Annotated in this window: 94 protein-coding genes and 3 tRNA genes (2 of these 97 running past the window's edge); 27 read left to right on the forward strand and 70 right to left on the reverse strand. The window is 71.9% G+C overall.

The annotated features are described in order from the left end of the window. The 3 genes from rsmD to IEY56_RS10935 form a co-directional block, all read right to left on the reverse strand. A protein-coding gene (gene rsmD, locus IEY56_RS10925; RefSeq protein ID WP_189036942.1) for a 16S rRNA (guanine(966)-N(2))-methyltransferase RsmD crosses the window boundary here: on the reverse strand, positions 1-395 show its 5' portion. Its footprint begins 205 nt before the window's first position; the window shows 395 of its 600 coding nt (coding positions 1-395); it begins with the start codon at positions 393-395; its stop codon lies off the left edge, out of view. Positions 396-555: 160 nt separating this feature from the next. Next, a complete protein-coding gene (locus IEY56_RS10930; RefSeq protein ID WP_268241321.1) occupies positions 556-3,756 on the reverse strand; it encodes a helicase-related protein in 3,201 nt (1,066 codons plus the stop codon). 163 nt (positions 3,757-3,919) lie between these two features. Next, on the reverse strand, positions 3,920-5,797 hold the full coding sequence (locus IEY56_RS10935; RefSeq protein ID WP_189036944.1) for a DAK2 domain-containing protein: 1,878 nt from the start codon (positions 5,795-5,797) through the stop codon (positions 3,920-3,922). A 293-nt stretch (positions 5,798-6,090) separates the two neighbouring features. Here IEY56_RS10935 and rpmB point away from each other — a divergent pair, with 293 nt between their 5' ends. Further along, entirely contained in the window at positions 6,091-6,276 is a 186-nt protein-coding gene (gene rpmB / locus IEY56_RS10940; RefSeq protein WP_028435377.1) for a 50S ribosomal protein L28, read from the forward strand. 115 nt (positions 6,277-6,391) lie between these two features. Here the strand turns inward: rpmB and thiD are convergent, their stop codons facing one another. Next, positions 6,392-7,291, reverse strand: coding sequence for a bifunctional hydroxymethylpyrimidine kinase/phosphomethylpyrimidine kinase (gene thiD, locus IEY56_RS10945; protein WP_189036945.1), 900 nt, complete (start codon positions 7,289-7,291; stop codon positions 6,392-6,394). Positions 7,292-7,414: 123 nt separating this feature from the next. Further along, positions 7,415-8,422: a thiamine-phosphate kinase gene (locus IEY56_RS10950; RefSeq protein ID WP_189036946.1), complete on the reverse strand. Its 1,008-nt coding sequence runs from the start codon at positions 8,420-8,422 to the stop codon at positions 7,415-7,417. Positions 8,423-8,664: 242 nt separating this feature from the next. Between IEY56_RS10950 and IEY56_RS10955 the strand changes: the two genes are divergently transcribed. Further along, entirely contained in the window at positions 8,665-8,898 is a 234-nt protein-coding gene (locus IEY56_RS10955) for an Lrp/AsnC family transcriptional regulator (protein WP_189036947.1), read from the forward strand. Between the two features lie 20 nt (positions 8,899-8,918). Continuing rightward, positions 8,919-9,389, forward strand: coding sequence for a DUF3515 domain-containing protein (locus tag IEY56_RS10960; protein ID WP_189036948.1), 471 nt, complete (start codon positions 8,919-8,921; stop codon positions 9,387-9,389). Positions 9,390-9,415: 26 nt separating this feature from the next. Here IEY56_RS10960 and IEY56_RS10965 read toward each other — a convergent pair whose 3' ends face one another. The 3 genes from IEY56_RS10965 to IEY56_RS10975 all read right to left on the reverse strand — a co-directional run bounded on the left by IEY56_RS10965 (position 9,416) and on the right by IEY56_RS10975 (position 12,664). Continuing rightward, the gene (locus tag IEY56_RS10965; protein ID WP_189036949.1) at positions 9,416-10,552 is read right to left on the reverse strand and encodes a D-alanine--D-alanine ligase family protein; all 1,137 of its coding nucleotides are present in this window, start codon (positions 10,550-10,552) and stop codon (positions 9,416-9,418) included. Between the two features lie 211 nt (positions 10,553-10,763). Continuing rightward, a complete protein-coding gene (locus IEY56_RS10970) occupies positions 10,764-11,765 on the reverse strand; it encodes an NAD(P)H-dependent glycerol-3-phosphate dehydrogenase (protein ID WP_189036950.1) in 1,002 nt (333 codons plus the stop codon). Next, entirely contained in the window at positions 11,762-12,664 is a 903-nt protein-coding gene (locus IEY56_RS10975) for a lysophospholipid acyltransferase family protein (protein ID WP_189036951.1), read from the reverse strand. The genes IEY56_RS10970 and IEY56_RS10975 overlap by 4 nt, the downstream gene beginning before the upstream one ends. Before the next feature lie 265 nt (positions 12,665-12,929). Here IEY56_RS10975 and cofC point away from each other — a divergent pair, with 265 nt between their 5' ends. Together cofC and IEY56_RS10985 are read left to right on the forward strand one after the other, a co-directional pair. Then, positions 12,930-13,601 (forward strand): 2-phospho-L-lactate guanylyltransferase, encoded by a 672-nt coding sequence (gene cofC, locus IEY56_RS10980; protein ID WP_189036952.1) that lies wholly within the window; start codon positions 12,930-12,932, stop codon positions 13,599-13,601. A gap of 23 nt (positions 13,602-13,624) precedes the next feature. Further along, positions 13,625-13,828, forward strand: a complete 204-nt coding sequence (locus tag IEY56_RS10985; RefSeq protein WP_189036953.1) for a hypothetical protein — start codon at positions 13,625-13,627, stop codon at positions 13,826-13,828. A gap of 167 nt (positions 13,829-13,995) precedes the next feature. On the opposite strand, the gene IEY56_RS10990 is transcribed toward IEY56_RS10985, so the two are convergent. The 4 genes from IEY56_RS10990 to leuC form a co-directional block, all read right to left on the reverse strand. Beyond that, entirely contained in the window at positions 13,996-14,649 is a 654-nt protein-coding gene (locus tag IEY56_RS10990; protein WP_189036954.1) for an HU family DNA-binding protein, read from the reverse strand. A gap of 125 nt (positions 14,650-14,774) precedes the next feature. Continuing rightward, positions 14,775-15,029: an SCO5555 family protein gene (locus tag IEY56_RS10995; RefSeq protein WP_045864949.1), complete on the reverse strand. Its 255-nt coding sequence runs from the start codon at positions 15,027-15,029 to the stop codon at positions 14,775-14,777. 135 nt (positions 15,030-15,164) lie between these two features. Then, positions 15,165-15,758, reverse strand: coding sequence for a 3-isopropylmalate dehydratase small subunit (leuD, locus tag IEY56_RS11000; RefSeq protein ID WP_189036955.1), 594 nt, complete (start codon positions 15,756-15,758; stop codon positions 15,165-15,167). Between the two features lie 13 nt (positions 15,759-15,771). Further along, on the reverse strand, positions 15,772-17,196 hold the full coding sequence (leuC, locus tag IEY56_RS11005) for a 3-isopropylmalate dehydratase large subunit (RefSeq protein WP_189036956.1): 1,425 nt from the start codon (positions 17,194-17,196) through the stop codon (positions 15,772-15,774). 162 nt (positions 17,197-17,358) lie between these two features. Here leuC and ndgR point away from each other — a divergent pair, with 162 nt between their 5' ends. Then, complete coding sequence (gene ndgR, locus IEY56_RS11010; RefSeq protein WP_045864946.1) at positions 17,359-18,078, forward strand: IclR family transcriptional regulator NdgR; 720 nt, start codon at positions 17,359-17,361, stop codon at positions 18,076-18,078. Between the two features lie 64 nt (positions 18,079-18,142). On the opposite strand, the gene IEY56_RS11015 is transcribed toward ndgR, so the two are convergent. Beyond that, positions 18,143-18,640 (reverse strand): DUF4188 domain-containing protein, encoded by a 498-nt coding sequence (locus tag IEY56_RS11015; protein WP_189036957.1) that lies wholly within the window; start codon positions 18,638-18,640, stop codon positions 18,143-18,145. A 117-nt stretch (positions 18,641-18,757) separates the two neighbouring features. On the opposite strand from IEY56_RS11015, the gene IEY56_RS11020 reads away from it, so the two are divergent. After that, a complete protein-coding gene (locus IEY56_RS11020) occupies positions 18,758-19,405 on the forward strand; it encodes a MerR family transcriptional regulator (RefSeq protein ID WP_189036958.1) in 648 nt (215 codons plus the stop codon). An 82-nt stretch (positions 19,406-19,487) separates the two neighbouring features. On the opposite strand, the gene IEY56_RS11025 is transcribed toward IEY56_RS11020, so the two are convergent. The 5 genes from IEY56_RS11025 to IEY56_RS11045 form a co-directional block, all read right to left on the reverse strand. Next, positions 19,488-19,560: transfer RNA gene (locus IEY56_RS11025), tRNA-Glu, on the reverse strand. A 31-nt stretch (positions 19,561-19,591) separates the two neighbouring features. Continuing rightward, a tRNA-Glu gene (locus IEY56_RS11030) sits at positions 19,592-19,664 on the reverse strand. Positions 19,665-19,714: 50 nt separating this feature from the next. Beyond that, positions 19,715-19,786, reverse strand: a tRNA-Gln gene (locus tag IEY56_RS11035). Positions 19,787-19,971: 185 nt separating this feature from the next. Then, positions 19,972-20,181 (reverse strand): DUF397 domain-containing protein, encoded by a 210-nt coding sequence (locus IEY56_RS11040; protein ID WP_189036959.1) that lies wholly within the window; start codon positions 20,179-20,181, stop codon positions 19,972-19,974. Further along, positions 20,174-20,992: a helix-turn-helix domain-containing protein gene (locus IEY56_RS11045; RefSeq protein WP_189037067.1), complete on the reverse strand. Its 819-nt coding sequence runs from the start codon at positions 20,990-20,992 to the stop codon at positions 20,174-20,176. The genes IEY56_RS11040 and IEY56_RS11045 overlap by 8 nt, the downstream gene beginning before the upstream one ends. A gap of 122 nt (positions 20,993-21,114) precedes the next feature. Here IEY56_RS11045 and IEY56_RS11050 point away from each other — a divergent pair, with 122 nt between their 5' ends. Then, positions 21,115-21,588 (forward strand): ATP-binding protein, encoded by a 474-nt coding sequence (locus IEY56_RS11050; protein WP_189036960.1) that lies wholly within the window; start codon positions 21,115-21,117, stop codon positions 21,586-21,588. A gap of 63 nt (positions 21,589-21,651) precedes the next feature. Continuing rightward, the gene (locus IEY56_RS11055) at positions 21,652-22,491 is read left to right on the forward strand and encodes an alpha/beta fold hydrolase (protein WP_189036961.1); all 840 of its coding nucleotides are present in this window, start codon (positions 21,652-21,654) and stop codon (positions 22,489-22,491) included. Between the two features lie 197 nt (positions 22,492-22,688). Here the strand turns inward: IEY56_RS11055 and gltX are convergent, their stop codons facing one another. Both gltX and IEY56_RS11065 read right to left on the reverse strand, forming a co-directional pair. Further along, on the reverse strand, positions 22,689-24,254 hold the full coding sequence (gene gltX / locus IEY56_RS11060) for a glutamate--tRNA ligase (protein ID WP_189036962.1): 1,566 nt from the start codon (positions 24,252-24,254) through the stop codon (positions 22,689-22,691). Then, entirely contained in the window at positions 24,247-25,029 is a 783-nt protein-coding gene (locus IEY56_RS11065) for a fumarylacetoacetate hydrolase family protein (RefSeq protein ID WP_189036963.1), read from the reverse strand. The genes gltX and IEY56_RS11065 overlap by 8 nt, the downstream gene beginning before the upstream one ends. 208 nt (positions 25,030-25,237) lie before the next feature. On the opposite strand from IEY56_RS11065, the gene IEY56_RS11070 reads away from it, so the two are divergent. Next, positions 25,238-25,798 carry a DUF1648 domain-containing protein gene (locus tag IEY56_RS11070; RefSeq protein ID WP_189036964.1) on the forward strand — a complete coding sequence of 187 codons (561 nt, stop codon included), beginning with the start codon at positions 25,238-25,240 and terminating at the stop codon, positions 25,796-25,798. A gap of 147 nt (positions 25,799-25,945) precedes the next feature. Here the strand turns inward: IEY56_RS11070 and IEY56_RS11075 are convergent, their stop codons facing one another. The 8 genes from IEY56_RS11075 to IEY56_RS11110 form a co-directional block, all read right to left on the reverse strand. Continuing rightward, positions 25,946-26,530, reverse strand: coding sequence for a GTP-binding protein (locus IEY56_RS11075; RefSeq protein ID WP_045864938.1), 585 nt, complete (start codon positions 26,528-26,530; stop codon positions 25,946-25,948). After that, a complete protein-coding gene (locus IEY56_RS11080; protein ID WP_229711785.1) occupies positions 26,511-27,167 on the reverse strand; it encodes a DUF742 domain-containing protein in 657 nt (218 codons plus the stop codon). The genes IEY56_RS11075 and IEY56_RS11080 overlap by 20 nt, the downstream gene beginning before the upstream one ends. 131 nt (positions 27,168-27,298) lie before the next feature. After that, positions 27,299-27,712, reverse strand: a complete 414-nt coding sequence (locus tag IEY56_RS11085) for a roadblock/LC7 domain-containing protein (protein ID WP_045865126.1) — start codon at positions 27,710-27,712, stop codon at positions 27,299-27,301. A 10-nt stretch (positions 27,713-27,722) separates the two neighbouring features. After that, positions 27,723-30,758, reverse strand: a complete 3,036-nt coding sequence (locus tag IEY56_RS11090) for a sensor histidine kinase (protein WP_229711786.1) — start codon at positions 30,756-30,758, stop codon at positions 27,723-27,725. 375 nt (positions 30,759-31,133) lie between these two features. Further along, positions 31,134-31,751, reverse strand: coding sequence for a GTP-binding protein (locus IEY56_RS11095; RefSeq protein WP_373292062.1), 618 nt, complete (start codon positions 31,749-31,751; stop codon positions 31,134-31,136). After that, the gene (locus IEY56_RS11100; RefSeq protein WP_045864934.1) at positions 31,732-32,142 is read right to left on the reverse strand and encodes a DUF742 domain-containing protein; all 411 of its coding nucleotides are present in this window, start codon (positions 32,140-32,142) and stop codon (positions 31,732-31,734) included. The genes IEY56_RS11095 and IEY56_RS11100 overlap by 20 nt, the downstream gene beginning before the upstream one ends. 71 nt (positions 32,143-32,213) lie before the next feature. Further along, a complete protein-coding gene (locus tag IEY56_RS11105) occupies positions 32,214-32,627 on the reverse strand; it encodes a roadblock/LC7 domain-containing protein (RefSeq protein ID WP_028433436.1) in 414 nt (137 codons plus the stop codon). A 9-nt stretch (positions 32,628-32,636) separates the two neighbouring features. Next, positions 32,637-36,212 carry a nitrate- and nitrite sensing domain-containing protein gene (locus tag IEY56_RS11110; RefSeq protein WP_373292063.1) on the reverse strand — a complete coding sequence of 1,192 codons (3,576 nt, stop codon included), beginning with the start codon at positions 36,210-36,212 and terminating at the stop codon, positions 32,637-32,639. A 604-nt stretch (positions 36,213-36,816) separates the two neighbouring features. Here IEY56_RS11110 and IEY56_RS11115 point away from each other — a divergent pair. Continuing rightward, positions 36,817-37,005, forward strand: a complete 189-nt coding sequence (locus tag IEY56_RS11115; protein ID WP_189036968.1) for a hypothetical protein — start codon at positions 36,817-36,819, stop codon at positions 37,003-37,005. 111 nt (positions 37,006-37,116) lie between these two features. On the opposite strand, the gene IEY56_RS11120 is transcribed toward IEY56_RS11115, so the two are convergent. From IEY56_RS11120 to IEY56_RS11130, 3 genes are all read right to left on the reverse strand, one after another. Continuing rightward, on the reverse strand, positions 37,117-37,371 hold the full coding sequence (locus tag IEY56_RS11120; RefSeq protein WP_189036969.1) for an acyl-CoA carboxylase epsilon subunit: 255 nt from the start codon (positions 37,369-37,371) through the stop codon (positions 37,117-37,119). A 68-nt stretch (positions 37,372-37,439) separates the two neighbouring features. Beyond that, positions 37,440-39,053, reverse strand: coding sequence for an acyl-CoA carboxylase subunit beta (locus tag IEY56_RS11125; protein ID WP_229711787.1), 1,614 nt, complete (start codon positions 39,051-39,053; stop codon positions 37,440-37,442). 241 nt (positions 39,054-39,294) lie between these two features. Next, positions 39,295-41,715, reverse strand: coding sequence for a polysaccharide lyase 8 family protein (locus IEY56_RS11130; protein WP_189036970.1), 2,421 nt, complete (start codon positions 41,713-41,715; stop codon positions 39,295-39,297). Between the two features lie 221 nt (positions 41,716-41,936). On the opposite strand from IEY56_RS11130, the gene IEY56_RS11135 reads away from it, so the two are divergent. Further along, positions 41,937-43,166 (forward strand): cytochrome P450 family protein, encoded by a 1,230-nt coding sequence (locus tag IEY56_RS11135; RefSeq protein WP_189036971.1) that lies wholly within the window; start codon positions 41,937-41,939, stop codon positions 43,164-43,166. 86 nt (positions 43,167-43,252) lie between these two features. Here IEY56_RS11135 and cimA read toward each other — a convergent pair whose 3' ends face one another. The 7 genes from cimA to IEY56_RS11165 form a co-directional block, all read right to left on the reverse strand. After that, positions 43,253-44,863 carry a citramalate synthase gene (gene cimA, locus IEY56_RS11140; RefSeq protein ID WP_189036972.1) on the reverse strand — a complete coding sequence of 537 codons (1,611 nt, stop codon included), beginning with the start codon at positions 44,861-44,863 and terminating at the stop codon, positions 43,253-43,255. Between the two features lie 445 nt (positions 44,864-45,308). Further along, positions 45,309-46,412, reverse strand: a complete 1,104-nt coding sequence (locus IEY56_RS11145) for a branched-chain amino acid aminotransferase (protein ID WP_189036973.1) — start codon at positions 46,410-46,412, stop codon at positions 45,309-45,311. Between the two features lie 312 nt (positions 46,413-46,724). Continuing rightward, on the reverse strand, positions 46,725-47,762 hold the full coding sequence (locus tag IEY56_RS11150; RefSeq protein WP_189036974.1) for a 3-isopropylmalate dehydrogenase: 1,038 nt from the start codon (positions 47,760-47,762) through the stop codon (positions 46,725-46,727). A gap of 225 nt (positions 47,763-47,987) precedes the next feature. Beyond that, positions 47,988-48,119: a hypothetical protein gene (locus tag IEY56_RS28825; RefSeq protein ID WP_268241323.1), complete on the reverse strand. Its 132-nt coding sequence runs from the start codon at positions 48,117-48,119 to the stop codon at positions 47,988-47,990. 247 nt (positions 48,120-48,366) lie between these two features. Then, complete coding sequence (locus IEY56_RS11155) at positions 48,367-49,161, reverse strand: HAD family hydrolase (RefSeq protein WP_189036975.1); 795 nt, start codon at positions 49,159-49,161, stop codon at positions 48,367-48,369. A 156-nt stretch (positions 49,162-49,317) separates the two neighbouring features. Then, positions 49,318-50,949, reverse strand: coding sequence for an L-glutamate gamma-semialdehyde dehydrogenase (pruA, locus tag IEY56_RS11160; RefSeq protein ID WP_189036976.1), 1,632 nt, complete (start codon positions 50,947-50,949; stop codon positions 49,318-49,320). A gap of 43 nt (positions 50,950-50,992) precedes the next feature. Next, on the reverse strand, positions 50,993-51,919 hold the full coding sequence (locus IEY56_RS11165; protein WP_189036977.1) for a proline dehydrogenase family protein: 927 nt from the start codon (positions 51,917-51,919) through the stop codon (positions 50,993-50,995). A 261-nt stretch (positions 51,920-52,180) separates the two neighbouring features. Here IEY56_RS11165 and IEY56_RS11170 point away from each other — a divergent pair, with 261 nt between their 5' ends. From IEY56_RS11170 to IEY56_RS11180, 3 genes are all read left to right on the forward strand, one after another. Continuing rightward, on the forward strand, positions 52,181-53,494 hold the full coding sequence (locus tag IEY56_RS11170; RefSeq protein WP_189036978.1) for a PucR family transcriptional regulator: 1,314 nt from the start codon (positions 52,181-52,183) through the stop codon (positions 53,492-53,494). Between the two features lie 122 nt (positions 53,495-53,616). Next, positions 53,617-54,180: a M23 family metallopeptidase gene (locus IEY56_RS11175; protein WP_189036979.1), complete on the forward strand. Its 564-nt coding sequence runs from the start codon at positions 53,617-53,619 to the stop codon at positions 54,178-54,180. Between the two features lie 171 nt (positions 54,181-54,351). Further along, positions 54,352-55,143 carry a GNAT family N-acetyltransferase gene (locus IEY56_RS11180; protein WP_189036980.1) on the forward strand — a complete coding sequence of 264 codons (792 nt, stop codon included), beginning with the start codon at positions 54,352-54,354 and terminating at the stop codon, positions 55,141-55,143. Between the two features lie 52 nt (positions 55,144-55,195). On the opposite strand, the gene IEY56_RS11185 is transcribed toward IEY56_RS11180, so the two are convergent. From IEY56_RS11185 to IEY56_RS11195, 3 genes are all read right to left on the reverse strand, one after another. Further along, complete coding sequence (locus IEY56_RS11185; protein WP_189036981.1) at positions 55,196-55,702, reverse strand: DinB family protein; 507 nt, start codon at positions 55,700-55,702, stop codon at positions 55,196-55,198. Between the two features lie 186 nt (positions 55,703-55,888). Continuing rightward, the gene (gene serA, locus IEY56_RS11190) at positions 55,889-57,478 is read right to left on the reverse strand and encodes a phosphoglycerate dehydrogenase (RefSeq protein ID WP_189036982.1); all 1,590 of its coding nucleotides are present in this window, start codon (positions 57,476-57,478) and stop codon (positions 55,889-55,891) included. A 412-nt stretch (positions 57,479-57,890) separates the two neighbouring features. Next, positions 57,891-60,494, reverse strand: a complete 2,604-nt coding sequence (locus tag IEY56_RS11195) for a beta-glucosidase family protein (protein ID WP_189036983.1) — start codon at positions 60,492-60,494, stop codon at positions 57,891-57,893. A gap of 175 nt (positions 60,495-60,669) precedes the next feature. Here IEY56_RS11195 and IEY56_RS11200 point away from each other — a divergent pair, with 175 nt between their 5' ends. Next, positions 60,670-61,659 carry a GlxA family transcriptional regulator gene (locus IEY56_RS11200; protein WP_189036984.1) on the forward strand — a complete coding sequence of 330 codons (990 nt, stop codon included), beginning with the start codon at positions 60,670-60,672 and terminating at the stop codon, positions 61,657-61,659. Between the two features lie 64 nt (positions 61,660-61,723). On the opposite strand, the gene IEY56_RS11205 is transcribed toward IEY56_RS11200, so the two are convergent. From IEY56_RS11205 to IEY56_RS11230, 6 genes are all read right to left on the reverse strand, one after another. Beyond that, on the reverse strand, positions 61,724-62,344 hold the full coding sequence (locus tag IEY56_RS11205) for a histidine phosphatase family protein (protein ID WP_189036985.1): 621 nt from the start codon (positions 62,342-62,344) through the stop codon (positions 61,724-61,726). Positions 62,345-62,478: 134 nt separating this feature from the next. Beyond that, positions 62,479-63,477 carry a ketol-acid reductoisomerase gene (ilvC, locus tag IEY56_RS11210; RefSeq protein ID WP_189036986.1) on the reverse strand — a complete coding sequence of 333 codons (999 nt, stop codon included), beginning with the start codon at positions 63,475-63,477 and terminating at the stop codon, positions 62,479-62,481. Positions 63,478-63,594: 117 nt separating this feature from the next. Beyond that, entirely contained in the window at positions 63,595-64,119 is a 525-nt protein-coding gene (gene ilvN / locus IEY56_RS11215; RefSeq protein WP_045864916.1) for an acetolactate synthase small subunit, read from the reverse strand. Between the two features lie 24 nt (positions 64,120-64,143). Then, a complete protein-coding gene (locus tag IEY56_RS11220) occupies positions 64,144-66,036 on the reverse strand; it encodes an acetolactate synthase large subunit (RefSeq protein WP_189036987.1) in 1,893 nt (630 codons plus the stop codon). 252 nt (positions 66,037-66,288) lie between these two features. Then, the gene (locus IEY56_RS11225) at positions 66,289-69,447 is read right to left on the reverse strand and encodes a putative bifunctional diguanylate cyclase/phosphodiesterase (RefSeq protein ID WP_229711806.1); all 3,159 of its coding nucleotides are present in this window, start codon (positions 69,445-69,447) and stop codon (positions 66,289-66,291) included. A gap of 668 nt (positions 69,448-70,115) precedes the next feature. Then, a complete protein-coding gene (locus IEY56_RS11230) occupies positions 70,116-71,075 on the reverse strand; it encodes a 2-hydroxyacid dehydrogenase (RefSeq protein WP_189036989.1) in 960 nt (319 codons plus the stop codon). 104 nt (positions 71,076-71,179) lie between these two features. On the opposite strand from IEY56_RS11230, the gene IEY56_RS11235 reads away from it, so the two are divergent. The 4 genes from IEY56_RS11235 (at position 71,180) to IEY56_RS11250 (ending at position 74,049) form a co-directional block, all read left to right on the forward strand. Further along, positions 71,180-72,187, forward strand: coding sequence for an aldo/keto reductase (locus IEY56_RS11235; protein ID WP_189036990.1), 1,008 nt, complete (start codon positions 71,180-71,182; stop codon positions 72,185-72,187). Positions 72,188-72,431: 244 nt separating this feature from the next. Continuing rightward, positions 72,432-73,541, forward strand: a complete 1,110-nt coding sequence (locus IEY56_RS11240; RefSeq protein WP_189037070.1) for a PQQ-dependent sugar dehydrogenase — start codon at positions 72,432-72,434, stop codon at positions 73,539-73,541. A 68-nt stretch (positions 73,542-73,609) separates the two neighbouring features. Next, positions 73,610-73,810, forward strand: coding sequence for a DUF6191 domain-containing protein (locus IEY56_RS11245; RefSeq protein ID WP_189036991.1), 201 nt, complete (start codon positions 73,610-73,612; stop codon positions 73,808-73,810). Beyond that, entirely contained in the window at positions 73,810-74,049 is a 240-nt protein-coding gene (locus IEY56_RS11250; RefSeq protein ID WP_045864911.1) for a DUF6191 domain-containing protein, read from the forward strand. The genes IEY56_RS11245 and IEY56_RS11250 overlap by 1 nt, the downstream gene beginning before the upstream one ends. Before the next feature lie 65 nt (positions 74,050-74,114). Here the strand turns inward: IEY56_RS11250 and IEY56_RS11255 are convergent, their stop codons facing one another. From IEY56_RS11255 to IEY56_RS11320, 14 genes are all read right to left on the reverse strand, one after another. Then, positions 74,115-77,333: a helix-turn-helix transcriptional regulator gene (locus IEY56_RS11255; RefSeq protein WP_189036992.1), complete on the reverse strand. Its 3,219-nt coding sequence runs from the start codon at positions 77,331-77,333 to the stop codon at positions 74,115-74,117. Positions 77,334-77,395: 62 nt separating this feature from the next. Next, complete coding sequence (locus tag IEY56_RS11260; RefSeq protein WP_189036993.1) at positions 77,396-77,566, reverse strand: hypothetical protein; 171 nt, start codon at positions 77,564-77,566, stop codon at positions 77,396-77,398. Between the two features lie 387 nt (positions 77,567-77,953). After that, positions 77,954-78,679, reverse strand: a complete 726-nt coding sequence (locus tag IEY56_RS11265) for a dienelactone hydrolase family protein (RefSeq protein WP_189036994.1) — start codon at positions 78,677-78,679, stop codon at positions 77,954-77,956. 208 nt (positions 78,680-78,887) lie between these two features. Continuing rightward, positions 78,888-79,163 carry a hypothetical protein gene (locus tag IEY56_RS11270; RefSeq protein WP_189036995.1) on the reverse strand — a complete coding sequence of 92 codons (276 nt, stop codon included), beginning with the start codon at positions 79,161-79,163 and terminating at the stop codon, positions 78,888-78,890. Between the two features lie 277 nt (positions 79,164-79,440). Then, positions 79,441-80,076: a GHMP family kinase ATP-binding protein gene (locus IEY56_RS11275; protein ID WP_189036996.1), complete on the reverse strand. Its 636-nt coding sequence runs from the start codon at positions 80,074-80,076 to the stop codon at positions 79,441-79,443. Then, on the reverse strand, positions 80,051-82,534 hold the full coding sequence (locus IEY56_RS11280) for an MMPL family transporter (RefSeq protein WP_189036997.1): 2,484 nt from the start codon (positions 82,532-82,534) through the stop codon (positions 80,051-80,053). Before IEY56_RS11280 ends, IEY56_RS11275 begins: the two co-directional genes overlap by 26 nt. Before the next feature lie 344 nt (positions 82,535-82,878). Then, entirely contained in the window at positions 82,879-84,387 is a 1,509-nt protein-coding gene (gene gatB, locus IEY56_RS11285; protein WP_189036998.1) for an Asp-tRNA(Asn)/Glu-tRNA(Gln) amidotransferase subunit GatB, read from the reverse strand. Positions 84,388-84,398: 11 nt separating this feature from the next. Beyond that, positions 84,399-84,644, reverse strand: coding sequence for a hypothetical protein (locus IEY56_RS11290; RefSeq protein ID WP_189036999.1), 246 nt, complete (start codon positions 84,642-84,644; stop codon positions 84,399-84,401). Further along, positions 84,641-86,134 (reverse strand): Asp-tRNA(Asn)/Glu-tRNA(Gln) amidotransferase subunit GatA, encoded by a 1,494-nt coding sequence (gene gatA, locus IEY56_RS11295; RefSeq protein WP_189037000.1) that lies wholly within the window; start codon positions 86,132-86,134, stop codon positions 84,641-84,643. Before gatA ends, IEY56_RS11290 begins: the two co-directional genes overlap by 4 nt. 5 nt (positions 86,135-86,139) lie before the next feature. Next, a complete protein-coding gene (gatC, locus tag IEY56_RS11300; RefSeq protein ID WP_189037001.1) occupies positions 86,140-86,436 on the reverse strand; it encodes an Asp-tRNA(Asn)/Glu-tRNA(Gln) amidotransferase subunit GatC in 297 nt (98 codons plus the stop codon). A gap of 400 nt (positions 86,437-86,836) precedes the next feature. Further along, positions 86,837-89,140: a putative bifunctional diguanylate cyclase/phosphodiesterase gene (locus tag IEY56_RS11305; RefSeq protein ID WP_189037002.1), complete on the reverse strand. Its 2,304-nt coding sequence runs from the start codon at positions 89,138-89,140 to the stop codon at positions 86,837-86,839. A gap of 254 nt (positions 89,141-89,394) precedes the next feature. Continuing rightward, positions 89,395-91,575: an NAD-dependent DNA ligase LigA gene (gene ligA, locus IEY56_RS11310; protein WP_189037003.1), complete on the reverse strand. Its 2,181-nt coding sequence runs from the start codon at positions 91,573-91,575 to the stop codon at positions 89,395-89,397. Between the two features lie 15 nt (positions 91,576-91,590). Next, positions 91,591-92,661 (reverse strand): methionine synthase, encoded by a 1,071-nt coding sequence (locus tag IEY56_RS11315; RefSeq protein WP_189037004.1) that lies wholly within the window; start codon positions 92,659-92,661, stop codon positions 91,591-91,593. Then, positions 92,658-93,347: an SDR family oxidoreductase gene (locus tag IEY56_RS11320; protein ID WP_189037005.1), complete on the reverse strand. Its 690-nt coding sequence runs from the start codon at positions 93,345-93,347 to the stop codon at positions 92,658-92,660. Before IEY56_RS11320 ends, IEY56_RS11315 begins: the two co-directional genes overlap by 4 nt. A 161-nt stretch (positions 93,348-93,508) precedes the next feature. On the opposite strand from IEY56_RS11320, the gene IEY56_RS11325 reads away from it, so the two are divergent. Next, positions 93,509-94,591 (forward strand): ATP-binding cassette domain-containing protein, encoded by a 1,083-nt coding sequence (locus IEY56_RS11325; protein WP_189037006.1) that lies wholly within the window; start codon positions 93,509-93,511, stop codon positions 94,589-94,591. Between the two features lie 92 nt (positions 94,592-94,683). After that, complete coding sequence (locus IEY56_RS11330; RefSeq protein WP_189037071.1) at positions 94,684-95,538, forward strand: ABC transporter permease; 855 nt, start codon at positions 94,684-94,686, stop codon at positions 95,536-95,538. A 122-nt stretch (positions 95,539-95,660) separates the two neighbouring features. Here the strand turns inward: IEY56_RS11330 and IEY56_RS11335 are convergent, their stop codons facing one another. Beyond that, positions 95,661-96,188: an LOG family protein gene (locus tag IEY56_RS11335; RefSeq protein ID WP_189037072.1), complete on the reverse strand. Its 528-nt coding sequence runs from the start codon at positions 96,186-96,188 to the stop codon at positions 95,661-95,663. A 22-nt stretch (positions 96,189-96,210) separates the two neighbouring features. On the opposite strand from IEY56_RS11335, the gene IEY56_RS11340 reads away from it, so the two are divergent. Beyond that, entirely contained in the window at positions 96,211-98,454 is a 2,244-nt protein-coding gene (locus tag IEY56_RS11340) for an NAD-binding protein (protein ID WP_229711789.1), read from the forward strand. Between the two features lie 99 nt (positions 98,455-98,553). Here the strand turns inward: IEY56_RS11340 and IEY56_RS11345 are convergent, their stop codons facing one another. Beyond that, positions 98,554-100,278, reverse strand: coding sequence for a glycine/sarcosine N-methyltransferase (locus IEY56_RS11345; protein WP_444544889.1), 1,725 nt, complete (start codon positions 100,276-100,278; stop codon positions 98,554-98,556). Between the two features lie 221 nt (positions 100,279-100,499). Between IEY56_RS11345 and IEY56_RS11350 the strand changes: the two genes are divergently transcribed. Further along, the gene (locus IEY56_RS11350) at positions 100,500-101,513 is read left to right on the forward strand and encodes a rod shape-determining protein (RefSeq protein ID WP_189037007.1); all 1,014 of its coding nucleotides are present in this window, start codon (positions 100,500-100,502) and stop codon (positions 101,511-101,513) included. Between the two features lie 157 nt (positions 101,514-101,670). Here the strand turns inward: IEY56_RS11350 and IEY56_RS11355 are convergent, their stop codons facing one another. Both IEY56_RS11355 and mnmA read right to left on the reverse strand, forming a co-directional pair. Further along, positions 101,671-102,285 (reverse strand): hypothetical protein, encoded by a 615-nt coding sequence (locus IEY56_RS11355; protein WP_189037008.1) that lies wholly within the window; start codon positions 102,283-102,285, stop codon positions 101,671-101,673. 198 nt (positions 102,286-102,483) lie between these two features. After that, complete coding sequence (gene mnmA / locus IEY56_RS11360) at positions 102,484-103,677, reverse strand: tRNA 2-thiouridine(34) synthase MnmA (protein WP_373292064.1); 1,194 nt, start codon at positions 103,675-103,677, stop codon at positions 102,484-102,486. A gap of 102 nt (positions 103,678-103,779) precedes the next feature. Here mnmA and IEY56_RS11365 point away from each other — a divergent pair, with 102 nt between their 5' ends. Then, positions 103,780-104,427: an N-acetylmuramoyl-L-alanine amidase gene (locus tag IEY56_RS11365; protein WP_189037009.1), complete on the forward strand. Its 648-nt coding sequence runs from the start codon at positions 103,780-103,782 to the stop codon at positions 104,425-104,427. Positions 104,428-104,577: 150 nt separating this feature from the next. On the opposite strand, the gene IEY56_RS11370 is transcribed toward IEY56_RS11365, so the two are convergent. From IEY56_RS11370 to IEY56_RS11390, 5 genes are all read right to left on the reverse strand, one after another. Next, positions 104,578-107,397 (reverse strand): penicillin acylase family protein, encoded by a 2,820-nt coding sequence (locus tag IEY56_RS11370; protein WP_229711791.1) that lies wholly within the window; start codon positions 107,395-107,397, stop codon positions 104,578-104,580. 392 nt (positions 107,398-107,789) lie between these two features. Continuing rightward, on the reverse strand, positions 107,790-109,010 hold the full coding sequence (locus tag IEY56_RS11375; protein ID WP_189037010.1) for a hypothetical protein: 1,221 nt from the start codon (positions 109,008-109,010) through the stop codon (positions 107,790-107,792). A gap of 215 nt (positions 109,011-109,225) precedes the next feature. Next, the gene (locus IEY56_RS11380; protein WP_229711809.1) at positions 109,226-110,665 is read right to left on the reverse strand and encodes a pyridoxal phosphate-dependent decarboxylase family protein; all 1,440 of its coding nucleotides are present in this window, start codon (positions 110,663-110,665) and stop codon (positions 109,226-109,228) included. Positions 110,666-110,768: 103 nt separating this feature from the next. Further along, positions 110,769-112,211: an MFS transporter gene (locus tag IEY56_RS11385; protein WP_189037077.1), complete on the reverse strand. Its 1,443-nt coding sequence runs from the start codon at positions 112,209-112,211 to the stop codon at positions 110,769-110,771. Between the two features lie 302 nt (positions 112,212-112,513). Further along, positions 112,514-113,692 (reverse strand): cysteine desulfurase family protein, encoded by a 1,179-nt coding sequence (locus tag IEY56_RS11390; RefSeq protein ID WP_189037012.1) that lies wholly within the window; start codon positions 113,690-113,692, stop codon positions 112,514-112,516. Between the two features lie 235 nt (positions 113,693-113,927). On the opposite strand from IEY56_RS11390, the gene IEY56_RS11395 reads away from it, so the two are divergent. Both IEY56_RS11395 and IEY56_RS11400 read left to right on the forward strand, forming a co-directional pair. Continuing rightward, positions 113,928-115,337 carry a hypothetical protein gene (locus tag IEY56_RS11395; protein ID WP_189037013.1) on the forward strand — a complete coding sequence of 470 codons (1,410 nt, stop codon included), beginning with the start codon at positions 113,928-113,930 and terminating at the stop codon, positions 115,335-115,337. Beyond that, a protein-coding gene (locus IEY56_RS11400) for a murein hydrolase activator EnvC family protein (RefSeq protein ID WP_229711792.1) crosses the window boundary here: on the forward strand, positions 115,334-115,343 show its start. Its footprint extends 890 nt past the window's final position; 10 of the gene's 900 nt are visible here — the first part of the coding sequence; its start codon is at positions 115,334-115,336; the stop codon falls past the right edge of the window. The genes IEY56_RS11395 and IEY56_RS11400 overlap by 4 nt, the downstream gene beginning before the upstream one ends.

Genomic DNA, 115,343 nt, shown 5'->3' on the forward strand with positions numbered 1-115,343 from the left:
TCGGTGACGGCGTACGGAGGGTCCAGGAAGACGACGTCGTAGGGCAGTTGGGGAGCCGGGCCCGACAGGATCTGCTCCGCTTTCGCATGCCGTACCTCGGCGCCCGGCATGCCGAGTGCCTTCACGTTCTGACGGATGGTGCGGGCGGCGCGGGCGTCCGATTCGACGAGGAGTACGTGCGCCGCGCCGCGGGAGAGCGCTTCGAGGCCCACCGCGCCGGAACCGCCGAACAGATCGAGGACCCGCGAGCCCTGCCAGGCGGCGGGACCGCCCAGTTGGGCCTCCCAGCTGGAGAACATGCCCTCGCGGGCCCGGTCGGACGTGGGGCGGGTGCCCTGACCCGGCGGAACGGTCAGCCGCCGTCCGCCGACGGCGCCGGCGATCACGCGGGTCATGGTGGCGAAGTCCTCTCCTCTGGTGGGACCGACGATCCCATTCTCGCGCTCTCCGCGCACCGCGGAGGAACCGCACCGCACGAGGGCGGCCGTCGCCCCGCTCGGGGCACGTGCGTGCCGAGGCGGCGCGGTCCCTCCCGTACGGCTCGCCCCTTACGGCTCAGCCCTTGTCGAGGTAGTCCTCGCGCTCCTCGTCGAGCAGCGCCGACAGCGCCGTGCGCAGCTCCGGCATCCGCTCCAGCTCCGGGTCGTCGGCGACGAGGGCGGTCGCCGCCGCACGCGCCGCCTCGATGATCTCCTCGTCCTCGATGACCGCCAGCATCCGCAGCGACGAACGGACGCCCGACTGGGCCTGCCCGAGCACGTCGCCCTCGCGGCGCTGCTCCAGGTCGATGCGGGAGAGCTCGAAGCCGTCCAGCGTCCCCGCGACGGCCTCGAGCCGGGCCCTCGACGGGCCCGCCTCCGGCGCCTCCGTGACCAGCAGGCACAGGCCGGCGGCCGAGCCGCGGCCCACGCGGCCGCGGAGCTGGTGGAGCTGGGAGACGCCGAACCGGTCGGCGTCCATGATGACCATGACCGTGGCGTTGGGGACGTTGACGCCCACCTCGATGACGGTCGTCGCCACCAGGACGTCGACCTCTCCGGCGGCGAACCGGCGCATGACGTCGTCCTTGGCGTCGGGCTGCATGCGCCCGTGCAGGGCCTCCACGCGCAGCCCGGACAGCGGGCCGCCGCCCAGCTGCGCAGCGATGTCCAGGACGGCCAGGGGCGGGCGCTTGTCCGCGTCCCCGGCCTCGCCGCCGTCCTCGTCCGCGTACGCCCCGGCGTCCTCGCGGCCCGTGCCCTCACGGGCGCCGCCAGTACGGGACGCCTGCGTGCGCTTGCCGTCCTTCGCCGCGGTGCCCGCCGGCTCCTCCTCGTCGCCGATGCGGGGGCACACCACGTAGGTCTGGTGCCCGGCTTCGGTCTCCTCCCGTACGCGCTCCCAGGTGCGGGCGAGGAAGTGCGGCTTGTCCCGGGCCGGGACGACGTGGGTGGCGATCGGCGAACGGCCCGCGGGCAGCTGGTCCAGCACGGACGTCTCGAGGTCGCCGAAGACGGTCATCGCGACGGTGCGGGGGATGGGCGTCGCCGTCATCACCAGCAGGTGCGGAGGCTGCCGGCCCTTGGAGCGCAGGGCGTCGCGCTGCTCGACGCCGAAACGGTGCTGCTCGTCGACCACCACGAGCCCGAGATCGTGGAACTGGACCTTGTCCTCGATCAGCGCGTGCGTGCCGATGACGACGCCGGCCTCGCCCGTGGCCAGCTCCAGCAGCGCCCGCCGGCGGGCAGCCGCCCCCATCGACCCTGTGAGCAGTACGACCTTCGTACCCTGCTCCGCGCCGCCGAGCATGCCGCCCTCCGCGAGCTCGCCCATCATCTCCGTCACCGACCGGTGGTGCTGCTGTGCGAGCACCTCGGTGGGGGCGAGCAGCGCGGCCTGGCCTCCGCTGTCGACGACGGTGAGCATGGCGCGCAGCGCGACCATCGTGTTGTGCGTGACGGTGAAGTTGTCGGTCACGTACGCCCTGCTGGGGTGGCGGACGCTGATGCACTGCACCGGTTTCCGTCCGGCTGGTTCGACGCCGACGACCGCGCGGCCAGCGACCACTCCCGCGTCGCCGTGGCTGCCGTACTCCGGCCCGCCCGGCTTGTCCGCTTGCCGGAAGGCCGGGTGCTGCGGCGGGAGTTGCACCGTGACGTCGAAGGCGCCGCCGGAACCGTGGACGGGGCCGGCCGGTGTGACGCTCGCGTGGCCGCTCAGGGAGCGCACGAGCCACGCGACGTCCTCGGCGAGCCGCCGCGACGCGGCGCGCACCGCGGCACCTTCCGGCCGGGCCGCCGGCGTGCCGGTCTCCTCGTCCGTCCCGGACTCCGCCGGGACGACGTGCGGGAGCCCTTCGAGCAGCCCGCGCAGGACCGCCAGCCTGTCCTTGACCGAGGCTTCCCTGAACGGCCGGGGCACGCCGTCGACCGCGTCCCGGCGGCCGAGCAGCAGGCCTGTCTCGTACGGGTCGGCGGGCACGTCCGCCGGAGCGCCGAGATCGGCCGGCACGGGTTCGGGAAGCCACCACTTCGGAGATCCGTCACTCCTGGTCAGATCGCATCTGATCTCCCGCGTCGTCAGTACCGAGGCCTCCGGGCCGCCGGGCGGCGGGGTGCCGCCCTGCCCGTCCGGGAGCCGGGGCACGGCGCCGGCGCCCACCAGCCACAGATGCTCGTCGTCGCACTCGACGCTGCTTCCGTCCGAGAGGACCAGCCGCCACACCTCGCGCTCCCCCTGCGGGAAGACGCCGTCGACCGGGGCCAACTCCCCGGAGGGCGTGACGACTTCGTCCCCGGGGCTGATCGTCCCCATCTCGCGGAAACCCGCGGGGGTGAGCACGAGGGCGTCCAGGGGCTGTGCCTTGCCGGAGCCGACCTCGCCCTGCAGGAGCCGGTGCATGGGGTGTTCGGCGGCGAGGTCCTCGAAGATCTCACCGCTGACGTGCCGCTGCCCCTCGGTGAGGGTGAACGGCAGCTTGGCGTCGAAGGCGTCCAGCAGTCCGTCCGGGACGTGGACGCGCGGCACGGCGGGCAGTTGGGACTCCGCCTGCCGCCGCCGGGCGAGGGCGACCTGCAGGACGAACGCCTCGTCCCACTTCAACCGGGCGCGGGCCTCGGCCACATCGGCTTTCGTGTGGGGACGGTGCACCTTCTCGAAAGCCTGCGACAGCGGGATCAGCCGCTGCTCGTCGCGGATACCCGGCGGCAGGGGGTCGACGAGTCCGTCCCAGCCGGTCGACTCCATGGAGGCGAGCACTGTCTGGACCGACTTGGCGATCTTCCAGGACGCGAGCTGGGCGACGGCCGGATAGATCGGCATGAGCCTGTTGGCGAACGCGTCGACCTCCTCGGTCCCGCCCTCCGAACCCAGCAGTTCGTACTGCGGGTGGGCGAGTTGCAGACGTCCGTTGAAGACGCCGACCTTCCCCGCGAACATTCCCCGGCGCCCGGGCAGCAGGTCCTTCTGCGGTTTGAAGATGCCGCGCCCGAAGAAGACGAGCCTCAAATGCCCGCTGCCGTCCGTGAGCACGACCTCGAGGCGCTGTCCCCGGCCCCGGTTGAACTTGTGCACGGTGGCCTTGGCGACCTGGGCCACCACCGTCACGTGCTCGTCCAGCGGCAGGTCGGCGAGGCGGGTCAGCTGACCGCGCTCCTCGTAACGCCGCGGGTAGTGGTGGAGGAGGTCTCCGACCGTCTCCAGACCCAGGTGTTCGGCCATCACCTTCGCGGTGTTGCCGCCGAGGATCTTCTTCAGTGGTTCGTCGAGCGCTGGCACGCTCCCATTGCACACCATGGCTGTGACAGGACCGGGGTATTGGGCCGACGGCCGAGGCGACCGGTGCACTGACCGCGCAGCGGCAGCCTCAGCGGAACGCTCCGCCACGGTGCCGTAGGGGCCCGCGGTGACCGGCAGGCACTACAGCATGGGGGCTGTCCGCCTACTCGACTCCGATCAGCAGCGGCACGCACTGCCGGCCGCCTTCGTAGACCACTGTGTCGACGCCGAGATGGCTTCGTACCCGCTCTTCGAGCCGCGCGGCGAGCCCCTCAGGTGCGTGTTCGCCGACGACCAGCGTGACCAGTTCGCCGCCCGCGGCGAGCATCCGCTCCAGCACGTCCCCCGCGGTGCCGGCGATGTCGGAACCGATCACCGCCACGTCGCCTTCCACCAGCCCCAGCACGTCCCCCGCCTCGCAGACGCCGGCCATGGTCCAGGACTTGCGCTCCGCGACGGTCACCTCCCCGTAGCGGGTGGAGCCGGCGGCCGAGGTCATGGCGACGACGTCCTCGTCGAAACCGCGGTCCGGATCGTGCACCGCGAGGGCGGCGACCCCCTGCACGGCGGCGCGCGTGGGGACCACAGCGACACGTATGCCGCCCGGCGACTCGCGGACAGCCCGCGCGGCGGCTGCCGCCCTCGCGTGCAGCTCGACGTCGTTGGGCAGCAGAACCACCTCGGGGGCGCCGGCCTCCCGGACCACCGTTGCCAGCCCTTCGCCGTCGAGCGACTCACCGGCGCGCATGACGACCGCACCGGCCTCCTCGCACAGGTCCGCGAGCCCGTCGTCGTGGACGACTGCGACGACGGCGCGCCCTTCCCGGGAGCCTGGCCCCGGGCCGCGGCCTATGCCGTCCTCGTCGGCCCCCGTGCCGCTGCCGGACGATCGCGCTGTGCCCGTCGGCCCGCCGCCCGAGGGGGTCTCCGGGGCGCACCCGCCACGCGGTCCCTCCGGGTCCGGCGCGAGGTGTGTGACGCGGATGCGGTGCGGACGGCCTGCCGCGATGCCGGCCTCCACGGCCGCCCCTGCGTCGTCGACGTGGACGTGGACGCTCCACAGGCCGTCCCCGCCACCGACGACGAGTGAGTCGCCGAGACCGTCGAGCTGATCGCGCAGGGTGGCCACTGCCGCGTCGTCGGCGTCCAGCAGGTACATCACCTCGTACGCGGGGTCGCCCTCCGAGGCGTCCGCGGGAGCGGGACGGGGCGCGTGGCGCCCCTGCGGCGGCGTCGCACTGCGCGGACGTGAGGTGCCCTCCGGGCCCGACAGCGCGTCCGCCAGCGCACCCAGTACGGCGACGAGCCCGCTTCCCCCGGCGTCGACGACCCCGGCCCGTCGCAGGGCGTCGAGCTGTCCCGTCGTCGCGGAGAGCGCCGTGCGGGCGCCGTCGTGCGCGGCACGCGCCACGGTGGCGGCCCCGGCCTCCGCGCCGGTGTCCGGGCCGGTGACGTCCGAACCCGCGGTGTCGGGGCCGGCGGCGGCCGCCGCGCCGCTGTCCGTGCTTCCGCCGCCTCCGCTCTCGGCGACTGCCCGTTCGGCAGCGTCCGCAGCGGCACGCGCGACTGTCAGCATCGTCCCCTCGACCGGGCGTGCCACCGCCTCGTAGGCGGACTCCGCAGCGCGACGCAGCGCGGCGGCCAGCAGCCGCCCGCTGTCCGCGCCCTCCGGGCCCACCGCTCCGTCCCGCTGCGCGGACGTGCCCTCGCCCGCTTCCCCGTAGACCTCCGCCATACCGCACAGCAGTTGCGCCAGGATCGTCCCGGAGTTGCCGCACGCGCCGAGCAGCGCTCCCCGCGCGAGGGTGCGCAGTACGGGCGCGGCCGGGCTTCCCGGGGCGCCGGTGCCGTCCCTCCCGTCCTGCTCGCCTTCCAGCCCCTCGCACGCGGCGGTGGCTGTGCGGTGCAGGTTCGTGCCGGTGTCACCGTCCGCGACGGGGAAGACGTTGATCGAGTCGAGCTCCGCACGGCCCTCGCCGAGGGCGTCCCGCGCGAGAACGGCCCAGGCCCGTACCACCGTGGCGTCGAACGGCTGTGGCACGTGAGACCTCCTGCAATGGGGACCGGTGACGGCGGACGGCGGCGGGGCACCCGCATCGGGCGCCGTCCGAAGGCTAGAGGAGAGACGGCGGAGCGGGGCGCGGAGCAGCGGCGGGCCGGGGTGGGGTGCGGGGCGGCCGGTGCTGGTTTCGCTGTTCGTGAGCAGGCGTTGTATGCTGCTCCGGTTGCCTGATGAGTATCGGGCCTCATCACCTCCCTGGCAGTGCCGGTCGCTACACGTGCCTGCGTCGCCGGGATTTTCCGTACATGCATCTGAAGTCTTTGGAGTGACCCGTGGCTGCCAACTGCGACGTCTGCGGCAAGGGGCCGGGCTTCGGCAACAGCATCTCCCACTCGCACCGCCGCACCCCGCGCCGCTGGAACCCCAACATCCAGCGCGTACGTGCAGTGGTCAACGGGACGCCGAAGCGCCTCAACGCCTGCACCTCGTGCATCAAGGCCGGCAAGGTCTCGCGCTGACGCAGCGCGGCCACCTCGCAGGCTTTTCCAGAGCCGGTTCGTCGATCTGACGGACCGGCTCTGCGCATGCCGGAAAGGGCATGGCGCGGCCGCCGCGCGCACAGCCGCCGCGGCCTCAGCTCCCCTCGCGCGTACGCTGCCGCCATCCGTGGTCCACGGGCCCGAGCCCGGCGCCCAGCGGAAATCCGGCGGCGATCGCCCCTGTGACGTACTCCTTCGCACCCGCGGCCGCCTCCGGCACGGACATTCCACGGGCCAGCAGCGCGGCGAGCGCGCTGGCGAGCGTGCAGCCGGTGCCGTGCGTGTGGCGGTTGCTGTAGCGGGGGGCGCGCAGCCAGTGCTCCTCGGTGCCGTCCGTGAGGAGGTCGACGGCCTCGCCCTGCGGGAGCCGGCCGTCCTCCGAGGACGTCGCGGGCAGGTGCCCGCCCTTGACGAGGGCCCACCGCGGTCCGTGCGCCAGCAGCGCCGCGGCGGCCTCCCGCATCCCGGCCTCGCCGGAGACGCGTACGCCCGTCAGCTGCGCGACCTCGTCGAGGTTGGGCGTGACGACTGTCGCGGTGGCGAGCAGCCGGGTGCGCACGGTCTCCACGGCGTCCTCGGCGAGGAGGGAGTCGCCGTGCTTCGAGACGCCCACGGGGTCGACGACGACGGGCGCGTCCGTTCCGGCCAGCAGCCCGGCGACCGTCTCGACCAGTTCGGCCGAGGCCAGCATCCCCGTCTTGACCGCCTGGACCCCGATGTCGTCGGCGACGCTGCGGTACTGGGCGCGTACGGCCTCCGCCGGCAGCTCCCAATAGCCCTGCACGCCCAGGGAGTTCTGCGCGGTGACGGCGGCGACCACGCTCATGCCGTGCGTGCCGAGGGCCAGCATGGTCTTCAGGTCGGCCTGGATGCCGGCGCCGCCGCCGGAGTCGGAGCCCGCGACCGTCAGCACGCGGGGCGGCGCCGGGACGGCGGAGCGGTCGGACTCGTGCGGCTGCCCTTGCGGGAACGGCTGTGCGGCTGTGTCCTCCATGCCTAGACCGTAGCCCGCGCGCCGTGAGCGCCCGCGGCCGGTTCGGCGCCGGCGCGGAATCGGCCCCCGGCACGGCAGCCGAGTAACGCCGCGTCGCCCCGTCCGGTCAGGTGCGCGGAACGTTCAGCTTTCCTCGCCGCTCCCGAAGTGGTCCCAGCCGCCTGCCTTCTCCCAGGCCGCGCCGTCCACCGTCACCTGCGGCTGCGCGGACGGGGCGAGCACGTCGCCGATCTTCCGCCAGCGTGCGGGGAGTTTCGCGTCCGGCGGGAAGGTGGCGACCAGCGCGTGGTCCTCACCCCCCGTGAGGACCCAGTGCAGCGGGTCCACGCCGACGGCCTGGCCGATGTCCGACATCTGGGCGGGCACGTCCAGGTCGGCCGAGCGCAGGTCGATGCGGACCTTGCTGGCCTCGGCGATGTGCCCGAGGTCCGCGACGAGTCCGTCGCTGACGTCGGTCATCGCGGTCGCCCCGAGCCCTGCCGCGGCGGGCCCCGCGTGGTACGGCGGTTCGGGCCTGCGGTGCGCCTCCACGAAGGCGCGCGGCGAGCGGAACCCCCGGGAGAGCACCGCGTGTCCGGCGGCGGACCAGCCCAGCCAGCCGGTGAAGGCCACGACGTCGCCGGGTCTCGCGCCGAAGCGGGTCACGGGTTCGCGGTTGCGCATGTCGCCGAGCGCGGTGATGGAGACGGTGATCGTCGCTCCGCGGACGACGTCGCCGCCCACGACGGCGGCCGAGGCGACCTGCGCCTCGTCGCGGATGCCGTCCATGAGCTCCATCGGCCAGTTCGCGGGGAGTTCCGCGGGGACGACGAGTCCGAGCAGCAGCGCCGTGGGGAAGGCGCCCATGGCGGCGATGTCGGCGAGGTTCTCCGCCGCGGCCTTGCGCCCCACGTCGTACGCCGTGGACCAGTCGCGCCTGAAGTGCCGCCCCTCCAGCAGGATGTCGGTCGTCGCGACGACTCTGCGGTCCGGGGCCGCGACCACTGCCGCGTCGTCCCCGGGGCCGATGCGGACGGCGGGAGTCGTCGTGAGCCGGGACGTCAACTGCCTGATCAGACCGAACTCTCCGAGTTCGCCGACGGTGCCGGGCGTGCGCGCACGGCCGCCGTTGTAGTCCCCGCTCAGCTGCATCGTCCCGCCCCTTCGACCCTCACTTGCCCTGTGATCCTTCCGTACGCGCGCCCCCTGCCCGCGCCCCCTGCGCGGAAAGCGGCGCCTCCGCCCGCCCCGGTACGCCCCCGCGACGGACGCGTGCCCTGCGGCGTCAGCGCACCGTTACCTACAGTGCCGCGGGTCTCCCGCGGGGTAGTGGCGACGCGGTACCGTGGCGTCCCCCTTCCCTCCGTGCTCCCCTCAGCCGCCCTGGAGGTTCCGTGGTACAGGCGTACATCCTGATCCAGACCGAGGTCGGCAAGGCATCGACCGTCGCCGACTTCGTCTCCAAGCTTCCGGGCATCATGCACGCGGAGGACGTGACCGGCCCTTACGACGTGATCGTGCGCGCGCAGTCCGACAGCGTCGACGAGCTCGGCCGCCTGGTCGTCGCCGAGATCCAGAAGGTCGACGGCATCACGCGGACGTTGACCTGCCCGATCGTTCATCTGTAGCTCCCCCGTATGCTCGCCCGGTGAACACCTCTTACTACCGGGTTACGTTCGCCGTCGCCGCACTGGCCGTCGCGGGCTGCTCGGGCGAGGAGGGGCCGGCAGCCCCGCACCCCTCCGGCAAGGCCGCCGCGACGTGCCGGTCGCTCCACGACCGGCTTCCGGAGCACGTGGACGGGCAGGAGCGGATCACACTCGACCCGGCCTCGAAGTACACCGCGGCTTGGGGCGATCCGGCCATCGAACTGCGCTGTGGAGTGCCGCGCCCCGAGAAGCTCTCGCCCGGCAGTGAACACTACAACCCCACGGCGGAGGCGGTGGACGTCAACGGCGTCTCCTGGCTGGTGGAGAAGCGCGAAGAGGGTTACCGCTTCACCACCGTCGACCGCGAGGCGAACGTCGAGTTGACGGTCCCCGGCGATCACGCCCCTGAGATCAACGCGCTGCCGGACCTGGCGAAGCCCGTCCGCAGTTCGGTGCCCGAGCACCACTGACATTCCGACCGCCGGCGCCCGGCCGGTCAGCGCAGGCCGGTCTCGCGGCGCAGCGCGGCCTGGATGAGCCGGTCCACGAGTTCGGCATAGCTGACGCCGCTCTTCTGCCACATCCGCGGATACATCGAGATGGGCGTGAAGCCGGGCATCGTGTTGATCTCGTTGATGACGAACTCCCCGTCCTCGGTGCGGAAGAAATCCGCCCGGACGAGGCCCTCGCAGGAGGCGGCCTCGAATGCGCACACCGCCAGCTCCTGCACCCTCGCGGTCTCCTCGGGGCTGAGCGGCGCGGGCACGATGCCGGAGGCGGAGTCGATGTACTTCGCCTCGAAGTCGTAGAAGTCGTGGGCGCTCACCGGCGGGATCTCCGCGGGGACGCTCGCCCGCGGGCCGTCCTCGAACTCCAGCACGCCGCACTCGATCTCACGCCCGCTGAGCAGCGACTCGACGACGACCTTCGGGTCGTGCCGCTGGGCTTCGGCGATGGCGTCGTCCAGTCCCCCGATGTCGTGCACCTTGGTGATGCCCATCGACGAACCCGCCCGCGCCGGCTTCACGAACAGCGGCCAGCCGTGCCGGCCCGCCAGGTCCAGGATCCGCTTGCGCGCGCCGTCGGGGTCGGCCTTCCAGTCCCGCGGGCGGACCGTCACGTACGGGCCGACGGGCAGTCCGAAGGAGGCGAAGACCCGCTTCATGTACTCCTTGTCCATGCCGACCGCCGACGCGAGCACTCCCGCACCGACATAGGGCACGCCCGACATCTCCAGCAGCCCCTGCAGCGTGCCGTCTTCGCCGTACGGGCCGTGCAGCACGGGGAAGACGACGTCCACCTCGCCCAGCGCCTTCGGCACGGAGCCCGGCTCGTGGTACGTCACCTCGCGGTTGCCCGGTTCGAGCGGCAGCAGCACGCCGCCCGTCGTGGTGTCGGCCAGTTCGGAGACGCTCGGCAGTCTGCTGTTCTCGATGGCCATCCGCTCGGGTTCGTCTGCGGTCAGCGCCCAGCGGCCGTCCGTGGTGATGCCGATGGGCAGCACCTCGTACTTCTCACGGTCGATGGCGGCGAGTACGGCTCCTGCGGTGACGACCGAGATCGCGTGCTCGGAGCTGCGCCCGCCGAACACGACGGCGACACGGGGCTTGCGGGAGGGGCTCTGGCTGCTCATATCGGACCGACTGTACCGCCTGGCCCTTGGCCCGTCAGGGTCCCGGGGCCCGCGTCGCGGCACCGGCCCCGTCCGGGGTTCCGCTGACACCCCGCACGGGCTCCTGGGGCCGAACGCCCCCGGGACGGCACGAAGATCGCGCCTGCGCACCGGCGTCGGAACGCTGCGGCCGTGCAACCGCGCGGTCGCGGCGGCGCGACCGCGCGATCCGTCAGACGCGCTCGGCCTTCGCGCTGCGCGACATGAGTTCCTTCAGGGCGACGAGCGGCGGCTTGCCGTCGTGGACGATGCCGACGACCGTCTCCGTGATCGGCATCTCCACGCCGTGCCGCCGCGCCAGTTCACGTACGGACTCGCACGACTTGACACCCTCCGCCGTCTGGCGTGTGACGGCGATCGTCTCCTGAAGGGTCATGCCGCGGCCGAGATTCGTGCCGAAGGTGTGGTTCCTGGAGAGCGGCGAGGAACAGGTGGCCACGAGGTCCCCCATCCCGGCGAGCCCGGCGAAGGTACGGGCGTCCGCGCCCATCGCCGACCCGAGCCGGGCGGTCTCCGCCAGACCCCGCGTGATCAGCGAGGCCTTCGCGTTGTCCCCCAGTCCCATCCCGTCCGCGATGCCGACGGCCAGCGCGATCACGTTCTTGACGGCGCCGCCGAGTTCGCAGCCGACGACGTCCGTATTGGTGTACGGGCGGAAGTACGGCGTGTGGCATGCGGCCTGCAGGCGAAGAGCCACGCGCTCGTCCGCGCAGGCGACGACGGAGGCCGCGGGCTGCCTCTCCGCGATCTCCCTGGCGAGGTTGGGGCCGGTCAGCACGGCGACGCGTGACGCCTCCACGCCCGCGACCTCCTCGACGACCTCGCTCATCCGCTTGGCGGTTCCGAGTTCGACGCCCTTCATCAGCGAGACCAGCACGGTCTCCGGATGCAGCAGCGGCGTCCACGCCGCGAGGTTTCCGCGCAGGGTCTGGGAGGGCACCGCGAGCACCGTGAACTCCGCGCCGCGCGCCGCCTCCGCGGCGTCCGTGGTGGCGGTGACACCGGCCGGGAGCTCCGTTCCCGGGAGGTAGTCGGGGTTCACGCGGCGGGTGTTGACGGCTTCGGCCAGTTCGGGCCGCCGCCCCCAGAGCGTCACTTCGCAGCCCGCGTCGGCGAGCACCATCGCGAAGGCCGTGCCCCAGGAACCTGTGCCGAATACGGCGGCTTTCGTCACGCGTTCTCTCCCTCGGCCGCCGGAGGCGCCGCGTCCGGCTGTACGGACCGTCCGCCCTGCTCCGGTGCGGCTCCCCGGCCGTTCCTCTCGCTGTTGACGTTCTCCTCGCCGCGGGGCGTCCGTTCGCCCTGCCGCACCGCACGTTCGCCGTTCTCCTGACGGGGGAGGCGCTCCGGGCCGCGGGAGGCCGCCGCCTGGCGGTGGTCGTAGCGCTCGGCCGGCGGCGTCTCACCGCGGATGTCGGCGAGCTGCGCGGTGATCTCGTCCATGATCCGCTCGGTGACCTCCCGCAGCACCGCCGCGGTCGCCTCCTTGCCATGGAACTCCGAGAGATCGATGGGCGGTCCGGCCTGCACGACGAGGGTCCTGCGGGGGAAGAACTTGATGTCGCCGCGCTTCGGATAGGGCGGGACGGCGAGGTTGGCCCCCCACTGCGCGACGGGAATGACGGGCACCCTCGTCTCCAGCGCGACCCTGGCGGCGCCGGTCTTCCCCTTCATGGGCCACATCCGGGGGTCCCTGGTCAGAGTGCCCTCGGGGTAGAACACCACGCACTCGCCCTTGTTGATGGCCTCGACGGCGGCGCGGAAGGCCCCTATGGCGTCCTTGGACTCGCGGAAGACGGGGATCTGCCCGGTCCCCCGCATGGCCGCCCCGACGAACCCGCTCTTGAACAGCCCGACCTTCGCGAGAAAGCGCGGAACCCGTCCGGTGTTGTACTGGAAGTGGGCATAGGAAAGCGGGTCCAGGGCCGAGTTGTGATTGACGACCGTGATAAATCCGCCGCTTTCCGGAATATGCTCCATTCCGCGCCAGTCCCGCTTGAAGAACAGCACGAGCGGCGGTTTCACCAAAACCGCGGCAAGGCGGTACCAGAAGCCGATTCTGCGGCGGGACACCCGGACACCATCTCCTCTTGCCTGTTCGAACAGCCACGTGGGTCCGTGCGGCGGCGAGGCAGTGGCCTCCCGCGGAACGGGCACGGGGCCCTCTGCACTACGGCTGGGCCTGCCACATCGCGGCGGCGCGGGTTCCCCCAGCGCGCGAGGGGCAAGTCTCACCCCGCACCCCCCACCGTGTCGAGCGCACGGTCTGTCGGCGTCTGTCCTGCAACCGTAGCCCGGGGCCTGCGGGGCCGCGGCGGCGGCAGGTGAGAATGAGGCGATGGAGCCGCATCTGACACCACCGGCGTGGACCCTCCTGATGCCGCTGAAGCCACTGTCGCGCGCCAAGAGCAGGCTCGCCGCGGCGGCGGCAGCCCCGGCGCGCGCACGGCTCGCGCTGGCGTTCGCCCAGGACGCCGTCAGCGCGGCCCTGACCTGTACGGCCGTACACGATGTGGCAGTTGTCACCAACGACGAGCAGGCGGCCGAGGAGCTGGCCGCTCTCGGGGCGCACATCGTGCCGGACGCCCCGGACGCGGGCCTCAACCCCGCCCTGGCACACGGTGCCGCCGTCGTGCGCGGTATCCGCCCTGAAGCGCCGCTGGCGGCCCTCAACGCCGATCTGCCCGCGCTACGGGCCCGCGAACTCGCACGTGTGCTTCAGGCCGCCGCGGAGGCCCCCCGCGCGTTCCTCGCGGACGCCGCCGGGACGGGCACCACGCTGCTCTCCGCCATGCCGGGCCATGCGCTGCGCCCGCGGTTCGGGCCGCGTTCGCGCGCCGGGCATGCCGCTTCGGGGGCGTCGGAGCTGCTTCTGGCCGACGCGGACAGCGTGCGGCAGGACGTCGACACGGAGGCCGACCTGGCCGCCGCGGTCGTTCTCGGCGTGGGCCCGCACACCGCCGGGGCGCTGTGCGGCGGCCCGGGGCCCACGCCCGTCAACGCGGTGTGAGGGCACTGCCATAGGCTTCTGCCATGCAGGCAACCTCGTACACGTTCGACCCCGAGACGCGCAGCGGGAGCGTACTGCTCGATGACGGCACCCCTCTGCCGTTCGACGCCGCCGCGTTCGACGCCGGAGGGCTGCGCCTGCTGCGGTCCGGGCAGCGCGTACGCATCGAGGTCGAGGGGACCGGCGAGGAGCGGCGCGTCACCTTCGTCACCTTGCAGACCCTCTGACTCTGTGCATCGGTTCTCCCCCTGCGCCCGGCAGGCCGCCGGCAGGCCCGCCGGACCGAGCCTCCGCGCGAAGTCCGCGGTCGCGGCGGTGCGTTAGCACCCCCGAACGCCCGCCGGGCCGGACTCCCCGGCGGGAGTCCGGCCCGGCGTCGCGGGTCGAGTACAGCTCAGCGCTTGCGAGCGGTGGCCCTTTTGGCGGTGGACTTGCGGGCGGCGGTGCGGCGGCCCGGGGCCTTCCTGGCCGGCGCCTTCTTGGTGGTCGACTTCTTGCCCGTGGCCTTCTTGGCGGTCGACTTCTTCGCCGTGGACTTCTTCGCGGTGGACTTCTTCGCCGTCGCCTTCTTCGCCGCCGTCTTCTTCGCCGGCGTCCGCTTGGCGGTGGTCTTCGTCGCGGCCTTCTTCGCTCCGCCGCGCTGCGCCGTGCTCTTCTTCGCCGTCGTCTTCTTCGCTCCCGCGCGCTTCGTCGCGGCCTTCTTCGTGGAAGTTCCGCCCATCAGACTGCCCTTGGGGGCCTTCTTCACGGCGACATCGTTCTTCGGAAGCTTCTTCGCCCCGCTGACCAGTTCCTTGAATCCGGCGCCGGCACGGAAGCGGGGCACCGAGGTCTTCCTCACCCGCACGCGCTCACCGGTCTGCGGGTTGCGGGCGTACCGCGCGGGGCGGTCCACCTTCTCGAAGGAGCCGAACCCGGTGACCGAGACCCGCTCCCCCGCCACAACGGAGCGGACGATCGCGTCCAGCACGACATCGACCGCTTCCGCGGCCTGCTGCCGTCCACCGAGCTTGTCCTGGATTGCTTCGACGAGCTGCGCCTTGTTCACGTCTTCCCCTTCGGAACTATTGCAGGAACGAATGTGTTCAAGCTTTTTCGCACGCTAGGCAGATATATACCGCGAATCAAACATGAAACGGGCGAATCACCCTTGTGCCGCAACGAACTCGCCCTTCATCGAGCTCCGTCAGCGCGCTTGCCTGCCTGTTCCTCGGGGAAGCGTCCCTCGTCGATATCCGTCATGAGACGGTCCACACGCCGCTCAGCGTCGGCGAGATCGTGCTTCGAGGCCGCGGTGATGACGAGCAGCTTGCGCGTCAGCGCCACCCGTACGCCCTCGGGGACTTGCAGTGAGCGCACTCTTGCGTGCGCCTCCTTCAAGCGGGCGGCGAGTCGGTCGTAGAGATCGAGTTGACCGTCGCGTTCCATGCACCGATTGTGCCATCTGGGGTGAGTTGTCGCATAACGACTCCCCAACACACGGAGGCGCCCCCCGCCTTGCGGACGGGGGGCGCGTGAGGCCCTGCTCTGGTGCGGGGCGCCCGGGCGCCGCTCAGGCTGCGTTCACAGCTGCTGCGTCAGGGGCTTGAAGGCGGGGCGACGGGTTTCGTAGGCCGCGATGGAGTCCTCGTCCTTCAGCGTCAGGCTGATGTCGTCGAGCCCTTCGAGCAGCCGCCAACGGGCGTTCTCGTCCAGGTCGAAACCCGCCTCGACGCCCGGCGCGAGCACCTTGCGCGCGACCAGGTCCACGGTCACCTCGACGCTCGGGTCCGACTCCGCCAGCTCCCAGAGCGCCTCCACGGTCGGCTGCGGCAGTACGACCGTGAGGAGGCCGTTCTTCAGGGAGTTGCCGCGAAAGATGTCCGCGAAGCGCGGGGAGATCACGGCCTTGAATCCGTAGTTCTGCAGCGCCCAGACGGCGTGCTCGCGCGAGGAGCCGGTGCCGAAGTCCTCGCCCGCGACGAGGACCGTACCGCCCTTGTACGCCTCGTCGTTCAGCACGAAGTCCGGGTTCTTGCGCCAGGCTTCGAAGAGTCCGTCCTCGAATCCGTCCCGCGTGACCTTCTTCAGCCAGTGGGCGGGGATGATCTGGTCGGTGTCGACGTTGCTGCGGCGCAGCGGGACGACGCGTCCCGTGTGGGTCGTGAAGGCTTCCATGGTGATCGTCTCCTCAGACGCCGGCGGGCTCGCGCACGTCGGACAGGTCGGCGGGCGAGGCGAGGTGGCCCAGCACCGCCGTCGCGGCGGCGACCTGCGGCGAGACCAGGTGCGTACGGCCGCCCTTGCCCTGCCTGCCCTCGAAGTTGCGGTTGGAGGTGGACGCGGCGCGCTCACCGGGCTGGAGCTGGTCGGGGTTCATGCCCAGGCACATGGAGCAGCCCGCGTGGCGCCACTCCGCCCCGGCCGCGGTGAAGACCTTGTCCAGCCCCTCCGCGACGGCCTGCAGCGCGACCCGTACGGAACCCGGGACGACCAGCATCCGCATGCCGTCGGCGACTTGGCGTCCCTCCAGGACGGCGGCGGCCGAACGCAGGTCCTCGATACGGCCGTTGGTGCAGGAGCCGACGAAGACGGTGTCGACGGGGACCTCGCGCAGCGGCTGCCCCGCCGTGAGCCCCATGTACTCCAGGGCCTTCTCGGCCGCGAGTTTCGCCCCTTCGTCCTCGAACGAGGCGGGGTCCGGGACGGACTCGGACAGCGGCGCGCCCTGGCCCGGGTTCGTGCCCCATGTCACGAACGGCGCCAACTGCGTGGCGTCGATGACGACTTCGTGGTCGAAGACGGCGTCGTCGTCGGTGCGCAGCGTCTTCCAGTACTCGACGGCCGCGTCCCAGTCGGCGCCCTCCGGGGCGTGCTCGCGGCCCCGCACGTACTCGAACGTCGTCTCGTCCGGAGCGATCATCCCGGCGCGCGCGCCGGCCTCGATGGACATGTTGCAGATGGTCATCCGCGATTCCATCGACAGCTTCTCGATCGCCTCGCCGCGGTACTCGATGACGTAGCCCTGTCCGCCGCCGGTGCCGATCTTCGCGATGACGGCCAGGATCAGGTCCTTGGCGGTGACGTCGTCGGGCAGCTCGCCCGTGACCGTGATCGCCATCGTCCTGAACGGCGCCATCGGCAGCGTCTGGGTAGCCAGGACGTGCTCGACCTGGCTGGTGCCGATGCCGAACGCGAGGGCGCCGAACGCCCCGTGTGTCGAGGTGTGGGAGTCGCCGCAGACGACCGTCATGCCCGGCTGCGTCAGACCCAGCTGCGGGCCGACGACGTGCACGACGCCCTGCTCGTCGTCCCCGAGCGGGTGCAGGCGTACGCCGAAGTCCGCGCAGTTCTTGCGCAGGGTCTCCAGCTGCGTGCGGGAGACCGGGTCGGCGATCGGCTTGTCGATGTCGAGGGTCGGGGTGTTGTGGTCCTCGGTGGCGATGGTCAGGTCCGTACGGCGCACCCGGCGGCCGTTCTTGCGGAGCCCGTCGAAGGCCTGGGGGCTGGTCACCTCGTGCAGCAGGTGCAGGTCGATGTAGAGGAGGTCCGGCTCGCCTTCCGCGTGCCTGACGACATGGTCGCCCCAGACCTTCTCCGCGAGTGTCCGTCCCATCGCTTTCCCTCCGGCCGGCCGCGTCGCCGGCCACATGTCGAGATCCAGTGGCACACCGGGCCGGCGGTCCCCCCGGGCCCAGTGCGCTTCGCCCGTCCAGAGTGGCGGGTGGCGCCGAAAAAGGAACTTGCGTTTCACACTCTGAGACGCGAGTATCGACGCATGGACAACTCTAGCGGCGTCGGCGTTCTCGACAAGGCGGCTCTGGTGCTGAGCGCCTTGGAGTCCGGTCCGGCCACTCTCGCCGGGCTGGTCGGCGCGACCGGCCTCGCCCGGCCGACGGCTCACAGGCTCGCGGTGGCGCTGGAGCACCACCGCCTGGTCGCCCGCGACATACAGGGGCGTTTCATCCTCGGCCCGCGCCTCGGCGAGCTGGCCGCGGCCGCCGGGGAGGACCGCCTCCTCGCCTCCGCCGGCCCGGTGCTCACGCACCTGCGGGACGTGACGGGCGAGAGCGCGCAGCTCTACCGGCGCCAGGGCGACATGCGGATCTGCGTGGCCGCGGCCGAGCGGCTGTCCGGACTGCGGGACACCGTGCCGGTCGGGTCGACGCTGCCGATGAAGGCGGGCTCCGCCGCGCAGATCCTCATGGCGTGGGAGGAGCCGGAGCGCCTCCACCGCGGACTGCAGGGCGCCAGGTTCACGGCGACGGCACTCTCGGGCGTGCGGCGCCGCGGATGGGCGCAGTCCGTGGGCGAGCGCGAGCCGGGCGTCGCCTCGGTGTCCGCCCCGGTGCGCGGCCCGTCGAACCGCGTGGTCGCCGCCGTCTCTGTCTCCGGCCCGATAGAGCGCCTGACGCGGCACCCGGGGCGCATGCACGCGCAGGCGATCGTCGACGCGGCCGCTCGCCTCAGCGACGCACTGCGCAGGACGACGGGCTGAGCGACGGCCCGGGGCCCGGCCCCGTGAGAGGGGAGGCCCGGCCACCTCTCGGGGCCGAGCCGTGTCACCCCTCGACGCGTCCGGACCACATCCGGTCCGCAGCCCGCTCCCCGCGTCTGCCCACCGGCTCGACGCCGTGCGCCGCCCCGAGACCGTACGGCGGCATGTTCACGTACACCGCCTCGTAACGACCCGCCGGGACGGCATACGTCTCATGCCAGACGCCCACAGCAGCACCCCCGTCGCGCGCCCGGCGGTTGTACGCCGCCCACGCCGGCCGATGCTCCTTGTCCGCAGCCGACGCGTACGCGAAGAGCGCCTCCTCGGACTTCCAGTACTGCCGGACGCTGAACTCGCGCAGCCCGCCGAGCTGTACGCGGAAGCCCAGCAGTCCGCTGGAGGCGTCCTTCGACAGCTCCTTGAGCATCCGCGGCATCGCCGTGAACACGGGCAGCCAACTCCGCACCGCCCACAGCTTGTTGATGCGCATCCCGACCAGGAACACGACGATGTCGCCCTGGGCCGCCGCCGTCTTCCGTCCGTCCTGCACGTTCGCTGCCATGACGCACTCCTCAGCCTTAGATAGTCCCGCTATCCCTCTTGGATAGTGCTACTCTCCAAGAGAAATCGCAAGGGGACGTTCGGGCATCCATGAGCACGAGGAGGGGAACGGCACGGAATGCGCCTGGCAGAACTGAGTGAACGCAGCGGCATCAGCACGGCGACGGTGAAGTACTACCTGCGCGAGGGCCTGCTACCGCCGGGCCGCCGCGTCTCGGCCACCCAGGCCGAGTACGACGAGTCGCACCTGCGGCGCCTGCGGCTCATCCGCGCCCTCGTCCAGGTCGGACGCCTCCCCGTCGCGACAGTCCGCGACGTACTGAAGAACGTCGACGACACATCGCTGAGCCAGCACAGCCGCATCGGCTCGGCCGTGTGGGCGCTGCCGCACGACAGCGAGCCCGCGGAGGGCGACGCGGAGACCGCGGAGGCGGAGCGCACTTCGCAAGCACTGCTGACGGAACTGGGATGGGGGTTCTCGCAGTCGGCCGGGGCCGAGTCCCCGGCGTACCGGACGCTGGTCGGCGCGATCTCGGCCCTCCGGCGCCTCGGCTATCCGTGCGGCACGGAGAACCTGCTGCCGTACGCCCGGGCGGCGGCTCAGGTGGCTCAGAGCGACCTGGAGCTGGTCGCGAGCTACGACGACGCGGAAGAGCAGATCGAGGCGGCGGTGGCCTGCACCGTGCTGTACGAACCGGTGCTGCTGAGCCTGAGGCGACTGGCGGAGGCGGAGGAGTCCGACAGGCGCTTCGGGGTGGGGAGTTGAGGCACGTACAACGCCGGCCGGACCGCTGCCGCCGCAGGCGCAGAAAAGCCCCCCGGTCTCCCGGAGGGCTTTCCCGATCGAGTACCCCCGACCGGATTCGAACCGGCGCTACCGCCTTGAGAGGGCGGCGTGCTAGGCCGCTACACAACGGGGGCCTCTCTGCGATCCGCAACGATCACGGACCAGTACCCCCGACCGGATTCGAACCGGCGCTACCGCCTTGAGAGGGCGGCGTGCTAGGCCGCTACACAACGGGGGCCTCGATCTTGCCAACTTGCAGCTTATGAAGCTTGCTTCACCAAGATCGCGCTGGGCTACCAGGACTCGAACCTAGACTAACTGAACCAGAATCAGTCGTGCTGCCAATTACACCATAGCCCACCAAAACGCAACCCCCTGCGGGGATCTTGTCCGGGTGTCCGCCGTACGGTCGGGCCTTTCGGCCTCGCCCCGTTCGGCGACAGGAAGAACAGTACCTGATCGGGGACCGAGCTCCAAAACGGGTTCCGCGCCTCGCACCACCCGCTCCGAGGCAGCCGTGGCCCGCCTCACAAGGCCGCCGGAGCTCAGCCCGCCACGCGACCGGGACCGCCCGCGGAACCCCGCTTCAGGCCGCTGACGAACGTGTCCCACGCGCCGGGAGCGAGCGCGAGCGCGGGGCCGGTTTCCCGCTTCGAGTCCCGGACGCGGACGGCGCCGGGAGCGACCGCGACCTCGACGCAGTCGCCGCCACTCGCGTCGCTGTAGGTGCTCTTGCGCCAAGCCGGCTCAGTCATCGGCCTCCGCCAACTGCTCAATCAGCTCAAGGGACTCTCTCGGACGAAGAGCTTGCCGACTGATCATGGCACATCGCCGCACATATGAACCCACTTCTTTCGGGTCGGAAACCAGAGTGCTCTTGCCGTTGGCCTCGAAGTAGGCGAGGCGCTCATTCTCCGGCGTCTCGATGAGCTTCAGTGGCCCGAAGAGCCCAGCATGATCGCCGCAATTCATCGGCATGATCTGCACATTGACGTTGGGCAACTCCGCACACGACAGGATGTGCTCGTACTGCCGCTTCATCACCTCCCTGCCTCCCAACTGCCGTCGCAGAACTGTCTCTTCGAGGATCACGTCGACCACGCACACCGGTCGGCGTTCGAGCAGGCGGGCCCGCTCCACGCGCGCCGCGGACAGCTGCTGCACCTCCTCCTCATCCAACGGAGGGAACCCGGTGCGAAGGAGAGCGCGGGCGTAATCCTCGGACTGCAAGAGCCCTTCGACTACCTGAGTGCAGAAGGAAGTCACACTCAACGCCTCCTGCTCCAACTGGACGAAGCCCTGGAAGTGTTCGGGATACCGCTCCAGGCGCAGGTACTTGCTCGCGGCGCGGAGGACGCCGCCGGCGTCGAGGGCTTTCTCCGCCGCTGCCACGAACTCGTCCGTCGCGGGTTTGGCGCCTGTCTCCACCGCGCTCACCGCCGCACCCGTGTAACTCATGCGCGCGCCCAGATCGTTCTGGGACAGGCCCGCCGAACTGCGCAGCAGGCGCAGCACTTCGGCGAAGTACTGGCCGGCTGGAGAAGCGACCTTCCTGCCCTGGGTCATCACGCCACCACCCCTTCAACTCGGCTCAACGGGCTTCAACTTCGCGAGACCGAAGGTCACCGTCCACCGCTGTCGACATGCGATCACTACCGAAAGTAGTCGTGCGGGTCGACTCTGGTCACATGAACCCGGAGAATTATGAGGCCGCCCCCGCACTCGCTTCCGTCGTCTGGTGGCGGAGGTTCCCGTCCGTGACGGGTTCGGCCCCGGCAGCGCGGCGGGCAACGCACGCGGCGCTGGCCGGATGGGGCGTCGAGGGTTGCGGGGTCGGCCACTCGGCGCTCGTCGCGTCGGAGTTGATGACGAACGCGGTACGGCACGGTCATGTGCCAGGACGTCTGGTCGAGTTGCGGCTGACGTACGACCTTGAGAAAGCCCTCACTGTGGAGGTCTCCGACGCCGGAGACGGGCGTCCGCCTCCGGAGGCCGGGCACACGGTCGACGTCGGCCTGGCCGAGTCAGGACGCGGGCTGACGCTCGTCGCCGCCTTTGCGGAAGCATGGGGTGTGGCGGACAGGGCGGTCGGCAAGACGGTCTGGGCCCGTCTGCTGGTCGGTCCGGCGTGGGCCCGTCACGACGGTCGCCCTCGCCTGTGACTGCCCAGTCGGCCCCGGGTGAATTCGATTGCTCCGGTCCCGTCCCGCTGCCAGTGTCTCTGCATGCCTGCCTTCTCAGCACATGACGGGACCGAGCTCGCCTGCCACGTGTCCGGAGAGGGCCCTGCCCTGGTCTGTCTGCCCGGTGGGCCGACGGACTCCGCGTACCTGGGCGACCTGGGCGGCCTGTCCGCGCGCCGCCAGCTGATCAGGCTGGACCTGCGGGGTACCGGCCGCTCCGCGACGCCCGAGGACACCGCTTCCTACCGCTGCGACCGGCTCATCGACGACGTGGAGGCGTTGCGGGACCACCTCGGTCTGGCCCGAATCGACCTGCTCGCCCACTGCGCCGGGGCGAACCTGGCGACGCTGTACGCGAGTCGGCATCCGGAACGCATCGGCAAGCTGGTGCTGGTCACGCCGAGCGTCAGAGCGGTCGGCCTCGCGATCACCGGAGAGCTGCGGCGGGAGGCCGCACAGCTCCGCAAGGACGAACCGTGGTTTCCGGCGGCTTTCGCAGCCCTGGAGACGATCACGCAGGGGAAGGCCACGGACGCTGACTGGCAGGCCATCGCCCCCTTCTCCTACGGCCGTTGGGACAAGACGGCGCAAGCACATCAGGCTGCCGGCGACGAACGGATGAACATGGAGGTCGTGGCCGCCTTCGGCGCCGAAGGCGCCTTCGACCCGGACGCCACCCGCTCCGCGCTCACCCGGTTCGCGGCACCCGTGCTCGTACTCGCCGGGGAGGTCGATCCCGGCGCTCCCCCTCGCACGATGGCCGAGTTCGCAGCACTGTTTCCGAACGCGGAGCTGATCGTCCAGCCTGCGGCCGGACACCACCCATGGCTCGACGACGCCGACAGGTTCGTTTCCGCGATCGCGACGTTCCTCGACGGGTGAGCCCTCTCCCCCGCTGCTGATGCGGGCAGCCGTGCCACCGTCACCCCCCACCCCGGCCCACAGCACGCCGCTGAGGGCTACTTCGTCCCTGACGAGCCGCTTCTGCGGACGCTCCCCCGGCGCCCAGTCGCCCCGTGGAACGCCGCCGGGCCCACCGGTGTTCGCCGGCGGGCCCGTGCGTTTCGGACGGGGCGTGCCTACTGCTGGGCGTCCAGCTTCGCCAGCGCCGCGTCGACGCGGGCCAACGTCCGCTCCCGGCCGAGGACTTCGAGGGACTCGAAGAGGGGAAGGCCGACCGTGCGCCCCGTGACGGCGACGCGGACCGGGGCCTGGGCCTTGCCCAGCTTCAGGCCGTGCTCCTCACCCGCGGCGAGGACGGCCTCCTTCAGCGCCTCGGCCTTCCAGTCGGCCTCGGCGAGCTTCGTACGGGCTGTGCGCAGCAGGTTCTCCGCGCCCGGCTTCATCGCCTTCGTCCAGGACGCGTCGTCCGCGACGGGCTCGTCCAGGAAGAGGAAGTCGACGTTGGCGGTGATGTCGGAGAGGACCGTGAGGCGCGTCTGGGCCAGCGGAGCCAGCTCTTCGAACGCCGCCCGGTCGAAGGCCTCCGGCGCCCACGGGGCGTAGGGCGCGCGCAGCCACGGCTCGCACGCCGTGATGAACTCGTCGAGCGGGAGTTCGCGGAGGTGCGTGGCGTTGATCGCCTCGCACTTCTTCAGGTCGAAGCGGGCCGGGTTGGCGTTGACGTCGGTGATCTCGAAGGCGGCGATCATCTCGTCGAGGGTGAAGATGTCGCGGTCCTCGGCGATCGACCAGCCCAGCAGCGAAAGGTAGTTGAGCAGGCCCTGCGGCAGGAAGCCGCGCTCCCGGTAGAGGTTGAGCGAGGCCTGCGGGTCGCGCTTGGAGAGCTTCTTGTTGCCCTCGCCCATGACGTACGGGAGGTGCCCGAACGCGGGGGTCGTGCCGTTGCCGACGCCGATCTGCGCCAGGGCGCGGTAGAGGGCGATCTGGCGCGGGGTCGACGAGAGCAGGTCCTCGCCGCGCAGTACGTGCGTGATCTCCATCAGCGCGTCGTCGACGGGGTTGACGAGCGTGTAGAGCGGGGCTCCGTTGGCGCGGACGATGCCGTAGTCGGTGACGTTCTCCGGGGCGAACGTCAGCTCGCCGCGGACGAGGTCGGTGAAGGTGATCGTCTCGTCCGGCATGCGGAAGCGCACGATGTGGCTGCGCCCCTCCGCCTCGTACGCGGCGATCTGCTCGGGGGTGAGGTCGCGGCACTTGCCGTCGTAGCCGGAGGGCCGCCCGGCCTTGCGGGCGGCGTCGCGGCGCTCCTCCAGCTCGTCCGCCGTGCAGTAGCAGGGGTAGGCGTAGCCGTGTTCCTGGAGCTTCGCCGCGATGTCGGCGTAGATCTCCATGCGCTGCGACTGGCGGTACGGGCCGTGCGGGCCTCCCCCTGGGCCTGCGGCCCGGGCGGTACCCCCAGGGCCGCCGGACGCCTCGTCGAACGGCGCGGGGCCCTCGTCCCAGTCGATGCCGAGCCAGCGCATGGCGTCCAGCAGCTGCTCGTAGGACTCCTCGGAGTCCCTCGCCGCGTCGGTGTCCTCGATGCGGAAGACGAGAGTGCCGCCGTGGTGGCGTGCGAACGCCCAGTTGAACAGGGCGGTGCGGATGAGCCCGACGTGGGGGTTGCCCGTCGGGGAGGGACAGAACCGTACGCGGACGTCCTTCGGGTCGACCGTGGACGGGGTCGCGGTCGCGTCAGTCACGCTTGACCACCTTGTTGGTGAGAGTGCCGATGCCTTCGATGGTGACGGCGACCTCGTCGCCGATGTTCAGGGGGCCCACACCCGCTGGGGTGCCGGTCAGGATCACGTCGCCCGGAAGCAGGGTCATGGCCTCGGTGATGTGGACGACCAGGTCCTCGACGGAGCGGACCATCTCGCTCGTCCGGCCGAGCTGCCGCTGGTCGCCGTTGACGGTGCACATCACGCCCAGGTCGGAGGCGTCCAGCTCGGTCTCGACCCAGGGGCCGAGCGGGCAGGAGGTGTCGAAGCCCTTCGCCCGCGCCCACTGCGACTCGGCGCGCTGCACGTCGCGGGCCGTGACGTCGTTGCCGCAGGTGTAGCCGAGGATGACGTCCTTGACGCGCTCCCGGGGGACGTCCTTGCACAACCGCCCGATGACGACGGCCAGTTCGGCCTCGTAGTGCACCTCGGACGAGAAGGACGGGTACGCGATCGGGTCGTGGGGGCCGCACACCGAGGTGGAGGGCTTGAAGAAGACGACCGGGGTGTCGGGGACCTCGTTGCCCAGTTCCTTGGCGTGCTCGGCGTAGTTGCGGCCGATGGCGACGACCTTGTTGGGCAGCACCGGCGGCAGCAGCCGCACCTTGCCCATGGGGAGTTTCTGGCCCGAGCGCTCGAACTCCGCGAAGGGGTGGCCCTTGATGATGTCGAGGACGGGGCCGCCTTCGGTCTCCGCGTCCCCTTCCACGACGCCGAAGGCGACGTTTCCGTCGAGGGAGAATCTTGCGATGCGCACGGGTTCGGGTGTCCTTCAGGTGAGGCGTGGGTGACGACGCTCCAGCGTATGCCACGCGGCAGGGGCCGGTCCCCGCCCCCCGGGCGCGCGTGCGGGGCGGCTCCGGGCGGTGCCCGGCCCGGCCCGATGCGGTGAGGCGGGCACAATCGCGGGGAGGACGACGCGTCGTCCCTCGGACTGTACGGAGCGAGCGGAAGCGGGGGAAAGCATGGCGGAGGGAACACGGAACGGGCGGAGCGGAGCGTTGTGGGTCTGGCTGGCCCCGAGCCTCCTGATGCTGTGCGGCATGGCGGCGTGGGGCGCGCTGCGGTACCCGTACCTGCCCGGCCGGGTGCCGTCGCACGTGGGTCCGGGCGGCGTCGACGCGTGGACGGACAAGACCCTCCTGGCCGCGTTCGTCCCCGTCCTCGTCTACGCCGGCCTCACGGCCGCCCTCGCCGGCAGCGCGGCGCTCTCGGCCCGCATCACGCCGCTGGACGAGCTGGCCCGCCCCCAGGGCCGCTGGCCCGCGGTGGCGAACTCGCTGACGAACCGTCCGGCGAGCGCCACGTCCGCCCGCCGTACCGCCAGAGCGCTGCTGATGATGAACGCGCTGTACGGGGTCGCCCTCGTGCCGCTGTGCTGGGTCCAGTGGCGCACGGCGGAGACGGCCGCGATACCGGGATGGGTGCTGCCCGCCACACTGGCTCTCCTCGTTCTGGGTCTCGTGCCGCTGGGCGACGCGTGGCGGCGGGACGCCGCGGAGAAGAAGGCCCTGAAGGCCGCCTGAGCGCCGCAGGACGCCCCGCGCCGTGCCGGGTTGGCGGGGCATGCCGCGAGTGCGTGCCGGGGCCCGGGCTCCCGCAGACGAACGACGAAGAGCCGGACCCCGTCCGGCTCTTCGTCGTTGCGGCGACTCCGCGTGCTGCCCGGCCGCTCAGCGCAGGCGGGCCATCAGTGCGTGCTCGACCAGAGTGATCAGCGCGCTCTTCGCGTCCGAGCGGTGGCGCGCGTCGGTGGTGATGATCGGCGCGTCCGGGCCGATCTGCAGCGCTTCGCGGACCTCTTCCGGGGTATACGGCTGGTGGCCGTCGAAGCCGTTCAGCGCGATCACGAAGGGGAGGCCGGAGTTCTCGAAGTAGTCGACCGCGGGGAAGCAGTCCGCGAGTCGGCGGGTGTCGACCAGCACGACGGCACCGATCGCACCGCGCACCAGGTCGTCCCACATGAACCAGAAACGGTCCTGCCCCGGCGTACCGAACAGGTACAGGATCAGGTCCTGGTCGAGAGTGATGCGGCCGAAGTCCATGGCCACCGTGGTGGTGGTCTTGTCACCGGTGTGGGTCAGGTCGTCGATCCCGGCGGAGGCCGAGGTCATCACGGCTTCCGTGCGCAGCGGATTGATCTCCGACACGGCACCCACGAAGGTCGTCTTGCCCACACCGAAACCACCGGCGACCACGATTTTCGCGGAAGTGGTGGAACGGGCAGCAGCGCCGCCGCTAGAGCTTCCGAAGTCCACTGAGCACCCTTTCGAGCAGTGTCACGTCTGGCTGGCCGTCGGCGTCGGTGTCCTCGCCGCCGGGCTGGTGGATGGCGACGAGTCCGGCCTCCGCCAGGTCGGCGACGAGGATACGGGCGACGCCAAGGGGAATGGAGAGAAGTGCCGAGATCTCAGCTACCGATTTGATCTCATAGCACAGCCGGCAGATCCGCTGATGCTCCGGCAACTGGCCCTGCAGTCGGGCCGGTTCAGCAGAAGTATGCACCAGAGCCTCGATGGCGAGCTGGTAGCGGGGCCTGGTACGGCCACCGGTCATGGCGTACGGGCGCACCAGCGGCTGCTGCTCGGTGCGGCCGTTGTGGCTCCCCGCGTCGCTGCGCGGGGCGGGCTGCACAGGCTGGATGCGGGGTGGCGGGCCCTGGTCGTACTGCCCCCCGCCGTACGACTGCTCGCGACGGCCGCCGTACAGCCCCTCGTCGAACTGCGGCGGCTCCTGCCGCTGCGGGGGCGGCTGCTGCCGGCGCGGAGGCTGAGGCTCGTCGCGTGAGTGGGCGCCCACGTGCCTGCTGGGCGTCGAGGGGAAGTTGAACCGCTTCGGGCGCGCGTTCTCATGACCACTGCCGTACGACGACGGGCCGCCTGGGGGCATTGTCACGTTTCCTCCTCCGACTCACGGACGTGCTTGCCACATCATTCCGCCTGCTCCAGCTCGTTGAGTGAGCGCCGCATCCCCAGCACCTTATGGCGCGGAGGCGCAACGCGCACTGCCTGACTACTGGTTGAGAATCAGTTGAGCAGGCTGCCTTGCAGTTCAGCACGGAGGTCCGGGGTGAGAACCGTACCCGCGCGATCGACGAGAAGTGCCATCTCGTAGCCGACCAGACCGATGTCGGCGTCGGGATGGGCGAGGACCGCCAGGGCGGAGCCGTCGGAGATGGACATGATGAAAAGGAATCCCCTCTCCATCTCCACCACTGTCTGGTTCACCATGCCGCCCTCGAAGATGCGGGAGGCTCCGGCGGTGAGCGAGGTCAGCCCGGAGGCGACCGCGGCCAACTGGTCGGCGCGGTCGCGCGGGAAGCCCTCGGACATCGCGAGCAGTAGCCCGTCCGCGGAGACCACAACCGTGTGGGAAACACCGGGGGTGCTGTCCACGAAGTTGGTGATCAACCAGTTCAGGTTCTGCGCCGCCTGGCTCATCGGGCTCACACTAACGCTCCTGATCGTAGGTGCTGCCGGGGCCGAAGCCCTGTCGGTCATTGTGGGGGCCGTCACCCGCACCGCGCCCTCTGCGGACGCCCCGGTGCAGGTTACTCAGCCTGCCACGGACGTCCTCCGGCGCACGGGAGACCGCGGGGCCTCCCTGCATGGGTGCTTCGGCTGTGCCCTCGACCAGGTTGGCCCTGGGCACCCGCCTGGGAAGGCCGGATGAAGTGGTACCACCGGACTGCGGTTCGCGCAGCCGGCCCGCACGGTTCCAGCGCTCGTCGTTGGGCGACTGCCAACTCCCGGAGGATTCCGTTTGACGCTGGGGTTCCTGGTGTTGCGCCTTGGGTCCACCCGCCTGCCCCTGCCGCGCCGTCTCTCGGCGCGGCAGACCTGCGCCGGTAGTGGAGCGGTAGTCGCTCGGGCCGGGACCCGGCCGGTCGAAGCCTACGCCGTTGCTGCCGTTCCCGTGAACGCCGGGTGCGGATTCCGCTTGTGGCTCCCCGGGAACGAGACGGTCATCTGCGGACGGCCCCGTTCCGGGCCCGGGCTCCGGCGGCTCGTGCTGCCCGTACGCCGGCTGCCACCCGGGATCGGCCTGCCGGCCGCCGAACTCGGGCCGGCCGTACGGCTGTTGCTCGTACCCGGAGGGCGCGGGCCGCAGCGGGCGGGGGTCACCGGCCGGACGCTCCTCCAAGCCGTCTCCCGGACCCGCGCGGTGCCGGCCCGGACGCTCCCGGAGGCCGTCGTGGCCGCCGGCTCCCGGCAGGGACGGGCCCAGGGGGTCGAGCGCGGAGACGTCGTCGGGGATCTCGTAGGAGCCGTCGTCGAAGCCGAGTTCGGCCGCGGAGCGGGCCCCCGTCAGTTCTCCCTGCTGCTGCCGGGGAGGCTGGGGACGCTCCGGCATGATCCGGGAGACGCTGAAGTCCTCGAAGGCGTCCTCCTCGCCTCCGCCGCCACGGGTGATGGCCTCGGGAAGCATCACCAGGCACGTCGTGCCCGCCTGTTCACCGGAGGGCCGCAGCTGGACGCGGATGCCGTGCCGGTCGGCGAGGCGGCCGACCACGAACAGGCCCATGCGCTTGGCCAGACTGGCGTCCACCGTGGGCGGGTTGGCCAGCTTGTGGTTGATGTCGGCGAAGTCCTCGGCGGTCAGGCCGATGCCCTTGTCGTGGATCTCGACGACGACGCGGCCGTCGGGCAGCCGGGTCGCCGTGACGTGCACCTTCGTCTGCGGCGACGAGAACGTGGTGGCGTTCTCCAGGAGTTCGGCCAGCAGGTGCACGAGGTCGTTGACGACCTGGCCGTGGATCTCGCTCTCCGGGATGCCCGAGAGCTCGATGCGCTCGTAGTGCTCCACCTCGGACGAGGCGGCCCGCAGGATGTCGACGAGCGGGACGGGCTCGTTCCAGCGGCGGCCGGGCTCCTCGCCGGCGAGGACGAGGAGGTTCTCTCCGTTGCGCCGCATACGGGTGGCCAGATGGTCGAGGCGGAAGAGGCTCTCTAGCTGATCCGGGTCGGCCTCGTTGTTCTCCAGGTCGGAGATCAGGCCCAGTTGGCGCTCGATGAGGCCCTGGTTGCGGCTGGAGAGGTTCGTGAAGATCGCATTGACGTTTCCTCGCAGCAGCGCCTGCTCGGCCGCGAGACGCACGGCCTCGCGGTGCACCTGGTCGAAGGCCCGCGCGACCTCGCCGATCTCGTCCCGGCTGTCGATCGGGATGGGCGCGACCCTCGTGTCGACCCGTCCCGGATCCGTACGGGAGAGCTGGTCGACGAGCGAGGGAAGCCGCTCCTCGGCGATGCCGAACGCGGCGGTGCGCAGGTTGCGCATGCCGCGGCTCATCGAGCGGGCCATCATGCCCGCGACGACGAAGGCGAGAAGCAGCGAGACCAGCACGATGAGCGCGTTGACGAAGGCGTCCTGCCGCGCGTCGGAGGAGATCTGCTCGGTCTCCTCCACCGCCTGGTCGGCGAGCTGCTTCTCCACGGCGCGGTAGGCGTCGAACTTGAGGGTGCTGGAGGCGAACCAGCTCTTCGCGGTGATGCCCTTGGCCTTCAGCGCCCGGGCGCCGGAACCGGAGACGATGGCCGGTATCGCCTTCTCCGCGGGCGGCGGCGGTACGTACTGCCCGCCCGCTGCCTGCACCTTCGCCTTCTGGACCGCCGCGAGCTTCTTGCCCTTGGCCTCGGCGCGGGCCTTCTCGCGCTTGAGCAGCGCGATGTCCTCGGGGCGCCCGCCGCCGACGTACTCCTCCATGGCGATGCGCTCGAGGTAGGCGTAGGAGGTCAGAGCGGTGAACTGCCGCTTCCGGTCGGTCTTCGACGGCCCGGGGCGCACCAGGATGTGCATGGCGATGGAGCGCTCCAGGGACTGCGCCGCCTTGCCCAGGGAGATCGAGTAGACGGTGCGCCCGTAGGAGGTGATGTTGCCCGTGCCGAAGCCGAGTTCGTTGGCGAACTCCATCAGCGGGTGCTGGATCGTGACGTAGCCCTCTTCGGTGCGCACGCCGCTCAGACGATCGGTGTACGCCGCCCTGCGGAGCTCGCCCAGCTTGGGCTCCACCTTGCGGAAGACAGCCAGCCGGCGCTTCAGCCCGGGCTTGTCCGGCATCGCCGTCACGGCGCGGTCGAAGCCCTCCTTGGCGCGGTCGGTGACGGCGCGTACGCGCTCGACTGACGGATCGTTCCGGCGGCCCGCGAGCAGGGGCGCCACGGTGCGGTCGCGCTCGTCGATGAGGGCGTTGCCGTAGGTGGCGGCCGCGCGCACGAGCTCGGCGGTGCGCTGCGCCTCGTCCGCCTCGTTCCAGGTCTCGACGGAGTCCTGGACCCGGAAACCGCCGAAGACCAGGCCGACGATCACGGGAATGAGGAGGATCGCGTTGAGGCGGGTTCTCACGCGCCAGTTCCGGACCGCCAGCCGGCTGCCGTTGCCGCCGCCGGCAGGCAGTCCGGTGCTCGCCGCACCCAGGGACGGCGGTGTGAAGTTGCCCCGGGACTCCTGGCTCGCCCGTGTCGCAGCGCCCGTCTTGCTTCGCCTCACGCGACTCCTCACCTCTTGGACCCGGCTGTCCGACATCGGCCGTTACGCGGATCCCGTCGTGCCACTCGCTACTGCTGAGTTCAGCGCATTTCAGCACGTCAGAACAGAGCGAGCCAAACAGTTGGTCGAGGCGGGAACGAGTCAGTGAGAGGCCCTTAAAAAGGGGCAGAAAGCGACAGTCACGACATCGCGGGCAAGTTTTGTGAGCAGAGTGAAGTTTTCTGCTCGCCAGCAGTGTTCACGAAGCCGTAATTCACTGTCGAAACGTTATGAATTCGGGCCCGGGCATGGCGAAGAACACAGCCGGACGCTGCGGGCAGCGTTACCGGCTGTGTCATCAACTCGACGTACGGTGCGTCTAGTTGGCTCCGCTGTTCACTTCAGGCGGGCGAGCAGCGCGTGCTCGACCAGAGTGATCAGCGCACTCTTCGCCTCGGCGCGGTGCCGGGCGTCGGTGACGATGATCGGCGCGTCCGGGCCGATCTGCAGCGCCTCACGGACCTCCTCCGGCCCGTAGGGCTGGTGGCCGTCGAAGCCGTTCAGCGCGATCACGAAGGGGAGGCCGGAGTTCTCGAAGTAGTCGACCGCGGGGAAGCAGTCCGCGAGTCGGCGGGTGTCGACCAGCACGACGGCACCGATCGCACCGCGCACCAAGTCGTCCCACATGAACCAGAAACGGTCCTGCCCCGGCGTACCGAACAGGTACAGGATCAGGTCGTCGTCGAGAGTGATGCGGCCGAAGTCCATGGCCACCGTGGTGGTGGTCTTGCCGCCGGTGTGGGTCAGGTCGTCGATCCCGGCGGAGGCCGAGGTCATCACGGCTTCCGTACGGAGCGGATTGATCTCCGACACGGCACCCACGAAGGTCGTCTTGCCCACACCGAAACCACCGGCGACCACGATTTTCGCGGAGGTCGTCGAACGGGCCGCCGCAGGGGCTCCGTAACCCATCGTCTGCCCCGTCGTCTGCGGGCTAGAGCTTGCGAAGTCCACTGAGCACCCTTTCGAGCAAGGTCACATCCGGAGCGCCACCAGGTTCGGAACCGCCGCCGGGCTGATGGATGGCCACCATGCCGGCCTCGGCGAGGTCGGCGACCAGGATCCGGGCCACGCCGAGCGGTATCGCGAGCAGGGCGGAGACCTCCGCCACCGACTTGACCTCACGGCACAGATGGCAGATCCGCTGGTGCTCGGGGAGCAGACCCTGCAGCTGCATCGGGTCGGCGCTCGTGCTCACCAACGCCTCGATCGCAAGCTGGTAGCGCGGCCTTGTACGGCCGCCCGTCATGGCATAAGGGCGCACCAGCGGCTGGTCGCCCTCACCTCCGTACGGTGCGTGCTGGTATGGGGCACCGTACGGGCCGGGCGTGGCTGGCGGGGTCATGGCTCCTCCGAGCGAGGCATGAGGTCGGGTCGGCTAACGGTCTGAGGTGGCACATGATGCTGCGGTTCGGATCAGTTGAGGATGCTCCCCTGAAGTTCAGCGCGCACGTCAGGGGTGAGGACTGTTCCCGCACGGTCGACCAGCAAGGCCATCTCGTAACCGACGAGACCGATGTCGGCCTCGGGGTGTGCGAGGACGGCGAGAGAGGAGCCGTCCGAGATGGACATGATGAAGAGGAACCCCCGTTCCATCTCCACCACGGTCTGGTTGACGGGACCCCCCTCGAAGATGCGTGAGGCGCCCGCGGTCAGTGAGGTCAGCCCGGAGGCGACCGCCGCCAACTGGTCGGCGCGGTCGCGCGGGAAGCCCTCGGACATGGCCAGAAGGAGGCCGTCCGCGGAGACCACCACCGTGTGCGACACACCTGGGGTGTTGTCCACGAAGTTGGTGATCAACCAGTTCAGATTCTGCGCCGCCTGGCTCATCGGACTCAACTAACGCTCCTGCTGGTAAGTGGGGCCAATGCCGCGGCCGTTCGTCGTACCGGCCTGCCGGCCCTGCTGGATGCCGCGGCGTAGGTTGGTCAGCCGGCCACGGACGTCGTCAGGGGCGCGGGAGACCTGGGGACCGGATTGGGCGGAGGACTGCTGCTGCGCGGTACCCGCGACAAGGTTGGCGCGGGGCACGCGACGCGGCAGACCCGAAGTGGTGACTCCCCCGGCGGCGGGCTGGCGGACCTGTTCGGCCTTGCGCCAGCGCTCGTCGTTGGGAGAGGCACCCCAGTACGCACCCGGGTCGGCGCTGCTGTGCGCTTCCCCGGTCGCGTGGGCGGAGTTCGCAGACGCGCTCTCGGCGGTGCCCCGAGCGGTCTGACGCTGCGGCATCGGCGGCACGGCGGAGGCCGGCTGGCCGGGCCGTGGTGCGGGTGCCTGGTGCGAGGGTTCCGTCGCCCCCTCGTTCCTGTCCCCGCGGGGAGCGGGGGGAGGCGCCGAGGAAGCGGCACGGAACCAGTTGGACTCGATGGCCTCGAAGATCGGCGTGGGTGCGTCGGCGGCTGCCGGCGGCACCGCGGGTATGCCGAAGTCCGGGTCGTAGGCGGGCGCCTGCTCGTTCTGCGACCGGTCGGGCTGTGCGTGCTCGCCGGTGTCCTGCGGGCTCTGGCCCTGCTGCTCCCTGCCGGGAGCGGCACCCTGGCCGCCGCTGGAAGCGCCGGTGAACCCGGGACGGGCGAACTCTCCGGTGTCCGAGACGTCGGAGTCGTCGTGCCCGCGCGGGCCGTCCTCGCCGGAACCCGAAGGGGACGCCCAGCTGGGACGCTGGCTCCACTCCTCGGGACGGGCGAACTGCCCCGTCTCGGCGGGCGACGGCGGACGCTGGAACTCACCCGTGCCCGAAGGCTGCGGGGGACGCGCGAACGGGCTCGCCTCGGAAGGCTGCGGCGGGCGGGCGAACTGGCCCGTGTCCGAGGGCGGCAGGGGGCGCTCGCCGGTGTCCTGGTTGGGCTGCGGCGGGGCGGCGTACTCGCCCGAGGCCTGGTTGCCCTCCCAGCTCTGCCAGTCGTCCGGCCTGCTGAACTCGCCCGTGTCGCCCGGGCCGCGCTGGCCACCGGGGCCTCCCGGACCACCGGGACCCGACGGGCTCGCGTTGCCGCCGGTCAGCTGACCGGCCGGGCCGGGACGCTGAGGCAGCGGCGGAACCTGGCGGTTGAGCGGCGGAGCGGCGGGCGGGCCGCTGCGCGGCTTGCCGTTGCCCGCACCGCTGTCGCTGAAGAAGTCGTTCGCCGGAGCGCCGTTGTCGCCCGGTCCGGTTCCGGCGCCCACGGGGGCTCCCCCGCCGGGCAGTTCGGGGCGGGCCTCGCCGCCGCCGACGGGACGCGCCTGCCCCATCTTGGCACCGGGGCCGCCGCTCGGGCCGCGCTGCAGCGCGGCGGCGAGGCCGGTGCCCTTGGGCGCCGCGGCGGCCGCCGACTTGGCCTTGCCGGGCTGCGGCGGCTGGGCGCCGCCCTGCGCGACGTCGACGGGAAGCATGACCAGCGCGGTCGTTCCGCCGGAGTCCGAGGGGCGCAGCTGGATGCGGATGCCGTGACGCAGCGAGAGGCGGCCGACCACGAACAGGCCCATGCGGCGGGAGACCGAGACGTCCACCGTCGGGGGGCTGGCCAGCCGCTCGTTGATCGCGGAGAGGTCCTCCGGCGAGAGGCCGATGCCGGTGTCGTGGATCTCCACCAGCACCCGGCCGTCGGGCAGGGCGTGGCCGGTGACCTTGACCTTCGTCTGCGGCGAGGAGAACGACGTCGCGTTCTCCAGCAGCTCGGCCAGGAGGTGCACGAGGTCGTTGACGACGCGGCCGGCGACCTCCGTGGCGGGCACGGAGTTCAGCTCGATGCGCTCGTACTGCTCCACCTCGGACGCGGCCGCGCGGAGGACGTCCACGAGCGGGACGGGCCTGGTCCAGCGGCGGCCCGGCTCCTCACCCGCGAGGACGAGGAGGTTCTCGCCGTTGCGGCGCATACGCGTCGCGAGGTGGTCCAGCTTGAACAGCGACGAGAGCTGGTCCGGGTCGGCCTCGCGGGACTCCAGTTCGGAGATCAGCGAGAGCTGGCGCTGGATGAGGCCCTGGCTGCGGCGCGAGAGGTTGGTGAACATCGCGTTGACGTTGCCCCGGAGCAGTGCCTGCTCGCCCGCGAGCCGGACGGCTTCGCGGTGGACGTCGTCGAACGCGGAGGCCACACGGCCGATCTCGTCCCGGCTGTGCACACCCACGGACTCGACAGAGGTGTCGACGTCCTGGGGCTCGGCCTCGGACATCTGCTTGACCAGCTCGGGAAGGCGCTTGCGGGCGACGTCCTGAGCGGTGTCCTGGAGCCTGCGCAGCGAGCGGACCATGGAGCGGGCCACCACGAACGCGCCGACGAGCGATATGCCGAGGACGAGCAGGATGATCGCGCCGTTGATGATGGCCTCGCGCTGCGCGGCGGAGCGCAGTTCGCGAGCCTGCTGCTCCAGCTGCGAGAGGAGCGCCGACTCGATCTTGGCCATCTCGTCGATCTTGGAGCGGTCCTGGTCGTACCAGTCGGGGTACGAGCGGGTCTCGCTCTTGATGCCGTCGGGGTTGTTCAGCACGCGGTCGCGGTACTTGTCCGCCAGCGTGATGTTGACGACGCCGCCGTCGAGGGGCTTCGTCAGCTCGACGGCGCGCTCGTCGCCGTAGATCTTGGTGAAGCTGTCCAGCGAGGCGTCCTCGCTGTCGGCGGCGGTCTTGCCGAACAGCCGGTCGCTCTCGGAGAGCTCGGGACCGCCCTTGCGGGCGAGGCCCGCGGAGATGATCGCCCGCTGGATGGAGGCGTGCTCCTTGGCGGTGGAGAACGCCGCCAGCGCGCGCGTGCTCTGGATCATCTCGGAGTTGTTGGAGGCCTGCGCCATGTCCTGCGACAGGGACAGCAGCGAATCGATCAGCTGGTTGTAGCTGTTGACCGTCTGCGAGACCGAGTCCTCGTTGTCGTAGGCCCGGTCGCGGACGTCCTTGATCGCCGTCACCTGGCGGGTGATGTCGAGGACGGTCGACTGGACGCCCGCCATCACCTGGTCGGTGCCCTCGATGTCGGCCGTCGCTTCCTTGAACGCGCGGAAGGACTGGTCCGTCTTCTGCCGGGGCCCGACGACCGTGTCGTCCTTCTGGTTGCCCGTGGCGATCAGGGGGCCGGCCGAGCGGTCGCGCTCCTCCTGGAGAGCGGAGGCGAGTTCGGTCGCCTGCTCCGTCATCTCCGTGAGCAGCTTCATGTTCTCGAGCTGGTCGACCTTGCCCAGCGAGTCCTGGATGCGCAGGGCTCCCAGAGTCGTGGCCGCGACGACGGGAAGCGCGAGCAGCGAGACGAGGCGCGTGCTGATCCGCCAGTTGCGCAGCGCGACCCGGGACCCGGGCCCGGGAGGCGTTCTGACGCGCTCGGGGGCGGATCCCTCACTGCCCGTACCGCTGCCCGAACGGTTCGTCGCCGCGCTGTCGTCCTCGTGCACGGCGGCCGTGGGGCCGGTCTGCTGGGCGCGCTGGGGCGAGGTGCCGCGGTCGGTCATTCCGCGCGGCTCCACGTCCCCCGCTGCGCTGCCATCCCTCTTGAAACGTCCCTGCACTAGCGTCGCAACCTCTGGACCAGGCGCCCCTCCGCTTGGGACGGCGGGACGGTATCGAGTCTTGGGGGTCCCAAGGCCCCCCTGGCGGTCGTGAGTGACCGGCGCGCGTCCCCTGACCGCCGCGCGGCGCTGCTCTGCGCCCCTGCGCGCCGGTTGTTTCCCGCGGCGGTCCGTGGAATTCCAGCACAGTGCCGGATCTCCAACAAGGCCTGTGGAAAACCCGGATGGAGATGTGACGCTGCGCCGATGTTCCGTCACTTCTTGTGGAACGCACTTTTCGTGATTCCGGACTTTTCAACGGCAGATCGTAAAGGTTCTGCGACGGGTCTGCACCGGCCCGGGACCACGAAACTCCTTTTCCGACCCCGATGTCCGCTTCGGCGGTTCTCAACTTCCGTCCCCTGTGCCCTTTTTGCCCCTGCTCCGGTGAGGAAACTCACACGCTCCGCATTGCCTGCGTCACGCACTGGAGGTAATCCGGGAACTTAAGCTGGTTTACAGAATGCGTTGTAACGACAACTGATGGAAAGTTGAGAGGTACGGTCGAGTGAAGACCACCCTTATCACGCGCAACACGGCCAACCCGCGCCGGACCACCCTGGCCAGCCTCCAGGACGCGGACGAGCTGACCACCGAGGCCGTCGCCGCGGAGGCGCTGGACGCGGACTTCGGGGAACTGCCCGCGCAGACGGCGAACCCGCAGCGCACGGTACTGGAGGACGCCCCCGTCGCCTGAAGCGGCCCCCGGCGCGGCGAACATCAGGACGCCCCCCGTGAGTTCACCGGGGGGCGTCCTTTCGCGTCTCTCGCTCGCAGGCGGCTCTCAGCGGCCCGCAGGGGCGCTTTCTCAGCCCTGCCAGCTGTGCGGGGCGCGGAACCCGCGGGCGCGCTCCAGGCGCCTCCAGCCGGCCTTGCTGCGGCCTGCCTCGCGGGGGGCCGGGATCGCCGAGTGGCGCGCCGTGGCCGCGGCACGGGCGAGCAACAGGGCCGTGACGGCGGCCAGTTCCTCCTCGTTCGCGTGTCCCTTCTCGACGCGCACCAGACGGGCGGCGTCGGCGCGGAGGGCGGCTTCGGCGGTGCGCGTTCTGTCGCTGGTCTTCATCGGCTGTCGCTTCCCTTGCTGACGGACTCGGCTGAGATCCTGCTGCGGACTCTGCTGACTCTGCGGGCTCACTGGGGCGGGTTGCCGTGCTTGCGCGACGGCAGGTCTGCGTGCTTGCTGCGGAGCATCTGGAGGGACCGGACGAGGACCTCGCGCGTCTCCGCGGGGTCGATCACGTCGTCCACCAGGCCGCGTTCGGCGGCGTAGTACGGGTGCATCAGCTCGGCCTTGTACTCCTTGACCATCCGCGCGCGCATGGCCTCGGGATCGTCCGCACCGTTGATCTGCCTGCGGAAGATGACGTTCGCCGCACCCTCGGCCCCCATGACCGCGATCTCGTTCGTCGGCCACGCGAACGTCAGGTCGGCGCCGATGGACTGGGAGTCCATGACGATGTACGCGCCGCCGTATGCCTTGCGCAGCACCACCGAGATGCGGGGCACGGTCGCGTTGCAGTACGCGTAGAGCAGCTTGGCGCCGTGCCGGATGATGCCGCCGTGCTCCTGGTCCACGCCGGGCAGGAAGCCCGGGACGTCCAGCAGCGTGAGGATGGGGATGTTGAAGGCGTCGCACATCTGGACGAAGCGGGCGCCCTTCTCGGACGCCTCGATGTCCAGCACGCCCGCCAGCGACTGCGGCTGGTTGGCGATGATGCCGACGACCTGACCGTCCATCCGCGCCAGGCACACGATGAGGTTGGTGGCCCAGCGCTCGTGGATCTCCAGCAGATCGCCGTCGTCGACGATCTCCTCGATCACCTTGCGCATGTCGTACGGGCGGTTGCCGTCCGCGGGCACCAGGTCCAGCAGTGCCTCGCCGCGCCGGTCGACGGGGTCGTGGCACTCCTCGACGGGCGGGTTCTCGCGGTTGTTGCTCGGCAGCATCGACAGCAGGTAGCGCACCTCTTCGAGGCAGGACTGCTCGTCGTCGTACGCGAAGTGGGCCACGCCGGAGGTCCCGGCGTGCACGTCCGCGCCGCCGAGGCCGTTCTGGGAGACCTGCGCGCCGGTGACCGCCTGGACCACGTCGGGTCCGGTGATGAACATCTGCGAGGTGTCGCGGACCATGAAGACGAAGTCCGTGAGCGCCGGCGAGTAGGCGGCGCCGCCGGCGCACGGGCCGAGCATCACGGAGATCTGCGGGATGACTCCCGAGGCCTTGGTGTTGCGCTGGAAGATCCCGCCGTACCCGGCGAGCGCCGAGACGCCCTCCTGGATACGCGCTCCCGCACCGTCGTTGAGGGAGATCAGGGGCGCTCCGGCGGAGATCGCCATGTCCATGATCTTGTGGATCTTCGTGGCGTGCGCCTCACCCAGCGCACCGCCGAAGATGCGGAAGTCGTGCGCGTAGACGAAGACCGTGCGGCCGTGCACGAGGCCCCATCCGGTGACGACGCCGTCGGTGTAGGGCTTCTTCTCCTCAAGGCCGAACCCGGTGGCACGGTGCCGCCGCAGCGGCTCCACCTCGCGGAACGTCCCCTCGTCCAGGAGGAGTTCGATCCGCTCCCGGACGGTCAGCTTGCCCTTCGCGTGCTGAGCCTCGGTCGCCCTCTCGCTGGGGCCCTGGCGGGCGCGCTCCCGCAAAGCGTGCAGTTCGGCCACGCGTCCGCGGGCGTCCTGGGCGGGGGCTTCCCCCGATACGGGATCCGCGGCCTGCTGCGAGGACTGGGGCTGATCGGTCATGTATAGACCCTACGAAACGCCGAGCCGATTCTTCCTCGTCAGATTCAGACAGTGTCCAAGGCCGATTCATGGTCGCGCTGGACAGAACTGCGCCTTCACATCACGTCCAAACAGGGAAGTCTCACACCGGACGCGCGCGTGGCTGTGGGGTTCCCACAGCCACGCGTCAGCAATTTGTCGGTGTCCTGTCAGGCGCTCGGGAGGTACGGGCCCCGGGCCGTCCCGCCCCTCGCGTCCCAGCTCAGCGCAGCAGCACCGTACAGCTCAGAGTGGCTCCCGCCGTGCCCGGAGTCACGCGCAGCCGGAGGCCGCCGCCCCCTCGGGAGGGCTCCAGAACCTCGATCCCCTCGTCGGCGTCCGGCACTTCGCGCACCCTCCTGTGCCAGGTCAGCTCGAACGGCTCCCCCGTTCTGGCGGGTTCCGACACATGCAGCCGCGCGGTGCGTCCTTCCCGCCGTATCAGGACGCTCGACGGAGCTCCCGCCGAGAGGGCGCCCGCCCTGCCCGCCTCCCAGAAGTTGGCGGCCGACAGTCCGAGGCTCCTGATCGTGACGGCCTGCTGCGCGGCGGAGTTGGCGTCGACGGTGAGCCAGCGGGGGTGCGCGGCACGGGCGGCGACCTCGTGCGCGCCCGCACCGGGCATCAACAGGTAGACGTAGCCGGCGTCCTGAGGGTCGGTGCCGTGGCTCGTCCACAGGGTCAGGTAGCGGCGGGTGACCGGATCGGTGACGCTGCCCTCGTTGATGTCGGACCAGGCGCCGTCGCGGTCCTCGCACTTCACGCGCAGCGCCGTCCGGTCCGGCCAGATCCAGCCGCCGTGACCCGCCAGATGCGCCCAGCCGGCGTGCCGGAGAGTGCGCGTGCGGCCGGGACCGGGCACGAAGCGCCGGCCGTCCACCGTCAGCGCTGCGCCGCCGCGCTCCCCGAGGTTGCGGTTGTCGAAGACGGTCCCCACGTCCGTGCCGTCCTCGCAGCCGATGCCCGCACCGAGGCAGACGACCGCGTCGTCCGCGAAGAACCAGGACTTGCGCGCGGTCAGCGTGCTCTCCAGGCCCCGCACGTGCTGGCCGGCAGCCGCGTAGTGCCCGTCGGTGGCGCCTCCCGCCCAGCGTGCGTCGGGTTTCGGCTCGCCCCATTCGCCGCCCGCGTTGTCGGGCAGTCTCTTGGCCGAGACGGTCGTGCCCGGCAGCCGGTAGAAGTCGACGGTGGGCCAGAAGTCGTCCGTGTACTGGCCGAGAGTGCTCGGGCCGCCCCACCAGTAGAGCATCCCGGCGCCCGTGTGCCATCCGCGTGGATTCTCCCCGTTGCCCGCCTCGTAGTAGGCGATCCGGTCCGAGGCCATCGAGAGGTTCGCGCACCAGCCCGGCCGGCGGTGCACCGCGCGCGCCATGGCCGGAAACAGCCGGTGCCCCACGGGCTCGGGTGCCGCTTCCCCGCCCTCCTCGCCGGCCACCGCGTGCAGCCGGGCGAGGTCGGCGACGTCGAACTGCGGGTCGGTCAGCACGGGGAGTTCGGTGTCGCGCTCGATCCAGCCCCGCACCATCGCGTTCCAGCGGCGCCGCTCGGCCTCGCTCGCTCCCCCGGCCAACAGCGCGACGGCGGCGACGAGTTGGTGCCCCCTCGTGTGGTCGCTCTGCCGGATGCCCTTCGTGTCCTGCTTGAGGATGCCGCGGGAGATCGCCCTGCCGCTGACGCTGTCCATCATCAGCCCGTCGTGCAGCAGCGGGGCGTACGCGTTCTCCACGCTGTCGAGGATGATCTGCCGCGCCGGATCGGTGACCTCCCAGCTCGTGCCGTCCAGCAGCGTGAACAGCCTCCCCAGCCCGTCCAGCAGCACGTACCCGTAGGTGCCGGAGTAGGCGACCCAGGTGTGCTGGACGAAGGAGCCGTCGGCGTAGAGGCCGTCCCCCTCCGTGACGTAGGGGAAGACGGGCGAGAGCGACGAGGAGGCCAGCGCGATCTTCTCCGGGGCCTCGCCGAGGACCCCGCGCACCGCGTAGACGCGGCAGAAGTCGACGCGGTTCGCACCGGTCGAAGTGCCCGTGTACTCGTCGAAGACGGACTCGGGGAGGAAGTGGTCGACGGCCGCGAGGTAGGCGGCCCGCTCGGACGCCTCTATCTCGTCGTAGAGCATCGCGACGATGTCCAGGAGCAGCCGGGGGCTGCCTATCTGCCACTCCCACCAGTTGCCGTACGGCTCGGTGCCCGCGCGGTAGATCCGCTCGTGCACGTGGGCGAGACCCGAGATGACGGCGTCGAGCAGCGCGGCGTCACCTGTGCAGCCGGTGCCGGGCTGGACGTAGCCCAGCGCCATCGTCTCCAGCCGCTGGTAGGACTGCGTGATCCCGGAAGGCGGGTCGAACGGGTAGCCGGGGAAGAGCGAGTCGTCGGTGGGCTCCATCTCGGCCCGCAGCGCGAGGGCTTGCTCTCCCGTCTCCGCGAGACGGGAGGCGTACGGCTCGGCGTCCGGGTCGAAGCCGCTGCCGAGGGCCAGGTCGAGCCAGCGGCGCCGCAGCGCGGCGAAGTCGTCGGCCGCGGCGGCCGGACGGCCGCGCGGGATCTTGGTCGAGGCGGAGGCGGTGCCCTCTGCTGTGAGGGTGAGGGCACTCGCGGCGGAGGCGGCCAGAAAGGTGCGTCTGGGCCAGTTCGGCGTGGGCGGCACGGGAAGGACCCCTCTCGAAGTGGCATAGACCTCTTTGAGCGTCTTTGGGTGTCTAGCAGTGCGGGGACGCCGCGGCAATGGGCGCCGCAGGACCGCCGGGCGGCCGTCCGCGGCCTCGGCGTAGGCCCTGCCAGGCGCTCAACTCCCTTGCGGGGCGAGGACGCAGAGCGGATATTGCATCTCGGCCCATCCCGCGCACACGGCCGGACAGGAGTCGCACCATGACCGACGCACCCGAGCCACCGCACCGTATGGACCCCTCAGGAGCCGCGCAGCACGCGGCCAGCCGCCGGCTGCGGGACAGGTGTCCCGCAGCGCCGGTCCTGCTCCCGGGGGACGTCGAGGCGGTGGCCGTCACCGGGCACGACGAGCTCAAGGAGCTGCTCTCCCATCCCGGAGTCGCCAAGAACGCACGCCACTTCACGGCCCTGTGGGAAGGCCGGATACCGGAGGGCTGGCCGCTGTCCGTCTACGCCACCGTCGAGGGGATGACGACCGCGGACGGCCCCGACCACCGGAGGCTTCGGGGGCTCGTCGCGAGGTCGTTCACGCCGCGCCGAGTGGAGGGCCTGCGCCCGCAAGTGGAGCAGCTGACCGCCGAACTGCTCGACGGATTAACGGAGTTCACTGAGCCGGACGGCACGGTCGACCTGCGGGAGCACTTCGCCTATCCGCTCCCCATGAACGTCATCTGCGCGCTCCTCGGGGTGGACGGTGATTCGCGCGACCGTCTGCACCGGCTCTTCCGCGTCCTGCTCAGCACGGATTCGGCGCCCGCGCAGATCGTCGAGGCCAACAGGGAGACGGCCGGCGTCTTCGCGCGCGTCGTGGCCGCACACCGCGCCGAGCCGCGGGACGACCTCACGAGCGCCCTCGTCGCCGCCCGCGACGAGGACGGGGACCGGCTGAGCGAGCGGGAGCTTGCGGGCACACTGCTGCTGCTCACGGTCGCGGGCCACGAGACGACGATGAGCCTGATCACCAACGCCGTGCGGGCCCTGTGCACCCACCGCGAGCAGCTCGACGCCGTGCTGGCGGGCGCGGCCACATGGCAGGCCGTCGTCGAGGAGACCCTCCGCTACGACGGGCCCATCGGCTTCTTCCCGTTCCGCTACCCCACCAGCGACATCTCCCTGGCCGGGACCGTCATCCCTCAGGGGACACCGGTCCTCGCCGGCTATCTGGGGGCCGGACGCGACCCCCGTGCGCACGGCGCCGACGCCGACCGCTTCGACGTCACCCGCACGCCCGCCGCGCACCTCTCCTTCGGCCACGGCGCCCACTTCTGCATCGGCGCGCCCCTGGCCAGGATGGAGGCCGCGATCGCTCTCGAAGCACTCTTCGCGCGCCGCCCACGGCTCCGACTGGCGGTACCGGACGAGGAGTTGCCGCCCCGGCCCAGCCTCGTGGGCAACAGCCGCAGCGTGCTGCCGGTACGGCTGGACGGCTGACGGGCCGGACGCGGTCGCCCGCGACGAGGCGGGACGGCGCCGGGCCGGGGAGCCCCGTCCCGGCCCGGCGCCGCGGGTCCGGTCGTCTACTCGTGGGGCTCCACCCCGGCTCGCAGCAGGCCGTACGTGTAGGCGTCGTCGAGCGCCTGCCAGGAGGCCGCGATGATGTTGCCCGCGACGCCGACGGTCGACCACTCGGCTCCCCCGTCGCTCATCGAGACCAGCACGCGCGTCGTCGAGTCGGTGCCGTGCGCGCCCTCCAGGATGCGGACCTTGTAGTCGACGAGGGAGAGCTTGGCCAGCTCCGGGTGGAGCCGCTCCAGCCCGCGGCGCAGCGCGCGGTCCAGCGCGTTGACGGGCCCGTTGCCCTCGCCGGTGGCGACGATCCGCTCGCCCTTAGCCCACAGCTTGACCGTCGCCTCGTTGGCCTGGTCGCCGTCGGGGCGCTGCTCCACGATGGTGCGCCAGGACTCGAGCCGGAAGAAGCGCCGCGAGCGGCCGTCCACCTCGTCGCGGAGCAGCAGCTCGAACGAGGCGTCGGCGGCCTCGTAGGTGTAGCCCTTCAGCTCCTGCTCCTTGACGCGCTCGACGATCCGGCCGACGAGGTCGCGGTCGCCCTCCAGGTCGTAACCGAGCTCCCGGCCCTTCAGCTCGACGGACGCGCGGCCCGCCATGTCCGAGACGAGCATCCGCATGGTGTTGCCCACGCGCTCCGGGTCGATGTGCTGGTACAGATCCGGGTCGACCTTGATCGCGGAGGCGTGGAGGCCCGCCTTGTGCGCGAAGGCGGAGGTGCCGACGTACGGCTCGTGCGTGGAGGGGGTCAGGTTGACGACCTCGGCGATCGCGTGCGAGATCCGGGTCATCTCCTCCAGCGCGCCGGCCGGCAGCACCTGCTTGCCGTACTTGAGCTGCAGGGCGGCGGTGACGGGGAAGAGATTGGCGTTGCCCACCCGCTCCCCGTAGCCGTTCGCCGTGCACTGCACGTGCGTGGCGCCGCCGTCGACCGCGGCGAGCGTGTTGGCGACGGCGCAGCCCGTGTCGTCCTGCGCGTGGATGCCGAGGCGCGCTCCCGTGTCGGCGAGGACGGTGCGGACGACGGCGTGGATCTGCGCGGGCAGCATCCCGCCGTTGGTGTCGCACAGCACGACGACGTCGGCCCCCGCCTCGTGGGCGGCGCTGACGACCTGCTTCGCGTACCGGGCGTCCGCGTGGTAGCCGTCGAAGAAGTGCTCGCAGTCCACGAAGACGCGGCGCCCCTGCTCGCGCAGGTACGTCACGGTGTCGCGGACCATCGCCAGGTTCTCCTCCAGCGTGGTGCGCAGCGCCAGCTCGACGTGCCGGTCGTGGGACTTGGCGACGAGCGTCACCACGGGCGCACCCGACTCGGCCAGGGCCCTGACCTGCGGGTCGTCCGCTGCCCGCACGCCTGCCTTGCGGGTCGAGCCGAAGGCCACGAGCTGCGCGTTCCGGAAGTCGATCTCCCTGCGGGCGCGCTCGAAGAACTCGGTGTCGCGCGGGTTGGCACCCGGCCATCCGCCCTCGATGAAGCCGACGCCGAACTCGTCGAGGTGACGGGCGATCGTCAGCTTGTCGGCGACGGTGAGGTTGATGCCCTCACGCTGGGCCCCGTCGCGGAGGGTGGTGTCGAAGATGTGGAAACTGTCGTCCGGAGTGGCCGGGGCGTCGGTGGTCATGGCTGTTGTGGCTCCTGAAGGATGAGCGAGATCCGGAATGCCTGGCTCTGCTTGTCCCGCGTTACTCCTGGTTCCGCGTCGCGCTGCCGCTTCCGGCGGGGTGGTCCGGAAAACGAAAAAACCTCTCGCGGGTGCGAGAGGTCTGCGCGCGGGTCTGGGACACGGTGGCCGCCACCGCACAGGGGGTCTGGGTGCGGCAGTCGGTCACTGAGGACCGGCGCGCCTGCTGCCGATAATCATGGCGAACGAGGACACGTCGGCGAGTCTTGCACAGACCCGCCTCGGGCACGTAAAGCGTCTCACCATGCGGAAAGCGGGACGGAGCCGTCACCGGGGAGCGGTGGCGGGCGCCGCCCGCCACCGCATCGTCCCGCTCAGCGGGCTCCGTCGCTCCGGTGGCCCCGCCCTCGCGGCCTTGGCCGGGGACACAGGGGCCGCGAGGGTGTCAGGACAGCGGCCGCATCCAGCCATGCGCGTCCTCGGCCTTCCCCGTCTGGACGGCGAGCAGCTTCTCGCGCAGCTGCATGGTGATGGAGCCCGGCTGGCCGTCGCCGACCTTCCACGCTCCGTCCGCGCACTTCGCCTCGCCGACGGGGGTGATCACCGCGGCCGTGCCGCAGGCGAAGACCTCCGTGATGGTGCCTTCGGCGTTGCCCTCCCGCCAGTCGTCCACGGTCAGCCGGGTCTCCTCCGTCGCGTAGCCGAGGTCGGCGGCGAGCGTGAGCAGCGAGTCCCGGGTGATGCCGGGCAGCAGCGTGCCGGTGAGCGTCGGCGTGACGATCTTCGCGTCCTTGCCGGAGCCGTGCACGAAGTACAGGTTCATGCCGCCCATCTCCTCGATGTAGCGGCGCTCGACGGCGTCCAGCCAGACGACCTGGTCACAGCCCTGCTTCGCGGCCTCGGCCTGTGCGACCAGGGACGCGGCGTAGTTGCCCGCGCACTTGGCCTCCCCGGTGCCCCCGGGTGCGGCCCGCACGTACTCCTGGGAGAGCCAGACGGAGACGGGCCGCACGCCGCCGGGGAAGTACGAGCCGGCCGGCGAGGCGATGAGCATGAACAGGTACTCGTTGGCGGGCCGCACCCCGAGTCCGACCTCGGTGGCGAACATGAAGGGGCGCAGGTACAGCGACTCCTCCCCGCTGCCCGGCACCCACGCGTCGTCCTGGCGCACCAGCACCTCGCACGCCTCGATGAAGGTCTCCTCCGGCAGCTCCGGCATCGCCAGACGGCGTGCGCTGCGCTGGAAGCGGCGGGCGTTGGCGTCCGGACGGAAGGCGGCGACGGAGCCGTCCGGCTGCCGGTAGGCCTTCAGCCCTTCGAAGATCGACTGGGCGTAGTGCAGGGTCATGTTGGCCGGGTCGAGCTGCAGTGCCGCGTACGGCTGGAGCTGTGCGTCGTGCCACCCCCGGCCCTCGGTCCACTTGATCGTGACCATGTGGTCCGTGAAATGACGGCCGAAGCCCGGGTTCTTCAGCACCGCCTCGCGCTCCGCGTCTGGCAGCGGCTGGGAGGAGGGCTTGAGGTCGAAGTCGATACGAGGCGTCGTCATGATGAGCGCGTCCTTCACTGTGTGTCGTGGCGGACCGCGCTCCCGTTCGCCCTCAGTTGCCAGGACGTCCGAGCTTTCCCTGATGTGCCGGCCCCCACGTTCCGATTATCACGCGAAGGCCCGAGGGTGAGTCCGGGTGGGCGGCCCCTGAATGGATGGTGGCACCCCGACCCCCGCGTAGCACAGCGGCCGGGCGACGCATGCCCGGCCGATTGTCACCGCCGCGCGTACGCAGCCGCTACCGGCCGGGGGTTACCGGCGCCGGCGGTGACGGGACCCCGCCCCGGTGGTCCGGGGCGGGTGCCGGCGGGCTCAGCCGGCTACTCGTACGGCCAGTGCGTCGCCGATCTCGTCCGTCGTGCGGGCGGCGGCACGCCCGGCCAGGTCGGCGGCGACGGCGTCCTCGACGCGGACGGCCTCCGCCTCCATGCCCAGGTGCCGCAGCAGCAGGGCGACGGAGAGCACCGTGGCCGTGGGGTCGGCCTTGCCGGTGCCGGCGATGTCGGGTGCGGAGCCGTGCACGGGCTCGAACATGGAGGGGTACTCGCCGGAGGGGTTGATGTTCCCGGAGGCGGCGAGGCCGATGCCCCCGCTCACGGCTGCGGCGAGGTCGGTGATGATGTCACCGAAGAGGTTGTCGGTGACGATCACGTCGAAGCGTGCGGGATCGTTCACGAGGAAGATCGTGGCCGCGTCGACGTGCAGGTAGTCGGTGGTGACCTCGGGGTACTCCCGGCCCACCCTGTCGAAGGTGTTCTTCCACAGGTGGCCCGCGTGCACCAGCACGTTGTTCTTGTGCACGAGCGTCAGCTTCTTGCGGGGGCGTGCCTGGGCGCGCTCGTACGCGTCGCGCACGACACGCTCGACCCCGTAGGCGGTGTTCACGCTGACCTCGTTGGCCACCTCGGCGGGCGTGCCGGTGCGGATGCTTCCGCCGTTGCCGACGTACGGGCCCTCGGTGCCCTCGCGGACGACGACGAAGTCGATGTCCGGACGGCCGGCCAGCGGCGTCTCCGTGTTCGGGAAGAGCTTTGAGGGGCGCAGGTTGACGTAGTGGTCGAAGGCGAAGCGCAGCTTGAGGAGGAGCCCGCGCTCCAGCACCCCGGAGGGCACCCCGGGGTCGCCGATGGCGCCGAGGAGGATCGCGTCGTGCTGCTTGAGCTGCTCGAGCTCGGCGTCCGTCAGCGTCTCGCCCGTGGCGTGCCACCGCTTGGCGCCCAGGTCGTAGGGCTTGGTCTCGAGCTTCACGTCCTGAGGGAGCACGGCTGTCAGGACCTTCAGGCCCTGGGCCACGACTTCCTGGCCGATTCCGTCACCGGGGATCACTGCGAGGCTGATGGTGCGAGACATGGCAGCGACCCTAGTGGTTGTCCCAGAGCATGACACGTGCCGTCCATATCGCGGACGGGGGTCCGCGTCCCCGCAGGTGGACGGAGGCCGTGCGAGCCCGTCGTGCGCCTCGACACCGCACCGGCTGGAGGCGGTCGGGACTCGGGCGGACAGCTGCGGACAGCTGCGGACAGACGAACGGCGGCGGGGCGGCTCGGTCACGCCGTGCCGCCCCGCCGCCGTTCGTCAGTGGCCGGTCGAACCGCCGTTGTCGCGACGGTCGAGCGCGCGCTGGAGGGCGGCGGCGGCGTTCTTGCGGTCGGCGTCGCGCTTCGTACGGGCGGCGTGCCGCATGCGGCGGCGGGCAGTCTCATCCATGATCAGCAACTCCTTCTGCACAGAAAGATCGAAGAAGAGTGGGGTCGATAGACGCCGGAAGGGGCGGGGGCCTGAGGTGCAGCAGGGGTCGCCTGCGCGGAAGCACCGCAGCCTCATCCGCCGGTCGCTGGATGAGCGAGACGTTCGGCTTCTACAAAGGTAGAGGTGGCGGGCAGTGTTGTCTCGCCAAATAGTTGGTCTTCCTAGTATCTGAGACGAACACCACTCGGTTCAGGCCACGAGGACGTTACGGAAGTCGCGCGAGGAGCGCGGGCAGCTCACCTAGGCCAGTGATGCGCCTGGTCACGGCGGTGACGCCCGGGGCCGCCGGGGGTCCCTCCCCCGCGTCCCCCAGTGTCCCCGGCGCCTCGCCGGCCTCCGCCGCCACCCCTGTGACGCCGGTGGCGGGCGAAGCGCCGGGCGCCCCCGTGCGGTCGAGCCACACGCCGTGCAGCCCGGCCTCGCTCGCCGCGCAGGCGTCGATGTCGTATCTGTCCCCGACGTAGGCGACTTCCCGAGGCGGAAGGCCGAGCGCCGCGCAGCCGGCACGGAACGCCTCGGGAGCGGGCTTGGCGTGGCCGATTCCGTCCGCGCACAGCAGCGTCTCCATCCGCTCCCGGATGCCCAGACGCCGCAGCTTGCGCTCCTGCACGGCAGCGGACGAGTTGGAGAGCACCCCGTGCCTGTAGCGGGGCGTGAGCGCGTCCAGCGCGGGGACGGCGTCGGGGAAGAGCGTCCAGGCCTGCTCGTACAGCGCGACGTACCGTCCGAACCAGGCGTCGGCCTCGGCGTCGGGGAGGGGCGTGCCGAGGAAGGCACGGGCCCGCTCCCTGCGGTGCTCCAGGAAACCGAGCTCTCCGCTGACGAAGCGTGCGAACTGCTCCTCCATCACCTCGCGCCAGCGTGCGAGAGCGGCCTCCGGCGAGGGGTGGCGTGCGAGCAGCCGTTCCGCCTCGATGTGGCGCAGGGCTCCGGCACGGTCCGAGCCGGTGTAGTCGAAGAGGGTGTCGTCGACGTCCCACAGCACGGCGCGGATCGGCATGTGCCGGACGGTACCAGGCAGTTGGCGGCCGTACTGGCAGTCGCCGGCGGCCCTGCCGGGCGCCGACGCGGCGGCCCCGGCGTCCTCCTGCTGGGAGGTGGACGCCGGGGCCGCCGGGGAAGGGCGCGGCCGCGGAACGCTCCGCGGCCGGAGGGCTCAGCCCATGTGCGGGTAGCGGTAGTCGGTCGGCGCCACCTGGGTCTCCTTGATGGCGCGCGGCGACATCCACCGCAGCAGGTTGAACTTGGACCCTGCCTTGTCGTTGGTGCCGGAGGCGCGGGCGCCGCCGAAGGGCTGCTGGCCGACGATGGAGCCGGTCGGGCGGTCGTTGAGGTAGAAGTTGCCCGCGGCGAAACGGAGCTTCTCGCTCGCCTCCGCCAGGGCCGCCCGGTCCTTCGCGAGGACGGCGCCCGTGAGCGCGTAGGCGGCGACGGACTCCATCTGCTCCAGCATCGACTCCCAGGTTTCGTCCTCGTAGACGTGGACGGCGAGGATCGGGCCGAAGTACTCCTCGGAGAAGACCTCGTTCCCGGGGTCGGTGCAGGCGATGACCGTCGGCTTGACGAACCAGCCCACGGAGTCGTCGTACTCTCCGCCGACGAGGATCTCGCAGCTCGGGTCCTGCTTCGCGCGGTCGATGGCCGCCTTGTTCTTGGCGAACGCGCGGTCGTCGATGACGGCGCCGATGAAGTTCGACAGGTCGCTGACGTCACCCATCGCGAGACCCTCGGTCTCCGCGACGAGTTCGTCCTTCAGGCCGCCCTCCCACAGCGAACGCGGGATGTAGGCGCGGGACGCCGCCGAGCACTTCTGGCCCTGGTACTCGAAGGCGCCGCGGACCATGGCCGTCTTCAGCACCGCGGCGTCGGCGGTCGGGTGGGCGACGATGAAGTCCTTGCCGCCCGTCTCACCGACGATCCGCGGGTAGGACCTGTAGCGGTCGATGTTCTCGCCGACGGTCCTCCACAGGTACTTGAAGGTGCGGGTCGAACCCGTGAAGTGCACGCCCGCCAGGTCCGGGTGGGGCAGCGCGACCTCGGAGACCTCCTTGCCGTCGCCCGTGACGAGGTTGATCACGCCCTTGGGCATGCCGGCCTCCTCCAGCAGCTCCATGAGGAGCACGGCGGAGTGCGTCTGCGTCGGGGACGGCTTCCAGACCACCACGTTGCCCATCAGCGCCGGCGCGGTCGGCAGGTTGCCGGCGATGGCCGTGAAGTTGAAGGGGGTGATCGCGTAGACGAAGCCCTCCAGCGGACGGTGGTCGAGCCGGTTCCACACGCCCTTCGGCTGGATGGGCGGCTGCTCCTCCAGGAGTTCACGCGCGAAGTGCACGTTGAAGCGCCAGAAGTCGATCAGCTCGCAGGGCGCGTCGATCTCCGCCTGCTGGACGGTCTTGGACTGCCCCAGCATCGTCGAGGCGGCGATCGTCTCCCGCCACGGGCCGGAGAGCAGCTCGGCGGCCTTGAGGATGATGGCGGCACGGTCGTCGAAGGACATCGCACGCCATGCGGGGGCCGCCGCCAGCGCGGCGTCGATCGCCTCCTGCGCGTCCGCCCGCGTGGCGTTGGCGTAGGTGCCGATCACCTTGCTGTGGTTGTGCGGCTGGACGACGTCGACGCGTTCGCCGCCCCCCATCCGCTTCTGCCCGTCGATCGTCATGGGCAGGTCGACGGGGTTCTCGGCGAGCTCCTTGAGCTTGCGCTCCAGGCGGGCACGCTCGGGGGAGCCGGGTGCGTAGGTGTGCACCGGCTCGTTGTACGGGGCGGGGACCTGGGTCACAGCGTCCATGGCGGCCGTGTCTCCTTCACTGTCAGTGCTTTCTTTCAGCCGGTCAGCTGCGGGTGGCGAGCGAGCGGAGGAAGAAGCCGAGATTGGCCGGGCGCTCCGCGAGGCGCCGCATGAAGTATGCGTACCAGTCCGTTCCGTAGGGGACGTATACGCGCACCCGGTGGCCCTCGTCGGCCAGTCGCTGCTGCTCGGCGTCCCGGATGCCGTAGAGCATCTGGAACTCGAACTCGTCGTGCTTGCGCCCGAGCCGCCGTGCCAGTTCCTGCGCTATGGCGACCATCCGCGGGTCGTGCGATCCGACCATGGGATAGCCCTTGCCGGACATCAGGATCTTCAGGCAGCGGACGTACGCGCGGTCCACGTCCGCCTTCTTCTGGTAGGCGACCGCGGCCGGCTCGTCGTACGCCCCCTTCACCAACCGTACGCGCGAGCCCTCTCCGCTGAGGGCGAGAGCGTCCTCCTCGGTGCGGTGGAGGCAGGACTGCAGGACGGCGCCCGTCTGGGGGTGGCCGGCACGCAGTTCGGCCAGGACGGCGAGAGTGGAGTCGACCGTGTGGTGCGCCTCCATGTCCAGCGTCACCGTGGTCCCCGCCTCGGCGGCGGCCTCGACGACGGGCCGGACGTTCGCCAGGGCGACGTCGTGCCCTCCGGGCAGGGCCTGCCCGAACGCGGACAGCTTCACCGACATCTCCGCCCGGGGCCCCAGGCCCACGTCGCCGAGGGCCTGGGCGAGGGCGAGGTACGCGTCGCGGTTGCGGAGCGCCTCCGTGCGGTCGGTGGTGTCCTCGCCGAGGTGGTCGAGGGTGACCTGGAGTCCGCGGCCGGTCAGCGTCCGTACTGCGTCGAGGCACGGGTCGAGCTGCTCACCGGCCACGAAACGGTCCACCACGGGACGGGTGACCGGCGCCGACGAGACGAGACGGCGGATGCCGTCGCTGCGCGAGGCGGCGAGGAGCACTGGTCCGAACACGGGCACCTCCACTGGCGTTCTTGTGCACGCTCCTGGCGTCCGTGGCAGGCCGCGGGCACGGCGGGCCGGGGCGTCGGAGCCACCCTGAATCTAAGGATCGCGCTGAGCCGACGCCATCGACAGCTGTCACGCATCCGTGTCCCAGATCTCAGACATCTGTACGAGAATGGGGGGACCGCCCGCGGGGAGGCGGCGCACGGGGCGGACCGCCGACGCGGCGGGGCCAGGGGCACGGGCAGATGAACAGCGGAGCGGACGGACATGCGCGAGGACTACCAGGCGCTCATCGACGAGGTCTCCGCCCTGCTCGGCACCCCCGCCACCCTTGAGGGTCGCGACTTCGCGCTGATCGCCTTCGGCGCGCACGAGAGCCACGGCGAGGGCGGCGAGCCCGCCCTCGACCCCGTACGGACCCGCTCGATCCTCGGACGCGGCTCGACCGCCGAGGTGCGGGCGTGGTTCGAGAGCTTCGGCATCACGAAGGCGACCGAGCCCGTCCGCATCCACCCGGAGCCGTCGGCGGGCGTCGTGCACGGCCGGATCTGCCTGCCCGTGCGGTACGGGGGCGTCGCCCACGGCTACATCTGGCTGATCGACGACGGCCGGCTCGACCTGGCCGACCCGCGGATGACGCCGGCCATGGCGGTGGCGGCGCGCATAGGCGAACTGCTGGCGGCGGAGGCCCGCACGGAGGCGCGCACCGGCGAGCTGCTGCGGGCCTTGCTCCTCGGCGGCGCGGAGACGCCGGGCCGCGGCGCGGGGTCCGGTGGTGCGGGGCAGGGGCACGGCCCCGCGCTGAGCGCGGAGGAGAGCGCCGCTGCCGCCGCCGAACTGCGGGAGCTGATGGGGTCGGCGGCCTCCGGCCCGCTGGCGCTGCTGGCGGTGGCACCCTGGCGTACGGACGGTACGGCCGCGCCTGACCCCGGAGCCGCGCACGTACCGCCCCATGTGATGGCACGGTGCGTGCTCCCCACCGTGGCCGGGCCGTCCGGGCGGCGCGGCCGGGAAAGCGGGGCAGCGTCACGGGCGGGGGCACCGTCCGGGTCCGGTGGCGGGGGCCCGCTCTCCGGACCCGTCCTGGCCGCTGTCGTGCGGCTGCGCTCGGTGCAGAGCAGCGATCCCGCGCGTACCGCGGCGGGCCGGCTGCTCCGCGTCCCGCGCCCGCCGGCCGCCGCCGGTGTGAGCGCACCGCGCCGCGGCCTCGACGAGCTGCTGCCCGCGTGGCGTGAGGCGGTCGCCGCGGCGCGCGCCGCACGGGCGGAGGCGCGGCTCGGGCCCGTGGCCGAGTGGGACGCGATAGGCCCGTACCGGCTGCTGACCGGGCTGGCGCCGGAAGCCGCCGGGGAACCCTCCGTGCAGGCCCTGCTGAGCCCCGCGCACGCCGAACTGGCCCGTACGGCCGAGGTGTTCCTCGACCACGCCGGGCAGGCGGGCCGTACGGCCTCAGTGCTCGGGATCCACCGGCAGACGCTCTACTACCGGCTCGCGCGCATCGAGGCGCTCACGGCCCTCGACCTCGACGACGGCGCGTCACGCCTGCTGCTGCACATGGCTCTGAAAGCGGCGCGGCTGTAGGGGAGCGCGCTCGCCCGCTTCGGGCACGGGCTGAGCAGACGGCCTGTGCGAAGCGCCCGTCACCGGTACGCTGCCGCGACCAGAAATGTTGTGTCCACGACAACACTCACGGAGAGGCCTTCATGAAGAAGCGAACCGGCATCCTGCTGGGCATGGTCCTGGTAGCGGGGGCGGTGGCGCCGGTGGCGGCGTCCGCCGCGGAGCCGCAGGCGACGAACTTCCAGCTCCCCTTCACCTGCGGTGACTCCTGGCGGCTCGACACGTGGGGCCACAACCCCGCGCTGGACATGGTCCGCGAACCGGACCAGCACGGCACCGAGGGCGCCCCGCTGCTGGCAGCGGAGGCCGGCACCGTCAACATGTCGTTCTGGCACGACAACGCCGGCAACGTCGTCCAGATCAACCACGGCGGCGGCTACCACACCACGTACATCCACATGGAGTCCCGGGCCGTCAACGTAGGCGACACCGTCGCCCAGGGCCAGCAGATCGGCGCCGTCGGACGGACGGGCGCAGGGGCGAACGACCACCCCCACCTCCATTTCGAGCTCGGCGTCGACGCCAACGGCGACGGGGAGGCCTCCTGGGGCAAGGCGGACTCCGAGCGGGTCAACGCCTCGTTCAACGGGACCGAGTACGCCGGAGCCAGCCAGACCTGGCGGAACGTCGCGAGCAACAACTGCTGACTCTCCCGCAGTGGGACGGCCCGCCGCCTCGACCGCGTCCCGGACCCGTTCCGGGTCACCGGTCCGCGCGGCGTGCGGGCCGTCCGCCGCTGCGGGCACGCGCACGGCGGACGTGGGGCGGGGCTGAAAAACCGGGGGCGCGCGACGGGGCCGGTGCGTAGTTTCGCCACCATGACGGACACGGGCGATGCGCTGCGGGCGGTCTACGACGAGCGGATCCGGGGCGGGCCCCATGAGCCGCTGCCCGGCGTCGTCTACGAGCGCGACGGCCCCGTGCTCCGTTCGGTCGGCCAGTTCCGCGGCTTCGTCTTCCCTCCCCGCGACACGGGTGTGCGCGGTGCCGCGCTGGACCGCCTCATCGCCCGGCAGCGCGACCGCTTCGCGGAACGCGGCGAGGCCGTCGAGTGGCGCAGCCACGAGCACGACGAGCCGCCCGAACTGCCCGGACGCCTGCTGGCCGCCGGCTTCACGCCCGAGCAGCGGCGGACGGTCCTCCTCGCCCGCACCTCCGAGATCGCGCAGGAACCGGATCTCCCGGAAGGGGTCGTGGTGCGCCGGGTCACCGGTGAGCGCGACATGCGCCGTATCGCGGAGATGCAGTCCGAGGTCTGGGGCGGCGACCTGAGCTGGCTGGCCGGCGTGCTGACCGGGCGGACGGCGGCCGCTCCGGAGGAGACGGTCGTACTGACGGCGGAGGCGGCCGGACGGGTCGTCTGCACGGCGTGGACGTTCCTCAGTCTGGAGGGCGGTCACGCGGGCCTGCGCGGCGGCACGACCCTGCCCGGCTGGCGGGGCCGGGGCATCTACAGGAGCCTCGTCGCCCTCCGGGCGAAGGCGGCGGCCGACCGCGGTGTGCCGTACCTGCACGTGGAGGCCACCGCCGACAGCCGCCCGGTGCTGGCGCGGCTCGGCTTCCACGCCGTCACGACGATGACGCCGTACGTGTGGACGCCGGAGAGCTGAGCCGTCCGGCCGCGCGCCCTGCGAGTGACAGGGCGGACGGGCCGCCGAGCTCTCAGGCTCCGACGGTGCCGTCGATGGCCTCGCGCAGGAAGTCCGCGTGGCCGTTGTGCCGGGCGTACTCGTGGATCAGGTGGAGCATGACGATCCGCAGCGAGACGTCCTCGCCCCACCTCGGCTGGTGCGCAGTCACGTCGAGCGACGCGGCCTCCCGTTCGATGCGGCGGGCGTGCCCGACCTCGGCCCGCCAGGCGTCGAAGACCTCGGCGCGCGTGGAGCCGCTCGCGTCGTACGCCTGCTGGAAGTCGCCCTCCTCCGACCAGAGGAGAGGGATGTCCTCGCCGTTGACCGTCCGCCGGAACCAGGCGCGCTCGACCTCCGCCATGTGCCGGACCAGGCCGAGCAGCGACAGCGACGAGGGCGGCATCGACCGGCGGCGCAGCTGCTCGTCCGTGAGGCCCTCGCACTTCCACTCGAGCGTCGCCCGGTGGAAGTCGAGGTAGACGCGCAGGCTCTCGCGCTCACCGCCCGTGAGGGGTGGCGTGGGACGTTCGACGGGCACCGCGGTTCCTCATCTCTGTCTAGCGTGCGGGGTTCCGGCCCGGCCGCCCGGGCGCTGCCTCCGCTCCCCCGCCTGCCGGGCGGGCGGCGGGAACGGGCTGTGCCCGGACCGCGATGAGCGGTCCGGGCACTGCGCTGCCGGAGCGGACGCGCGTCAGGCTGTGCCGCTCAGTCGGTGAGGTCCACGTCAGTCGGTGAGGTCCACGCTGCGGGCCGACGTCGCACCGATCTCGCCCTTGATCTCCGCGAGCACCGGGGCGGGGATGTTGTCGTCGACGGTCAGCGCGACCAGCGCGTCGCCGCCCGCCGTGGCGCGGCCGACCTGCATGCCGGCGATGTTGATGCCGGCCTCGCCGAGGATGCGTCCGACGGTGCCGACGACGCCCGGGCGGTCGGCGTAGCGGAAGAAGGCCATGTGCTCCGCGAGCGCAAGGTCCACGTCGTGCTCGCCGACGGCGACGATCTTCTGCAGATGCTTGGGCCCGGCCAGGGTGCCGGAGACCGAGACCTCCTCGCCGCTGCTGAGCGTGCCCCGCACGGTGACCACGTTGCGGTGCTCGGGCGACTCGCTGGAGGTGGTGAGCCGCACCTCGACGCCGCGCTCCTGCGCGAAGAGCGGCGCGTTGACGTAACTGACCGTGTCGTCGACGACGTCCTCGAAGACGCCCTTCAGCGCGGAGAGTTCGAGGACCTTCACGTCGTGCTGCGTGATCTCGCCGTACACCTCGACGTCCAGCCGCACCGCGACCTCTCCCGCGAGGGCGGTGAAGATCCGGCCGAGGCCCTCGGCCAGCGGCAGCGCCGGGCGCACGTCCTCGGCGATGACGCCGCCCTGGACGTTGACGGCGTCCGGCACGAGCTCGCCGGCCAGAGCGAGCCGCACGGACCTGGCGACGGCGATGCCCGCCTTCTCCTGGGCCTCGCCGGTGGAGGCGCCCAGATGCGGCGTGCACACGACCTGGTCGAACTCGAAGAGCGGGGAGTCGGTGCACGGCTCGCTGGCGTAGACGTCCAGGCCCGCGCCCGCCACGCGCCCTTCCTTCAGCGCGGAGGCCAGCGCCGCCTCGTCGACGATGCCGCCGCGGGCCGCGTTGATGACGCGCACGCCCGGCTTGACCTTGTGCAGGGCGTCGTCGCCGATCAGGCCGAGGGTCTCGGGCGTCTTGGGGAGGTGGACGGTGATGAAGTCCGAGGTCTCCAGCAGCTCGTCCAGGGAGAGCAGCTTCACGCCCATCTGCGCGGCGCGGGCAGGCTGCACGAACGGGTCGTACGCGACGACCTTCATCCCGAACGCGGACATCCGCTGCGCGACCAGCACGCCGATGCGGCCGAGGCCCACGACGCCGAGCGTCTTCTCGCTCAGCTCGACGCCCGTGTACTTGCTCCGCTTCCACTCCCCGTTCTTCAGGGCCGAGTTGGCCTGCGGGATGTTCCGCGCGCTGGCGATCAGGAGGCCGCAGGCGAGCTCGGCGGCGGTGACGATGTTGGACGTGGGCGCGTTGACGACCATGACGCCGGCCTTCGTGGCGGCGGGTACGTCGACGTTGTCGAGCCCGACACCCGCCCGGGCCACCACCTTGAGCTTGCGGGCCGCGGCGACGGCCTCCGCGTCCACCTTCGTGGCGGAGCGCACGAGGATCGCGTCGACGTCGGCGATGGCGGTGAGGAGTTCGTCCCGGTCGGCTCCGTTGCAGCTGCGGATCTCGAAGTCCGGTCCGAGAGCGTCGACGGTGGCGGGCGAGAGCTCTTCGGCGATCAGTACTACGGGCTTGCTCACGTGGTCTCCAGTCTGGGCGTACCTCCCGGGCCGAAGGCCCAGGGGGCGGGTCGTCCTCACCGCGGGCAGGCGGCGGGGAACCACGGCCGCGTCCCGGCGGCCGTAGACGGTGGAGGGGGTCATCCCCGCGGGCGCAGGGCAGACGCACGACGCTGTGAGCCTGTGGCGCGCTTGGCTTGTGCCTGCAGTGTAGCCAGCCACGCCAGGTGGGGGCTTCCCCTCCCGGTAATCGATCATCGTCCTGACCGGCCGCCGGCGCGACGGGGTCTCAGCAGCCGGGACGCGTGCCGCACCTCCCGGCGCTCCCCTGCTCCGGCGCCCCGGAGGCGGCGGCGCTGGTCGTGGGGCGCGGGCGCGGAGAGGTCCGCTCCCAGGGGCGCCGGGAGATCGTTCCTGCGCCCCCTGTGCGCCTTCACGCCTCCGTTCGTACGGGTACGGTCACCTCCCCCCTCACGTCGCGGCTGGAATGCGCGGCCAGCAGGCGGTACTCGCCCGCGGGGGTCCGCCAGCCGCACGCCGCCTCGTCCCACACCTCGAAGGCCCGTGGGGCGACGCGCACGGAGGCGGTCGCCGTCGCACCCGGTGCCGCTTCGACGACGGTGAACCCGGCGAGCCAGCGCAGCGGCCGGCGCGGGCTCGCCCCGGACGGCCCGGCAGCGGCGCGCGGGGCCTCCAGGTAGAGCTGCACGACCTCGCGGGAGGGGCGCACGCCGGTGTTCCGCACCGGCACCGTCACCTTCAGCGGTTCGCCCGCCCGCCAGGGGCCGGCTCGCGGCGGGCCGTACGACCAGTCCGCGTAGCCGAGCCCGAAGCCGAAGTCGCGGGCGGGCGTACGGGCAAGGCGGTCCCAGCCGCGGTGGCCGACGTCGAGGTCCTCGGCGTAGTCGATGACCCCGTCGCGCGGCACGCCGTCCGACACGGGCACGTCGCCGTGGGACGCGGGGAGCGTCCAGGGCAGCCGTCCGGAGGGCTCGGCCGCACCCGTCAGCACGTCGGCGAGCGAGGCGCCCGCCTCCTGGCCGGGCAGCCACCACCACAGCGTCGCCGGAGCGCCGTCCGGCGAGTCCAGCCACGGCAGCAGCACGGGCGCGCCCGCGTTCACCACGGCCACGGTGCGCGGATTGGCCGCAGCGACCCGTTCCACCAACTCGCACTGACGTCCCGGGAGTTCGAGGCTCTCCCGGTCCCAGCCCTCCGACTCGGTCTCGTGGTTGGTGCCGACGACCACGACGGCGACGTCCGCCTCACCGGCCGCCCGCACGGCCTCGGCGATCTCCTCGCCGTCTCCCGGCCCGGGCGGAAGATGGCGCAGCTCCACGCGCGCGAAGCGGCCGAACGGCCCGGCGTCGACGGCCTGCACCGTCGCGGTGAGGGACAACCGCCTTCCACCGCACGGCACTTGCACTGTCCGCACGTAGCCGCGCGGGTGGTTCGCCGACGAGTCGAGCAGGGCTTCCTTCCCCACGCGGTGCGTGCTCTCGCTGAGCACGGACCCGTCGATCTCGATCCGGTGCGCTCCCGCCGGAGCGGCCTCCAGCAGATGCTCTCCCGCTTCGCGGAGACCGATCCGGGCCTCGACGTGTACGGAGACCGCCTCCGCGGGCAGCCCGCGCACCACACCGTCCCAGGGCAGAGGCAGAGTGCGCGTCTCCAACTGCCGCTCACCCGGGCCGAGTACGGTCAGCGCGACCTGGCCTCCGTCCACGTGTGCCGCCTCCATGAGAGGCGCGTGGCTCAGGGTGCGGCCGCCGCGGTGCGCGGTGACGGCGGCGGACGGGAACGCCTCACGCAGGGCGTCGAGCGGGCGGCTGACATACGGCGCCGTGACGTGCGCGCTGCCGCCGCCCTGCACGAACGGCTCCAGGGCGTTGGCGCCGATCAGAGCGATGCGGGAGGTGGAGGGCGGGAGGGGCAGCAGTCCGTCGTTGCGCAGCACCACGGTCGCCCGGGCCGCCGCGCGGCGCAGTACGGCGCGGGTGGCGGGCTCGTCCCCCGAGGCGGCCTCCAACCTCCTCCCGCCGGACGGGAGTTCACCACCGGGGCGACCGGCTGAGAGGTCCGCCGCTGGAGCCTGCGGGGAGGTCTCCGTCCCTGAGAGGGCGGCGAGCCGGAGGATGCGCCGCACCTTGTCGTCGACGTCCTCCAGCGGAACCTCACCGGCACGCACGGCCTCCCGCAGCGCCGTCCCCCAGGGCCCGCCCGGGCCCGGCATGACCAGGTCCAGTCCGTTGCGCGCCGAGGCGGCGGTGCTGTTCGTCGCCATCCAGTCGCTCACCACGACACCGTCGAACTCCCATTCCTCCTTGAGGAGTTCGCGCAGCAGCCACCGGTGCTCCGTGGCCGGGGCGGAGTCCGCCGGCTCTCCGGGCCCCTCGCTTTCCGGCCCCCGCCCGACCGTGAGTCCGTTGTAGGCCGCCATGAGCATCCACACGCCCGCGTCCTTCACGACCCTCTCGAACGGCGCCAGATACACCTCGCGGAGCGCGCGGACGCTCAACCGCGAGTGGTAGACGGTCCGTTGCGTCTCGGAGTCGTTGGCGACGAAGTGCTTCACGCAGGCGCCCACCCCGTTCCGCTGGAGGGCCCTGACGTACGCGACGGCCAGCCGTCCGCTGAGCAGCGGGTCCTCGGAGAAGCATTCGAAGTGCCGTCCCCCCAGGGGCGTCCGCTGCAGGTTGACCACCGGCGCGAGCACGACGTCCGCGCTCTTGGCTCGAGCCTCCGCCGCCATGAGCGCGCCCAGCTCGTCCAGCAGGCCCTCGTCCCACGTCGCGGCGAGCGCCGAGGGCGCGGGGAGCTGCGCCGAGGTCGTGGGCGCCGTGCCGCGGCCACGCACACCGATCGGCCCGTCGGAGACGGTCAGGGGGCGGAGGCCCACCGCGGGGAGCGGCGGCAGCGTCCATGCCGTGGCGCCCGTGACGACGCGTACGCGTTCCTCGACGCCCAGCCGGGACACCAGTTCCCCGAGCCGGGCGTCGGAGAGTCCGCCGGGGGCGTGCCGTCCCACGCCGGTCATTCCTTCTCCTCCTCGGACGTCGTCGCGGCGTACGGCCGCCTCCCCGCGCACATCCTCCCCAGGCGTGCCGCCGTGAATCCCGACGGCTCCGGGCGGCGGCCCGCTCGGGCGGCGGCGGGGCATGGCAGGAAGGGTGGGAACCTCGTCATTGCGGACATCGGAGGCCGGCTGAAGAATGAGCACCGTGACCGGGGAGCCCCGAAGAGGCAGCGCAGACGTCCTGGTGGTCCTCTTCGACGGCGTGCACAGCCTCGACGTCACGGGCCCCGTCGAAGTCTTCGCCGGAGCATGCGACGCCGCCGGGGACCCCGCCGCCTACCGGCTGCGCACGGCCTCACCGGACGGCGGCCCTGTGCGCACCTCCAGCGGCCTCACCCTCGTCCCGGACCTCCGCCTCGACGACGCCGGGGCGCCGCACACGCTGCTGGTGCCGGGCGGACGGGGCACACGGGAGCCGGACCCGCGGCTGCTCGAATGGCTGCGCGCGCGAGCCCCCGGAGCCCGGCGCCTGGTCTCCGTCTGCACCGGCGCGATGCTCCTCGCCGAGGCGGGTCTGCTGCGCGGACGCCGGGCGACCACCCACTGGGCGTACAGCGGCTCGCTCGCCCGCCGCCACCCGGAGACCGAGGTCGACCCGGACCCGATCTACATCCGCGACGGCAACGTCTCCACCTCGGCCGGGGTGACCGCGGGCATCGACCTGGCTCTCGCGCTGGTCGAGGAGGACCTCGGACGGGAGGTGGCGCTCGAGGTGGCCCGCCGTCTGGTGGTCTTCCTCCACCGTCCGGGCAACCAGGCGCAGTTCAGCGCCCAGCTGGCCGCGCAGACCGCCCGGCGGGAGCCGCTGCGCGAACTCCAGCAGTGGATCGTCGAGCATCCCGAGGATGACCTGTCCGTCACCGCGCTCGCGCGCCGAGTGCGGCTCTCGCCACGGCACTTCGCACGCGTCTTCCAGGAGGAGACCGGCACGACGCCGGGACGCTACGTCGACCGGGTCCGCCTGGCCCAGGCGCGCAGGCTTCTGGAGGAGAGCTCGCGGAGCATCGCGGAGATCTCCCGCGCCTGCGGTTACGGCACCCCGGAAGGGATGCGCCGCGCCTTCGTGAAGGGCCTGGGGTCGGCCCCTGCCGACTACCGGCGCCGCTTCCGGCCCCCGGACGGCTGACCTGACCGGCCGGCGACCCGCCGGAGGCACCCGGCGGGGGCCGGGTTCGGAGCCCGGGCCTGGCTCAGACGCCGTCCTCCCGCGGAGATCCCGTCCTGCGCAGCTCCGCGGGCAGATGCTCCATGTCGCCGTGGACGATCAGGCAGGCGGGGCGGCCCGGCGTGTAGCGGATGACGGTCAGCGCGGCGTTCGCGTGGTCGAGCCCGAACCACCGCCACGCGGGCGCGTCCAGAGCGTCCCGCACGAACCAGCCGACCAGGAAGTTGTGCGTGACGATCAGCTCGTGGCACGGCTCGGCCCCGTCCGCCGGCCCCGCGAACTGCTCCAGGGCCCGGGGCGCGAGAGTCCGCCCGGCCTCGCGCTCGGAAGCGGGGAGGCGCGCGAGCCGGCTGAGCACGAACTCGGCCGACTCCGGAGGCAGTTCGTCCGGAGTCGGTACGTACGGAAGGTAGTCGCCGGCCACCTCCGTCTCACGCAGCGGCACGTCACCGAGCCGGCTGCCGACGAGCCGGGCGGTCTCCCGCGCACGCGGCAGCGGGCCGTGCCACACCGTCGTCAGCGGCCGGCCGCGGAGCCGGTCGCCGAGCAGCACGGCCTGACGGCGGCCCGCGTCCGTCAGCGTTCCGCCGCCGGACGCCTCGCCGTGCCGCGCGAGGTACAGGTAGCGGGTCGCGGATCCGGTCATACGCGTGCGGACTCCTTCGGCGCGGCGGGCGGGACGGCAGCACGACGGGGCCGCCGCGCTCCCTCGCGGAAGCGGGACGGCCCCGGGTGCGGCTCAGCGGGCGGTGAGCGCCCCGGCGCTCACCACGGGGAGGTTCACGCCTCCTCGTCCACCCAGCTCATCAGCTTGCGGAGCTTGCGCCCCGTCGTCTCCAGCAGGTGGTCGTTGGCTGCCTTCTTGTACTCGTTGTACTTCGGCAGACCCGCGTTGTACTCCTTCATCCAGTTGTTGGCGAAGCTGCCGTCCTGGATGTCGTCGAGCAGCTTGCGCATCTCGTCCTTGACGCCGTCGTTGATGACGCGCGGGCCGCTGACGTAGTCGCCCCACTCGGCCGTCTCGGAGACCGACCAGCGCATCTTCTCCAGGCCGCCCTCGTACATCAGGTCCACGATCAGCTTCAGCTCGTGGAGGCACTCGAAGTACGCGATCTCCGGCTGGTAGCCGGCCTCGACGAGCGTCTCGAAGCCCGCCTTGACCAGCGCGGACGTGCCGCCGCAGAGGACCGCCTGCTCGCCGAAGAGGTCCGTCTCGGTCTCCTCGGTGAACGTGGTCTTGATGACGCCCGCACGCGTGCCGCCGATGCCCTTCGCGTAGGAGAGCGTCAGGGCGAACGCGTCACCCGTCGCGTCCTGCTCGACGGCGGCGATGCACGGCACGCCGCGCCCCTCCTCGAACTGGCGGCGCACCAGGTGGCCGGGACCCTTGGGGGCGACCATGCAGACGTCGATGTTGGCCGGGGGCTTGATGAAGCCGTACCGGATGTTGAGCCCGTGTCCGAAGAAGAGGGCGTCGCCGTCCTTCAGGTTCGGGGCGACGGACTCCTCGTACACCTTGGCCTGGAGTGGGTCCGGAACCAGGACCATGATCACGTCGGCTTCGGCGGACGCCTCCGCCGGCGTGGTCACCTTCAGGCCCTGCTCCTCGGCCTTCACACGGGACTTGGAGCCCTCGTGCAGGCCCACCCGCACGTCGACGCCGGAGTCGCGCAGCGACAGCGCGTGGGCGTGACCCTGGCTGCCGAAGCCGAGAACCGCCACCTTGCGGCCCTGGATGATGGACAGGTCGGCGTCGTCGTCGTAGAACAGCTCGGCCACTTGGGAAATCTCCTCGTTCGGGTCCGGGGGTGCTCCCCGGGTGGTTCAAAGGGGGGGTGCTCCGCCCAACCTATTGCGGCCGGGCGGAGCGGTGAGGGAGGGGTCGCCGCCGCCCCGTCAGGCGGAGCGGTCGAGGGCGCGCAGGCTCCGGTCGGTGATGGAGCGCGATCCGCGCCCGACGGCGATGGTCCCCGACTGCACCAGCTCCTTGATGCCGTACGGCTCCAGCATCTTGAGCATGGCGTCGAGCTTGTCGCTGCTGCCGGTGGCTTCGATGGTGACGGCCTCCGGCGAGACATCCACGGTCTTGGCGCGGAAGAGGGACACGATCTCGACGATCTGGGAGCGGGTCTCGTTGTCGGCCCGGACCTTCACCAGAACGAGTTCACGCTGGACGGCCGAAGCCGGGTCCAGCTCAACGATCTTGAGAACGTTGACGAGTTTGTTGAGCTGCTTGGTGACCTGCTCCAGCGGCAGGTCCTCCACGTTCACCACGATCGTGATGCGGGAGATCTCGGGATGCTCGGTCACGCCCACGGCGAGCGAGTCGATGTTGAAGCCGCGGCGGGAGAACAGCGAGGCGATCCGGGCCAGGATGCCCGGGGTGTTCTCCACCAGGACGGAGAGTGTGTGCTTGGACATTCCTCTGGTTCCTCTTCCCTGGCCTCAGTCGTCGCTGTCGCCGAAGTCGGGGCGCACTCCGCGCGCCGCCATGACCTCGTCGTTGGAGGTGCCTGCCGCGACCATCGGCCAGACCATCGCGTCCTCGTGGACGATGAAGTCGATGACGACAGGACGGTCGTTGATGGCGTTGGCCTTCTCGATCACCGAGTCCAGCTCCTCGGGGTCCTCGCAGCGGATGCCGACGCAGCCCATCGCCTCGGCCAGCTTCACGAAGTCGGGGCAGCGGGTGCCCCTGCCCGCCGGCTCCCCGGCGGATCCCGGCGCCGCGGAGCCGGAGTGCAGCTTCGTGTTGGAGTAGCGCTGGTTGTAGAAGAGCGTCTGCCACTGGCGGACCATGCCGAGCGCGCCGTTGTTGATGATCGCGACCTTGATGGGGACGCCGTTGAGTGCCGCCGTCGCCAGCTCCTGGTTCGTCATCTGGAAGCAGCCGTCGCCGTCGATCGCCCAGACCGTGCTCTCCGGCCTGCCCACCTTGGCGCCGAGCGCTGCGGGGACCGCGTAGCCCATGGTGCCCAGGCCGCCGGAGTTGAGCCACGTCGCCGGCTTCTCGTAGTCGATGAAGTGGGCGGCCCACATCTGGTGCTGCCCCACGCCCGCCGCGAAGACGGTGCCTTCCGGAGCCAGCCGGCCGATGCGCTGGATGACCTGCTGCGGGGACAGGGAGCCGTCCTCCGGCAGGTCGTAGCCGAGCGGGTAGGTCTCCCGCCAGCGGTTCAGCTGCGTCCACCAGTCCGTGTATCCGGCGCGGGCGGCCGCGTACGCGTCGGTGCCGCCCGCGGGAGCCGCCGCCCCCAGCTCGGCCTGGACGGCGACCACGAGGTCGGCGATGACCTCGCGGGCGTCACCGACGATCGGGACGTCCGCCGCGCGGTTCTTGCCGATCTCCGCCGGGTCGATGTCCGCGTGGACGATCTTCGCCATGGGCGCGAAGGAGTCCAGCTTGCCGGTCACGCGGTCGTCGAAGCGCGCGCCGAGGGCGACGATCAGGTCCGCCTTCTGCAGCGAGGTGACGGCCGCGACGCTGCCGTGCATGCCGGGCATGCCCAGATGCTGCGGGTGACTGTCGGGGAACGAGCCGATCGCCATCAGCGTGGTCGTCACCGGTGTCTTCGTCAGCTCGGCGAGGATGCGCAGCTCCGCGGCGGCCTGCGCCTTGATGACGCCGCCGCCGACGTAGAGCACCGGACGCCGGGCCTCCGCGAGGAGCTTCGCCGCCTCCCGGATCTGCTTGGCGTGCGGCTTGGTCACCGGACGGTAGCCGGGCAGGTCCGCGACGGGAGGCCAGCTGAACGTCGTACGGCCCTGCAGCGCGTCCTTGGCGATGTCGACGACGACCGGTCCGGGACGCCCCGTGGAGGCGATGTGGAACGCCTCGGCGATGGTGCGCGGGATCTCGTCCGGGTCGGTGACCAGGAAGTTGTGCTTCGTGACGGGCATGGAGATGCCGCAGATGTCGGCTTCCTGGAAGGCGTCCGTGCCGATGGCGCCGGAGGCGACCTGGCCGGTGATCGCGACCAGCGGCACCGAGTCCATGTGCGCGTCTGCGAGAGGGGTGACGAGGTTGGTCGCGCCCGGGCCGGACGTCGCCATGCAGACGCCGACCTTGCCCGTGGCCTGCGCGTACCCGGTGGCCGCGTGGCCCGCGCCCTGCTCGTGCCGCACCAGCACGTGCCGGACCCGGGCGGAGTCCATCATCGGGTCGTAGGCCGGGAGAATCGCACCGCCGGGGATGCCGAATACCGTGTCGGTACCGGACTCCTCGAGAGAACGGATGAGGGACTGGGCGCCGGTCATCTCGACGGGCGCAGCCTGCTGCTGTCCGACGGTACGGGCCCGCGGCTGCGGTTTCGGGGCCCCGGTGGCCTGCTCGGTCATCGGTGATCTCTTCTCAGAGGTGAGGGTTGACGCTCGGTTCGTGCTGTGGGTGCGTGAGGTCGGTGCGTGGACGGAGCCTGAGGCTCCGGTGCATGTGCAACAAAAAACCCCTCGTGCCGTGAGGCAAGCGAGGGGGAGCGCGTCGCTGAGAGCGCCAGGTCGGTGATGCGGACCTGGTCAGGCGACGCGCTTTCCAAGTACGAGAATTCGGGTGCGCATGGCACAGACCTTCCCCCCGGCACACATTCCGTGTCAAGTGGGTGGGACGCGCGTCTCAGCATGCGAACAGGGCGTCGAGGGAGGTGCGGCGCCTTCCGCCCCGTCCCGCGAGCCGCCCGGCACGAGCCACGGGGGCATCGTCTCCCGGCGGTCCTGCATCCGTACGGGCAGGGCACCCGCGACCACCACCGAGCGGCTCCCGCGCCGCTGCTCCTCGACCGTACGTCCGGCCGCCGCCGCGGCCGCCAGGCCCCTGCCGCCCCCGGCGAGGCCGCCCCGGGCCCCCGTCGCGCCTCCCGCCCGCACCCCGCCCGTGCGTCCGCGGCCGGCGCCGCGCGGCCTGGGGAGCTCGGGCAGGGCATAGCTGCCGCGCGACAGGGCGTGGCGCAGGCGGTGTTCGTCCAGCGGGCCGGAGAAGAGGGCGCCCTGGCCGTGGGTGCATCCCATCTCCCGCAGCCTGACGGCCTGTTCGGGCAGGTCGACGCCCTCGGCGACCGTCGTGAGACCGAGATCACCGGCCATGCGGAGCAGCCCGGTGGTGATCTTCCGCTGGCGTGGCGATTCGGCGAGGCCGTCCACGAGTACGCGGTCGAGCCGCACCATGTCCACGGGCAGCCGCCGCAGCGCCGAGACGGCGAGCGGACCGCCTCCGAAGCCGTCGAGGGAGATGCTCGCTCCTAGGCGGCGCAGCGCGCTCAGGGCCTTCTCCAGCTCATCGAGCGAGACGCGCCGGTCGGTGTCGGAGAGCTCCACGATCAGCGATCCGGCCTGCAGTTCGTACCGGCTGAGCAGGCTCTCGACGGAGCTGACGCTCACCGACCCGTCGGTGAGTCGGCTCGCTGGGAGCCGCACCGACACGGGCACGGGGAATCCGGCGAGATGCCGGGCGTGGGCCTGCTGCACGGCCTGCTCCAGCAGCCACCGGCTCACCTCGGCGACCCGCTCGGTGGCCGTCTCCTCCGCCTCGCGGAGCCTGCCGCCGGAGCGGCCCGGTAAGGGAGGACCGCTGGCCGCTTCCGCCGCGGGGGGAGGTACGGCACCGCCCCCAGCGCGCAGGAACTCGGCCGGCGTGAAGAGCATGCCCTGAGCGGAGCCCCAGCGCGGCTGCGCCGTGACGGCGGTGACCTTTCCGCTGGACAGCTCGACGACGGGCTGGTGGAGGAGCGTGAACTCGCCGTCCCGCAGGGCCGCACGCAGCCGCGTGGAGAGCTGGGCGCGCTTGCCGCTGCCCTGCTGCCGCTGGGTCTGCATGTGCGGCGAGTACAGCTCGACCCGGGCCTTGCCGGCCTGCTTGGCGCGGTACATCGCGAGGTCGGCGTTGCGCATCAGGGCCGTCGGGGTGATGTCCGGCTCCGCGAAGGCGATCCCGATGGACGCGGCGACGTGGACCTCCTTGCCCTCGACGCGGTACGGCTCGGAGAGCGTCAGGCGCAGCCGGTCGGCGATCTCGTGGATGCGCAGCTCGCGTTCGGCGTCGGCGTGGGTGCTGGGGTTGCCGTCCCCGAGGATGAGGACCGCGAACTCGTCGCCGCCCAGCCGCGCGGCCGTGTCCCCGGCGCGCACCGACTCCTGGAGGCGCCGGGCGGCGGCCACGAGGAGTTCGTCGCCGGCCTGGTGGCCGATGGTGTCGTTGACCGCCTTGAAGCCGTCCAGGTCGATGTAGAGCACGGCGTGCTCGCTGTCGCCGCCGCGCCGGCCGACGAGGGCCTTGCGCACGCGTTCCGTGAACAGCGCGCGGTTCGGCAGGTCGGTGAGCGGGTCGTGCGACGCGTTGTGCTGCAACTGCGCCTGGAGCCGCACCCGTTCGGTCACGTCGCGGCTGTTGAAGATGAGGCCGCTGCGGTAGCGGTTGACCGTCGACTCGACGTTCAGCCAGTGCCCGTCGCCGTGCCGGAAGCGGCACTCGATCCTCGTCGACGCGTCCTGCTCCGGGGACGAGGCGAGGAAGCGGCGCAGCTCGTGCAGGACGCGGGCGAGGTCCTCGGGGTGGATGAGGGACGCGAGTTCGGAGCCGATGAGGGCGTCGCCGTCCCTGCCGTAGACGCCCGTCGCCGCGGGCGACACGTAGCGCAGCACCCCGGTCGGCGAGGCGATCATGATGACGTCGCTGGAGCCCTGGACGAGGGAGCGGAAGTGGCTCTCCTTCTGGGCCAGTTCCTGGGTGAGGCTGATGTTGTCCAGCAGCATGATCCCCTGCCGGACGAGCAGAGCCAGCACGACGGTGCATGCCGTGAACAGGACGACACCGTCGATCTCCCGGCCCGCCACCGCGTTGTACAGGATGCCCAACGTGCAGACTGCGGCGGCCAGATAGGGCGTGAGAGCCGCGAGCGAACCCGCGATGGGGCGGCTCGGGCAGTCACGGACCGTCTCCCACTCCGCTCTTTCGGAGCGGGTTCCGGCGGGGCCCCGGCCGCCGCCCTCGGCGACGCGGCCGCGGGCCCGTCCGCCCTGGGGCGCTTCGGTCTCGCCGCGGCCCACCCACGGCGCGTACGCGAGCAGGAGGGAACCCGCGAACCAGCCGGCGTCGAGCAACTGCCCCGAGGTGTAGTGCTCCTGGAGCAGCGGCGAACTGAACAGCGCGTCGCACAGCACCGTCAGGGCGAGCGCGCCGATGGCGGTGTTGATGGCGGAGCGGTACGCGGCGGAGCGCTTGAAGTGCAGGCCGAGCACCATGCTCACGAGCACGATGTCCAGCAGCGGGTAGGCGAGGCTGAGCGCGGCGCGCGCCACGGAGTCGCCCTCCCAGTACGCGGTGTGGGCGAGCGCCAGCGACCACGAGATGGTGAGCAGCGAACCGCCGATGAGCCAGGAGTCGAGCCCCAGGCAGACCCAGCCGGCGCGGGTGACCGGCCTCTTGGCCAGCACCAGCAGGCCGATGATGGCGGGCGGTGCGAAGAGCAGGAAGCAGTAGTCGGCGACGGACGGGCGCGGCACCGGCTGGTGCAGCACCACCTCGTACCACCCCCAGACGGCGTTGCCCGCCGCCGCCATCAGGGACGAGAGGCCGAACAGAAGCCAGGCGGGGCCCAGTTGCGTGCCCCGGTGCGCACGGGCGTACCAGAAGCACGAGACCGCCGCGAGCACGCCGGCGGCGCTGAGCCCGAAGTCCCCCATGACGAGCGCCACTTGGTGCGAGCCCCAGCCGAGTGCCGCCCCGACGGCGTATCCGCCGCAGAGGGTCACGAGCACGAACTGCGGGAGGAGACCCGCTCCGCCACCGCGGCCCGCACGCGCCTTCGCGCCGGCCTCAGTACCCGCCCCCGCGTCTCCGGCGGCAGCCGCGGGACGGACCGGGGCGCCCGCAGCCGCGGCTCCCTCGGGACTGCCGGCTTCGCGCGGGCCGCGGCCGCCGACGAGTCGCGGTGCCTGCGGCGCGTACGCCGGGGTGCATGAACGCGCCGCGACGAGCGGGCCCTTCCCCGGGGCCGCGCCGCCGGCGCTCACGACGCCCTCCGTGCACCCGCGGGCCCTTCGTGGCTCCGCTTCCGGCCGGCACCCTGCCCGCGCCCTGAAACGCCGGTGCGGGCGCCCTCGTTGAGGTTCTCTCGAAGAGAAGTGGTCTGTGGGGTCCGCTGTCGTGCACACCGGCAGTTCGTCAATTGGCTGCGCATCCGCCCGTCGCCCCCTCGTGTCCGGGTTCGCCCCCTCTCGGACGATACACCAAACCGTCACAGAGGGACATAGTGCAGATACAGAACGTGACGACCTGCGGCTTTGTGGACACAGCCAGCGTTCGTACGCATCCGGAGAGTGTTCTCCCCCGGTTTCAGGGCCCCTTGGGAAGCTCCCCGCACCGGCCCGGAGTCACGCCGGGCGCCGCCTCAGGCTCCCCCGGCGCCCCTCCGGCACCCTCCGCGTCACCCGGCGACGGCGACGGTGTGCTCCAGCGGTTCACCGGCGGCCCAGAGGTTCAGCTGGCTGCTCAACAGCCGCTTGGCGCGCGGCAGGAAGGCCGAGGTGGGACCGCCGACGTGCGGCGTGATCAAGGTGTTGGAGGCGTGCCAGAGCGGGTGCCCGGCGGGCAGGGGCTCCGGGTCGGTGACGTCGAGCGCGGCACGCAGACGTCCCGAACTCAGCTCCGCCAGCAGGGAGTCGGTGTCCACCACGCCTCCCCGGGCCACGTTCACCAGCAGGGCGCCGTCTTTCATGCGGGAGAGGAATCCGGCGTCCGCGAGGCCGCGGGTCTCGTCGGTGAGCGGGGTGCAGAGGATCACCACGTCCGCCTGCGGCAGCAGCTCCGGGAGGCTCCCCAGCGCGTGAACGGGCCCGCGCGCGACGGAGCGTGCGCTGCGCGCCACCCGCAGCACCTCCGCCACCTCGAACGGGACGAGCCGCTCCTCGACTGCCGCGCCGATGGCGCCGTGTCCGACGATGAGGACGGCCTTGTCGGCGAGCGCCTCGTGGACGCCGGGCTGCCACTCCTCCGCGTCCTGCGCCCGTACGAACCGGGGCAGTTCGCGCAGGGCCGCGAGCGTGAGGGCGAGGGCCAGCTCGGCGGTTGAGGCGTCGTGCACCCCCTTGGCGTTGCACAGCAGCGTCCCGGCGGGAAGGTCCGGGACGGCGTCGACGACGTGGTCTATGCCCGCCGTGAGGGTCTGGACGACGCTCAGGCCCGTCATCTGCGGCAGCGGCCGCACCGAGACCGCCTTGCCCTTCATGTAGGGGACGACGTAGAAGCCGCAGTCCGCGGGGTCGGCGGGGAACTCCTCGTCGCCGTCCCAGAAGTGGTACGTGAGGGTGTCCGGCAGCCCGTCGATCTGTGCGGGCGGAATGGGCAGCCAGACGTCTGTCGCGGTGGTTGTCGGTGAGGATGCCATGGTCAGAGGCTAGATGCTGACCCCCGGGCGGGGACCGGAGCCTCTGCGGAGGCTGTCGGGGGCAGGCGCTAGTTTGGGGGCCCGGCAGAGGGGAGTCCGTCCAAGTGGAGCGCAGGACAATCGGTGCGGCAGCGCTCGAAGTGGGTGCGATCGGGCTCGGCTGCATGCCGATGACCTGGGCGTACTCCACGTCCGAGCAGCGCGGCGAGGAGTCACTGCGCACGGTGCACACCGCCCTGGACCGCGGCATGACGCTGCTGGACACGGCCGACATGTACGGCCCGTTCACCAATGAGCTGCTGATCGGCCGCGCCCTCAAGGAGCGCCGGCACGACGCCTTCGTCTCCACCAAATGCGGGCTGCTCGTGGGCGAGCAGCACATCGTCGCCAACGGCCGCCCCGGCTACGTCAGAAGGGCCTGCGACGCGTCGCTGCGGCGCCTCCAGACGGACGTCATCGACCTCTACCAGCTCCACAGGGCCGACCCGGAAGTGCCCGTGGAGGAGACGTGGGGCGCCATGGCGGAGCTCGTCACGGCGGGCAAGGTGCGCGCGCTCGGCTTCTGCGCGGTGGGGGCCCGGGCCGACCACCGCAGCCGCGGCAAGGGCCGCGGCATACACGAGCCGACGATCAGGCAGCTGGAGCGCGTTCAGCAGGTCTTCCCCGTGAGCGGCGTGCAGGCCGAGCTCTCGGTCTGGTCGCGGGAGGCGCTCGGGACGCTGCTGCCCTGGTGCACGGCGCGCGGTGTGGGATTCATCGCGGCGATGCCCCTCGGGAACGGCTACCTGAGCGGGACGCTCACCACCGGCGGCGGGTTCGAGCCCGACGACGTACGCGCGCGGCACCCCCGCTTCACCGCCGAGATGATGGCCGCGAACCAGCCGGTCGTGGCCGGCCTCCGCCGGGTCGCGGAGCGCCACGGAGGCGGTGTCACTCCCGCGCAGGTGGCTCTGGCCTGGCTGCTCTCCCTCGGACGGACCGTGGTTCCCGTGCCGGGCACCAAGAAGGAGCGCTGGGCCCTGGAGAACAGCCGGGCGGCCGACCTCGTGCTCACCCCTGGGGACATGGCGGAGCTGGGTTCGCTGCCCACGGCGAAGGGCTCCTGGGAGTAGCCGTCCCTGGCCGCGGCTTCCGGACGCAGCCGCCGGTGCGCGCCTTGCCGGCCCGCGCCGGGCGGCGCACGTCCGGGGATCGCGCGGAGTGCGCGGGAAAGCGGTATGGCGCCCACGGCGGGGCACGGATGTGGTGTGCTGAGCGAGCTGATCAGATGTGACGGGAGCAGTCACCGAACCGGGAGGCACCGAGACCGTGCGAAGCCGTAATCTGCCGTCCGCAGCCGTCGCGGGGCTCGCGCTCATGGCCGTCCTGGCGTCGGGCTGCTCCGACGGCTCCGGCACTCCGTCGAAGGAGCGCTCCTCCTCCGCGCCGTCGAGCAAGGAGCCCGCACCGGACGGCACGGCGTCCGGCGCGCCCGCGAAGGGCTCGGTGAAGGTGGAGCGCACGGTCGCCACCGGTCTGAAGGCTCCCTGGGGACTGGCGCCGCTGGAAGGCGGCGACCTGCTGGTCTCCACCCGCGACCTCGGCAGGATCTACCGGATCGACGGCCGCAGCGGGAAGAAGACCGAACTCGGCACCGTGCCGGGCGTAGCGGCGGGAGGCGAGGGCGGCCTGCTGGGCATCGCGGTTCCGCCGGACAACGCCGAGACCGTCTACGCCTACCTGACCACCGAGTCCGACAACCGCATCGTGCGGATGCTCTACGACCCCGACAAGCCCCAGGGCGACCAGCTCGGTGCCCCCGACACGATCATCAAGGGCATCCCCAAGGGCCAGATCCACAACGGCGGCCGGATCGCGTTCGGCCCGGACAAGATGCTGTACGCGGGCACCGGGGAGTCCGGCGAGGGCGGGCTCTCCCAGGACAAGAAGTCGCTGGGCGGCAAGATCCTCCGGATGACCCCGGACGGGCAGCCCCCCGGCCAGGGCAACCCCGACACGGACTCCGTCGTCTACTCGTGGGGCCACCGCAACGTCCAGGGCCTGGACTGGGACGACGAGAAGCGGCTGTGGGCCAGCGAGTTCGGCCAGAACACGTGGGACGAACTGAACCTCATCCGGCCGGGTCAGAACTACGGCTGGCCGGACGCCGAGGGCAAGACCGGCGGGTCGGGGTTCGTCGACCCGGTCGAGCAGTGGAGGACCGCGGACGCCTCCCCCAGCGGCGCCGCCGTCGCGGAGGGCTCGGTGTGGATGGCGGGGCTCCGCGGCGAGCGTCTGTGGCGCATCCCGCTGAAGGGCACGGAGCCCGCGGCGAAGCCGCAGTCGTTCCTCGACGGCAAGTACGGGCGGCTCCGTACGGTCGTCTCGGACGGCAAGGACGGGCTGTGGCTCGTCACGAGCGAGACGGACGGCAGGGGCACGCCCGAAAAGGGCGATGACCGTATCCTGAAGCTGAAGGTGAGCTGAGGCGCTTCGTCCGGATCCCGCGGGCCGCGACGCGGCACGTGGAGCGGCGCCCGGCCGAGCGGAGGCCCATGTTCAACCTGATCGAGGAGCTTTTCTCGCCGGGACGCCGGCACACCGACGACGAACGCAGGCGGCAGGAGCACACCCGGGTCGAACAGGGCAGCGACGATCCGGGCCGGGGTCCGGTCGACCTCACCTCAGGGCAGGTCGTGATCCGCCCTCCGGGGCAACGGCCGCCGACGGAGCACGACGAGAACGGGAGCCACTGATGGACATCGCCGGCAACGTCTTCCTCCCCGGCCAGCAGTACCTGGAGCAGGAGAAGCAGCGCCTGGAGCACACGTATGTGCTGGAGGGCACGCACCAGCCGGGCTGCGGTCCGGTCGACCTCGGCTCCGGCAGGATCGTCATCGCTCTGGAGGACCAGCACGCCGTGCTGCCCGCACGTCCGAAGACGGCGGACGAGGCGGACGCGGACGGCCCTGACGACGACGGCCTGCCGGACTGACGCTCACCGCCGGGCCTGCCGGCTCAGCACCCGTCGATCCGCCGGGAGTTACGGCCCGGCCCTTGTCAGCCCGCCGCCGGTGAGGCGTCCTCGCTGAGGAGCCGCAGCCGGTGAGCCATGGCCGCCGCCTCTCCGCGGCCGGCCACCCCGAGCTTCGCCAGGATGTTGGAGACGTGCACGCTCGCCGTCTTGGGCGAGATGAACAGCTCTTCCGCGATCTGCCTGTTGCTGCGTCCGGCGGCGACGAGCCGGAGCACGTCCTTTTCACGCCGCGTCAGCCCGAACGCCTCCGCCGCCTGCCCGCGCCCCTCCGGGGAGCCGCCCGTGCCGCCCGTCCGCGAGGCGGACTCGGGCGCGGCAGCCGGTCCCGCGGACACGGGAACGGGACGCGCAGGCACGCCGTCGCCCGCGCCCGGACCGCCGGCCTGCAACGGCAACCTCGCGCGTACCGCCAGCTGTTCGGCCTCCCTTCGCAGCGGCGCCGCACCGAGCCGCACGGCCTCCGCGTGGGCCGCCGCCAGCAGGTCCCGCGCGCGGTCACGGTCCGCTCGCGCATCGGCCCTGCCGGTCCGCGCCAGGCCCTCGTCGCCCTGCGCCGGGACGCTCAGCAGCGATTCCGCCCAGCGCTGCCGCGCCTGCGCCAGCTGGTACGGACGCTCCTGCACCGCGAACGCCTCCACCGCGGCCTCCCACGCGGCCGGATCGCTCTGCCCGTGCGCACGGCCGAGCTCCGCCCGTACCAGCAGGGAGTAGGCCTGCCAGACGGGCGCGGGATGCGCCAGGCGGCGCACCGCCGTCGCCAGCGCTGCCAGGGTTTCTGACCGCCCTTCCTCGGCGGCGGGCAGGCCCCGGACCGTCGACTCGTGCACCGCCGCCGCGTGCAGCAGCGGCCACGCGTAGCGGTGTGTCCCCGGCGGGAAGCCCGCCTCCAGAGCAGCGTCCAACTCCGCCCGTGCGGCGCCGGGTTCGCCGCGTTCGGCGGCCAGCACCAGCGCGCCGTGGCGCAGTTGCACAGCGATGTACGGCGACGCGGCGAAGCTGCCCATCACCTCGCGGGCAGTGCCGAGAGCCGCCTCCGCCGCGACCGGCTCGCCCCGCCCCAGCAGGAACTGGACCTTGAGCAGGGCCGCCCAGCCACGGCTGTCCACGGTGCGGGCCGTGGCCGCGGCCTCGTCGCTGAGCCGGGCCGCCTCCGTCCAGTCGCCCAGGGCGAAGAGCGATTCGGCCTGGCAGATGAGGGCGACGGAGCACTGCCCGGGCCGCCCGTGGGCCACGGCCACCTCGACGGCGCGCGCCGCCTCCACGACCGCCTCGCTGGAGCGTCCCATCGCCTCCAGTTCGGTGGCGATGTTGATGTCGGCGCGGCCGACGACCCCGAACGCGCCTGCCTGCAGCGCCTGTTCGCGTGCCCGCCGCATCTCGGCGATGCCCGCGTCGAGATCGCCCGAGTCAGCCGTCAGTATGCCGAGGGTGGTGCGCGCCTGCAGCTCGATGGTGGTCGCCCCGACGACCCGCGCCAGTTCGACCGCGCGGACCGCGGCGCCCATGGCCTCCGCGCCGGGCCGGTGCATCATGCCCCAGCCCGCCGCGCACGCGAGCACCTCCGCGTGCACGGCCGAGGGGGCCAGCCCGCGTACCAGGTCCTGGGCGCGGGCGATCTCGTCCCAGCCGTCTCCGCGGCCCGACGCCTCGACGAGCTTGGCGCGCTGGACCCAGAACCAGGCGGCGCGCAGCGGCTCCTCGCCCTTTTCGAGCAGGTCGAGGGCGCGCTTCGTCAGCGCGTAGGCGCGTTCGACGTCCCCGCCGGTGCGGGCGGCCACGACCGCCTCGGCCAGTACGTCCATGAACTTCAGCGACTCGGAGCCCGGTTCGTCCGCACAGCCCGGATACACCTCGGCCTCGTCTACGGGACGCAGCCCCTCCCGGACCTCCGCCGGGACCTCGTGCCACAACTCGACGGCGCGCTCCAGCAGTTGGTGCTGCTCCGAGAAGGCGTGGCGGCGACGCGCCTCGACGGCCGCGGCGAGCACGACGGGCAGCGCGCGGGAGGCGTCCCGGCCGTGGTACCAGTGGTGCGCCAGACGCGTGGTGCACTGCTCCGCCCGTACGAGGCCGGGCTCCCCTTCGAGGGCCTCCGCGTACCGGCGGTTGAGGGCGACGCCCTCGCCGGGCAGCAGGTCCTCGCTGACGGCCTCCCGCAGCAACGCGTGCCGGAACCGGTAGCCGTCCCCGTCGGCGGTGGGCTGCAGGACGTTCGCACCGACGGCGAGCCGCAGCGCCTCCAGCAGTTCCTCCTCCGGCATCCCGCACACGGCGGCCAGCAGCGCGTGCTCGACGGCCGTCCCCGCCTGCGCGGCCGTCCGCAGCACGCGCTGGACCTGCTCCGGCAGCCCCTCGACACGGACGAGCAGCAGGTCGCGGAGGGAGTCGCTGATGCCGCAGGTCGCGCAGTTGGCCGTGAGCTCCTCGACGAAGAACGGGTTGCCCTCCGAGCGTTCGAAGATGATCCGGGCCTGCTCGGGGTCGGGCTCGGAGACCCCCTGGATGGCCGCTATCTGGGCGTGCACCTCCGTGCGGCTCAGCCTGGGCAGCTCGATGCGCCGCACCGTGCGCAGCCTGTCGACCTCGGCGAGGAAGGGGCGCAGCGGATGGCGGCGGTGGATGTCGTCGGCACGGTAGCTCGCGAGCACGAGCAGCCGCGACGTCTGCACCGAACGGTAGAGGTAGCCGAGCAGTTCACGCGTCGAGCGGTCCGCCCAGTGCAGGTCCTCGAGGAGCAGTACGACGGTACGGCCCGTGGCCAGGCGCTCCAGCAGCTGCGCTGTCAGCTCGAAGAGCCGGGCGCGGCCGTCCTCCTCGTCCCACGCCTCGGCCTGGGCCGCCGCCGGAGAGCCCGGTGGCGGAGCCAGATCGGGGAGCAGCCGTGCCAGCTCCGCCTCCCTGCCGCAGGCGGCCGACGCGAGCTCCGCGTCCCCCAGCGAACGGTGCAGGGAGCGCAGGGCCGTGGCGAAGGGCGCGAACGGCAGCCCGTCAGCCCCGAGTTCGAGGCATCCGCCGACCGCGGTGACGGCTCCGGCGGAGCGGGCCCGGCAGAGGAACTCCTCCAGCAGCCGGGACTTGCCGACGCCGGCCTCGCCTCCGAGGAGCACGGCCTGCGGCTCGCCCTCGTCGGCACGGGCGAGCGCCTCACGGAGAAGGCCGAGTTCGTCCTGACGGCCGACGAGGACGGGACTGACGGTGTTGTCGACGGGCACATCGACCAGCATGACACCGGGCACCGGCATCGCGGGAGGCGATTTCACCCCCGGCATCCGATGTGCGAGGGCGGCCTCCGCCGTTGCCGCGGTCACGCGGCCGGGGACCACTTGCGCCGCATCGTCCGGACGCGGCTCTCGGCCTCCTCCCGGGACTCGCGGTCGTGGCTGCTCGATGCGTGCTCCCGCGCCCTGCGCTCGGCCGCCGCCTGGTGACGCAGGTCGGCGATGCGCAGCAGTGCGGCTTCGTGCGTGTGGATCATTCCGGGCTCCCCGGCAGAGGCGGAACGCCGCCTTGACGCGGCGTTCGCTGTCCCTCCAGCCTCGTCTCCGGACGACTCCGGCACATCGGGCGAGTGCCCTGTCTTCGGCGGATCGGGGGCCTTAGTCCCCACGGGCAGGTCCTCAGACGCCACGCGGGGGGCCTTAGGGCCTGCCGGCAGGCCAGGGCGCCGCCGCGTGCGCAGGTGCGGTCCACCCGCATCACGCGGTCCGGCCAGGAGCGAGGGCGTCCCGCCACAGCGAGCGCGTCGCGGTCGGCTGGCGGCGGACGGTGGACGCCGGCACGGCCGCGGCGATGCCCCGGCGGGTGGCCTCGCAGGCCTGTTCCGGGCATGACCGGGCGCCCGGGCTCGGACCGACCGGGCCGGTCACTCCGCCACTGGCAGGCACTCGGCGAGCAGGCCGACGACGTCGCGCCAGGCTCGCTGCGCGTGCCGCGCGTGATAACCGACGCCGGGGACCACGGGATGGTCGACCGGCGGGTGGTGGAAGGCGTGCAAGGCGCCGCCGTAGACGACGAGGCGCCAGTCGACGCCCGCATCCTGCATCTCCGCGGTGAACGCGTCCCGCTGCGCGGGCGCCATGATCGGATCTTCCGACCCGACCCCGGCCCATACCGGGCAGCGAATGCGCGCCGCCTCGCCCGGCCGGCCTGTGGTCAGTGCGTTGACTGTCCCGATCACCCGCAAGTCGACGCCGTCGCGCCCGAGTTCAAGCCCGATGGCGCCCCCGGTGCCGTAACCGACGGCGGCGATCCGGCCGGAGTCGGTCCGCGGTTCGGCGCGCAACACGTCGAGCGCCGCATGACCGATGCCCCGCATGCGGCCGGGATCCGCGAGCAGCGGCATGCAGCGGGCCAGCATTTCGTCGGGGTCGGCCAGGTAGCGCCCGCCGTGCAGGTCGAAGGCCAGCGCGACATATCCCAGCTCGGCGAGAGCATCGGCCCGGCGGCGCTCGACGTCGCTGAGCCCCGTGCCCTCCGGCCCGATCAGCACCGCGGGCCGGCGGTCGGTACCTGCCGGGAGCGCGAGGTGCCCGACCATCGGCAGCCCGTCCGCCGTGTACTCGACCGTGCGCGTGGTGATCGCCGTCATGAGACTGGACCATAGTGATCGTCGAGCCCGGTCCGGCCGGTGTTCTGCCGCAGGCAGAACAGGCGGGCGCCCTCCGGGACGCGGCGGTGGCCCGCGAGATCCGTCACGACGTCCGTTCCCGGCTCAGGGGCCGGCCGCTTAGGCCCGGTTCCCGTGGCTTCAGGAGGCGTCGTGGAACGGCTGCCCGAGAGCTGCCCTTGTAGAACGCTCACTCGAGGGCCCGGTACTCGGGTGGAGGGTCGGCCGGCTCGGGGTGTTCGTGACCGTACCGGTCACCGTGTATCGCGAGCATCGCCCAGTGCCATGCCTCGTCGTGGAAGACGAGCCCGCGGTACGGGGCGTCGGCCGGCTCGTACGGGTAGCACTCCAGGGCGGCTTGCCCGGCCTCCTCGGACGTCAGCCCGCCATGGCGCCGCATCACCCACGCGTAGGCGCGGCGCTCGGAGCGCAGGTACTCGAGATACTCCGCCTCACTCCACGTCACGGCCCTCGACACTAGACGCCTGCCCGAGGCAGCGAAGCGCAAAGAGCCGCAGGGCCGGGGGACGACTGGACGCGAGGCGGTGACGGCGGGACGTCCGTCCCGCGGCGGGGCGTCGGGCTGTCCCGAGGGCCGCACGCGCACGAGCGGCTCGTGAGCGGACGGGAGGTCGTCTCAGCGTTCGGGCAGACAACTGAGACGTCCCCGGCCCGCTCACGAGCCGTGCGAAAGGCGGGCCCGGCCTGCCGGAGTGGCACCGGCGGCGGCACTGGGCGGTGCGTCAGCCGGGCTGGCCCGGGACCTTGGGCTGCGACGCGAAGAGGTCCAGGTACATGCCTCCCGCGACGGCGAGGCCGATGACGCCGAGGATGAGTCCGCCCAGTGCGACGCCCTTCACCCAGGAACCGGTGTCGGCACGCTTGCTGACCAGCGCCAGAAGGACACCGCCGACGATGACGGCGAGCAGCGCGAAGACGCCGTTGAACAGGGCGGACGTGTGCCAGGGCGCGCCGTAGAGCGCGGCGACCTGGTCGACGCCGCCACCGCCGCCGGTCGGCGGCTGCGAGCTGGCCTCGATCTGTCCCATCATCTGCTTGCGCTCACGCAGCATCTCGCTCAGCGAGGTGCCCGTCAGGGAGCACAGGCCCAGCCCGGCGCTCACGACGGCCGCCGCACCGGCGCCGAATCCGCCCCGTGCGGCGGGGGCAGGCTCGGGAATGTCCGTGCCGGCGTCGTCGTCCTCGACGTGGGCGTGGCCCTCGTCGGCCTCGACGGCGTCCTTCGCGACGGCCGCGTCCTCGGCGTCGGTGGCCTCGGGGCCGGTCGACCCCACGCCCGTGACCTTCTCCTCGCGCTCGGTCTCCGGCGCGGAGGCGGTCTCTTCGGTCTTGTCAGTCTTCGATGTCTCGGTAGCCATGGGGCGTCACCGTAGGGGTCGATTCTGAGAGTCCGATGAGAGCTTCACGGCGCTGTCCGGGCAGCGTCGCAGGGGCCGGTCCGCGGGCCGGTTCCGGCACCGGTTCCGCCGCGGGCGCCTGCTCGGGCACCGGCGTCCCGGGCACGTGCTCCGGTTCGATGCTCAGGCGCGGCAGGCGCCGTTCCAGCCAGGCCGGGAGCCACCAGTTGGCGCCGCCGAGCATGTGCATCAGCGCCGGGACGAGCAGCGTACGGAGGACGAAGGCGTCCAGCGCCACTGCCGCCGCCAGCCCGATGCCGAACATGGCGATGATCCGGTCGCCGCTGAGCACGAACGCACCGAAGACCGCGATCATGATCACCGCGGCGGAGTTGATGACCCGTCCCGTCTCGGCGAGGCCGACGCGAACCGCTCTGCGGTTGTCTCCCGTCTGGCGCCACTCCTCGTACATGCGGCTGACGAGGAAGACCTGGTAGTCCATCGACAGTCCGAAGAGCACGGACACCATGATCACGGGGAGGAAGGGCTCGATGGGACCTGGCCCGCCCAGCCCCAGCAGGCTGCTGCCCCACCCCCACTGGAAGACGGCCACGACCACTCCGCAGGCGGCGGCCACCGCCAGTACGTTCATCAGCGCGGCCTTGAGGGGAATCCCGATGCTGCGGAAGGCGAGCAGCAGCAGCACACAGCCCAGCGAGACGACGATCCCCACGAACAACGGCAGCTTGCCGAGGATGACGTCGGCGAAGTCGTCGTGCGCGGCCGTGACGCCGCCGACGCGGACCTCCAGCGAGCTGGAGTCGGACGCCTCCGGGAGCACGTCCGTGCGCAGGTGCTCCACGAGCTCCGACGTCTCCTGCGCCTGGGGGGCGCTGTCGGGCACGACGGTGATCACGCCGGTGCTGCCGCTGCCGTTCAGTTCGCCGCCCGACACGTGCGCCACGCCCTCGACGTCGCGCAGTTCGGCGGGGAGCTTCTCGAAGTCGAGCTTGGCGGCGGCTCCGTCGATCTCGGCGACGAGGGTCAGGGGACCGTTCGTCCCCGGACCGAATCCGTCCGCGAGCAGGTCGTAGGCCTGGCGGCTGGTGGAGGTCGTGGGGTTGTTCCCCTGGTCGGACGTGCCGAGCTGCAGCCCGAAGACCGGGAGGGCGAGCAGCACCATCACCGCCGCGGCGAAACCGCCGAGCAGCCGCGGATGGCGCGCCACGAACGCGGACCAGCGCGCCGCGGCACCGGCCGGCGCCGTGCGCGGAGTGTTCGCCGCCGGTTCGCACTCGCCCGGCGCTTCCTTGGCGGCCGCACCGCCCATGGCGGCCTTCTCCGCCCTCGCGCCCGGGTCGCCGGTCCCCGCCGGCGCTTCGGGCCCGTCCTCTTCGAGCCGCCGGCGTTCGCGTCTGCTGAGCGCCCGCATCCCGATCACGCCGAGCAGCGCCGGAACCAGCGTCACCGACGCCAGCACGGCGAGGACCACGGTCAACGAGGCGGCGACGGCGACGCCGTTGAGGAAGTCCAGCCGCAGCACGAGCATGCCGAGCAGGGCGATGCAGACCGTGACGCCCGCGAAGACGACCGCGCGTCCGGCCGAGGCGAGGGCGCGCTGGGCGGCCTCGTCGACCGGCAGCCCCTCCTTCAGCCCGCGCCGGTGCCGCGTGACGATGAACAGGGCGTAGTCGATGCCGACTCCGAGCCCGATCAGCGTCCCCAGCATGGGCGCGAAGTCGGCGATCGTCATCACGTGGCTGAGCAGCCCGATGCCGAGGATCGACGTGCCGACGCTCACCAGCGCGGTGACCAGCGGCAGCAGCATCGCGGCGAAGGATCCGAAGGCGAGCAGCAGCACCACCGCCGCCACGGCGATGCCGACCGCCTCGCTCAGGTGGCCGTCCTGCTCCTCCGTGAGCGCGATGCCGGGGCCGCCCAGTTCGACCTGGAGGCCCTCCACGTCGCCGCCCGCCTTCTTGGCGGTGTCGATGACCGCCTGGACGTCCTTCTCCTCGACGTCCTCGACGGTGGAGTCGAACGTCACGGTGGCGTAGGCGGTCTGCCCGTCGCGGCTGATGCGCTCCTCGTGCCCCTGCTCCCCCGGCTCCGGGGGAGGTTCGACGCCCTCGCCGTAGGGGCTGGTGACGTTCCTGACGCCGGGCTGGTCCGCGATGTCGTCCAGAGCCCGGTCCATCCGGTCCCTGACCTCGGTGTCGCGGACGCTGTCGGTGGCTGCGTCCGCGCCGCGTCCCGAGTCGGTGTGCCAGACGATGGTGTCGCTGTCGCCGGAGCGGTCCGGGAACGCCTCGCTGAGGAGGGTGCTCGCGCGGGCCGTCTCCGTGCCCGGCACGTCGTACTTGTTGGAGTAGCCGGACCCGGCTGCCAGCGCCGACGCGCCCACTCCGACGAGCACTGCGCACCACATCAGCACGACAGCGAGACGGCGGCGCAGGCACCAGCGGGCGAGAGCCGTCATATGTGCTTCGACCTTCCCAGGTGGCGTGGCGGCTCGATCACCCGGTTCGGGTCGTCCGTGCGGTGCCGAGCGTGGCGGTGACAAGGCGGTCGTGATGCTGTCGTGATGTGACCGTCTTTGCAGCGTGACACCTGACGAAGATCCTTGGCGAGCTTTGTGTCGAGGACCACACGAGACGGGACGGAGCCGCATACCAGCAGGTCACACCGGGTGACGCAGGCTCGGCGGCCTGTACGCGACGAACGGGAGCCGGGGGCGGTCCGATCGGACCGCCCCCGGCTCCCGTCGCTCTCCCGGGCACCGGCCCCGGCCCCGTCCGGGGTCGCGGAGCCGGTGCCCGGGTCTCAGCCCTCGACGCCCAGCTTCTCCAGGATCAGCTCCCGGACGCGCGCCGCGTCCGCCTGGCCCCGCGTCGCCTTCATGACGGCGCCCACCAGCGCACCGGCGGCCTGCACCTTGCCGCCGCGGATCTTCTCGGCGACGTCGGCGTTCGCGGCGATGGCCTCGTCGACGGCGGCGCCCAGCGCGCCCTCGTCGGAGACGACCTTCAGACCCCGCTTCTCGACGACCTCGTCAGGCGTCCCCTCACCGTTCAGGACTCCCTCGATCGTCTGACGCGCCAGCTTGTCGTTGAGCGAGCCCTCCTGGACCAGCTCGCAGAGGCGGGCGACGTCCTTCGGGCCGATCGGCAGGTCGGCGAGGTCGGTCCCGGACTCATTGGCGCGACGGGCCAGCTCGCCCATCCACCACTTGCGCGCCTGGTCGGCCGGGGCTCCGGCGTCGACCGTGGCGACGATGAGACCGACGGCCCCCGCGTTGAGCACGGACTGCATCTCGTGCTGCGAGATGCCCCACTCCTCGCGCAGCCGGTTGCGGCGCACGCGCGGCAGTTCGGACAGCCCGGCGCGAAGCTCCTCCACCCACTCGCGGGACGGCGCCACCGGCACCAGGTCCGGCTCGGGGAAGTAGCGGTAGTCCTCCGCCTCTTCCTTGACGCGACCCGAGGTGGTGCTGCCGTCGTCCTCGTGGAAGTGCCGGGTCTCCTGGACGATTTTCTCGCCCGCGTCGAGCACCGCGGCGTGCCGCTGGATCTCGAACCGGGCGGCCCGCTCGACGCTGCGCAGCGAGTTGACGTTCTTCGTCTCGCTGCGCGTACCGAACGCCTCCTGGCCCCGGGGGCGCAGCGACAGGTTCACGTCGCAGCGCATCTGGCCCATCTCCATGCGTGCGTCGGAGACGCCCAGCGCCTTGATGAGCTCCCGCAGTTCGGCGACATAGGCCTTGGCGACCTCGGGTGCCCGCTCCCCCGCGCCCTCGATCGGCTTCGTGACGATCTCGATGAGCGGGATGCCGGCGCGGTTGTAGTCGAGCAGCGAGTGCGAGGCACCGTGGATGCGGCCGGTGGCACCGCCGATGTGGGTCGACTTGCCGGTGTCCTCCTCCATGTGCGCGCGCTCGATGTCGACGCGGAAGACCTCGCCGTCCTCCAGCTGCACGTCGAGGTAGCCGTCGAAGGCGATCGGCTCGTCGTACTGGGAGGTCTGGAAGTTCTTCGGCATGTCCGGATAGAAGTAGTTCTTCCGGGCGAAGCGGCACCACTCCGCGATACGGCAGTTGAGCGCGAGTCCGATACGGATGGCGGACTCGACGCCGCTCGCGTTGACGACCGGCAGGGCGCCGGGCAGCCCCAGACAGGTGGGGCAGGTCTGGCTGTTGGCGTCCGCTCCCAGCGTCGTCGAACAGCCGCAGAACATCTTCGTACGGGTGCCGAGCTCGACGTGGACCTCGAGGCCCATGACGGGGTCGTAGGACGCCAACGCGTCCTCGTAGGACACCAGTTCAGTGACGGTCACGGAATTGCCTCTCAGTCGTCCCCGAGGACATCGTCGATGTCGAGCTGCCGGAGCTCCCGCACGAGGAGCGCGAGTCCGGTGACGATGCCCGCCGCGGAGACGGCCACGTCGATCATCTGCAGCGTGTCGCCCTCGCGCTTGGCCTCCCGGCCGCGCTTGAAGGTGCTCACGGCACCGAACAGGGAGCCGGCGATGGACGCGTACATGCCGAACCTGGACCTCTTGAGCCCCTTGGCTTTCTGCAGCTTTCCACTCACAGCGACGGTGCCTCCTCGAGCAGCGGGTGACCCCAACGTGCCTGGTGGGCGGCTTCGAGCGCCGCACCGACACGGTAGAGACGGTCGTCGGCCATGGCCGGAGCGATGATCTGCAGCCCCACGGGGAGGCCGTCCTCCGGAGCCAGGCCGCACGGAACGGACATGGCGGCGTTGCCGGCCAGGTTGGCCGGGATGGTGCAGAGGTCGGCGAGGTACATCGCCATCGGGTCGTCGGCGCGCTCGCCGAGCGGGAAGGCCGTGGTCGGCGTCGTCGGCGAGACGAGCACGTCCACCTGGGAGAACGCCCGCTCGAAGTCACGGGTGATGAGCGTGCGCACCTTCTGCGCCGAGCCGTAGTACGCGTCGTAGTAGCCGGAGCTGAGCGCGTACGTGCCGAGCATGATGCGGCGCTTGACCTCGTCCCCGAAGCCCTCCTCGCGGGTGAGCGCGGTGACTTCCTCCGCGGAGTGCGAGCCGTCGTCGCCCACGCGCAGGCCGTACCGCATGGCGTCGAAACGGGCGAGGTTGGACGAGCACTCCGAGGGAGCGATCAGGTAGTACGCGGCCAGCGCCTTCGTGAACGACGGGCAGGAGACCTCGACGATCTCGGCGCCCAGCTCACGCAGCAACTCCACGGTCTCGTCGACGCGCTGGAGCACACCGGCCTGGTAACCCTCTCCGCGGAACTCCGTCACGACGCCCACGCGCAGGCCCTCGACGCTCCCGTTGCGGGCGGCGGCGACGACGTCCGGAACGGGCTGGTCGATGGAGGTCGAGTCCAGCTCGTCGTGGCCGGCGATCACGGAGTGCAGCAGCGCGGCGTCCAGCACCGTACGGGCACACGGCCCGGCCTGGTCGAGCGACGAGGAGAAGGCGACCATGCCGTACCGCGAGACCCCGCCGTACGTCGGCTTGACGCCCACGGTGCCCGTCACGGCCGCCGGCTGGCGGATGGAGCCGCCGGTGTCGGTGCCGATGGCCAGCGGCGCCTCGTAGGCGGTGATCGCGGCGGACGAGCCGCCGCCGGAGCCGCCCGGAACGCGCGTCAGGTCCCAGGGGTTGCCGGTCGGGCCGTAGGCGCTGTTCTCCGTCGAGGACCCCATGGCGAACTCGTCCATGTTGGTCTTGCCGAGGATGACGACGTCCGCTTCCTTGAGCTTCCGCGTCACGGTCGCGTCGTACGGAGGGATCCAGCCCTCGAGGATCTTCGAACCCACGGTCGTGGGCACGCCCTTGGTGGTGAAGATGTCCTTCAGCGCCAGCGGCACGCCCGCCAGCGGGCCGAGCTCCTCGCCGCGCGCCCGCTTTCCGTCGACCTCGCGGGCCTTCGCTAGGGCGCCCTCGCGGTCGACGTGGAGGAAGGCGTGCACCTTCTCGTCCACCGCGTCGATGCGCGCGAGGTGCGCCTCCGCGACCTCGACGGCGCTGACGGCGCCGCTCGCGATGCGCTCCGCGGTCTCCGCGGCGGTCAGTCTGGTCAGATCGGCCATCGCGATCAGTCCTCCCCGAGGATCTGCGGCACCTTGAAACGCTGCTGCTCCTGCGCCGGGGCGCCGGAGAGCGCCTGCTCGGGGGTCAGACCCGGACGAACCACGTCCGGGCGCATGACGTTGGTGAGCGGCAGCGGGTGGGAGGTCGGCGGTACGTCCTCTTCGGCGACATCGGACACGGCGGCGACCGCGCCGATGATGTCGTCGAGCTGTCCGGCGAAGTGATCGAGCTCTTCGTCCTTCAGCTCCAGGCGCGCCAGCCGGGCGAGGTGGGCGACCTCCTCGCGCGAGATGCCAGGCATGCAGCGGTCCTCTGGGTGAGTGTTGGATTTTCCGCCCCAATCCTATGGCTCCCGTGCCGCTGCCCGTGCCGCCGGGCGCCGGGGAACGCCGACGGCTCCGGGGAGGAGGCGGATGAGAGCCGGGACGGGAGGGGGCGGGAGCCCGCGGCGGGGCCCGGTTTCCCGGCCGGCGGGCGCGGCCCGGGCCGGCCCGGCAGGCGGCCCGGCGACTTCCGCGCGCGGGAACACCGCAGGTCGTGCGCGCGGCGCGGAGCGCCGGGAGATGGGTGGAAGCCCGCCGTCCGCCGCGCGCCCCGGGAACGCGTCGCCGCACGGAGGCCGCCTGACGCCGCGGAGGCACCCGCCGGGTCGCGGCGGGCGGGACGGCTCGGCGGGCGGCGCGTGGCGCGGTGCCGGCGCCTTACTGAACCGGCTGCCAGCCCGTGGGACGGTTCGCGTCGTGTGACTGGGTCGGACCCGGGGGCTGCGGCCCCGACGAGCGCGGCGCCCCTCCCGCCGGACCCGGCGTGTGCCGCGACGACGACGTGGCCGAACCCGTCGCGGGCGGGGAACCGCACTCCAACTCGGGCCGCGGACGGGAGTGTTCGGGGGAGTCCGGGACTCCGTCGCGCGCCCGCAGCCAGGCCGTCGTCTCGTCCGGGGGCATGGCCGCCGCGACGAGCCAGCCCTGCACGGCGTCGCATCCCAGGTCCCGCAGGCGCTCCCACGTCTCGTCGTCCTCGACGCCCTCGGCCACCACCAGCAGGCCGAGGGAGTGGGCCAGGTCGACCGTGCAGCGGACGATCTCCGCGTCCTCCGCGTCCACCGCGAGGCGGGCGACGAACGACCGGTCGATCTTCAACTCGCTCACCGGGAGCCTGCGCAGGTGCACGAGAGAGGAGTAGCCGGTGCCGAAGTCGTCCAGCGACATCTTCACGCCGTGCCCGGCGAGAGCGGCCAGGGTGTCGGCGGCGCGCTGCGGGTCCTCCAGGAGCACGTGCTCGGTGATCTCCAACTGCAGGGCCCCCGCGGGGACTCCGTGCCGCGCCAGACGTCCCGCGACGGCCCCGGCGAAGCCCGGCGCGTGCACGTCGCGCGGCGAGACGTTCACCGCGACCGGCACCGTCAGGCCGCCCTTGCGCCAGCGGGCGACCTGCGCGAGCGCCGTCTCCAGCACGTACTCCGTCAGGCGCGGCATCAGCCCCGACGTCTCGGCGATGGCGATGAACTCGTCCGGAGGGACGCGGCCGCGCTCGGGGTGGACCCAGCGCACCAGCGCCTCCAGACCGGAGACGACGCCGTCGAAGCGGACCTTCGGCTGGTAGTGCAGTTCGACCTCGCCGGCGTCGAGGGCGCGCCGCAGGTCGGCCAGGAGCCCCAGCCGGTCGGGGGTGTTGCCGTCTCGCGTCGCCTCGTACACCTCGACGCCCGTGCGGTCGCGCTTGGCCTCGTACATCGCCACGTCCGCGCGGCGCAGCAGCCCTTCGGCCTCCCGCGCGTGCTCCGGGAAGACCGCGACACCGGCGCTCGCCTCGAGCACGAGGGTGAGGCCGTCCAGGTCCAGCGGGGACCCGAGGGCGGAGACGAGGGTGCGGGCGGCCCGCATGGCACTCGTCGTGGAGTCGGCGAGCGGCAGCAGGACGGCGAACTCGTCGCCGCCGAGGCGTGCCGCCTCCGCGCCGCGCGGCAGCGCTCCCCGCAGCCGCTCCGCGATCTTCAGCAGCAGCCTGTCGCCCGCGAGATGGCCGAGGGTGTCGTTGACGGAGCGGAAGCGGTCCAGGTCGATGAGGACGAGCGCGCCGCGCGCCTCCGTACGGTCGGCCTCCTCCAGCGCCGACCAGGTGCGCTCCAGCAGCCACTGCCGGTTGGGGAGGCCCGTCAGCGGGTCGCGCAGCGCCTCCTCCGCCCGCACTCGCGCGATCCACAGCGTCGAGTCCAGCGCGATCAGCGGGACCGTGAACAGCGGGAGCAGCACCGGACGGTGGGCCGCGACGACGGCTATCAGCGGCGAGATCCCCAGCAGCGCCAGCGCCACCAGGCCGTGACGGAGCAGGGAGCGGCGCAGCACGGTGAGCAGCCCCGTCTTGCGGGGCGCGTAGGAGAACCACAGCAGGGCGCGCGTGGCCACTAAATAGGCGCACGCGGCGAGGACGATCGCGGGCAGCGCCGGGTAACCCCAGCTCTCGGGATCCCAGGGCTTCTCGACGGACGGGTGCACGCCGAACGCCGCCAGCGCGACGGCCCCGGACCCGATGCCGAGGATGTCGACGGCGCCGTGCAGCACGGCCTGGCGCCATCGGTGCCGCCGCGCCGCGCCGACCAGCACGACGACGGCCAGGCTCACCAGGACCGCCGGGACCCACCCGTAGAGCAGCAGGATCGCGAGGGTCAGCGCGGCGCCCGAACCGGTGCCGCCCCACCAGCGGTCACGGCCGAGGGCTACGAGATGCCCGACGATGACGCCGGTGAGCACCGCCAGCGACCAGCCCGTGACGCCGGAGGGGAAGAGCGCCCGCCCTTCCGACAGGACGCGGAAGACGCCCGTGCCCAGCGCAACTGCCGCCCCGACGGCGACGAGCAACGGCAGTCCGGGAACCCTCAGCGCGGCGATGCGCTGCACCCACGGCACGTCCTCCGCTCCGGCCGTGGGCCCCGTACTGCTGCCGCCCGCGCCGTCGGGCAGGCCGGAGTACGGGGGGCCGTGGCCCCCAGGAAATTCCTGCATGCCCGTCCCTCTCGCAGCCGTCCGTGCCTGCTCGCCAACCAGGCACACACATCAACAGTAGGCCGCACAGCGCCGCCAGGGCAGCGATCGGCCGGGGTTGGCTGTGCGCTACCCGGCTTATCCGGCCCCTTTCAGGAGCAACGGCCGATAACAGTGCGGCTCCTGAGTGCATACCCTGGCGTAAACGCATGAGACACCTGTGACCCGCGCACAACACCGGGAAAAGGGAGGGTAGTTGACGGGCCCTCAGCGCCCTATTCGGGATGCTTTTCCGCCACTTCGCGTGCTGCGTCCGGCCCTTGCTCCAACAGGACGGCGAGTCCGTCATCGTCCAAAATAGGCACCCTCAGCTGGACGGCCTTGTCGTATTTCGACCCCGGGCTCTCGCCGACGACCACGAATCCGGTCTTCTTCGAAACCGAACCGGTCACCTTCGCGCCCCGCTCCTGTAGCGCCTCCTTCGCGCTGTCCCGGGTGAGCGTCGCGAGCGTTCCCGTGACGACGACCGTGATCCCGTCCAGGGGCCGCGGACCGGCCTCGGCGGCGCCCTCCGCCTCCATCCGGACGCCGGCGGCGCGCCAGCGTTCGACGATCTCGCGGTGCCACTCCTCCGCGAACCAGTCCTTCAGGGAGGCGGCGATGGTGGGGCCGACGCCCTCGGTGGCGGCGAGTTCCGCCTCGTCGGCCGCCGCGATGCGGTCCAGCGAACGGAACTCCCGCGCCAGCGCCTCGGCCGCCACGGGCCCGACGTGCCGGATCGACAGCCCCGTGATGATGCGGGCCAGCGGACGCTCCTTGGCGGCCTGGATGTTCTCCAGCATCGCCAGCGTGTTCTTCCGCGGCTCGCCCTTCTGGTTGGCGAAGAGGGTGACGACCTTCTCCTCGCCCGTCTCCGGGTCGCGCTTGGGCAGGCCGGTGTCCGGGTCCAGGACGTAGGACTTGATCGGCAGCAGGTCCTCGACCTTCAGGTCGAACAGCCCGCCCTCGTCCTTCAGCGGCGGCTCCGCGGGCTCCAGAGGCTGCGTCAGTGCGGTGGCGACGACGTACCCGAAGTGCTCGATGTCCAGGCACTTGCGGCCCGCGAGATAGAACAGCCGCTCCCGCAACTGGGCAGGACACGAACGGGCGTTGGGGCAGCGGAGGTCGATGTCGCCCTCCTTCATGGGTCGCAGCGCCGTGCCGCAGTCCGGGCAGTGCGCGGGCATCTCGAACTCCCGCTCGCTGCCGTCCCGCAGGTCGGCCACCGGGCCCAGGATCTCCGGGATGACGTCGCCCGCCTTGCGCAGCACCACCGTGTCCCCGACGAGGACGCCCTTGGAGCGGACGACCTCCTGGTTGTGCAGCGTCGCGAACTCGACCTCGGAACCCGCGACCGTCACCGGCTCCACCACGGCGTACGGCGTGACCCGGCCGGTGCGTCCGACGCCGACACGGATCTCCAGCAGCTTCGTGTTCACCTCCTCCGGCGCGTACTTCCACGCGATGGCCCACCGGGGGGCGCGGGAGGTGGAGCCCAGGCGGCCCTGGAGGCGCACCTCGTCCAGCTTCACCACGACGCCGTCGATCTCGTGGGCCACGGAGTGCCGGTTCTCCCCGTAGTACGCGATGAACTCGCGGACGCCGTCGAGCCCGTCGACCACCTTCGTGTGCGTGGACGTCGGCAGGCCCCACTCGCGCAGCAGGTCGTACGCGTGGCTCAGGGTGTCGGTCTCGAAACCCTCCCGGGCACCGATGCCGTGCACCACCATGTGGAGCGGGCGCGACGCGGTGACCTTCGGGTCCTTCTGGCGGAGCGAACCGGCCGCGGCGTTGCGGGGGTTGGCGAAGGGCTTGTCGCCGGCCTCCACCAGGCGGGCGTTGAGCTCCTCGAAGCGCTCCATCGGGAAGAAGACCTCGCCGCGCACCTCCACCAGATCCGGGACTCGCTCGCCGCTCAGCCGCTCGGGGATGTCGGTGATGGTGCGGACGTTGGGCGTGATGTCCTCGCCCGTGCGGCCGTCCCCCCGGGTGGCGGCCCTGGTGAGCCGCCCCCGCTCGTAGGTGAGGTTCACGGCGAGCCCGTCGATCTTGAGCTCGCAGAGGAAGCGGTGCTTCACGCCCTCCAGTTCACGGGCGACCCGGTCCGCCCACTCGCCCAGTTCCGCGTCGTCGAACGCGTTGTCCAGCGAGAGCATCCGCTCCCGGTGGGCCACCTCCGTGAACTCCGTCTCGTACTTCCCTGCGACCTTCTGCGTCGGGGAGTCGGGCGTCACCAGCTCCGGATGCTCGGCCTCCAGGGCCTCCAGGTCGCGCAGCAGCCGGTCGAACTCGGCGTCGCTGACGACGGGGGCGTCCCGCACGTAGTAGCGGAAGCGGTACTCCTCGATCTGCTCCGCGAGCCTCTGGTGCTTCTCGCGCGCCTCGGCGGGCACTGTCGACTGCTGTTCCCCGGCCACCGTCTCGTCCTCCCGTTACTCAGGGTTGTCAGCGAGGGATCTCGCGGCCCGGACGCAGTGGGCGAGCGCGGCACTCGCGTACGCGGGTGAGGCACCCGCCAGACCGCACGACGGAGTGACCACCACCGACTCCGTGAGGAGGGCGGGGGACAGCCCGAGCCTGCGCCACAGCGACCTGACCCCACTGACGCTACCGGCAGGGTCTGACAACGCACCCGCCGCCGGCGCGGCTCCGGGCACGATCCCCGCGAACAGCGCCGTACCCCCCTCGACCGCCTCGCCGATCATCTCGTCCTCACGCTCGGTGAGCAGGGCGGCGTCGACCGCGATGCCCGTGACCCCCGCCCGGCGCAGCAGCGCGAGAGGCGGCTCGGGCGCGCACGAGTGCACCACCACGGGCACTCCCACGGCCGACACCAGCTCCCGCAGCGCACCCTCCGCCACGGCCCTGTCCACCGCGGCGTGCGTGCGGTAACCGCTGGCGGTGGGCACGCGCCCGCGCAGCACCGCCGTCAACGACGGCTCGTCGAGCTGCAGTACGGGGCGCGCACCGGGCACCCTGCGCCGTACGTCCGCGAGATGCGCCCGCAGCCCCTCCGTGAGGGAGGCGGCCAGATCGCGGCACGCGCCCGCGTCGCCGAGCACGGCCTGGCCGTTGCGCCGCTCCAGGGCGGCCGCGAGGGTCCAGGGGCCGACGGCCGAGACCTTCAGCGCCCCCTGGAAGCCCTGCGTGAACTCCTCGAGCGCGTCCAGGTCCTCCCCCAACCAGGCCCGGGACCGCCTGGTGTCGCGCCCCGGCCTGTCGCCGAGCCGCCAGCCGCTGGGTTCGAGATGCGCGTAGAGCTCGACGAGCAACCCGGCCGTCCTGCCGACCATGTCGGCGCCCGGTCCCCTCGCGGGCAGTTCCGGCAGGAACGGCAGGGCTTCGAGGGTGCCGGCGACGGCTCGCGCCGCCTCCCTGGCGTCCTCCCCCGGCATCGATCCGATGCCCGTCGCCGCGGCCGCCCCCCAGGGGAAACGCCCCGAAGTCCCGCCGTGAGCGGGGGAGTCCGCGCGCGTGCCCGTTCCGTGCGGGGTGCCGCTCATGCGGTCGGCTTCACGGTCAGGTCGGTGACCTCCGCGCCGCGCGGCATGTCCAGCGCGGTCAGCATCGTCGTCGCCACCGCGTCGGCGGGAATCCAGCGATCCGGGTCGTACTCCCGGCCCTCCTGCCGGTGCACCTTCTCCTGCATCGGGGTGGCGGTGCGCCCCGGGTAGACGGAGGTGACGCGCACCCCGTGTCCGCTCTCCTCGGCCCGCAGCGCGTCCGCGAGCGCCTTCAGGCCGTGCTTGCTCGCGGCGTACGCGGCCCACTGCGGGTGGGCGCGGAGCCCGGCACCGGAGTTGACGAACAGCACGTGCCCCCGCGCGAGACGCACCTGCGGCAGCAGCAGCCGGGTCAGCTCGGCGGGCGCGGTGAGATTCGCGGCGAGGGTGCTGCTCCACACCTTCGCCGTCGTCTCGCCCACCTCTCCGAGCTCCACGACGCCCGCGATGTGCTGCAGGGAGTCGAGCTGTCCGGGCAGTTCCTGGTGACCGAGCGCCCACGACAGCCGCTCGGGCTCAGCGAGGTCGCCGACGAGCGTGCGGACGCCCGGGAAGCGGTCGCGCAGCTCCTTGGCGCGTCCGGCGTCCCGCGCCAGCAGCCAGAGTTCGTCGCCACGGTCGAGCAGGCGCCGCGTGACGGCGGCGCCGATGCCGGAACCGGCACCGGTGATCAGATGGGTTGCCATGCCTCCATGGTCGCTCAGGTTCGAACCCGGTTACGAACCGGTGGCGCGCCGGCGATGAGTTTTCGCGCCGCGACGGGTCTGCTCGCAGAGAAGCCGGCGGCTTCCGCACGCGCCGCGTCGTACCGTCGCACGGCACACCATGAGAAAGAGGGAGGGCAGCGATGCGCACCGACACCGCGAAGCACACCGAGCCGCGGCAGCACGACGGTCCGGCGATCGAGACGTCAGGACTGGTGAAGGTCTTCGGGGACAACAGAGCCGTCGACGGCATCGACCTGCGGGTCCCCGCGGGCAGTGTCTACGGCGTGCTCGGCCCCAACGGCGCGGGAAAGACCACCGCGGTGAAGATGCTGGCCACCCTGCTGCGCCCGGACGGCGGGGAGGCCCGCGTCTTCGGGCACGACGTGCTGCGGGAGGCGGACGCCGTACGCTCCCGCGTCAGCCTCACCGGGCAGTACGCCTCGGTCGACGAGGACCTGACCGGCACGGAGAACCTCGTGCTGCTGGCCAGGCTGCTCGGCCACTCGAAGCCGTCGGCGCGCAAGCGCGCGGCGAAGCTGCTGGAGGCGTTCGGACTGGAGGAGGCCGCCGGGCGGCAGGTCAAGCAGTACTCGGGCGGCATGCGCCGGCGCATCGACATCGCCGCCAGCATCCTCAACACTCCCGACCTGCTGTTCCTGGACGAGCCCACCACCGGCCTCGACCCGAGGAGCCGCAACCAGGTGTGGGACATCGTGCGGGCCGTCGTGGCCCAGGGCACGACGGTGCTGCTCACGACGCAGTACCTGGACGAGGCGGACCAACTCGCCGGCCGCATCGCCGTGATCGACCACGGCCGGGTCATCGCGGAGGGGACGCCCGGGCAGCTGAAGTCGTCCGTCGGCGCGGGCTCGATCCACCTGCGATTGCGTGACGGCGCCCAGCGGGAGGAGGCGCGTTCCGTGCTCTCGCAGACTCTCGCCGCCCAAGTGCAGCCCGAGGCCGACCCGGTGGCGCTGACGGCCCGCGTGCAGGGCGGCGGCACCGAGCGCGGAGCCGCCGAGCAGGCCGCTCTGGCGCTGGCGGAGCTCACTCGCTCCGGCATCACCGTCGACCACTTCTCGCTGGGCCAGCCCAGCCTCGACGAGGTCTTCCTCGCCCTCACCGACCATCCCGCGCACGACGAGGGCGGGCAGGCCGACGGCCGCGAGCCCGTCTCGCGCAGCTCGCAGAACGGCCACGACGCCGAGGAGACACGCTCATGACCAGCACGCCCGCATCCGCCCCGCCGCCCGCCGCCTCCCCCTCCGGTCCCCCGGCGGCCTCCGCCACTCCCGAACAGCCGTCCCGCGCCCGGATGACGGCCTCCGCGGCACGTCCTCAGCAGGGAGGCCGGGCGTCGCAGGGCAGACCGGAGGACCTCACCGCGGTACTCGTCGCCGGGCCGAGACCCCCGCGTCCCAGCGCGCTGTCCGTGTGCCTCACGTTCGGCTGGCGGGCGATGCTGAAGATCAAGCACGTGCCCGAGCAGCTCTTCGACGTGACCGCGTTCCCGATCATGATGACGCTGATGTTCACGTACCTCTTCGGCGGGGCGCTGGCGGGGTCGACGACGGAGTACCTGCAGTACCTGCTGCCGGGCATCATGGTGATGAGCGTCGTGATGACCACGATGTACACGGGCGTCTCGGTCAACACCGACATCGAGAAAGGGGTGTTCGACCGCTTCCGCACGCTGCCGATCTGGCGTCCCGCCCCGATGGTCGGCTACCTCCTCGGCGACGCCTTCCGCTACACCATGGCGTCCGTCGTGATCCTGGCGGTGGGCCTGGTGCTGGGGTTCCGGCCGGGCGGCGGCTTCATGGGCGTGGTCGCCGGGATCGCCCTGCTGGTCGCCTTCTCGTTCGCCTTCTCCTGGCTGTGGACGATGTTCGGGCTGCTGCTGCGCACGGAGAAGTCGGTCATGGGCGTCAGCATGATGGTGCTGTTCCCCCTCACCTTCCTCAGCAACATCCTGGTGGAGCCCCGCACGATGCCGGGCTGGCTGCAGGCGTTCGTCGACGTCAACCCCGTGACGCACCTCGTCGCCGCGGTCCGCGGCCTGATGGACGGCGACTGGCCAGGCGGCGAGATCAGCTGGACCCTCATCGCCTCCGGCGTCCTCATCGCGGTGTTCGGCACGCTCACGATGCGGCTGTACAACAGGAAGTGACCGCAGCGGTCCGGCTGTTGGAGGGGCGCCCCGGCTCGCCGGCGGCGCCCCTCGCCCGTGACGCGGGTCGTGCGCAGGCGCCGTCCAGGCCCGTCCGCCCCGTCCGGACGGCCCGGCCTCCCCTACGCGGACTCCAGCAGCTCCATCGCACGCTCCCCGTCGTCTGCGAAGGCGACCAGTTCGGTCAGCGGCAGCGGGAGGAACCCCTCCGCCTCCATCCTGGCGAGCTGCCTCCGGAGACCGTCGTAGTAGCCCGCCGTGTTCAGCAGGACCACGGGCTTGGCGTGCAGCCCGTGCTTCTTCAGCTCGAGGATGTCCGTCGCCTCGTCGAGCGTCCCCGTGCCGCCCACCATGATCACGAAGGCGTCCGCCCGTTCGAGGAGCCTGGCCTTGCGTTCGGCGAGGTTCGCGGTGACGACCATCTCGTCCGCGTTCTTCCGCGCCACGCCCTGCAGGAACTCCACGGAGATCCCCACGAGCCGTCCGCCGGTCCGCTGGACGCCGTCGGCGACGACCTTCATCAGCCCGGCGTCCGATCCTCCCCACACCAGCGAGTGTCCGCGGCTGCCGATAAGCTCGGCGAACTCGCGCGCCGACTCGGTGTACACGGCGTCGAGTTCAGCTGCTGAGCAGAAGACACAGATGTTCAAGGGGGAACTGTCCTTGGCGGCCATGGACAGCAGCCTAGAGCCCGGGGCCCTGCGCGGACACATGGTGGTCTGCGGCGACAACGCCCTCGCGCAGCGGGTCTGCAAGGAACTGGCCACGGTCTACAGGCAGCACGTCACCGTCGTCCTGCCGTCGCTGCGCGGAGGGAACCACGGCCCGCAGATCGCCGAACTGGTCGGAGCCGGCGAACTCTCCGTGGACGCCGTCGAGGCAGGCGTGCCCGACGACACCGCGCTGCTCAGGGCCGGCATCGAGCGGGCGAGCGCCCTGGCGCTCACCTCCGGCGACGACCAGCTGAACATCTACATCGCGCTGCGCGCGCGGCGTCTCAACCCGCAAGTCCGGCTGGTCATCCGGATGTTCAACCAGAACCTGGGCCGCTACCTGGCGGATCTCCTCGACCGCGCCGCCCGGCTCCGCGGAGGGAGGGCGTCCGGCGGCGCCATGGCCGACGCCACCACGACAGTGCTCTCCGACTCCGACACGGCCGCGCCGTCCATCGTCGCGGCTGCCGTCGTGGGCAGCGACAAGGTCCTCTACGCGGACGGGCTGCTGCTGCGTGCGAAGGAGCGCACGCTGCGCACCGTCGACCGCCGCAACCCCCTGTGCACGCTCGCGCTCCTGCCCGCCGCGGACGACCCGGACGACGCTGAGGGGATCGCCGACGACGGCGGCGGTGACACCGAGGGCGACGGCGCCCCCGAAGACGGAGCCGACGGCACGCCGGAGGCAGGCCCGGGCGACGGGCCGGACGAGGACGGAGCAACCCCAGGCCCCGGCGCCTCCGCGGACGCCGCCGGAGACGCCGCCGCCACCCCGCCGCAGGCCGGGAGCGCGCGCCCCCGCACGCACGACGGGCCGGTGCTGCTGCCCGGCGAGGAGGACCTGGCAGGGCTGTCGCCCGAGCGCAGCGCCGTCGTCCTGGAGGCCATCACCCGGCGGGACCGCGCCGGCGCCGTACGCGCGCCGCGGCTGCCGCGGATGCTGGCCCTCAAGGAGCTGTTCTCGCGGCGGCTGCGCTACTCCCTGCTCGCCATGACGGCCGTGGTGCTCGTCCTCGCCACCGTCAGCTGGTCGATCACCGAAGAGTCCCCGCTGCACGCCGGATACGTCACGCTCCTGGACGTCTTCGCCATCAACGAGCCCAACCTCGAGAAGAGCTCCGGCGAGCAGGTCCTCCAACTTCTCGCCGCACTCGCGGGAATGATGCTGCTGCCGCTCTTCCTCGCCGTCGTGCTGGAGAGCTACGGGGCCTTCCGCAAGGCCACGGCGCTGCCGAACCCGCCGCGCGGACTCTCCGGCCATGTCGTGGTGGTGGGCCTGGGAAAGGTGGGCAAGCACGTCCTGGAGCGGCTGCTGGAGCTCAACATCCCCGTGGTGTGCATCGAACGGGACCCGGAGGCCCGGGGCATAGCGCTCGCCCGCCGGCGGCGCGTCCCCACGCTCATCGCCGACGTCACCGAGGACGGCGTGCTGGAGGAGGCGAAGATCAAACGCAGCCGCGCCCTGCTGGCGCTCACCAGCACCGACGGCATCAACCTCGAGGCCTCGCTCAACGCACGCCAGATCAAGGCCGAACTCCGCGTCGTGATGCGGCTGTTCGACGACCAGTTCGCCGCCACGGTCTACCGCACCCTGCGCGACACCTACCCGGCCGCTCAGACCCGCAGCCGCAGCGTCTCGGCGCTGGCCGCCCCCGCGTTCGCCGGGGCCATGATGGGACGCCAGGTGCTGGGAGCCATCTCGGTGGGGCGCCGCGTGCTGGTCTTCGCGACCGTGGAGGTGCGCGGCAACCCGCTGCTGGAGGGCCGTACGGTGGCCAGCGCCTTCCGGGCGGAGGCGTGGCGCGTCGTCGCGCTGGACACCGCCGGCGAGGACGAACGGCGGCACGACCTCTCGTCCGTCTCGTCGACCGGCGCCGGCGAGCTGGAGTGGCGCCTCCACCCCGGCTACGTCCTCCAGGACGGCGACCGTGTCGTGGTCGCCGCGACGCGGCGCGGGCTGAGCCACCTGCTCGCCGCGGGCCCGGCCTCCGGCATGCCGCCCGTCCCGGGCACGGGGGAGCACCGGTTCCGCGACGTGGTGCAGCAGTTCCCGCCGTCCTTACGGCAGGGGCCGCCGCAGCCGCCCGGGTGGGGACACACGCCCGGGCAGGGCCGCACGACGGGACAGGGCACCCTCCCGGGCCAGGGCGGCGGAACGCCGGAGCGGGAAGGACCGCACGGGGACGGCCCGCGCCTCCCCTGACACGCGCGCAGGCGTGTCCGTCCCAGCTGCGCGGAGGCAGCGGAGCGGAAGGTGCACGGGCCGTCCGGCGACGCCGTCACAGCGCCGCAAAATCGTTTCTCAGCGCTTGAAGTGGAAGATGCCCCAGGTGAGTCGGCGCTCGTTGCCGCCGTCCACCCAGTGCTTCAGTCCCTTCTTCATCTGCGCGAGGTACTCGCTGCTCACCTTGCCGGCGAGCCCTTCGGCCTCCTGGCGCTCGGTCTCCTCCAGCACCCGGCCGTAGTGGTTGACGAGTTGCTCGCGGTGCTCTTCGAAGCCGTCCCCGCTCGCCGGGCTGAAACCGAGGCGCGCCAACTCGCGCCGGTAGAAGCCGGGAGAGCCCATCGTGTCGAGGTGGATGCGGTCCAGGATCGGCTTGAGCTCGCCCGTGGAGGTGCCGTCCGCGGCCATCGGGTCGGTGAAGATGATCTGCCCGCCCGGGCGCAGCACGCGGGCGATCTCCTCCAGGACCCTGAGGCGGTTGCCGCTGTGCAGGAACGCGTCCTGCGACCAGACGACGTCGACGCTCTCGTCCGGGCAGGGGATGTCCTCGAACGAACCGTCCACCACCTCGATCTTGCCGGTGAGTCCGCGGCGGGCGTTCTCCTGACGGTTCCGCTCGTTCTCCACCTCGCTCAGGTTGAGCGCGATGACGCGGCTGCCGTGCGTCTCGGTCACGTAACGCGCCGAACCGCCGTACCCGGCACCGAGGTCGAGCACGACCGAGGACTCGTCGAGGCCGAGCTTGTCCGCCATGCGCTGCACCGTGCGCCGGCTGGCGTCCGCGATGGGCTCCGCGGTGTCCTCGTAGAGACCGATGTGGATGTCCTCGCCGCCCCACACCGAGTGGTAGAAGGCGTCGGCGTCGGCCGAGTTGTAGTAGGTGCGGGCAGTGCTGACGGCGGCCGAGTAGGCGCCATCTGCCTCTTCCATGCGGTACTCCTTCTCGGCGACGTGCACGAAGAAGTCCGGCTGCTCCTCACGGTAGGTGTGCTGGAAGTCCCCGTACGTCTCGATGTGCTGGAAGCCCACCTCGGTCATGAGCCTGCGGGTGTAGTCCTTCCGCAGCGGATACATGTTGAGGTGGTACTCGGACCCGTCGGAGAAGTCGTACCGCATACGGCACAACCCCTCGTCCAGGTACTCCGGTTCCACTGCGACGTCCTCACCGCAGTAGTAGAACGTGTGCTTGCTGGAGAAGCCGCGGTCCAGCATCGCGTCGTAGTTGCGCTGGTCGAGGATGAGGACGCCGTCGTGCTTCAGCATCGCGTAGAACTCGGCGAGCGCTTTGCGGCGGTCGCGCTCGGAGAACAGGTGCGTGAAGGAGTTGCCGAGGCAGACGATCGCGTCGTACTCCCCGTGCACGTCCCTGTTGAGCCACCGCCAGTCCGCCTGGACGACGCGGAGTATGTGGCCGCCGTTCTCCATTCCGTTCTTGAACGCCTTCGACAGCATGTCGGCGCTGCCGTCGGCGCTCACTGCGTCGAACCCTGCCTCGAGGAGCCGCACCGAGTGGAATCCGGTGCCGGTGGCGACGTCGAGTACGCTCTTCACGCCGTGCTTTCGCAGCAGGTCGATGAAGAAATTGCCCTCGCTCTGCGAGCGCTTTTCCCAGTCTATGAGAGAGTCCCATTTATCCACGAAACTTGGGACGTATTCCTCCGTGTAATGCCCGGTCTCCCGGACGTCGACGGGATTGTCTCCGAATTCCTGCGTCGGTCGCGCGGTAATGGGGAACCTCCGGTTGCTGAGACGGTGGCCTACGGCGCGGCCGACCCAGGACGCCAAGGCTTCAGTCACGGGCACCGCGCGCTCGGACTCCAGCGCATAGCTATCCAGACTCGCCGGGGTCTATGCCACCGAACCGAACGGTCGGCCCCCTGTTCGACTCGAATAGCGCCCCCCACCAGCGCCTTTGCCATCTCAGGTTTCTGGGGGCCGAGTTGTCCCGGAACCTGGACAGTTGGGTATGCTGCAAGCGCAGCGAGACATTTCGGCACACCCCGCACCTAACACGGCGAGAGCACATGGCAAAGAGCAGCTCGTTCACCACGCGTGACATCGGCATAGACCTCGGCACGGCCAACACGCTGGTTTACGCGCGCGGACGCGGCATCATCCTCAACGAACCCTCGGTCGTGGCCGTCGAGTCGCGAACGGGCAAGGTGCTCGCCGTGGGAACCGAGGCGAAGCAGGCCGTCGGCCGGACTCCGGGCTCCATCACCGCCACTCGCCCCCTCAAAGGCGGCGTCATCACCGATTTCGAGGCCACCGAGGGCATGTTGCGCCACTTCATCCGCGCTGCGCGCGTCGGCCGGGGCCGCGGTCCGCGGGTCGTGGTCTGCGTGCCCAGCGGCGTCACGGGAGTCGAGCGGCGGGCGGTCCTCCAGACCGCGGCACGGGCCGGCGCCCGTTCCGTGCACCTCATCGAGGAGCCCATGGCGGCGGCGATCGGCGCCGGGCTGCCGGTGCACGAAGCGCGCGGCTCGATGGTCGTCGACATCGGCGGGGGCAGCACCGAGGTGGCGATCATCTCCCTGGGCGGCACGGTCGTCACCCACTCCGCGCGGGTCGCGGGGGACGCGCTGGACGCCGCCATCGCCTCCTACATCGAGCAGCACCACGCGATGGCCGTCGGCGAGAGAACCGCGGAGGACGTCAAGATGTCGCTGGGCAGCGGCGCTTCGTCACCGGTACGCGGGCGGGACAAGGAGACCGGCATGCCCAAGACGGTGGAGCTGAGCGAGGAGGCGATCCGGGAGGCCACGGAGAAGCCCGTCGCCGCCATCGTCCACGCGGTACGCACGGCGTTCGACGCGTGCCCGCCGGAGCTCTACGGCGACATCATGGAACGCGGCATCGTCCTCACCGGCGGCGGCGCGCTCCTGCACGGCCTGGACGAACGTCTGGCGAAGGAGACGGGCATGCCCGTGTACGTCGCCGAGGACCCGCTGAGCTGCGTCGCGATCGGCACGGGCCGCTGCCTCGAAGAGTTCGACAAGCTGGAGAGGGTCTTCAGCGGATCGGTATACGGATCCTGACCTCTGCCCGGCGGTTGTGCACCCCATCTGTGGGGTCGAGTTGTGGGGCCGGGCCTCGCCCGGGCCCACAACTACGAGCGCGTCAGGGGTGGTTGACGCGCTGATGCCGTTCAACGCGGTCAACTGACCGTCGTCGGCCGTCTCTCGGCGATCGACACTAGAAGGGGATGAGTTCGATCCCTGCCTTCTTGGCACGCTCCCTGCGGTCCGGGGCGGCGGCGTTCCGCTTGGGCGCGGCCTCATCCCAGGGCTCGGGACGCATGAGCAGCAGTGCGTTGCTGCCGGGCACCACGATCACGCCGCCGAACGCCAAGTCCCCAGCGATGCACACGCCGTCGTCGGCTCCTTTGGGCCACCTGTTCAGGCCCTGGGGTTCGACCGCACGCATCCTGCAGCTCTCCGCACCTTCCCCTCGGCCCACGTCCAGCGTGTAGAAGCTCTGGTTGTGGGTTTGCGTGGGCTTTCCGATACGAGTGACGGTTCCCGGCTCCAAGGGATAGGCGTCCAGCACCTTGCCGCACTTGCGGAGACGGAAGGGGTGACCTTTGAAGTTGACGAATGTGAACCCGAGCCCGATGACACCGATAGCTGCCGGAGCAGCAGACCAGAAAGCGCTGGGAGCTCCCAGCGCGCCCAGGATCAGCGGCAGCGCGAGCAGGAACCCGAAAATCCCGACACGCAAACCCAAGCGGCGAGCAAATAGGCCGTAGTTACGGCGCATTACCTGATGTGGAGCCAGCTCATCGTGCGACGCCTCCGGCGACACCGGCATGGTCTTGCCTCCAAGAATCGGTCGGAGCTCGCCCGAAGCCATTCCGCATCGGCCACTGCCACTTCGATCGCAGACGTCACCGGCGTGATGAGAACAGCCCGCCGGCCGTGCCCGACTGGCCCTGCCCGTACGGGACTTCACCAGAGGAAGCCCTGGTGAACCCTCGGAACGAGGCCGCGCCGGCCGTTCCGGACTGCGTCAGCCGTTGACCGCGCCTGCCGGGCGGGCCCGTTCCGTCGTGGCGATCGTGGCAGAGCCGATGACGCGGGTGCCGTCGTAGAGGACGATCGCCTGGCCGGGGGCCACGCCGCGGACGGGTTCGGTGAAGCGGACCCGCAACTCCTGCCCGTCCTGGGCCGGTTCGGCGGTGACCTCGGTCTCCCCGCCGTGGGCGCGGAGCTGGGCGGTGTACGTGCCGGGACCGTCGGGGGCGAGGCCGCACCAGCGGGGCTTGACGGCGGTGAGTCCGGTGACGTCGAGCGAAGCGGCCGGGCCGACGGTGACCGTGTTGTCCACGGGTGAGATGTCGAGGACGTAGCGGGGCTTGCCGTCCGGTGCGGGGTGGCCGATGCGCAGGCCCTTGCGCTGGCCGATCGTGAAGCCGTACGCGCCTTCGTGGGTGCCGAGCCTCCGGCCCTCCTCGTCCACGATGTCGCCTTCGGCCGTGCCGAGCCTGCCTGCGAGGAAGCCCTGGGTGTCGCCGTCCGCGATGAAGCAGATGTCGTGGCTGTCGGGCTTATTCGCGACGGCGAGGCCGCGGCGCTCGGCCTCCTCGCGGATCTCGTCCTTGCTGGTGAGGGTGTCGCCGAGGGGGAACATGGCGTGGGCGAGCTGCCGGGCGTCCAGCACGCCCAGTACGTAGCTCTGGTCCTTGGCGGCGTCGCTGGCGCGGTGCAGCTCGCGGGTGCCGTCGTCGCGGGTGACGACTGTCGCGTAGTGGCCCGTGCACACCGCGTCGAAGCCCAGCGCGAGCGCCTTGTCCAGCAGGGCCGCGAACTTGATCTTCTCGTTGCAGCGCAGGCAGGGGTTGGGGGTGCGGCCCGCCTCGTACTCGGCGACGAAGTCCTCGACGACGTCCTCGCGGAAGCGCTCCGCCAGGTCCCAGACGTAGAAGGGGATGCCGATGACGTCGGCGGCGCGGCGCGCGTCGCGCGAGTCCTCGATGGTGCAGCAGCCGCGGGCGCCCGTGCGGAAGGACTTCGGGTTGGCGGAGAGGGCCAGGTGCACGCCCGTGACGTCGTGGCCGGCCTCGGCCGCGCGGGCGGCGGCCACGGCGGAGTCGACGCCGCCGGACATGGCAGCGAGCACGCGCAGCCTGGGGGCGTCCCCGGCCGGAGGCTGGGGACGGGCGGCGCGGGCAGGGGGCGTGGAGCTGCTGGAGGCGTCAGTCATAACCCGTCCAGAGTAGAGGGAAACGCTCGCGCTCCCCGCACGGAGTGGCAAGCGGTCCCCCCGGGTGGAACCAGTCCGCGCCCCGGATGCGTTGTGACCGGTATGGCTTCGATCTCCCGGCGCACCCTCCTCATATCCGGCGGCGCAGCGACAGTGGTCACAGCAGGGGCGCTGACCTGGGACAAGACGTCCCGGCTGTGGTGGCGGATCCCGGGTGTCGACAAGCAGCGCACCGAGGGGGAGGTGGATCAGCCGGGTGTGCGCTGGATCGCCGCCTCGGAGGCGAATCTCCGCTTCGCCGACCGTCCCGCCGACTACACGATCGACCGCGTGGTCGTGCACGTCACGCAGAGCGACTTCCCGACCGCGGTGAAGGTCTTCCGCGATCCTCTGCACGCGTCGGCCACCCACTACGTGGTCCGGGCGCGGGACGGGCGGACGGTGCAGATGGTGCGGGAGCTGGATGTGGCGTACCACGCGGGGAACCGCTCGTACAACGAGCGGAGCATCGGCATCGAGCACGAGGGCTTCGTCGACCGCCCGGAGAACTTCACCGACGAGATGTACCGCTCCTCGGCGCGGCTGACGGCCCGCATCTGCAAGAAGTACGACATCCCCGTGGACCGGGAGCACATCGTCGGGCACAACGAGGTCCCGGGCGCGGACCACACCGACCCCGGTCCGCACTGGGACTGGAAGCGCTACATGCGCTACGTGCGGGAGGCGCGCGGCGGTCTCGGCGCGAGCTGACCGCGCCGCCGTCCCGTGGCCGCGCCGCCGCCGTCCCCCGGCCCGCGGCACCGCCGGACTGAGACCGCGCCGGACCGGGAAGGCCGTGCCGCCGCCCCTTCCGGTGTCCGGAGGGGCGGCGGCACGGCCGGGGGCCTCACACGCCGAGGGCTACTGCCCCGAGCGGCGGGCGGGGAACTCGACCACCTGCTGGTAGGTGGGCCGGTTCTGCCAGGCGATCCGCGGGACGGTGATGCCGCCCATGGAGCGGTGCACGATCGAGTCGGCGCACACCTGGTCGCCCGCGTCGCACTCCTTGTCGCCGGGGTACGTCTCCTCGGCGGGGGTGGCGACCGCGTCCGACAGCGTGCTCAGCAGCACCTTCCGGCACTCCTCGAGCGAGCCCTTGCCGCAGTACTCCCTGTCCAGCGGCGACGCGACGTCCTCGCCCTGCACCGCCCGCAGGTCCTTCTCGACGAAGGACCACCAGCCGTGCTGCATCGCGGAACCCTTGTGCGGCTGGCTCCCTCCGACGCCTCCGCCGCCTCCTCCGCCGCCGTTCTGACCGCCCGACGGGGACTCGTTCACGGGGGTGACCCCGGTGAGCGACTTGTAGAGGTCCTCGCCCAGCACGGGCTTGAACTGCCCCTCGACCAGCAGCGGCCACCAGGCGTCCAGCGTCCGGATGGCTTCCGCGTGCTCGTACTCGCCGTCGTCCTTCGCGGCCTCGCGCCGCAGGGATCCCGACTTCTCCCAGGTGCGCAGCTTCTCGACTGCCGCGGCCTGTTCGGGGTCGGTGATCTCGCCGGAGCCGATGACGTCGAGGAGTTCGGGGAGCACCTTCTCCGCCCGCAGGTCGGCGACGGCGGCCTCCTCCATGGCCTTGACGAGGTCGGCGCGCGTCACTCCGCCCTTCTCGACGAGTGCGGAGACCCGCTTGTCGAGCAGGTCGCCCCGGTGGACGGAGCCGCTGCCCCAGCCCGAGGTGAAGCTCTTGGCCTGCTTGTTGTTCCAGTTGACGTAGTACCCCTGGTCGACCGACTGCGGGTGCTCCGCGGGCGGGGTGACGGCCGACGTGTTGGTCGTCGGGTCCCAGTCCTTCCATTCGTTCGCGGCCGTCGCGAGGATCGGCTTGTCGGGGTCGGTGCCCGGCGAACGGACGGGATTCGTACCGGAGTTGTAGTAGGCGGTGTGCTCGGCGTCCGCGTAGAACCAGTTGAAGGTGTAGCCGATGTCCTGCGCCGCCTCCTGGAAGCTGGCCGCGGAGGTGATCGCCGACGGGTCGTTGAACTTCTGGAAGCCGATGACCGAGTCGGCGTCGTGCTGGTACGTGGAGCGCAGCGCCGTGAAGGCGACGGGCTTGCCCTTCACGGTGCCGGTGTGGCTGACCAGGCCGTACGCCGACCGCAGGCTCACCAGGTCGTACGACCCGGCCTCCGTCGAGTCGGCGAGGGTGGGTTTCCACTCGTTGTGCTTGGTCAGCTTCTCGAAGGGCGTGCACTTGCCGCGGAACATGTAGCTGCGCGAGTCGGTGGTGGGTTCCTCGCCGGACTCCTCGCAGAGTTCGACCGCGAAGGTGTCGGTGATGTCCTGGCTCGCGGAGGTGGCGCTCCACGAGTAGTCGAGTCCGCGGCCGAGTTCGACGTAGAAGCTGAGGCCGGGGAAGGACGCACCGCGGGAGCGGAGCCCCGGGCCGTCGAGCTCCTGTACCATCATGATCTGCGGCGAGTAGTAGGCGGTCTGCGGCCCGTAGACGGCGATGGGGTTGCCGGATGCGGTGTGCTCTCCGGAGACCACGAGGGCGTTGGACATGCCCTTCTTCGACGTGATCAGGTCGGCGGGCAGGACGCCCTGCTTCTTCTCCTTCCCGGCCGCCTTCTCGCTCCCGGTGCCGGTCTCGTTCTGGGAGTGGTCGAAGGCCGTGACCGATCCCGCTTCAGGGGTGGCGACGCCCTTGGGGTCGCTCGGCGACTCCGCGTACGGGAACTCCTTACCGTGCACGGTGGTCGTGGCCTCGGAGTCGTTCTGGGCGCGCCAGGCGGCGTACGCCTTCTCGCCGTCCGCCTTGCCGTACTGGCTCTCGAACGCCAACTCGGCCAGGGCGTTGCCGACTTCGCCGCCACCGCCGTTGCCGAAGATCGAGCCGATGACGGACGCGATGGCGACGACGTCGGTGATCTTGAAATCGGCGATCTTCGAGCCGTGGCCGGTCAGCACGTACTCGCCGGGGTAGTTGAGCGCTCCGACGGTGTCGTCGATGAACTCGTTGATGCCGCTGACGTAGTTCTGGATGTCCTCGTACGCCTGGGCGCCGCGCTTGCCGGAGTTGCGTATCCGCTCGACCTGGTTCTCCAGGTCCTGCTCGGAGTACGGCGCCACCGCCCACAGGCTCTGCTCCAGCGACCTGTTGCCCTCCGCGCCGCCCGCGAACGAGGACAGTTCGCCGCGTCCGACGTGCCGCAGGATGTCCATGAGCCACAAGCGGTCCTGGCCGGCGGCGTATCCGGCCCCGAACTCGGTGCCCGCGCGGGTGGTCCCCTTGATGTGCGGGGTGCCGGTGGCCTTGTCGCGGGTGATGGTGACGTCGTCGCGGGGCGACTTCACGCTCTCGACCTGGTCCTCCGGGACGCCGAAGGAGGCGTCGTTGAAGTAGTCGGAGAGCTGCTCCTCGGTGAGACCCGAGTAGTCGTGCAACAGGTCGTCGTACGGGGCCAGTTGGTCGGCCGAATGCTTCGGGCGGGTGCCGATCGTCTTGTGCAGCAGGATCCCCGCCAGCGTGGCGTGGCCGTTCTGGCCGGCCGGGAGGATGTCGCCGCACTGCCCCTGGCAGGGGTCCTCGGCGGCGGCAGCGGCGGCTGCCCTCTTCTCAGCCGCGGCCGCGAACGCCGGCGCGGAACCGCTGACGAGGGGGGCGAGCAGCGCGGCGGCGGCCACACCGACCGTGACGGCCCTGGCCTTCGTCGCAGCGGACCTCGTCGAAGAGGTCCTCACCGCAAGCGACTTCGGGGTGTGCGCTTTCGGGGTGAGGGCTCGTGTGAGTGCGGCCCTGGCCCGGGTGGCGGCTGCCCTCGCGGAGCGGGCTCTGCCGGACGGAGCGCGGGAAGGTTTCACCGGGATCTCCTGTGGGGGTGAGACGCGGCAAGCGTGCGAGGAACGTTAATGCGCGTTACTACCCCTGGGTAGAGTCCTGCCGCCGTTAATCACACAGCCACAAAGGGCCATTGACGTGAGCGGTGGTGTTCCCCTCCCCTCCCGGCGGTTGCGGGCGAGCTGTCCCCTCCACGGGACGTTCGCGCCGCTCTCAGCGCGGAGGGGCCGCCCGGCGGAAAGCCGGACGGCCCCTCCGCGGGCCTGCCGTGTGCCTCAGTGACCGGCGCCCCGGTTCACCCGGCGTCGTAGCTCAGGATCGCGCCCCGGCGGAAGTTGGCGTCGCCGTAGGCTCCGAGCTCGATCACGCCGGTGCTCCAGACCTGCTTCGTACCGGGGACGTGGACGGTCTCGTCGGGCCAGAAGCGCTGCTTCTTGTCTACCTCCTCGACCTTGCCCGACCTGCCGGGAACCGGCTTGTGCCTGGCGATCTCCCGCAGCTCGCCGTCCGCCGCCATGTGCCAGTAGCGGCCCAGCACCAGCCCGCCCGCGCCGTCGGGGGCGAACTCCTCCGAGGCCTTCTCCGCCGCGTCGGCCGGTCCTTCCTTCCACTCCTTGCCGTCCCAGCGCAACAGGATCGGCTCCTCCTCCGGCTCGGGGCCGCCCTCGCCGTGGTTGAAGGTGTGCGTGCCCACCGCCCACACCTCGTCCCCGGAGACGGCGACGGCGGAGTCGAGGCTCGCCGACTCCTCCGGCGGCGCGGGGTCGGGGAAGTGGTACTCCGGGGTCTTCTCCAGCTTCCACTCCTCGCCGTCCCAGTGCATCGCCGCGGGCTGGCTCAGCGGTCCGCTGTCGTCGGACGTCTCGCGGAAGCCGACCGCCCAGACGTCGTCCGGGCTGACGCCCGCCAACGAAAGCCCGACGGCGGGGAGTTGCGACTCGGTCCACTTGGTTCCGTCCCAGTGGTGGACGCTCTTGTCGTGACCCAGGACCCACGCGTCGTCGGCCGCGAGGACGGCCGCCCCGCGGTTCGACGGGGACCCCTCCGCGTCGGGAGCGGGCATCGCCGTCCACTTCTCGCCGTCGAAACGGAAGGCGAGCGAGCCTGACTGGTCGTTCTCGGTGGCGAACAGCCAGACGTTGTCGGGTGCCGAGCCCTCGATCTGGCTCAGCGACGCTCCCGCCGCCTCCTTCGGCAGCTCGCTCGGCTTCCACTCGCCTCCGTCGCGGTGCAGCAGGACCTGCTCGGGGTCGCCGCCGGCGCCGTCCTCGCTGGAGGTGCCTATCGCCCAGCCCTCGCTCTTCGACAGGGCCGCGATATCGGTGAGTTCGGCGCTCAGCGACTCGCTGTAGTAGTCGACGTCCATCGCGGCGGCGGCCTTGGCTGACGAGGCGGGCGCCCCCTCAGCGGCAGACTGGCCGGGGGCCGGCTCGCCGGCGAACGCCGTCTGGTACCCGACGCCCGCCAGGGCTGCGAGGGCGAGCGCGGCAGCGGCCTTGAGATGCAACGGTTTCATGCTTCCCCTCTGAGTTGTGCGGTCGTTCGCGGAAGCCTCCGCCGTGCCGGTCACGCACGGCTCCCCCGTCACGGTGGCAACCCGGTCAACTGAGCGGACGTAGCCGTGAAGACACGCGGTTGCAGAGGGGGGCCATGCGCTTGCTCACACGCCGCGCCCACGCCTGCGGGCCGGACACCGTGCCGGGCAGGCGCCACGCACTCGGCGCCGTCCCGTCAGATCCGGAAGACGGAGCCGACGAACTCCGAGAGAAGCCGCTCCTGCAGTGCCTGCGGCAGGGCGTCCAGCAGCACCAGCACGGGCGCCATCCGCTGCGGCAGCCGCGCGTCGCCGTCCTCGCCGCCCCCGAGTCCCGCGTACGCCAGGACGGCCGAGACCTCCTCCGGCCCCAGCGTCGACGGGTCGAGCCCGGCGGCCAGTTCGACCAGTCCGGGATCGGCCTGGACGGGGGGCAGCGCCCGTGCCGCGGTCAGCGCCTCGGCCAAGTCGGCCAGGAGCGCGTCGACTTGACCGACCGTGGCGGGGGTCAGCGTCAGATGGAGGTTGGGCGGCATCCCCTCGAACTCGAGCTGCGGCTGCAGGTACCAGCCGCGTACGCGCATCTCGTCCGCGAGATGCAGCAGCAGGCTCAAGTCCCCTCCCCCGCCCGCGTCTTCCGCGGCCGCGAGCGTGAACGCGACGAGCCCCGCCTCCGGTTCGCCCAGCACGCGGACGCCCTCGACCGCCCGCAGTCCCGCGAGCAGCCGGTCGGAGGCGTCGGCGACCTGACCCGCCAGCGCCGTGTACCCGTCCTCCCCCACGTGCCGCAGCACGGCCCACGCCTGTGCGAGCAGGCCCGCGGCCTTCGTGCCCTGGACGGTCGGGTTGACCACGGGGTACCCGGGCCAGCCGGCGTGTGCGAAGTACTGGTACCGGCGCAGCTCGGCGTCGCGGTAGAGCACCACGGACGCGCCCTTGTCGGCGTATCCGTACTTGTGCAGGTCGACGGAGAGCGACGTCACGCCCGGCACCGTCATCCCGAAGTCCGGCACCTCCCGTCCGGCGCGGCGCAGATAGGGCAGGAGCCAGCCTCCGATGCAGGCGTCCACATGGCAGAGCACTCCGCGGTCGGCGGCGAGGCCGGCGATCTGGGCCACCGGGTCGATGACACCGTGCGCGTACGAAGGCGCCGACGCGACGACCAGGGCGGTCCGTTCGGTGACGGCGGCGGCCGTCGCCTCGGCGTCGGCCCGGTAGGTCCCGCGGTCCACGGGGACGACGACCGGCTCCACTCCGAGGTAGGCCGCCGCCTTGTGGAAGGCCGCGTGCGCGGTGGAGGGCAGCACCAACTCCGGTTCCCGCACGCCCCGTTCTGCCCGGGCGTGGTCGCGTGCCGTCTTGACGGCCAGCAGGATGCTCTCCGTGCCGCCGCTGGTGAACGTGCCCTGTGTGCCGGGCGCGCCGAGGAGGGCGGCGGCGGCGCGTATCAGGTCGTTCTCCAGCCGGGCGACGCTCGGAAACACCGTCATGTCCAGGCCGTTGACGGTCGCGTACTCCGAGTACGCGGCGGCGGCGAGCGCGTCGAGGCCCTCGATGCCCGCGTCGTAGACGTAGGCGAAGGTCCGGCCGCCGCGGGTGGGGGCGTCCGAGCCGCGCAGCGCGCGCAGCTCCTCCAGTACCTCCGCGGCGGGAAGGCCGCCCGGAAGCGCGGTGGGCGGCGGTCCGGCGGCCGGCTGCCCGGCGGCGGGCGGGGCGTGGGTGTCTGCGGGGTGCGGGAGTTCACTCGGCACGGTCGGTCTCGTCCTCCGGTGTGTCGGTACGGTCGTGCCCGCCTTCGCGCGGCCCCGCCCCGGGGGCGGAAGGGGCGCCGGCGGGGTGTTCCTCGTAGCGGTGCAGGAGCCACAGGCTCACCGCCGCCAGCGCGGCGGGCAGCAGGCTCATCCCCAGGGTGATGCCGGTGAGCGCGGAACCGGGCTGGGCCGCCTGGTGCCCGGCCTCGGAGGAGCGGAAGCCGGTCACGGCGAGCACCGCCGCGAAGGCCCCCGCGCCGAGCGCGAAGGCCAGCGTCTCGGCGGCCGTCCACAACCCCGTGAAGGTCGCGGCGCGTCGGCGTCCCGTACGGGCCGCGTCGGCGGCGAGGTTGTCCGCCAGCATGCGCAGCGGCAGCAACTGCAGCCCGCCGTAGGCGACACCGACGGCGGCGACGGCCCCGTACGCGGTCCACGGCCCGGCCCACGGCGTCGCGACGAGAGCTGCCGCCGCCGTGAGGAAGAGCGAACTGGCCCAGAACTGGGCCGACTTGACCCCCCGGCTGCGTGCCAGCCGGTTCCACAGCGGCATGACGAGCGCCAGCGGGCCGATCATGCAGGCGAACAGCGGCGTGACGGCGCCCGCCGACCCGAGGACGTACGTCGCGAAGTACTGCACTCCCGCGAGCATCACGCCGACGGCGAGCGCCTGCGCGGTCCACATCCCGGCGAGGTGGAGGAAGGGCCGGTTCCCGCGTGCCGCCGCCAACTGCCCCCGCAGGGAGGGTTCCGCGGTGCTCCGCGTGACGACCGGCGCCCGGCGCGTCGCGAACCACGCCCCGAACATCCCGGCCGCGAGCAGCGCGGCCACGGCGAGGCCCATCAGCCGGTAGCCCGACGGCACGTCACGGCCGCCCGCGTGGGCGATCGCCGGCGCCACCGCGCCCGACAGCAGGATCGCGGACCCGAGGAAGGCGACGCGCCAGCCGAGGACCCTGCCGCGCTCCTCGGTATCGTCCGTCATCTCCGCGGGCATCGTCACGTACGGGACCTGGAAGACGGCGTACGCGGTGGCCGCGAGCAGGAAGAGCAGCGCGGCGTATCCCGCGGCGGCCATGCCGCGCAGCGGCGGAGCGGCGAAGATCAGCGCGAAGAGCGGCGGCAGCGTGCACGCCCCGGCCAGCAGGAACGGGCGGCGCGGCCCGCCCCGGAACCGGCTGCGGTCGGAGAGGGCGCCGACCACGGGGTTGATCAGTACGTCCCATGCCTTGGGCAGGAAGAGGGCCACCCCCGCGGCGGCGGCGGGGACGGCCATGACGTTCGTGAGGTAGTAGAGCAGCAGCAGCCCCGGCACGGTGGCGAAGGTGCCCGTACAGAGGGAGCCCAGGCCGTAGCCGACGCGTACGGACGCGGGCAGCCCGGGGCTCGCGGCCGGTGCACGGCCGCCACCGCTGTCACGGGCTGCGCCTCCCACCGGGCGTGCCCGGCCGGGGACTTCACCGCCGGCAACCACTGGATGGCCTCCTCTGGGGCGGAAGCGCCGGACGCGCGCCGCGCCGGACCGGGCGCAGCTCCGCGCGGCCGATCCGGTTGCCGGGCTGACCCGGGCTGACGCGACGGCGGCGCGCCGCACGCCGCCCGCGCTGCCGGCGCATCAGTCAACGGCACCCGGCGCCGCGCGTCCAGAGCCTGCTCGCAACGGGCCGGAACCCGGCCCGCGTGACGACGCGCGCGACGGCCCGCGTCAGGACCTGCAGACGCCGGGCGACGAGCCGCTCAGCTCAGCCCGGCGCCGCGGGCCCGCTCCACCGCCGGGCCGATGGCGGCGGCCACGGCCTCCACGTCGTCCTCCGTCGAGGTGTGGCCGAGGGAGAAGCGGAGCGTGCCCCGCGCGAGTGCGGGGTCCGAACCGGTCGCGAGGAGCACGTGGCTGGGCTGCGCGATCCCGGCGGTGCAGGCGGAGCCCGTCGAGCACTCGATGCCCTGCGCGTCCAGCAGGAGCAGCAGGGAGTCGCCCTCGCAGCCGGGGAAGGAGAAGTGGGCGTTGCCCGGGAGCCGCCCGGCCGGATCGGGGTCGCCGTTGAGCACGGCGTCGGGCACAGCCGTACGCACCTGGTCGATCAGCTTGTCCCGCAGCGCCCCGATCTCGCGCTCGAAACGGGGGCGGCCCTCGGCGGCGAGTTCGGCGGCCGTCGCGAAGGCGGCGATCGCGGGCACGTCCAGCGTCCCGGACCGTACGTCGCGCTCCTGGCCGCCGCCGTGCAGGAGCGGCACGGGCGTCTGCTCGCGGCGCAGCAGCAGCGCGCCCACCCCGTACGGGCCGCCGATCTTGTGGCCGGTCAGGGTCAGCGCGGCCAGGCCGGAGGCGGCGAAGTCCACCTCGGTCTGCCCGACGGCCTGCACGGAGTCCGCGTGCAGCGGCACGCCGAACTCGGCTGCCACCTCTGCGAGGCGTGCGACCGGCATGACGGTGCCGATCTCGTTGTTCGCCCACATCACCGTGGCCAGCGCCACGGTCGCCGGGTCCCGCTCGATCGCGTCCCGCAGCGCCTCCGGATGCACCCGGCCGTGGGCGTCGACGGGCAGCCACTCCACGTCGGCGCCCTCGTGGTCGGCGAGCCAGTGGACGGTGTCCAGTACGGCGTGGTGCTCGACGGGGCTCGCCAGGATCCGCGTACGGGCCGGGTCGCTGTCGCGGCGGGCCCAGAACAGGCCCTTCACCGCGAGGTTGTCGGCCTCGGTGCCGCCGGCCGTGAAGACGACCTCGCTGGGACGCGCCCCCACCGAAGCGGCGAGCGCCTCACGCGACTCCTCCACCGTGCGCCGCGCGCGGCGCCCCGAGCCGTGCAGCGACGAGGCGTTCCCGGTGACGGCGAGCTGGGCGGCCATCGTCTGCACCGCCTCGGGGAGCATGGGCGTGGTCGCAGCGTGGTCGAGGTAGGCGGAGCGGGCCATGATGCCTCGATTCTACGAGCGGCTGGACGGACGGGCACAGCGCGGTCCGGGCTCCGCGCGCGGGACCCGGCGGTTGCCGGACCCGGACGTGTGCCGGACCACTCACCAGCGGTACGCTCCCGCCGGGCTGTTCTCGCCCGTCCGGCACGTTCTCTGGCGCCGGTATCCGGGCACAGCCGACGACAACGTCCGTACGGCCGGACGTATTCCACTGGGGGCTAGGGGGGATGGCCGAATGCCACAGGTGCGGGTTCTGACCAAGGGCGCACGCGTCACGGGGGGTGTCTTCAGCCTCCTCTTCGCGCTGCACACGCTGCTCTGGATCGTGCGCGACGTCGCCGAACTGGGTGCCGGGGCCCTGTGGGACGTGTGGACGGGCGCCGCTCCCGTCGGAACGTCGAGCGCCCTCGAACTGCCGGCGACGTCGACCCTGGACCTCGGCCTCCTGCTGCTGCAGCTGGCCGCCACCTTCGCCGCGTTCACCGGCGCCTGGACGGCCGGCGGCCTCCTGGCGTGCTCGACGGTTCACACCTTCGCCTACCGGCTGCCCGTGCTCTGGCACGTGGTGCTGCACGACGAGGGCGAACCGGTCTTCCTGGACCGCTCCTTCGACACCGAGGGCGCCGGATACGTGGCCGCGGGCACGTCCCTGGTGGTCGCGATCCTCAGTTTCGCGCTGGCGCTGATTTTGCTGGCGGGGCTCAAGCCCTGGGCGCCCGCGCAGCAGCAGCCCCAAGGTCCTTGGGGAGCGGGCGCGCCCGGACAGGCGCCCCCCTTCGGACCGCCCCAGCCGTACATGATCCAGCCGCCGCAGACGCCGCCGTTCGCGGAGCCGCCCCTGCCCAGCGAGATGCCGCAGCGGCCCGTCGGCGCCCATGTCGCCGCAGCGGCCGTCTTCTTCGGGCTGGAGGTGCTCTTCAACATCGGCTGGAACATCCACATGCTCTCCGAGCTGGGCATCGGCATCTGGAGCCGCTCCTTCATCGGAGTGGCCGGGCTGCAGGCGATCCTCGGTATCTCCGCGGTCTGGATCTGGCTGACGATCATGGCCGTCAGCGGGGTCGCCGGTCTTCTCGCGATCACCCGGGGCCTCTCCGCGCGCGGATTCACGACGGGCGCGGCGCTCATCGGGATGCCCCCCGCGCTGCTCGGCCTGTGGGCCCAGCTCTCGTCGGGCCTCCTCACGCGGGCCGGTACGCCGGCCATCAGCTACTTCAACGTCCTCTACCAGGTGATCCTGCTGGTCGGGGGCGCGGTCCTGCTCGTGCTGGCGATGCGGCCCGGTGTGCCCGCACAGCCGGGGGCACCCGTCCACGGGGGCGCGCCCTGGCCACAGGGCGCCCCCATGCAGCAGGGGGCTCCGTTCGGCGCGGGGCCGGCGCCCTACGGAGCGCCGCAGCAGCACCCGGGGCAGCCCCAGCCGTACGGGCCGCCGCAGCCCCCGGCCGGAGCCCCGCCCCAGCCCTACGGCCCCCCGCCCGGCGCCCCTCCGCAGCCGGCGGGCCCCCCGCCGGGAACGCCGCCGCAGCCTGCCGGACCGCCTCCGGGGGCTCCTCCGCAGCCCTCCGGCCCGCCGCTGCAGAAGGACCCGGAACCCCCCGGCGGCTCGTTCGGGCCTCCCCCGTCGGCCCCTCCGGCCAAGTGACACGGG

The sequence above is a fragment of the Streptomyces daqingensis genome (assembly GCF_014645895.1).
GTDB lineage: Bacteria > Actinomycetota > Actinomycetes > Streptomycetales > Streptomycetaceae > Streptomyces > Streptomyces daqingensis.

Coding starts and splice junctions, on each gene's coding strand:
- thiD (WP_189036945.1), bottom strand. CDS start 7,291: ATGGAGGACACAGCCGCACAGCCGTTCCCGCAAGGGCAGCCGCACGAG.
- IEY56_RS10950 (WP_189036946.1), bottom strand. CDS start 8,422: ATGCAGCTGAGCGGGGACTACAACGGCGGCCGTGCGCGCACGCCCGGC.
- IEY56_RS10965 (WP_189036949.1), bottom strand. CDS start 10,552: ATGAGCAGCCAGAGCCCCTCCCGCAAGCCCCGTGTCGCCGTCGTGTTC.
- cofC (WP_189036952.1), top strand. CDS start 12,930: ATGGAGCCGCATCTGACACCACCGGCGTGGACCCTCCTGATGCCGCTG.
- IEY56_RS10985 (WP_189036953.1), top strand. CDS start 13,625: ATGCAGGCAACCTCGTACACGTTCGACCCCGAGACGCGCAGCGGGAGC.
- IEY56_RS10995 (WP_045864949.1), bottom strand. CDS start 15,029: ATGGAACGCGACGGTCAACTCGATCTCTACGACCGACTCGCCGCCCGC.
- leuD (WP_189036955.1), bottom strand. CDS start 15,758: ATGGAAGCCTTCACGACCCACACGGGACGCGTCGTCCCGCTGCGCCGC.
- leuC (WP_189036956.1), bottom strand. CDS start 17,196: ATGGGACGGACACTCGCGGAGAAGGTCTGGGGCGACCATGTCGTCAGG.
- ndgR (WP_045864946.1), top strand. CDS start 17,359: ATGGACAACTCTAGCGGCGTCGGCGTTCTCGACAAGGCGGCTCTGGTG.
- IEY56_RS11015 (WP_189036957.1), bottom strand. CDS start 18,640: ATGGCAGCGAACGTGCAGGACGGACGGAAGACGGCGGCGGCCCAGGGC.
- IEY56_RS11020 (WP_189036958.1), top strand. CDS start 18,758: ATGCGCCTGGCAGAACTGAGTGAACGCAGCGGCATCAGCACGGCGACG.
- IEY56_RS11040 (WP_189036959.1), bottom strand. CDS start 20,181: ATGACTGAGCCGGCTTGGCGCAAGAGCACCTACAGCGACGCGAGTGGC.
- IEY56_RS11045 (WP_189037067.1), bottom strand. CDS start 20,992: ATGACCCAGGGCAGGAAGGTCGCTTCTCCAGCCGGCCAGTACTTCGCC.
- IEY56_RS11050 (WP_189036960.1), top strand. CDS start 21,115: ATGAACCCGGAGAATTATGAGGCCGCCCCCGCACTCGCTTCCGTCGTC.
- IEY56_RS11055 (WP_189036961.1), top strand. CDS start 21,652: ATGCCTGCCTTCTCAGCACATGACGGGACCGAGCTCGCCTGCCACGTG.
- IEY56_RS11070 (WP_189036964.1), top strand. CDS start 25,238: ATGGCGGAGGGAACACGGAACGGGCGGAGCGGAGCGTTGTGGGTCTGG.
- IEY56_RS11085 (WP_045865126.1), bottom strand. CDS start 27,712: ATGAGCCAGGCGGCGCAGAACCTGAACTGGTTGATCACCAACTTCGTG.
- IEY56_RS11100 (WP_045864934.1), bottom strand. CDS start 32,142: ATGACCCCGCCAGCCACGCCCGGCCCGTACGGTGCCCCATACCAGCAC.
- IEY56_RS11105 (WP_028433436.1), bottom strand. CDS start 32,627: ATGAGCCAGGCGGCGCAGAATCTGAACTGGTTGATCACCAACTTCGTG.
- IEY56_RS11110 (WP_373292063.1), bottom strand. CDS start 36,212: ATGACCGACCGCGGCACCTCGCCCCAGCGCGCCCAGCAGACCGGCCCC.
- IEY56_RS11120 (WP_189036969.1), bottom strand. CDS start 37,371: ATGAAGACCAGCGACAGAACGCGCACCGCCGAAGCCGCCCTCCGCGCC.
- IEY56_RS11125 (WP_229711787.1), bottom strand. CDS start 39,053: ATGACCGATCAGCCCCAGTCCTCGCAGCAGGCCGCGGATCCCGTATCG.
- IEY56_RS11135 (WP_189036971.1), top strand. CDS start 41,937: ATGACCGACGCACCCGAGCCACCGCACCGTATGGACCCCTCAGGAGCC.
- cimA (WP_189036972.1), bottom strand. CDS start 44,863: ATGACCACCGACGCCCCGGCCACTCCGGACGACAGTTTCCACATCTTC.
- IEY56_RS11145 (WP_189036973.1), bottom strand. CDS start 46,412: ATGACGACGCCTCGTATCGACTTCGACCTCAAGCCCTCCTCCCAGCCG.
- IEY56_RS11150 (WP_189036974.1), bottom strand. CDS start 47,762: ATGTCTCGCACCATCAGCCTCGCAGTGATCCCCGGTGACGGAATCGGC.
- IEY56_RS28825 (WP_268241323.1), bottom strand. CDS start 48,119: ATGGATGAGACTGCCCGCCGCCGCATGCGGCACGCCGCCCGTACGAAG.
- IEY56_RS11155 (WP_189036975.1), bottom strand. CDS start 49,161: ATGCCGATCCGCGCCGTGCTGTGGGACGTCGACGACACCCTCTTCGAC.
- pruA (WP_189036976.1), bottom strand. CDS start 50,949: ATGGACGCTGTGACCCAGGTCCCCGCCCCGTACAACGAGCCGGTGCAC.
- IEY56_RS11170 (WP_189036978.1), top strand. CDS start 52,181: ATGCGCGAGGACTACCAGGCGCTCATCGACGAGGTCTCCGCCCTGCTC.
- IEY56_RS11175 (WP_189036979.1), top strand. CDS start 53,617: ATGAAGAAGCGAACCGGCATCCTGCTGGGCATGGTCCTGGTAGCGGGG.
- IEY56_RS11180 (WP_189036980.1), top strand. CDS start 54,352: ATGACGGACACGGGCGATGCGCTGCGGGCGGTCTACGACGAGCGGATC.
- IEY56_RS11195 (WP_189036983.1), bottom strand. CDS start 60,494: ATGACCGGCGTGGGACGGCACGCCCCCGGCGGACTCTCCGACGCCCGG.
- IEY56_RS11200 (WP_189036984.1), top strand. CDS start 60,670: ATGAGCACCGTGACCGGGGAGCCCCGAAGAGGCAGCGCAGACGTCCTG.
- IEY56_RS11205 (WP_189036985.1), bottom strand. CDS start 62,344: ATGACCGGATCCGCGACCCGCTACCTGTACCTCGCGCGGCACGGCGAG.
- ilvN (WP_045864916.1), bottom strand. CDS start 64,119: ATGTCCAAGCACACACTCTCCGTCCTGGTGGAGAACACCCCGGGCATC.
- IEY56_RS11220 (WP_189036987.1), bottom strand. CDS start 66,036: ATGACCGAGCAGGCCACCGGGGCCCCGAAACCGCAGCCGCGGGCCCGT.
- IEY56_RS11230 (WP_189036989.1), bottom strand. CDS start 71,075: ATGGCATCCTCACCGACAACCACCGCGACAGACGTCTGGCTGCCCATT.
- IEY56_RS11240 (WP_189037070.1), top strand. CDS start 72,432: ATGGCCGTCCTGGCGTCGGGCTGCTCCGACGGCTCCGGCACTCCGTCG.
- IEY56_RS11245 (WP_189036991.1), top strand. CDS start 73,610: ATGTTCAACCTGATCGAGGAGCTTTTCTCGCCGGGACGCCGGCACACC.
- IEY56_RS11250 (WP_045864911.1), top strand. CDS start 73,810: ATGGACATCGCCGGCAACGTCTTCCTCCCCGGCCAGCAGTACCTGGAG.
- IEY56_RS11255 (WP_189036992.1), bottom strand. CDS start 77,333: ATGCCGGTGCCCGGTGTCATGCTGGTCGATGTGCCCGTCGACAACACC.
- IEY56_RS11260 (WP_189036993.1), bottom strand. CDS start 77,566: ATGATCCACACGCACGAAGCCGCACTGCTGCGCATCGCCGACCTGCGT.
- IEY56_RS11265 (WP_189036994.1), bottom strand. CDS start 78,679: ATGACGGCGATCACCACGCGCACGGTCGAGTACACGGCGGACGGGCTG.
- IEY56_RS11275 (WP_189036996.1), bottom strand. CDS start 80,076: ATGGCTACCGAGACATCGAAGACTGACAAGACCGAAGAGACCGCCTCC.
- IEY56_RS11280 (WP_189036997.1), bottom strand. CDS start 82,534: ATGACGGCTCTCGCCCGCTGGTGCCTGCGCCGCCGTCTCGCTGTCGTG.
- gatA (WP_189037000.1), bottom strand. CDS start 86,134: ATGGCCGATCTGACCAGACTGACCGCCGCGGAGACCGCGGAGCGCATC.
- gatC (WP_189037001.1), bottom strand. CDS start 86,436: ATGCCTGGCATCTCGCGCGAGGAGGTCGCCCACCTCGCCCGGCTGGCG.
- IEY56_RS11305 (WP_189037002.1), bottom strand. CDS start 89,140: ATGCAGGAATTTCCTGGGGGCCACGGCCCCCCGTACTCCGGCCTGCCC.
- IEY56_RS11315 (WP_189037004.1), bottom strand. CDS start 92,661: ATGAGCGGCACCCCGCACGGAACGGGCACGCGCGCGGACTCCCCCGCT.
- IEY56_RS11320 (WP_189037005.1), bottom strand. CDS start 93,347: ATGGCAACCCATCTGATCACCGGTGCCGGTTCCGGCATCGGCGCCGCC.
- IEY56_RS11325 (WP_189037006.1), top strand. CDS start 93,509: ATGCGCACCGACACCGCGAAGCACACCGAGCCGCGGCAGCACGACGGT.
- IEY56_RS11330 (WP_189037071.1), top strand. CDS start 94,684: ATGACGGCCTCCGCGGCACGTCCTCAGCAGGGAGGCCGGGCGTCGCAG.
- IEY56_RS11340 (WP_229711789.1), top strand. CDS start 96,211: ATGGACAGCAGCCTAGAGCCCGGGGCCCTGCGCGGACACATGGTGGTC.
- IEY56_RS11350 (WP_189037007.1), top strand. CDS start 100,500: ATGGCAAAGAGCAGCTCGTTCACCACGCGTGACATCGGCATAGACCTC.
- IEY56_RS11355 (WP_189037008.1), bottom strand. CDS start 102,285: ATGCCGGTGTCGCCGGAGGCGTCGCACGATGAGCTGGCTCCACATCAG.
- mnmA (WP_373292064.1), bottom strand. CDS start 103,677: ATGACTGACGCCTCCAGCAGCTCCACGCCCCCTGCCCGCGCCGCCCGT.
- IEY56_RS11365 (WP_189037009.1), top strand. CDS start 103,780: ATGGCTTCGATCTCCCGGCGCACCCTCCTCATATCCGGCGGCGCAGCG.
- IEY56_RS11375 (WP_189037010.1), bottom strand. CDS start 109,010: ATGAAACCGTTGCATCTCAAGGCCGCTGCCGCGCTCGCCCTCGCAGCC.
- IEY56_RS11390 (WP_189037012.1), bottom strand. CDS start 113,692: ATGGCCCGCTCCGCCTACCTCGACCACGCTGCGACCACGCCCATGCTC.
- IEY56_RS11395 (WP_189037013.1), top strand. CDS start 113,928: ATGCCACAGGTGCGGGTTCTGACCAAGGGCGCACGCGTCACGGGGGGT.